Source organism: Curtobacterium sp. PhB170, assembly GCF_003752345.1.
GTDB lineage: Bacteria > Actinomycetota > Actinomycetes > Actinomycetales > Microbacteriaceae > Curtobacterium.
Genome location: NZ_RJUM01000011.1, coordinates 288,358 through 403,700, shown reverse-complemented (window position 1 = coordinate 403,700; position 115,343 = coordinate 288,358). Strand labels below are relative to the sequence as shown.

The 115,343-nt window shown below is 71.4% G+C and carries 100 protein-coding genes and 1 tRNA gene (2 of these 101 only partly in view); 73 read left to right on the top strand and 28 right to left on the bottom strand.

Annotation, left to right across the window (positions count from 1 at the left end):
* Both EDF40_RS12665 and EDF40_RS12660 read left to right on the top strand, forming a co-directional pair.
* Positions 1–519, top strand: partial view of a 3-hydroxyacyl-CoA dehydrogenase family protein gene (locus EDF40_RS12665; protein WP_123339781.1) — the 3' portion only. It extends 348 nt beyond the left edge of the window; the window shows 519 of its 867 coding nt (coding positions 349–867); its start codon lies beyond the left edge, outside the window; its stop codon occupies positions 517–519.
* A 55-nt stretch (positions 520–574) separates the two neighbouring features.
* The gene (locus EDF40_RS12660) at positions 575–2,020 is read left to right on the top strand and encodes an amidase (RefSeq protein ID WP_123339780.1); all 1,446 of its coding nucleotides are present in this window, start codon (positions 575–577) and stop codon (positions 2,018–2,020) included.
* 92 nt (positions 2,021–2,112) lie between these two features.
* On the opposite strand, the gene EDF40_RS19245 is transcribed toward EDF40_RS12660, so the two are convergent.
* Genes EDF40_RS19245 through EDF40_RS12645 form a run of 3 tightly spaced genes read right to left on the bottom strand, consistent with a single transcriptional unit; the run spans position 2,113 to position 5,689 of the window.
* Positions 2,113–3,768 carry an extracellular solute-binding protein gene (locus tag EDF40_RS19245; protein WP_185003025.1) on the bottom strand — a complete coding sequence of 552 codons (1,656 nt, stop codon included), beginning with the start codon at positions 3,766–3,768 and terminating at the stop codon, positions 2,113–2,115.
* Between the two features lie 47 nt (positions 3,769–3,815).
* A complete protein-coding gene (locus tag EDF40_RS12650; protein WP_123339779.1) occupies positions 3,816–4,709 on the bottom strand; it encodes a carbohydrate ABC transporter permease in 894 nt (297 codons plus the stop codon).
* A complete protein-coding gene (locus EDF40_RS12645; protein WP_123294248.1) occupies positions 4,706–5,689 on the bottom strand; it encodes a sugar ABC transporter permease in 984 nt (327 codons plus the stop codon). Before EDF40_RS12645 ends, EDF40_RS12650 begins: the two co-directional genes overlap by 4 nt.
* Positions 5,690–5,798: 109 nt before the next feature.
* Here EDF40_RS12645 and EDF40_RS12640 point away from each other — a divergent pair, with 109 nt between their 5' ends.
* The 4 genes from EDF40_RS12640 (at position 5,799) to EDF40_RS12625 (ending at position 10,739) form a co-directional block, all read left to right on the top strand.
* Complete coding sequence (locus EDF40_RS12640; RefSeq protein ID WP_123339778.1) at positions 5,799–6,902, top strand: substrate-binding domain-containing protein; 1,104 nt, start codon at positions 5,799–5,801, stop codon at positions 6,900–6,902.
* A gap of 129 nt (positions 6,903–7,031) precedes the next feature.
* Positions 7,032–8,099 carry a hydroxyacid dehydrogenase gene (locus EDF40_RS12635; RefSeq protein ID WP_148053830.1) on the top strand — a complete coding sequence of 356 codons (1,068 nt, stop codon included), beginning with the start codon at positions 7,032–7,034 and terminating at the stop codon, positions 8,097–8,099.
* 85 nt (positions 8,100–8,184) lie between these two features.
* A complete protein-coding gene (locus EDF40_RS12630) occupies positions 8,185–10,083 on the top strand; it encodes a heparinase II/III family protein (protein WP_123339776.1) in 1,899 nt (632 codons plus the stop codon).
* Positions 10,080–10,739, top strand: coding sequence for a ThuA domain-containing protein (locus EDF40_RS12625; protein ID WP_185003022.1), 660 nt, complete (start codon positions 10,080–10,082; stop codon positions 10,737–10,739). Before EDF40_RS12630 ends, EDF40_RS12625 begins: the two co-directional genes overlap by 4 nt.
* Before the next feature lie 96 nt (positions 10,740–10,835).
* Here the strand turns inward: EDF40_RS12625 and EDF40_RS12620 are convergent, their stop codons facing one another.
* The 7 genes from EDF40_RS12620 to EDF40_RS12590 form a co-directional block, all read right to left on the bottom strand.
* Entirely contained in the window at positions 10,836–12,434 is a 1,599-nt protein-coding gene (locus EDF40_RS12620; RefSeq protein ID WP_123339774.1) for a DUF4832 domain-containing protein, read from the bottom strand.
* A gap of 263 nt (positions 12,435–12,697) precedes the next feature.
* Positions 12,698–13,480: an ABC transporter ATP-binding protein gene (locus EDF40_RS12615; RefSeq protein ID WP_123339773.1), complete on the bottom strand. Its 783-nt coding sequence runs from the start codon at positions 13,478–13,480 to the stop codon at positions 12,698–12,700.
* Positions 13,477–14,301, bottom strand: coding sequence for an ABC transporter ATP-binding protein (locus EDF40_RS12610; RefSeq protein WP_123339772.1), 825 nt, complete (start codon positions 14,299–14,301; stop codon positions 13,477–13,479). The genes EDF40_RS12615 and EDF40_RS12610 overlap by 4 nt, the downstream gene beginning before the upstream one ends.
* Complete coding sequence (locus EDF40_RS12605; protein ID WP_123294256.1) at positions 14,298–15,185, bottom strand: ABC transporter permease; 888 nt, start codon at positions 15,183–15,185, stop codon at positions 14,298–14,300. Before EDF40_RS12605 ends, EDF40_RS12610 begins: the two co-directional genes overlap by 4 nt.
* Complete coding sequence (locus tag EDF40_RS12600) at positions 15,182–16,135, bottom strand: ABC transporter permease (RefSeq protein WP_123339771.1); 954 nt, start codon at positions 16,133–16,135, stop codon at positions 15,182–15,184. The genes EDF40_RS12605 and EDF40_RS12600 overlap by 4 nt, the downstream gene beginning before the upstream one ends.
* 28 nt (positions 16,136–16,163) lie before the next feature.
* Positions 16,164–17,717, bottom strand: a complete 1,554-nt coding sequence (locus EDF40_RS12595; protein WP_123339770.1) for an ABC transporter substrate-binding protein — start codon at positions 17,715–17,717, stop codon at positions 16,164–16,166.
* 58 nt (positions 17,718–17,775) lie between these two features.
* The gene (locus tag EDF40_RS12590; RefSeq protein ID WP_185003019.1) at positions 17,776–18,717 is read right to left on the bottom strand and encodes an alpha/beta fold hydrolase; all 942 of its coding nucleotides are present in this window, start codon (positions 18,715–18,717) and stop codon (positions 17,776–17,778) included.
* 65 nt (positions 18,718–18,782) lie between these two features.
* Here EDF40_RS12590 and EDF40_RS12585 point away from each other — a divergent pair, with 65 nt between their 5' ends.
* Positions 18,783–19,718: a siderophore-interacting protein gene (locus EDF40_RS12585; protein ID WP_260212819.1), complete on the top strand. Its 936-nt coding sequence runs from the start codon at positions 18,783–18,785 to the stop codon at positions 19,716–19,718.
* Positions 19,719–19,744: 26 nt separating this feature from the next.
* On the top strand, positions 19,745–20,542 hold the full coding sequence (locus EDF40_RS12580) for an ABC transporter ATP-binding protein (protein ID WP_243650039.1): 798 nt from the start codon (positions 19,745–19,747) through the stop codon (positions 20,540–20,542).
* 177 nt (positions 20,543–20,719) lie between these two features.
* Here EDF40_RS12580 and EDF40_RS12575 read toward each other — a convergent pair whose 3' ends face one another.
* From EDF40_RS12575 to EDF40_RS19620, 5 genes are all read right to left on the bottom strand, one after another.
* Positions 20,720–21,088, bottom strand: a complete 369-nt coding sequence (locus EDF40_RS12575; RefSeq protein ID WP_123339767.1) for a Fe-S oxidoreductase — start codon at positions 21,086–21,088, stop codon at positions 20,720–20,722.
* A 2-nt stretch (positions 21,089–21,090) separates the two neighbouring features.
* Entirely contained in the window at positions 21,091–22,494 is a 1,404-nt protein-coding gene (locus EDF40_RS12570) for an NAD(P)/FAD-dependent oxidoreductase (RefSeq protein ID WP_123339766.1), read from the bottom strand.
* Positions 22,495–22,549: 55 nt separating this feature from the next.
* Positions 22,550–23,371, bottom strand: coding sequence for an arginase family protein (locus tag EDF40_RS12565; protein ID WP_123339765.1), 822 nt, complete (start codon positions 23,369–23,371; stop codon positions 22,550–22,552).
* A gap of 42 nt (positions 23,372–23,413) precedes the next feature.
* Entirely contained in the window at positions 23,414–24,139 is a 726-nt protein-coding gene (locus EDF40_RS12560) for a PspA/IM30 family protein (protein ID WP_123339764.1), read from the bottom strand.
* Positions 24,140–24,234: 95 nt separating this feature from the next.
* Complete coding sequence (locus EDF40_RS19620) at positions 24,235–26,136, bottom strand: YgcG family protein (RefSeq protein WP_311316760.1); 1,902 nt, start codon at positions 26,134–26,136, stop codon at positions 24,235–24,237.
* A 302-nt stretch (positions 26,137–26,438) separates the two neighbouring features.
* Here EDF40_RS19620 and EDF40_RS12550 point away from each other — a divergent pair, with 302 nt between their 5' ends.
* Both EDF40_RS12550 and EDF40_RS12545 read left to right on the top strand, forming a co-directional pair.
* Positions 26,439–26,642, top strand: coding sequence for a hypothetical protein (locus tag EDF40_RS12550; protein WP_071255966.1), 204 nt, complete (start codon positions 26,439–26,441; stop codon positions 26,640–26,642).
* Positions 26,643–26,688: 46 nt separating this feature from the next.
* Complete coding sequence (locus tag EDF40_RS12545) at positions 26,689–27,273, top strand: 4'-phosphopantetheinyl transferase superfamily protein (RefSeq protein ID WP_123339761.1); 585 nt, start codon at positions 26,689–26,691, stop codon at positions 27,271–27,273.
* On the opposite strand, the gene map is transcribed toward EDF40_RS12545, so the two are convergent.
* Positions 27,257–28,024 (bottom strand): type I methionyl aminopeptidase, encoded by a 768-nt coding sequence (gene map / locus EDF40_RS12540; protein ID WP_123339909.1) that lies wholly within the window; start codon positions 28,022–28,024, stop codon positions 27,257–27,259. The two genes, EDF40_RS12545 and map, sit on opposite strands and share 17 nt — an antisense overlap.
* Positions 28,025–28,056: 32 nt before the next feature.
* Here map and EDF40_RS12535 point away from each other — a divergent pair, with 32 nt between their 5' ends.
* A complete protein-coding gene (locus EDF40_RS12535; RefSeq protein WP_123339760.1) occupies positions 28,057–28,326 on the top strand; it encodes a helix-turn-helix domain-containing protein in 270 nt (89 codons plus the stop codon).
* Here the strand turns inward: EDF40_RS12535 and EDF40_RS12530 are convergent.
* The 4 genes from EDF40_RS12530 to EDF40_RS12515 form a co-directional block, all read right to left on the bottom strand.
* On the bottom strand, positions 28,323–29,651 hold the full coding sequence (locus EDF40_RS12530) for a M1 family metallopeptidase (protein ID WP_260212815.1): 1,329 nt from the start codon (positions 29,649–29,651) through the stop codon (positions 28,323–28,325). The two genes, EDF40_RS12535 and EDF40_RS12530, sit on opposite strands and share 4 nt — an antisense overlap.
* Positions 29,652–29,677: 26 nt before the next feature.
* The gene (locus tag EDF40_RS12525) at positions 29,678–33,562 is read right to left on the bottom strand and encodes a Pls/PosA family non-ribosomal peptide synthetase (RefSeq protein WP_123339759.1); all 3,885 of its coding nucleotides are present in this window, start codon (positions 33,560–33,562) and stop codon (positions 29,678–29,680) included.
* 307 nt (positions 33,563–33,869) lie between these two features.
* Positions 33,870–33,941 (bottom strand) — tRNA-Arg (locus EDF40_RS12520).
* 423 nt (positions 33,942–34,364) lie between these two features.
* Positions 34,365–34,934: a hypothetical protein gene (locus EDF40_RS12515; protein ID WP_123339758.1), complete on the bottom strand. Its 570-nt coding sequence runs from the start codon at positions 34,932–34,934 to the stop codon at positions 34,365–34,367.
* Between the two features lie 59 nt (positions 34,935–34,993).
* On the opposite strand from EDF40_RS12515, the gene argS reads away from it, so the two are divergent.
* From argS to prmC, 9 genes are all read left to right on the top strand, one after another.
* On the top strand, positions 34,994–36,664 hold the full coding sequence (gene argS, locus EDF40_RS12510; RefSeq protein ID WP_123339757.1) for an arginine--tRNA ligase: 1,671 nt from the start codon (positions 34,994–34,996) through the stop codon (positions 36,662–36,664).
* Positions 36,665–36,847: 183 nt separating this feature from the next.
* Positions 36,848–37,603, top strand: coding sequence for a DUF2993 domain-containing protein (locus tag EDF40_RS12505; protein WP_123671681.1), 756 nt, complete (start codon positions 36,848–36,850; stop codon positions 37,601–37,603).
* Between the two features lie 58 nt (positions 37,604–37,661).
* The gene (gene lysA, locus EDF40_RS12500; protein WP_123339755.1) at positions 37,662–39,089 is read left to right on the top strand and encodes a diaminopimelate decarboxylase; all 1,428 of its coding nucleotides are present in this window, start codon (positions 37,662–37,664) and stop codon (positions 39,087–39,089) included.
* Positions 39,090–39,114: 25 nt separating this feature from the next.
* Complete coding sequence (locus EDF40_RS12495) at positions 39,115–40,422, top strand: homoserine dehydrogenase (RefSeq protein WP_123339754.1); 1,308 nt, start codon at positions 39,115–39,117, stop codon at positions 40,420–40,422.
* A gap of 70 nt (positions 40,423–40,492) precedes the next feature.
* Positions 40,493–41,572, top strand: coding sequence for a threonine synthase (gene thrC, locus EDF40_RS12490; RefSeq protein ID WP_111083860.1), 1,080 nt, complete (start codon positions 40,493–40,495; stop codon positions 41,570–41,572).
* A gap of 77 nt (positions 41,573–41,649) precedes the next feature.
* Positions 41,650–42,588, top strand: coding sequence for a homoserine kinase (thrB, locus tag EDF40_RS12485; RefSeq protein WP_123339753.1), 939 nt, complete (start codon positions 41,650–41,652; stop codon positions 42,586–42,588).
* Between the two features lie 182 nt (positions 42,589–42,770).
* A complete protein-coding gene (gene rho / locus EDF40_RS12480; protein WP_123339752.1) occupies positions 42,771–45,056 on the top strand; it encodes a transcription termination factor Rho in 2,286 nt (761 codons plus the stop codon).
* Between the two features lie 3 nt (positions 45,057–45,059).
* Entirely contained in the window at positions 45,060–46,142 is a 1,083-nt protein-coding gene (prfA, locus tag EDF40_RS12475; RefSeq protein ID WP_123339751.1) for a peptide chain release factor 1, read from the top strand.
* A gap of 14 nt (positions 46,143–46,156) precedes the next feature.
* Complete coding sequence (gene prmC, locus EDF40_RS12470) at positions 46,157–47,032, top strand: peptide chain release factor N(5)-glutamine methyltransferase (protein WP_123339750.1); 876 nt, start codon at positions 46,157–46,159, stop codon at positions 47,030–47,032.
* Between the two features lie 325 nt (positions 47,033–47,357).
* On the opposite strand, the gene EDF40_RS12465 is transcribed toward prmC, so the two are convergent.
* Positions 47,358–48,008, bottom strand: coding sequence for an HAD family phosphatase (locus EDF40_RS12465; RefSeq protein WP_148053829.1), 651 nt, complete (start codon positions 48,006–48,008; stop codon positions 47,358–47,360).
* Between the two features lie 37 nt (positions 48,009–48,045).
* Between EDF40_RS12465 and EDF40_RS12460 the strand changes: the two genes are divergently transcribed.
* From EDF40_RS12460 to EDF40_RS12360, 22 genes are all read left to right on the top strand, one after another.
* The gene (locus tag EDF40_RS12460; protein ID WP_123294277.1) at positions 48,046–48,720 is read left to right on the top strand and encodes an L-threonylcarbamoyladenylate synthase; all 675 of its coding nucleotides are present in this window, start codon (positions 48,046–48,048) and stop codon (positions 48,718–48,720) included.
* On the top strand, positions 48,717–49,943 hold the full coding sequence (locus tag EDF40_RS12455; RefSeq protein ID WP_123339748.1) for an MraY family glycosyltransferase: 1,227 nt from the start codon (positions 48,717–48,719) through the stop codon (positions 49,941–49,943). Before EDF40_RS12460 ends, EDF40_RS12455 begins: the two co-directional genes overlap by 4 nt.
* Positions 49,940–50,431 (top strand): hypothetical protein, encoded by a 492-nt coding sequence (locus tag EDF40_RS12450; RefSeq protein WP_123294279.1) that lies wholly within the window; start codon positions 49,940–49,942, stop codon positions 50,429–50,431. Before EDF40_RS12455 ends, EDF40_RS12450 begins: the two co-directional genes overlap by 4 nt.
* A 107-nt stretch (positions 50,432–50,538) precedes the next feature.
* Positions 50,539–51,399 (top strand): F0F1 ATP synthase subunit A, encoded by an 861-nt coding sequence (gene atpB / locus EDF40_RS12445; RefSeq protein ID WP_333925860.1) that lies wholly within the window; start codon positions 50,539–50,541, stop codon positions 51,397–51,399.
* Between the two features lie 61 nt (positions 51,400–51,460).
* Positions 51,461–51,697: an ATP synthase F0 subunit C gene (gene atpE, locus EDF40_RS12440; protein ID WP_027465781.1), complete on the top strand. Its 237-nt coding sequence runs from the start codon at positions 51,461–51,463 to the stop codon at positions 51,695–51,697.
* A 9-nt stretch (positions 51,698–51,706) separates the two neighbouring features.
* A complete protein-coding gene (locus EDF40_RS12435; protein WP_123339747.1) occupies positions 51,707–52,261 on the top strand; it encodes a F0F1 ATP synthase subunit B in 555 nt (184 codons plus the stop codon).
* 2 nt (positions 52,262–52,263) lie between these two features.
* Positions 52,264–53,058: a F0F1 ATP synthase subunit delta gene (locus EDF40_RS12430; RefSeq protein WP_123339746.1), complete on the top strand. Its 795-nt coding sequence runs from the start codon at positions 52,264–52,266 to the stop codon at positions 53,056–53,058.
* Positions 53,059–53,165: 107 nt separating this feature from the next.
* Positions 53,166–54,794, top strand: coding sequence for a F0F1 ATP synthase subunit alpha (gene atpA, locus EDF40_RS12425; protein ID WP_123339745.1), 1,629 nt, complete (start codon positions 53,166–53,168; stop codon positions 54,792–54,794).
* On the top strand, positions 54,795–55,697 hold the full coding sequence (locus tag EDF40_RS12420) for a F0F1 ATP synthase subunit gamma (protein ID WP_123339744.1): 903 nt from the start codon (positions 54,795–54,797) through the stop codon (positions 55,695–55,697).
* A 47-nt stretch (positions 55,698–55,744) separates the two neighbouring features.
* Positions 55,745–57,199 carry a F0F1 ATP synthase subunit beta gene (atpD, locus tag EDF40_RS12415; RefSeq protein ID WP_065959250.1) on the top strand — a complete coding sequence of 485 codons (1,455 nt, stop codon included), beginning with the start codon at positions 55,745–55,747 and terminating at the stop codon, positions 57,197–57,199.
* A 1-nt stretch (position 57,200) separates the two neighbouring features.
* The gene (locus EDF40_RS12410; RefSeq protein WP_017885743.1) at positions 57,201–57,464 is read left to right on the top strand and encodes a F0F1 ATP synthase subunit epsilon; all 264 of its coding nucleotides are present in this window, start codon (positions 57,201–57,203) and stop codon (positions 57,462–57,464) included.
* Positions 57,461–58,231, top strand: coding sequence for a peroxide stress protein YaaA (locus EDF40_RS12405; RefSeq protein ID WP_311316759.1), 771 nt, complete (start codon positions 57,461–57,463; stop codon positions 58,229–58,231). Before EDF40_RS12410 ends, EDF40_RS12405 begins: the two co-directional genes overlap by 4 nt.
* A gap of 104 nt (positions 58,232–58,335) precedes the next feature.
* Positions 58,336–58,914 (top strand): hypothetical protein, encoded by a 579-nt coding sequence (locus tag EDF40_RS19520; protein ID WP_260212790.1) that lies wholly within the window; start codon positions 58,336–58,338, stop codon positions 58,912–58,914.
* Between the two features lie 52 nt (positions 58,915–58,966).
* Positions 58,967–59,704 carry an FHA domain-containing protein gene (locus EDF40_RS19515; protein ID WP_260212781.1) on the top strand — a complete coding sequence of 246 codons (738 nt, stop codon included), beginning with the start codon at positions 58,967–58,969 and terminating at the stop codon, positions 59,702–59,704.
* Between the two features lie 3 nt (positions 59,705–59,707).
* The gene (locus EDF40_RS12395; protein ID WP_123339741.1) at positions 59,708–60,529 is read left to right on the top strand and encodes a PP2C family serine/threonine-protein phosphatase; all 822 of its coding nucleotides are present in this window, start codon (positions 59,708–59,710) and stop codon (positions 60,527–60,529) included.
* Between the two features lie 140 nt (positions 60,530–60,669).
* Positions 60,670–62,082: a serine/threonine-protein kinase gene (locus EDF40_RS12390; protein ID WP_123339907.1), complete on the top strand. Its 1,413-nt coding sequence runs from the start codon at positions 60,670–60,672 to the stop codon at positions 62,080–62,082.
* Positions 62,079–67,940 carry an Ig-like domain-containing protein gene (locus EDF40_RS12385; protein WP_148053828.1) on the top strand — a complete coding sequence of 1,954 codons (5,862 nt, stop codon included), beginning with the start codon at positions 62,079–62,081 and terminating at the stop codon, positions 67,938–67,940. Before EDF40_RS12390 ends, EDF40_RS12385 begins: the two co-directional genes overlap by 4 nt.
* A gap of 70 nt (positions 67,941–68,010) precedes the next feature.
* The gene (locus tag EDF40_RS12380) at positions 68,011–68,982 is read left to right on the top strand and encodes a MoxR family ATPase (RefSeq protein ID WP_123294288.1); all 972 of its coding nucleotides are present in this window, start codon (positions 68,011–68,013) and stop codon (positions 68,980–68,982) included.
* Entirely contained in the window at positions 68,979–70,391 is a 1,413-nt protein-coding gene (locus tag EDF40_RS12375; RefSeq protein WP_123339739.1) for a DUF58 domain-containing protein, read from the top strand. Before EDF40_RS12380 ends, EDF40_RS12375 begins: the two co-directional genes overlap by 4 nt.
* Positions 70,392–70,480: 89 nt before the next feature.
* Positions 70,481–72,847 carry a DUF3488 domain-containing protein gene (locus EDF40_RS12370; protein ID WP_148061624.1) on the top strand — a complete coding sequence of 789 codons (2,367 nt, stop codon included), beginning with the start codon at positions 70,481–70,483 and terminating at the stop codon, positions 72,845–72,847.
* 188 nt (positions 72,848–73,035) lie between these two features.
* Positions 73,036–74,745, top strand: coding sequence for an FHA domain-containing protein (locus tag EDF40_RS12365; protein ID WP_185003013.1), 1,710 nt, complete (start codon positions 73,036–73,038; stop codon positions 74,743–74,745).
* Between the two features lie 70 nt (positions 74,746–74,815).
* Entirely contained in the window at positions 74,816–75,520 is a 705-nt protein-coding gene (locus EDF40_RS12360) for a hypothetical protein (RefSeq protein ID WP_123339736.1), read from the top strand.
* Between the two features lie 5 nt (positions 75,521–75,525).
* Here EDF40_RS12360 and EDF40_RS12355 read toward each other — a convergent pair whose 3' ends face one another.
* Positions 75,526–76,518: an asparaginase gene (locus EDF40_RS12355; protein ID WP_123339735.1), complete on the bottom strand. Its 993-nt coding sequence runs from the start codon at positions 76,516–76,518 to the stop codon at positions 75,526–75,528.
* Between the two features lie 58 nt (positions 76,519–76,576).
* Between EDF40_RS12355 and EDF40_RS12350 the strand changes: the two genes are divergently transcribed.
* Positions 76,577–77,086 (top strand): OsmC family protein, encoded by a 510-nt coding sequence (locus tag EDF40_RS12350; RefSeq protein WP_123339734.1) that lies wholly within the window; start codon positions 76,577–76,579, stop codon positions 77,084–77,086.
* 6 nt (positions 77,087–77,092) lie between these two features.
* Positions 77,093–78,064, top strand: a complete 972-nt coding sequence (locus EDF40_RS12345) for an FKBP-type peptidyl-prolyl cis-trans isomerase (RefSeq protein WP_123339733.1) — start codon at positions 77,093–77,095, stop codon at positions 78,062–78,064.
* 75 nt (positions 78,065–78,139) lie between these two features.
* On the opposite strand, the gene EDF40_RS18900 is transcribed toward EDF40_RS12345, so the two are convergent.
* On the bottom strand, positions 78,140–78,619 hold the full coding sequence (locus tag EDF40_RS18900; protein ID WP_148053826.1) for a hypothetical protein: 480 nt from the start codon (positions 78,617–78,619) through the stop codon (positions 78,140–78,142).
* 98 nt (positions 78,620–78,717) lie between these two features.
* Here EDF40_RS18900 and dxr point away from each other — a divergent pair, with 98 nt between their 5' ends.
* The 10 genes from dxr to rbfA all read left to right on the top strand — a co-directional run bounded on the left by dxr (position 78,718) and on the right by rbfA (position 91,990).
* Positions 78,718–79,809 carry a 1-deoxy-D-xylulose-5-phosphate reductoisomerase gene (gene dxr / locus EDF40_RS12340; protein ID WP_123339732.1) on the top strand — a complete coding sequence of 364 codons (1,092 nt, stop codon included), beginning with the start codon at positions 78,718–78,720 and terminating at the stop codon, positions 79,807–79,809.
* Positions 79,810–79,983: 174 nt separating this feature from the next.
* A complete protein-coding gene (locus EDF40_RS12335; RefSeq protein ID WP_185003011.1) occupies positions 79,984–81,318 on the top strand; it encodes an RIP metalloprotease in 1,335 nt (444 codons plus the stop codon).
* 24 nt (positions 81,319–81,342) lie between these two features.
* On the top strand, positions 81,343–82,815 hold the full coding sequence (locus EDF40_RS12330; RefSeq protein ID WP_123339730.1) for a cytosine permease: 1,473 nt from the start codon (positions 81,343–81,345) through the stop codon (positions 82,813–82,815).
* A complete protein-coding gene (locus EDF40_RS12325) occupies positions 82,812–83,372 on the top strand; it encodes a cysteine hydrolase family protein (RefSeq protein WP_123339729.1) in 561 nt (186 codons plus the stop codon). The genes EDF40_RS12330 and EDF40_RS12325 overlap by 4 nt, the downstream gene beginning before the upstream one ends.
* Before the next feature lie 74 nt (positions 83,373–83,446).
* Complete coding sequence (gene ispG / locus EDF40_RS12320; RefSeq protein ID WP_111083888.1) at positions 83,447–84,580, top strand: flavodoxin-dependent (E)-4-hydroxy-3-methylbut-2-enyl-diphosphate synthase; 1,134 nt, start codon at positions 83,447–83,449, stop codon at positions 84,578–84,580.
* Positions 84,581–85,064: 484 nt separating this feature from the next.
* On the top strand, positions 85,065–86,816 hold the full coding sequence (locus EDF40_RS12315; protein WP_123339728.1) for a proline--tRNA ligase: 1,752 nt from the start codon (positions 85,065–85,067) through the stop codon (positions 86,814–86,816).
* A 298-nt stretch (positions 86,817–87,114) separates the two neighbouring features.
* The gene (nusA, locus tag EDF40_RS12310) at positions 87,115–88,110 is read left to right on the top strand and encodes a transcription termination factor NusA (protein WP_111083890.1); all 996 of its coding nucleotides are present in this window, start codon (positions 87,115–87,117) and stop codon (positions 88,108–88,110) included.
* A 66-nt stretch (positions 88,111–88,176) separates the two neighbouring features.
* Positions 88,177–88,488 (top strand): YlxR family protein, encoded by a 312-nt coding sequence (locus tag EDF40_RS12305; RefSeq protein ID WP_111083891.1) that lies wholly within the window; start codon positions 88,177–88,179, stop codon positions 88,486–88,488.
* A gap of 73 nt (positions 88,489–88,561) precedes the next feature.
* Complete coding sequence (gene infB, locus EDF40_RS12300) at positions 88,562–91,414, top strand: translation initiation factor IF-2 (protein ID WP_123339727.1); 2,853 nt, start codon at positions 88,562–88,564, stop codon at positions 91,412–91,414.
* Positions 91,415–91,525: 111 nt separating this feature from the next.
* Positions 91,526–91,990 carry a 30S ribosome-binding factor RbfA gene (gene rbfA / locus EDF40_RS12295; protein ID WP_123294301.1) on the top strand — a complete coding sequence of 155 codons (465 nt, stop codon included), beginning with the start codon at positions 91,526–91,528 and terminating at the stop codon, positions 91,988–91,990.
* A 61-nt stretch (positions 91,991–92,051) separates the two neighbouring features.
* Here rbfA and EDF40_RS12290 read toward each other — a convergent pair whose 3' ends face one another.
* A complete protein-coding gene (locus EDF40_RS12290; protein WP_395862255.1) occupies positions 92,052–92,972 on the bottom strand; it encodes an A/G-specific adenine glycosylase in 921 nt (306 codons plus the stop codon).
* A gap of 22 nt (positions 92,973–92,994) precedes the next feature.
* Here EDF40_RS12290 and EDF40_RS12285 point away from each other — a divergent pair, with 22 nt between their 5' ends.
* The 5 genes from EDF40_RS12285 to EDF40_RS12265 are packed head-to-tail and all read left to right on the top strand — an operon-like array spanning position 92,995 to position 96,248.
* Entirely contained in the window at positions 92,995–93,441 is a 447-nt protein-coding gene (locus EDF40_RS12285) for a hypothetical protein (protein WP_123674726.1), read from the top strand.
* A gap of 22 nt (positions 93,442–93,463) precedes the next feature.
* Positions 93,464–94,423, top strand: coding sequence for a tRNA pseudouridine(55) synthase TruB (gene truB / locus EDF40_RS12280; RefSeq protein ID WP_123339725.1), 960 nt, complete (start codon positions 93,464–93,466; stop codon positions 94,421–94,423).
* The gene (locus tag EDF40_RS12275; RefSeq protein WP_111083896.1) at positions 94,420–94,785 is read left to right on the top strand and encodes a hypothetical protein; all 366 of its coding nucleotides are present in this window, start codon (positions 94,420–94,422) and stop codon (positions 94,783–94,785) included. Before truB ends, EDF40_RS12275 begins: the two co-directional genes overlap by 4 nt.
* A gap of 45 nt (positions 94,786–94,830) precedes the next feature.
* Positions 94,831–95,277: a hypothetical protein gene (locus EDF40_RS12270; protein WP_123339724.1), complete on the top strand. Its 447-nt coding sequence runs from the start codon at positions 94,831–94,833 to the stop codon at positions 95,275–95,277.
* Positions 95,278–95,285: 8 nt separating this feature from the next.
* On the top strand, positions 95,286–96,248 hold the full coding sequence (locus tag EDF40_RS12265; protein WP_123339723.1) for a bifunctional riboflavin kinase/FAD synthetase: 963 nt from the start codon (positions 95,286–95,288) through the stop codon (positions 96,246–96,248).
* A 101-nt stretch (positions 96,249–96,349) separates the two neighbouring features.
* Here the strand turns inward: EDF40_RS12265 and EDF40_RS12260 are convergent, their stop codons facing one another.
* Both EDF40_RS12260 and EDF40_RS12255 read right to left on the bottom strand, forming a co-directional pair.
* Complete coding sequence (locus EDF40_RS12260) at positions 96,350–97,582, bottom strand: DUF349 domain-containing protein (RefSeq protein WP_185003009.1); 1,233 nt, start codon at positions 97,580–97,582, stop codon at positions 96,350–96,352.
* 113 nt (positions 97,583–97,695) lie between these two features.
* The gene (locus EDF40_RS12255; RefSeq protein ID WP_123339722.1) at positions 97,696–98,508 is read right to left on the bottom strand and encodes a peptidylprolyl isomerase; all 813 of its coding nucleotides are present in this window, start codon (positions 98,506–98,508) and stop codon (positions 97,696–97,698) included.
* A 108-nt stretch (positions 98,509–98,616) separates the two neighbouring features.
* On the opposite strand from EDF40_RS12255, the gene EDF40_RS12250 reads away from it, so the two are divergent.
* The 9 genes from EDF40_RS12250 to aroB all read left to right on the top strand — a co-directional run bounded on the left by EDF40_RS12250 (position 98,617) and on the right by aroB (position 109,299).
* A complete protein-coding gene (locus EDF40_RS12250; protein WP_395862251.1) occupies positions 98,617–99,993 on the top strand; it encodes a replication-associated recombination protein A in 1,377 nt (458 codons plus the stop codon).
* A gap of 223 nt (positions 99,994–100,216) precedes the next feature.
* A complete protein-coding gene (gene rpsD / locus EDF40_RS12245; RefSeq protein WP_111083900.1) occupies positions 100,217–100,846 on the top strand; it encodes a 30S ribosomal protein S4 in 630 nt (209 codons plus the stop codon).
* Positions 100,847–101,254: 408 nt separating this feature from the next.
* Positions 101,255–101,437 carry a hypothetical protein gene (locus tag EDF40_RS12240; protein ID WP_111083901.1) on the top strand — a complete coding sequence of 61 codons (183 nt, stop codon included), beginning with the start codon at positions 101,255–101,257 and terminating at the stop codon, positions 101,435–101,437.
* An 80-nt stretch (positions 101,438–101,517) separates the two neighbouring features.
* A complete protein-coding gene (gene alaS, locus EDF40_RS12235) occupies positions 101,518–104,175 on the top strand; it encodes an alanine--tRNA ligase (protein WP_123339721.1) in 2,658 nt (885 codons plus the stop codon).
* Between the two features lie 8 nt (positions 104,176–104,183).
* Positions 104,184–104,627, top strand: a complete 444-nt coding sequence (gene ruvX, locus EDF40_RS12230) for a Holliday junction resolvase RuvX (protein ID WP_173168791.1) — start codon at positions 104,184–104,186, stop codon at positions 104,625–104,627.
* An 89-nt stretch (positions 104,628–104,716) separates the two neighbouring features.
* The gene (mltG, locus tag EDF40_RS12225; RefSeq protein ID WP_260212750.1) at positions 104,717–106,288 is read left to right on the top strand and encodes an endolytic transglycosylase MltG; all 1,572 of its coding nucleotides are present in this window, start codon (positions 104,717–104,719) and stop codon (positions 106,286–106,288) included.
* A gap of 43 nt (positions 106,289–106,331) precedes the next feature.
* Positions 106,332–107,552, top strand: coding sequence for a chorismate synthase (gene aroC / locus EDF40_RS12220; protein WP_123294309.1), 1,221 nt, complete (start codon positions 106,332–106,334; stop codon positions 107,550–107,552).
* Positions 107,549–108,205 carry a shikimate kinase gene (locus tag EDF40_RS12215; protein ID WP_260212743.1) on the top strand — a complete coding sequence of 219 codons (657 nt, stop codon included), beginning with the start codon at positions 107,549–107,551 and terminating at the stop codon, positions 108,203–108,205. Before aroC ends, EDF40_RS12215 begins: the two co-directional genes overlap by 4 nt.
* On the top strand, positions 108,202–109,299 hold the full coding sequence (gene aroB, locus EDF40_RS12210) for a 3-dehydroquinate synthase (protein WP_173168631.1): 1,098 nt from the start codon (positions 108,202–108,204) through the stop codon (positions 109,297–109,299). The genes EDF40_RS12215 and aroB overlap by 4 nt, the downstream gene beginning before the upstream one ends.
* Here aroB and EDF40_RS12205 read toward each other — a convergent pair.
* A complete protein-coding gene (locus EDF40_RS12205; protein WP_123339719.1) occupies positions 109,296–110,609 on the bottom strand; it encodes an LLM class flavin-dependent oxidoreductase in 1,314 nt (437 codons plus the stop codon). The two genes, aroB and EDF40_RS12205, sit on opposite strands and share 4 nt — an antisense overlap.
* 398 nt (positions 110,610–111,007) lie before the next feature.
* Between EDF40_RS12205 and EDF40_RS12200 the strand changes: the two genes are divergently transcribed.
* Positions 111,008–111,622, top strand: coding sequence for a nucleoside deaminase (locus EDF40_RS12200; protein WP_123339718.1), 615 nt, complete (start codon positions 111,008–111,010; stop codon positions 111,620–111,622).
* 4 nt (positions 111,623–111,626) lie between these two features.
* On the opposite strand, the gene EDF40_RS18895 is transcribed toward EDF40_RS12200, so the two are convergent.
* Positions 111,627–111,806 (bottom strand): hypothetical protein, encoded by a 180-nt coding sequence (locus EDF40_RS18895; RefSeq protein ID WP_123671703.1) that lies wholly within the window; start codon positions 111,804–111,806, stop codon positions 111,627–111,629.
* A gap of 437 nt (positions 111,807–112,243) precedes the next feature.
* Here EDF40_RS18895 and EDF40_RS12195 point away from each other — a divergent pair, with 437 nt between their 5' ends.
* From EDF40_RS12195 to pyrR, 4 genes are all read left to right on the top strand, one after another.
* The gene (locus EDF40_RS12195; RefSeq protein ID WP_123339717.1) at positions 112,244–113,935 is read left to right on the top strand and encodes an AarF/ABC1/UbiB kinase family protein; all 1,692 of its coding nucleotides are present in this window, start codon (positions 112,244–112,246) and stop codon (positions 113,933–113,935) included.
* 91 nt (positions 113,936–114,026) lie between these two features.
* Entirely contained in the window at positions 114,027–114,590 is a 564-nt protein-coding gene (gene efp / locus EDF40_RS12190) for an elongation factor P (RefSeq protein ID WP_123339716.1), read from the top strand.
* Between the two features lie 10 nt (positions 114,591–114,600).
* The gene (nusB, locus tag EDF40_RS12185; RefSeq protein ID WP_123339715.1) at positions 114,601–115,053 is read left to right on the top strand and encodes a transcription antitermination factor NusB; all 453 of its coding nucleotides are present in this window, start codon (positions 114,601–114,603) and stop codon (positions 115,051–115,053) included.
* 24 nt (positions 115,054–115,077) lie between these two features.
* A protein-coding gene (gene pyrR / locus EDF40_RS12180; RefSeq protein ID WP_111083911.1) for a bifunctional pyr operon transcriptional regulator/uracil phosphoribosyltransferase PyrR crosses the window boundary here: on the top strand, positions 115,078–115,343 show its 5' portion. 334 nt of this gene lie beyond the right edge of the window; 266 of the gene's 600 nt are visible here — the first part of the coding sequence; it begins with the start codon at positions 115,078–115,080; its stop codon lies off the right edge, out of view.

Genomic DNA, 115,343 nt, shown 5'->3' with positions numbered 1-115,343 from the left:
CTGGCGAGCAACTCGTCGTCGTACGCGAGCCGACTCGTGATCGACGAGGTCGAGCACCCCGAGCGCGTGCTGAACATGCACTTCTACATGCCGCCGGCGCAGAACGCCGTCGACCTGATGAGCGACGGGGAGACCGACCCCGCGGTCATCGACCTGCTGCTCGAGGTCCTGCCGACCTACGGCGTCCGGCCGTTCGTCGCCCGCAAGGAGTCGACCGGGTTCATCTTCAACCGCATCTGGGCGGCCATCAAGCGCGAGTCCCTGGCCGTCGTCGCCGACGGGGTCTCCACGCCGGAGGACGTCGACGCCATGTTCGCGGTGAACACCGGTTCGCCCGCGGGGCCGTTCCGGATGATGGACCAGGTGGGGCTCGACGTCGTCCTGGACATCGAGGAGCACTACGCGGCGGAGGACCCGCACCTTCCCGAGGGTCCGCGGCAGCTGCTCCGGCAGTACGTCGACGCGGGGCACCTGGGCGTGAAGACCGGCCGCGGCTTCTACGCGTACGACCAGCACTGAAGGACGACCGGCACCGTCGGACGACCAGCACCGTCGCCGCCTAGGCTCGGGAACCGTGTTCGAACTCCACCACCTCGCCGCGCAGGAACTCTGGGACTGGATCCGCCGGGGGGAGGCGACCGCGCTCGAGGTGACGGAGCACTACCTCGCCCGCATCGAGCGCCTCGACCCGGCCCTCGGCGCGTTCGTGACGGTCACGGCGGACGCCGCGCGCTCGAGAGCCGACCGTCTCGGGGACCTGGTGCCGACGTCCAGACCGTTGTGGGGCCTCCCGTCCGCCGACAAGGACCTGTACGACCGCGCCGGGGTCCCCACGCGCTCCGGCACCGCGAGCCTGCCGGAGCGCCCTGCCGGGGCCGACCACCCGCTCGTCGCGGCGCTCGACGCCGCCGGCACGGTGAGCCTCGGCAAGACGGCGTCACCGGAGTTCGGGATGTCCTCGTCGTCGGAGACCCGGTTCGGCGTGACGCGGAACCCGTACGACACGACCCGCGCGCCCGGGGGATCGTCGAGCGGGGCGGCGGTCGCCGTGGCGGCCGGGCTGCTGCCCGTGGCCGTCGGGTCCGACGGCGGGGGATCGGTCCGGATCCCGGCCGCAGCGACCGGACTCGTCGGTCTGAAGCCGAGCCGCGGGCGGGTGCCGTCGATGCCCGGCCGCTCCGGTGTCGGCGGGCTCTCCGTCGCCGGCCCGCTGACCCGGTCCGTCGCGGACGCAGGGATGCTGCTCGACGCCCTCGTCGCGCCGACCGGCCTGCCGGGACCGTCGCCGTACGCCCTGGTCACGCCGTCCCGCGGTGACGGCCCGTTCACAGCGGCGGCCGTCCGCGGTGAGGGCCGCTTCGTCGTCGGGCTGCTCGACGGTTCACCGTGGGACGACACCGTCGACGTCGTGGTCGACCCCGCGGCGCGCGTTGCCGTCGAGGCCGCGGTGCGGGTGCTCGGCGAACTGGGGCACGGCGTCGAGGACGTCCGGATGCCGCGGGCGCCGTACGCCGACGCGTTCCGGGTGGCGTGGGAGAGCTCCGCGGCGCGGCTGCCGATGGTCCCCGGCATCGACCTGGCGGCGCTCACGCCGCTGGTGACGTGGCTCGTGGAGCGGGGACGGCGGCTCACCGGCACGCAGGTGCTCGACGCGATGACGGCGCTCGACACGTTCTCGGCGACGCTGATCGGTGCGTTCGACCGGTTCGACGCCGTCCTGTCACCGACCCTCGCACTGACCCCGCGGCCGCTCGGCTGGTACGGCGACGACCCGGACGAGGACTTCCGCCGCCAGTGCGCGTACTCGCCGTGGACCTCGATGGCGAACGTGGCCGGGCTCCCCGCGATCACCCTGCCGGTCGGGGTCACCGCCGACGACCACCCGGACGGCGGTGGCCTGCCGATGGGCGTCCAGTTGATCGGGCGTCCAGGGGGCGAGCGGGTGCTGCTCGCGATCGGGGCCCAGCTCGAGCGGCGGCTGCGCTGGCAGCGGCGGCACCCGGCTGCCTGGACCGCCTGACCGCCTGGGGAGATCGATGCGGAACGACATCATCGTCGTCGTACGACGTCGATGATGTCGATCCGAGTCGGCCAGACCCGCCGCCGCCCGGGCTAGCTCTGCTTCTCGATCGCCTCGGAGTACTCGCGGCGCATCTTGTCCCCGGCGGCCGACACCCACGTCGCCCGTGCGGCCTTCACCTTCGCCAGGTTCGTCCGCCCGAGCACGTAGTCGTTGCACACGCTGTTGAACGCGGTGCTCGCCGACGCCGTCGCCGCGGCCGAGGGGGAGTAGAAGCCGTCCACCGGGTTCTTCACGAGCATGTCCTGGGTCTTGGTCTGGTACTGGTGCGACTGCCGCAGCTGCTCGTCGATGCGGACCGCGGTGTTCAGCACCTGCGGGCCGGCGCCGAGTCGGTACAGCGCGCTGGCGTTGATGGTCTGCTCGCCGGCCTTCGTCAGCGTCGCGTCCGGGCCGCTGCCGGTGTGGTGGACGCCCTTCTCGCCGTGGGTCAGCGTGAACGCCTCCTTCGACCCGAACGGTGCGGAGAGGTAGTCGATGAGCCGGAGCTGGGCCTTGATGCGTTCGGGTGTCGTCTTCTTCAGGGCGGCGAACGAGAAGCTCGACGTGCCCTGGTAGTTCGCACCGGGGCCGCCCGTCGCACCGAAGGGCACGATGCCGCCCGTGACGATCCCCTTCGGCATCGACACGTCGAGCAGGGCGGAGATGCCGTCGAGGTGCATGAGCACGGTGCCGTTGTTGATGTACGTCTTCGCCTTCGCGCTCTCGAGGCTGGGGGTGTCCGGGTGGAAGACGCCGAGGTTCCAGAGCTTCTTGACGTAGCTGAGGGTCTCGAGCCACGCGTCGGTCTCGTTCTTGTGGGTGAGTTCGCCGCCCTTCGACATCGCCCACTGGTTCGGCACGCCGAAGGTGGCGCCGATGAAGTCGTACGCCCAGTCGACACCGCTCGCCCCGCCCTGGCCGGCGATCGCGTACCGGCCGGCCTTGGCGTCGGTGACGGCCGTGCACAGCTCGGTGAACTCGTCCTTGTCCTTCGGGGCCGGTGCTGCGCCCGTCAGCTGCTCGATGAGGTCGGGGCGGCAGATCATCACCGACCCGAACGGCGGCCGGTGTTCGGGGACGCCGTAGATCTTCCCGTTGATGCGGGCGCTCCGCCACGACGCGGTGGGGATGTTCGCCAGGTTCGGGTAGTCCTTGACGGCGTCGCCGGAGAGGTGCTCCGACAGGTCCGCGAACTTCGCGTCGAGCAGCTGCGGGAACCGTGGTGGCATCGCGAACGTCAGGAACTCGACGATGCCCGGGATGTCGTTGCCGGCGGTCATCGTCGCGAACTTCGCGGCGAACGAGTCGCCGGGCACGAACGTCAGGTCGTACTCGGTGTCCGTCAGGCCGCCGATGTAGTCGAGGAACGAGTTCTGCGCCGGCGGCGGCGCCGCGTAGGTCACGACGAACCCGGTGGTCTTCTCGCCGTCGCCGACCTTGCCGGTGACCGAGGTGAAGAGCTCGCTGTCCTTCGGGTACGAGTAGTACACGGGCTGGACGACGCCGTTGCCGGGCAGGTCGGGCTTCGGCCCCTTGGTGATGGGGACGTAGGTCGGCAGCGCGGCCACCTTGTCCGAGATGGTCGCGGCGTTCCCGCCGGTGGAGCACCCGGTCAGGCTGCCGGCGGCGCCGAGGGCGACGAGGCCGAAGGCGGCGCCGGAGATGAGGGTCCGGCGGCTGAGGCCGCCGGTGGTGGTGTCGGTCATGGTTTCTCCCGTGAAGCGTCGGGTGGCAGTGGGGTGGTGGGGCCGTGTCAGCCCTTGACGGCGCCCGTCAGGACGCCCTTGGTGAGGTGGCGCTGCACCAGGGGGTAGGCGGCGAGGATGGGGATGATCGCGATCATCACGACGGCCATCTGGATCGACTCCGCCGGCGGCTGCATCGAGGCGTCGGACCCGGCGCCGGACACCAGGCTGGAGCCCTGCAGGACGTAGGTGCGCAGTACCAGCTGCAGCGTCCACTTCGTCGAGTCCGACAGGTAGAGCAGCGCGTTGAAGAACGCGTTCCAGTAGCCGACGGCGTAGAACAGGCCGACGACGGCGATGACCGCGCGGGACAGCGGCAGGACGAGCTGCCACAGGATGCGGAACTCGCCGGCGCCGTCGATCTTCGCGCTGTCGATGAGCTCCTGCGGGATGCTCATCATGAAGCCGCGGACGACCACCATGTTGAACACGCTGAACGCGCTCGGCAGGATCAGCGCCCAGTAGTTGTCGAGGAGTCCGAGCTGCTTCACCATCAGGTACAGCGGGATCATCCCCGGCGCGAACAGGAACGTGACGAGCACGAAGGTCAGCAGCGGCCGTTGGAACAGCGATCCCTGTCGGCTGAGCGCCCACGCGGCGAGCACCGTCGACGCCAGACTGATGACGGTCCCGACGACCGTGACGAGCAACGTGACCACCACGGCGCGGGTGACGACCCCGCCGGACAGGATCTGCACGTACGCGGACAGGTCGAGCGACCGCGGCCACACGACGTAGCCGCCGGCTGCGGTGACGTCCGCCTGGCTCGACACGCTCGTCGAGAAGACGATGAGGAACGGGAACAGCACGACGGCGAGGATCAGGACGATCGCGACGGCCTTGAGTGCGAGGACGACGGGTGTGGGTTTTCCGGCCCAGACCGGACGGGCGATGGTGCTCATGACCGTGAATACACTCCCTGCTCACCGAGCATGTGGGCGGCCTTGTTCGCCGCCATGATGAGGACGAACCCGACCAGGCCCTTGACCAGACCGACCGCGATGCCCGTGGACCAGTTCCCGTCGACGACGCCGTGGTAGTAGACGTAGGTGTCGAGGACCTCGGCGGCATCGGCTCCCACGGCGTTCCGTTGCAGGATGATCTGTTCGAACCCGACGGACAGGGCCTCGCCGAGCCGCAGGATCAGCAGGAGCACGATGATGGGCCGGATGCCCGGCAGCGTGACGTGCCAGAACCGGCTCCACGCTCCCGACCCGTCGATCGCGGCCGCCTCGTACAGGTTGTCGTCGATCGCCGCGAGCGCCGCCAGGAAGATGATCGTGCCCCAACCGGCGTCCTTCCAGATCACCTGGGACGTCAGCAGCAGCTTGAACGTCTCCGGGTCGCTCATGATCCCGATGGTCCCCATGTCGAGCTGGCGCAGCGTGTGGTTGACCACACCGCCGGACCCGAGCGACTGCTGGAAGAAGCCCACGACGATCACCCACGACAGGAAGTGCGGCAGGTAGAGCACCGACTGCACGGTCGCCCGGAGCCACGGCCACACCAGCGAGTGGATGAGGATGGCCAACGCGATCGGCACCGGGAAGAACAGGATGAGCTGCAGGAACGTGATCTCCAGCGTGTTCACCGTCGCCCGCCAGAACTCCGGGTCGGCGAACATCAGCTGGAAGTTCGTGAACCCGACCCACGGGCTCTGGGCGATCGGGATGTACGGCTGGTAGTCCATGAACGCGATGACGTTGCCGATCATCGGCACGTACACGAACAGCAGCAGCAGGACCACCGCCGGCGCCACCATGAGCAGCAGCGGGTAGTCGCGTCGCAGCCGAGCGAGGAACGGGACCTTCCGCGGGGCCGGGGCACCACCGGACCGGGTGGTCCGGGGCTCGGTGGTCGGATCGACCAGCGTCGCGCTCATGTGGCTCCTTTGCTCACGTGGCTGGGGGTTTCGTCATCCTGTGGCGTCCGTATGATGACGGTCAAGCCGCGGTATTCACCCGCACACGAATCGAACACTGGGAGCGACGATGCACCCGACCAGACGCCACGAACGGATCCTCGCCGAGCTCCGCGTGCACGGGACCCTGTCCGCCTCGGACTTCGCCGAGCGCGAGGGGATCTCGGCCATGACGGTCCGCCGCGACCTGTCCGAACTCGCCGACCGCGGCGTGCTCCGGCGCGTGCACGGCGGCGCCGTCTCCGTCGAGACCCTGCCCACCGCCGGCGCACCGCACCGACCCGCACCCCGCCCCGACCGGGACACCGCCGACGGCAGCGGCGCGCTCTTCACCCTCGGGCTCGTCGTCCCCGACCCCGGCTACTACTTCCCGAAGATCGTCGCCGGCGTCGCCGAACGCACCGAGGCCCTGGGCGGCCGCGTCGTGCTCGGCGTCTCCCGCTACGAACCCGCCCGCGAACGCCAGCAGGTCGAACGCCTCATCGCCGCCGGCGTCGACGGGCTGCTCGTCACCACCACCGTCGCCGACGCCTTCACGACCCTCGAACTCCTCGACCACGCACCGATGCCCGTCGTCGTGGTCGAACGCTCCGTGGTCGAGGCCCCCGTCGGCTCCGCGCTCGAGTCCGTCCGCAGCGACCACGAGTCCGGCGCCGGCATCGCCGTCCGCCACCTCGCCGAACTCGGGCACCGCCGCATCGGCATGGCCGTCTTCGACACCCCGACCACCCCGCAGCTCCGCACCGGCTACGACCGCGCCGTCCGGCAACTCGGCCTCGACCCCGACGCCCCGGTCCAGGTCATCCCGGACGACCAGGGCGTGGGTGCATCGACCAGGGCCTTCATCGAACGCTGCCTCGCCACCGGCACCACCGCCGTCTTCGTGCACTCCGACCAGTACGCCGTCGAGTTCGTCGAGACCGTCACCGAGATGGGCCTGTCGATCCCGGACGACCTGTCCGTGGTCGCCTACGACGACGAGGTCGCGGCGCTCGCCGGCGTGCCGCTCACCGCGGTCGCGCCACCGAAGAACGACGTCGGCCGGTTCGCGGCGACGATGTGCTTCGAGCGCATCTCGGCGACGGCGCAGGTCGGTTTCGCCCGTCGGCACATGACCCTGGCGCCGACGCTGAGCGTGCGGGCGTCGACCGCGGCGGTCGTCTTCGGTCCGTGAGCGGATGGCGCGCGATCCGTGCGCCGGTCGTGTTCGCTTCGTGAGCGTTTGCGCCCCGCGGCTTGACTCCGCACACCGCCGAACGCTGGCATGGGGACGCCGTACCCCCCGGAGAGGAACCGTCCGACGATGACGTCACGCCCCGTCACGCCCCCCGTGGTGCCCGCCCGACGCGACCACGCGCACCGCTCGCCCGTCCCCGTCGCCTTCGTGATGCCCGAGGCGACCTTCACCCGGGTGTTCGACCCCGGCGACCTCGCCGCCCTGCACGCCTCTGAGGCCGTCCGGCTGGTCGCCGACCGTCCGCTCGACCCGGACGACCCGCGCGATCTCCCGCTGCTCGCCGACGCCGAGCTGCTCGTCACCGGGTGGGGCAGCCCCGTGCTGTCCGCGGACCGTCTGGACCGGATGCCGCGGCTCCGCGCCGTCGTGCACTCCGCCGGGTCGGTCAAGCCCGTCGTCGACACCGACGTGTGGGAGCGACGGATCGCCGTGGCGTCGAGCGCCGCCGCGAACGCCGTCCCGGTCGCCGAGTTCACGGTCGCGGTGATCGTGCTCGCCGCCAAGCGGGCCTTCGCCAGCGCCGCCGCGCTGCGTTCGGACGAGACCCCGGTCGACGTCGAGGGCTCGTGGCCGGTCGTCGGCATGCACGGCGTGACCGTCGGTGTCGTCGGCGCCTCGCGCGTCGGGCGGGCCGTCATCGAACGGCTCCGTGACTACGACGTCCGCGTGCTCGTGAGCGACCCGTACCTGGACGACGACGAGGCTGCGCTGCTCGGCGTCACCGCCGTCGACCTCGGCACCCTCGCCGCCTCGAGCGACGTCGTCACCCTGCACGCGCCGCTGCTGCCGTCGACGCGGGGGCTCGTCGACCGTGCCGTGATCGGGCGGATGCGGCCGGGCACCACGCTCGTGAACACCGCGCGCGGGGCGATCGTCGACCAGGACGCCCTCGCCGACCGCCTGGACCGCGGCGACCTGGCCGCCGTCCTCGACGTCACCGAGCCGGAACGCCTGCCACCGGACGCCCGACTGCGGTCGACGCCGAACACCTTCATCACGCCGCACATCGCCGGGTCCCTTGGCAACGAGCTGCGTCGGCTCGCCGACAACGCGGTGCGCGAGACCATCGCGTTCGCGGCCACCGGCGCGTTCACCGACCCCATCGTCCCCGACGGCTTCGCCGTCCAGGCCTGAGGCCCGCCACCAGCCGCCGCCACCAGCCGCCACCCACCAGCCGCCACCACCCGTCCACCACCGTCACCACCCGGAGACCCACCCCATGACCGTCACCGTCGACGCCCCGTCCTTCACCGACCGGTTCACCCCGGCAGCGCGCGCGGCGCTCCGTCCGCGCACGTGGCGACCCGCGCCTCCCGTCAGCGACCGCCCGGCGTGGGCGCACGTCGCGGAAGCCGACCGGGAGGCCCTGCTCGCGGTCGCGCACGACCGTCGCGCCGCCGCGGCGGTCACCTTCCCGACCCTCGCCCTGTGGGCGACGTACAGTCGCGACGGGAACCGCCAGCCGTACGAGCGGGCCCAGCGGAACCTGCTCGAGTCCGCCGCGACCGCGGCCCTGGCGCTCGGCGTGACGGGCGACGCCGAGTGGGCGGACGTGCTCGGGGACCAGGTCTGGCGGATCCTGGAGCTGCGCGCCTGGTGCCTGCCGTCGCACTACGCGCTGCCCGAGGACGGCAGCCGGCCGTTCCTGCCCGTGCCCGGTCGGGACGTGCTCGACCTGTCCGACGCCTACGTCGGCGGCATGCTCGCGGCGATCGACGCGATCGCGGGGGAGCGCCTCGAGCAGGACCGCCCCGGCATCCGCGCGCACGTCCACCACGAGATCCGCCGCCGCGTGCTCGACCCGTGGGAGCAGGAGGTGTACTCCTGGCACGGGGTCGACGGGCCGCCGAACAACTGGGCGCCGTGGATCGTGTCGAACGTGCTCGTGTGCGCCGCCGTGGTCGAGCCCGACCGCGATCGCCTCGCCGCGACGATCGACCGTGCGCTCGTGATCCTCGACCGGTTCCGCGCCGGCTACGACGCCGACGGCAGCTGCGACGAGGGTGCCACGTACTGGTGGTGGGCCGGCGCGACCCTGTTCGAGGCCCTGGACCTGGTCGAGGAGCTCACCGGCGGCGCGTTCGACGGCTTCTCGGTCGAGCCGGTCGCCGCGATGGCCCGGTTCCCGATGGGCATGCAGATCGGTGCCGCGACGCAGGTCAACCACTCCGACGGCTCCCCGGCGCTGGCCGAGAACGCGAACTGGAACCTGCTCGCCCGCTTCGGGGAGCGCGTCGACGACGACCGGGTCGTGCGGCACGCCCGGTGGATGGGCCGGCAGCACGCCCTGCGGTTCGACGGACAGCTCGCCGCACTGTTCCGTCGGACGCTCGCCGAACTGCGGGACCCCTCGTGGACCGACGGCCCGGCCGAGCCCGGGATGCCCGCGTCGCTGTGGCTGCCCGGCACCGAGGTCGCCGTCGCCCGTGCCCACGACGGCGCGACCGACGGGTTCGTCCTCGCGGTGAAGGGCGGGCACAACGACGTCAGCCACAACCACAACGATGCTGGCGGGGTGATCGTCTCGCTCGACGGCGAACCGGTGCTCATCGACGTCGGGGTGGGCGTGTACCGCCGCGAGACGTTCATGCCGGAGCACCGCTACGGCATCTGGACGATGCGGAGTGCCTGGCACACCGTCCCGCTGCCGAACGGCGTCGAACAACACGAGGGTGCCGCGTTCCGCGCGACCGGCACCGTGTTCGAGGACGACGGCGACGTCGCGTCGTGGTCCGCCGACCTGACCGCCGCGTACCCGGCGACCGGCGGACTGCGATCGCTCCACCGCACCGCGACGCTCGACCGGGCGGTGCCCCGTGACCGCGCCACCGAACGCGTGGTCGTCCGCGACACCTGGACGTTCGCGGAGCCCGGCACGATGACCCTGGTGCTCATGACCCGCGACGAACCCGTGCCCGTCGACGGTGGGCTGCGCGTCGGCCCCGCCCACCTGTCCGTCGACACCGAGCGGTTCGCGGTGCACGTCGAGCGGCGGGACGTCGACGACGCGAAGCTCGAGCGGGTCTGGGGCCCGGCGGTGCACCGTGTGCGGCTCGTCGCGCGGCAGGCGTCCACCGACGGCGAGCACGCGCTCACCGTGACCCGGGCGACGCCGTGAGCGCGGTCCTGCTCGGCGGCTCCGGACGCTGGACCGACCCGTGGCACCCCTTCGCCGAGACGAACGCCGCGGTCACGGCGCTCGCTGCGTCGGCCGGCGTCGTCCTCGAGCAACCGGAGGACGTCGACACCGCCCTGGCCGCCTTCGCGACCGGACCCCTGCCGTCGCTCGTCGTCGTCGACGTCGGGCTGCCCCGCGACGAGCGCCCCGTCCCGCTCGCCGATGCCCGGGCCGGCTTCCACCACCTGCTCGCGAGCGACGTGCCGCTGCTCGTGCTGCACGTCGCCGCGACGTCGTTCGCCGACGACCCGCACTGGGAACGTGCCCTCGGCGGGGCGTGGGAGCGCGGCACGACGATGCACCCGCCGTTCGGGCCAGCGGCCGTCCGCGTGGTCGACGACGTGCACCCGATCACCGCCGGCCTGCCGGACTTCACCCTGGAGGACGAGCGCTACACGCACCTGCGGGTCTCGCCTTCGGTGCGGGTCCTGCTCGACCACGAGCACGAGGGGGAGCGGCACCCGCTCGCCTGGGTGCACGAACGACCCGGCGGCGGCACCACCGTCTACGACGCGCTCGGCCACTCCGCCGTGTCGTTCGCGTCGCCGGAGCACCGCGCGTTCCTGACGCGCGCCGTGACGTTCCTCGCGCGCTGACGTTCCTCTTGCGCTGACGGGACGGGGTGGGGGTGACCGCCTGGAGGCCCGGCACCGGTCTCGTGGACCGGCACCGGGCCTCCAGGCAGTCGCGTCTCAGGCGATGGTGACGTCGCCGACGACCAGCCAGCCCGCCTGCTGCGCGCCCTGCGCACCGAGCTCGATGCCGGGGGCGTTGCCCGCGGTGGTGTCGACGATCGCGATGCCCCATCGGTACGCCCCCGCCGCGACGCCGGCCAGCGACGGACGGAACGCGTACGACGTCGGTGACCCCTTCAACCACGTCGACGGGTCGGACGCGGTGTCCACGAACGTCCCCGCCACGCTGCCGTCCGCACGGAGCAACGCGACCGCCGCCTTGTACTTGCCGTTCCACACCGGCAGGTTGTCGGGCAGGTACCCCCAACCGGTGTTCGTCCACTCGTGCGTGACGTCCACCGTCGCGCCGGCGGACGCCGAACCGGGCACGACCACGCGCGACGGGTGCAGGCGGTAGCCGCCCTCGGCGTCGAACCGCTGCGTCAACGGGAAGGTCTGCGCCGCGAACCACGACAGGGCCTCGCCGTTCCGCAGGTCCATCATGTTCACGTGCGCCTCGACCGAGTCGTCGAACTCGCCCTGACGGACGTCGGCGGTCGTCACGTACCCGCGCGGGTCCTGCGTGACGTCGTGCTGGGCGGTGACCCACCCGCCCTCCATGATGATCGGCCGCCTGTACCGCCACTTCGCGGCCATCGACTTCTCCCAGTCCGCGTAGTACGTGGTCATGCCGAAGGCGTCGTGGCGCAGGACGTAGCCCTTCTCGTACGCACCGTCGAGCATCCGCTCGCTCTCGGGGTCCGGGGTGCCCCAGTCCTTCGGGCCCCCGATCATCCGGTGGTAGTTCAACGCCAGCGGCACCCGGGTGAAGTGCTCCTGGTACAGGTCGATGATCCAGTCGAACACCGGCTCGCGGTTCGCCGCGTCCTGGTACAGCATCGAGTGGCCCTCACCCCACTTGCCGAGCCCGTACCCGTCGATGAAGTCCGTCGTGGCCGGGTCGTCGTACTGCTTGCCGAAGGCCGCGACGAACGCGGCGTACTTCGCCTGGAACACCGGGTCGTCCGGGTACGGACTCCACACGGTCTTGCTGCCGGTCTGCGTCTCGTACCCGGCGGCCCCGGCGGCACGCACCCACGCGGGCGTGAAGTCCGACGACTTGTCGCGACTGTCCACCACGACGCGGAAGGCCAGCCGCAGCCCACGGCGACGGGCCTCGGCGAGGATGCCCGCGAACGCCGCGTTCGTGTCCCAGCCGTACACGCCCTCGGACGGCTCGAGGATCGTCCACGAGACCCGCATGTACATGACCGAGGCGTGGTCGGACACCGTGACCGTGCTGCCGTCGGGCAGCGGGACGTCGTCGTACTGCGTCCAGTAGTTCGCGGGCGGTGCCGACGAGCCGTACAGCGCCCAGCCGTTGAGCGGGTTCCGCAGGACCGTGGTGGTGTCGGCGGCGAACTCCCGCTCGACCGCGGCGGCGAGGTGCGGGCGTCCGGGGTGGCCGGGGCCGGCGGAGCCGGGGCCCGCGCCGGGGTGGGCGCGGCCGTGGGCGCTCGCCGGTGTGCTGCCGAGCACCCCGCTCGCTGCCGATGCGGTGGCGACGATGCCGAGTCCGAGTGCCGTGCGCCTGGTGATGTCGTGCGACTTGCTCATGCGTTCTCCCCTTCGAGAAGCGATCGGTGCAGGTCGATCGTCTCGGCGTCCCGCTCAGTGGGCAAGGAGTCCCGCCCAGTCGAACAGGAGTCGCACACCCCTGGCGACGCGGAACGACACTCCCGCTGTCGTACGACGTCGATGTCGTCGTCGTCGCGCGCGCACAACTGTTGCGGGCGACCTGGAACGACACACTCGATGTCGTACGACGTCGATGTTGTCGTTCCGAGTCAGAGGCCGCCCGCCCCGCCGCCGCGGCGCCCCTACGGCAGCGTCGGCGCAGCCTCCACCAGCGCCCGCGTCACCGGGTGCACCGGCGCATCGAGCAACGACACCGGCCCGTGCTCCACGATGCGCCCCGCCGACATCACCGCGACGGTGTCGCACAGCCGCTGGACCACACCGATGTCGTGCGACACCAGCACCAGGGTCAGCCCGAGGTCGTCGGCGAGCGAGCGGAAGAGCTCGATGACCCGTGCCCGCACCACCACGTCGAGGGCGCTCATCGGCTCGTCGCCGAACAGGATCCGCGGCCCGTGCACCACGGCCCGGGCGATCGCGATGCGCTGCCGCTGCCCACCGGAGAACTCGTGCGGGTACCGGTCGACCACGTCTGCCGGCAGGTCGACCCGCTCCAGCACGTCGCGCACCAGCGCCCGGTGGTCCCCGTCGATCCGCAGTGCCCGCAGCGGTTCGCCGACGATCGCGCCGACGCGCATCCGCGGGTCGAGGGACGCGTACGGGTCCTGGAACACCACCCCGGACTCGCGACGGAACCAGCGCATCGCGGCCGCGGACCCGGACGCCACCACCGGACGACCGGAGGCGGTCACGGAACCCGCGGAAGGAGCCTCCAGGCCGGCGAGCAGCCGGACCAGGGTGGACTTGCCGGACCCCGATTCGCCGACGATCCCGAGCCGCTGGCCGGGGGTGACCGTCAGGTCGACGCCGTCGACGGCGGTGCGGACGGGGCCCGGTTCGAAGGGCCCGCGGCGGGGGAGCCGGTAGGTGCGGTGCAGCCCGACCCCCTCGAGGATGGCGGTCATGCGGAGCCTCCGGACGGACGGGCACGACGGGCGGTGGCGCGCGCGGCATCGACGAGCGCGACGGTCGCGGGGTGCTGCGGCGCGGCGAGCAGGGACGCGACCGAGCCCTGCTCGACGACCCGTCCGCCGTCGAGCACGACGGCGGTGTCGGCGATCCGCGCGAGCACGGCGAGGTCGTGCGTGACGAAGACCATGCCGGCCGGCAGCCCTTCGAAGAGGTCGAGGATCCGCGCCTCGGTCGTGACGTCGAGCGCCGTGGTCGGCTCGTCGGCCACGAGGTACGCGGGCTGCCCGGCCATCGCCATCGCGATGCAGATCCGCTGACGCTGCCCGCCGGACAGCTGGTGCGGGTACTGCCGCAGCAGCGACTCCGGGTCCGGCAGTCCGACGTCCGCCGCCAGGGTGGTCGCCGCGGCGCGTGCCGCCCGCCGGTCGAGTCCGCGGTGCAGGCGCAGCGGCTCCGCGATCTGCGCGCCGACGCGGCGCAGAGGGTCGAGGGCGGTGCCGGGCTCCTGGAAGACCATGCCGATGCCGGAGCCGCGGTGCTTCGCCCGCTCCCGGTCGGGCAGGCCGACGAGTTCGGTGCCGTCCAGGCGGATGCTGCCGGTGACGGTCGCGCCGGCAGGCTCCAGGCCCATCAGGGCGAGCGAGGTCATGGACTTGCCGGATCCGGATGCGCCGATCACGCCCACGCGTTCGCCGGGAGGCACGGTGAACGTCACGTCGTCCAGGATCGTCCGCCCCGCGATGCGGACGGAGAGCCCCACCACCGCGAGCCCGCCGGCTGCGGTGTCGCTGCGGCCGTGGCTGCGGTCGGTCATGCGGTCACCCCCGGGGTGGTCGTGGCCGGGTCGGTGCGGCGGTCGCCGCCCGCTGCGCGGTCGTTCGTCGTCAGCCGTGGGTCGGTCGCGTCGCGGATCGCGTCACCGAGCAGGGAGAGCGCGGCGACGACCAGCGCGATCGCGGCCCCCGGCCAGGTGGCGCTCCACGGGTGCACGCCGATGTAGGTCTGCAGGTCGGAGAGCAGGTTGCCCCACGACGCCGTGTCCGACCCGGCGCCGTAGCCCAGGTACGACAGACCGGCCTCGGCGAGGACCGCGGTGGCCATCGCGAGCGAGAGCTGCACGGTGAACAGCGGCGCGGCGTTCGGCACCAGGTGGCGGAACAGCACCCCGACACCACCGACACCCGAGGCCCGGGCGGCGGTGACGTAGTCGCTGCGGGCGATGCGCCGGATCTCGCCGCGGGCGACCCGGGCGATCGTGACGCCGAAGGACAGGCCGACGCTCACGATGACGACCCCGAGCGACCCGCCGAACACCGCGGTCAGCAGCATCGCGGTCAGCAGGGTCGGGAACGCCACCAGGATGTCGAGCAGGACGGCCGTGCCCTCGCGCACCCAGCGTGCGGTGAGCGACCCGATCGCGGTCAGGACGATGCCGACGACGCTCGCGATCACCCCGGCCCCGACGGCGACGAGCACGGTGGTGCGGGTGCCGGCGAGCAGGTAGCTCGCGATGTCGCGGCCGGCGGCGTCGGTGCCGAACCAGTGCGCGGCGCTCGGGCCCTCCCACTGGTGGAACGGATCGGCGCGGAACGGGTCCTGCGGCGTCCACACGAGCGACACCGCGGCGAGCACCACGAGCAGGCCGAGCACGACGACGGCGAAGACCCCGGTGGGGCGGGAGAGCAGGCGGCGGATCATCCGGACACCTCGCGTTGGCGTGGGTCGAGGGCGCGGTGCACGACGTCGACGGCGAAGCCGACCAGCAGCACGAGCCCGGTGAGCACGAGCAGCTCGGACTGCACCTTGGTGACGTCGCGGCGCCCGACGTCGGTCACGAGCATGCGCCCGACCCCGGGCAGCGAGAACAGCTGCTCGACGACGACGGCCCCGACCAGCAGCCCGGCGATCTGCACCCCGAGCACGGCGAGCACGGTGAGCGCGACCGAGGGCAGTCCGTGCCGGAGCAACGCCTGCGTGCGCGTCAGCCCGATCGCGGCCGCGGTGCGGACGTGGTCGGCGTCGAGCACCGACAGCGTCGCGGACCGGGTGAAGCGCAGGATGACGGCACCCTCGACCGCGCCGATGGTCAGGGCGGGCAGCACGAGCGACGCGAACGCACGCCCCGGCTCGGACCAGCCGTCGAGCGGGAAGCCCTGCGTCGGCAGCCAGTGCAGCGTGACGGCGAACAGCGCGACGAGCAGCATGCCGGCCCAGACGACCGGGATCGCGGCGACGGCCTGCGCCACGAACCCGATGACGGCGCCGCCCGGTCGACGGCGGAGCACCGCGGCGACGACCCCGAGGGGGACGCCGATCACGAGCGCGGTGACGAGTGACATGCCCGCGAGCGGCAGCGTGATCGCCAGCTTCTGCGCGATCTCCGGCGCGACCTGCCCGTTGGTCACCAGGGACCGGCCGAGGTCGCCGCGGAACACGCCGCCGATCCAGTCGAGGTACTGCACCACGACGGGCCGGTCGAGGCCGAGCTGCTGTCGGAGCTGCTCGACCTGCGCCGGGGTCGACTGGGTGCCGGCGACGACCTGTGCGACGTCGCCGGGGAGCACCCGCAGGGTCGCGAAGATGATGACGCTCGCGACGAGCAGCCCGACGACGAACAGCAGCAGCCTGCCGACCAGGAACCGGGTCACGTGCTCGGAGCTCCGGGCGCGGGTCGTCTCACTTGACAGCGAGCTTCGACAGGTCGAGTCGCGAGTTGCCGCCGTCGACCGGGAAGCCCGTCACGCCGGAGCGCACGGCGGTGATCTCGGTGGCCGTGTAGAGCCACTCGCCGGCGGCGTCCTCGCTCACGATCTTCGCTGCCTTCCGCAGGGCGTCGACCTTGGCGTCCTCGTCGGTGGCCGCGATCGACTGGGCGTACAGCGACTGCACCTCGGCGTTGTCGTAGCCGAAGTAGTAGCCGGGGTTCGCCCAGTTGCCGAAGTCGCGGGCCTCGACGTGGTCCACCATCGACAGGTCGAAGTCGCGCTCACCCGACTTCGGCGCCTGGAACACGGTCGACAGCCAGGTCGCGAAGTCGACGCGCTTGACGGTCAGGGTGATCCCGACGTCGGCGAGCTGCGACTTGAGCACGTCGCCGATGGTCGCCGGGTAGATGTTCGCGTACGTCAGTGTGAGCTTCAGGTTCTCCTGATCAGCGGCGGCGAGGAGCTGCTTCGCGTTGTCGGGGTCGTACGCGTCGATGTCGGTCAGGTCCTCGTACCCGGGGTCGAGCTCCGGGATCGGGCCGCCCTGCTCGACGCCCGTGCCGCCGATGGCCTTGATGAGGGCCTTCGGGTCGATCGCCTGCCGGATCGCCTGGCGCACCTTCTTGTCGGTGAACGGCGCCTTCTGGTCGTTGAACGCGAGCGTGTACTTGTCGGTCGTCTTGCCGGAGTGCAGCGCGATGTCCGAGTTGCCGTCGAGCTGGCTCTTGAGTGTTCCGTCGACCGGGTTGAGGACGTCGAGGTCGCCGTTCGCCATGGCGTTGACGGCCGTCGACGGGTCGGTGATGTACCGGAAGACGATCTTCGCGACCTTCGCCTTCGTGCCCCAGTAGTCGTCGTTGCGGTCGAAGGTGAGCGAGTCGCCCTGCTTCCAGCTCGCGACCTCGTACGGGCCGGTGCCGTTCGCGGTGTCCGACAGGTCGTTCGTCGCGGCCTTCTCGAGCACCAGGCCGGAGCGGCCGGTCAGGTTCCAGAGCAGGTCCGAGTCGGGCTTCGCCAGCTTGAGCTCGACCACACCGGTCGACGGGGACGTGATCGAGGTGACGCCGGCGAGCTTGGCGGAGTCGACGTAGGTCTCGTTCGACTTGACCTGCTCGAGCGACCAGACGACGTCGGCCGCGGTGACGTCCTTGCCGTCCTGGAACGTGATGCCGTCGCGCAACGTGAACGTGTAGGTCAGGCCGTCGTCGGAGACCTCGTGCTCGGAGGCCAGCACGTCGCGGATGTCGCCGTCGGCGGTCCGGCCGACGAGCCCCTGGTACACGTTGTCGATGAGCACCTGGTCGAGCGCTGCACCGGACTGCGTGCGGATGTCGAGGCTGGTCGGTTCGAGCACCAGGCCGACGCGGACGGTGGCGTCGGCGCCGCCGTCCTCGTTCGACGAGCCGGAGCAGCCGGTCAGCGCGAGGGCGGAGACGACGGCGACCGCTGTGGCGGCGAGGGCAGCACGTCCGAGGCGCGTGGTGCGCGCAGCCCGGGCGGTACGGCGGGACAGGAGCGGACTCATGGGGTGTGGGTTCCTTCCGGACGCGAGGGCGATGGTCACAGCTCGCGCTCGCACGAGGTTACCGGGGGCCGGTCCGGTCCCGCGACGGTTCATCGATCCGGTGCAACAATCCGTGACGTGCGGCCCATGCCCGGATCGCCGAAGCCAGTTCGAGGGGCGCTTGGTTCTGCACCGCGTGCCGTGCGGTGACCGTCACGATCTCGGCCTCCGGCAGCCGCTCGGCGAACGCGGCGTGCAGCTTCGGCGAGACGTACCCGCGGTCGCCGCGGACGAGGAGGATCGGTACGCGCAGGGCCTCGAGGTCGGGCCAGGCGTCGGCGAAGCGCCCCACCGACGACGTGCGGCCGGCGGGCAGGTGCGGGAAGTGGTGGCGCCGCACGATCGCTCCGTCGTCACCGAGCCGCGTGGTGTGGCGCGCCTCGCGCAGCAGCACGTGCCGGTCGTCGCCGACGCGTGCCTCGATCGCCCGGTCGACGACCTGGTCCAGGGTGGCGAACGGCTCCTCGGCCTCGAGCGCGCGGGCGATCCGGTCGACCGCCCGCTGCGCGAAGTCCGGCGACATGTCGACGAGGACGAGCCCGGTCACCCGCTCCGGTGCCGTGGCCGCGAGTCGTGCCGACAGGATCGCGCCGAGGGAGTGCCCGACGACGATCCCCGGCGGCACCTCGAGCGCGTCGAGCGCCGCGAGCACGGTCGGCGCCGTCACGGACGCACCGTAGTCCGCGTCGTCCCGCCACGACGACCGGCCGTGGCCGGGCAGGTCGAGGGCGACCGCCGGCTCGCCGACGGCGAGCGCGGTCTGGTCGAAGCTGTGGGCGTCGATGCCGAGCCCGTGCAGGTAGGTGATCCGGGCCTCCCGGTCGCCCCACCGGATGGCGGACGTCTCCTGCCCGTCATCGGTGCGGACCACCTGCCTGGAGGCGCGGAGCGGCTCCGTCACGCCGCTCGCGCGGGCGAGGGCGGCCAGGTCTGCGAATTCGTCGTCGAGGGCATCGGACACGAAGCGATCTTCGCACCGTCTGCGGGGTCTGGAGACCTTAGGTAAGGCATGCCATACTCGGATCCGTGGCAACCCGGTACCGCGTCTTCTCCGTCCGTGTGGCGGCGGTCTCGTCGCTCACCCCGCACTTCGTCCGGGTGACGTTGACGGGCGATGCGCTGGCGGACTTCTCCTCGGTCGGGCTCGACCAACGGATCAAGGTCGTGCTCCCGCTCGACGGCGTGGGCTTCTCCGAACTGCCCGAGGACGAGGACTGGTACGCCGCCTGGCGTGCGCTGCCGGACGCGGAACGCAACCCGCTGCGCACCTACACGGTCCGCTCGTTCCGGCCAGACGCCCGTGAACTCGACATCGACTTCGTCGCACACGGCGACGCCGGACCCGCATCACGCTGGGTGTCGTCCTGCCGGGTCGGCGACGAACTCCGGATCGTCGGACCCCGCGTGCCGGAGTCGCCCGAGGACCTGCCGACCGGTGCCGCTGAGTTCGCACCCGGGCACGCGAGCCGCATCCTGCTCGCCGGGGACGAGACCGCCGCCCCGGCCATCTGCGCCATCCTCGAGGCGCTCGACGTCTCGACCGTCGGCCACGTCTTCATCGAGGTGCCGACCGACGCGGACCGGCTGCCCGTGTCCGCGCCCGCCGGGGTCGAGGTCCGCTGGATCGCCCGGAACGGTGCGACCCACGGCGTGCGCATGACCGACCAGGTGCACGCGTGGGCGTCGACGGTCGTCGCCGGGGCTGCGTCCGTCGCCGGTTCTCCGTCGGTCGCCGCGGGTCCCGCCTGTGGTGACGGCGTCGAGCTGGCGGACGTCGACGTCGACGAGCAGGTCCTGTGGGACGTGCCGGCCACCGAGGAGTCGCGCCCCGTCTACGCCTGGATCGCGGGCGAGGCCGGCTGCGTCAAGGAGCTGCGACGGCACCTGGTGCGTGGGGTCGGCATCGACCGCAAGCAGGTCGCGTTCATGGGGTACTGGCGGCACGGCAAGGCCGAGAACTGAGCGCCGCAGCCGGACTGCCGACCAGCGTGGTCGGGGTCCCGACGACCGCGCTCGGCGTGCGTGGGCTGACGCTCGCGTACGACGACCGCATCGTGGTGGACGGGCTCGACGTGGACGTCCCCGACGGTGAACTGACCGTCATCGTCGGTCCGAACGCGTGCGGCAAGTCGACGCTGCTGAAGTCGTTCGCGCGCACCCTCAAGCCCCGAGCCGGCACGGTGTACCTCGACGGGGCGCCGATCGACTCCTACCGCCCGAAGGCCGTGGCCCGGCGGGTCGGCATGCTGCCCCAGACGCCGATCGCACCGGACGGCATCACCGTGCGCGACCTGGTGTCCCGCGGGCGGTTCCCGCACCAGGACCTGCTGCACCCGTCGTCCGGGTCCGACCGGCGTGCCGTGCAGGCCGCCCTGGAGCAGACGTCGACGGTGGAGCTGGCGGACCGGAGCGTCGACGAGCTCTCCGGCGGGCAGCGGCAGCGGGTGTGGATCGCGATGGTCCTGGCGCAGGAGACCGACATCGTGCTGCTCGACGAGCCGACGACGTTCCTCGACATCGCGCACCAGTACGACGTGCTCGAGCTGGCCTCCGCCCTGCACGCCGCGGGTCGGACGGTCGTCGCGGTGCTGCACGACCTGAACCAGGCGGCGCGGTACGCCACCCACGTCATCGCGATGCGCCAGGGGTCGATCGTCGCTGCCGGACCCCCGGCCGCGGTGCTGACGGCCGACCTCGTCGAGGACGTCTTCGGCCTGCCGTGCGTGGTCGTCCCCGACCCCGAGACCGGCACGCCCCTCATCGTCCCCCGTCGTCCCGCCGCCTGACCCGCCCGCCCGCCCGCGCCCGCCCGCCCCCGCCCCGAGGTTCCGAAATCTCGGCATCTCACCGCGCATCCGGGCCACCCGTGGAACCTCGGCGCAACGCACGCGGCATGTCGTGGAACCTCGGCGCAAGGGCGACAGGGGCATCGCAGAAGGGGGAGCGCCGCGCACGGGCACCCGTCAGCGGTAGCCGCCGTCCTCCAGCCCCGCCTCGACCTCGAAGCGGTTGCGGAGCGGGTCTCGGCCGGCGAGGGCGTACAGCACGGGCATGAGCATGCCGTACCGCCGCCACTGCTCGACGTGCACCCGCTCGTGCCGCAGCACCCGGGAACCGTCGTTGTCGCGGGTCAGGTACACCGAACCGACGCAGGTGCCACCACGACGGAACACCCACCGCGGCAGCCCCGAGCAGACGACGAGCCCGTCGACCACGCGGACGCGGCCGGTCGACAGCGGCACGCCGATCGCCAGGCCCACCGCCGTGGCGAACAGCCACCCCACCCGCGACACGGGGGAGTCGAGCAGCGCCCGGCGTGCCAGTCTGCGCATGCTCAGGCCGGGCGACCGTAGGTCTCGAGCAGTCGGAGCCAGATCTCGTTCATCGTCGGGTAGGCCGGCACCGCGTGCCAGAGGCGGTCGACGGGTACCTCGCCGACGATGGCGATCGTCGCCGCGTGCAGCATCTCGGCGACGTCCTGGCCGACGAAGGTGACGCCCACGACGACCCCGCGGTCCTCGTCGACGACCATCTTGGCGCGGCCGGTGTAGCCGTCGGCCTGCAGCGCGGAACCCGCGACGCCGCCGAGGTCGTACTCCACGGCACGGACGTTCAGCCCCTGCTCGCGCGCGGCCTTCTCGGTCAGGCCGACGCTCGCGACCTCGGGGTCGGTGAACGTGACCTGGGGGACCGCGGCGTGGTCGGCGGTCGCGACGTGTGCGCCCCACGGTTCGGTGTGCAGCGGCGTGCCCTGGTGCCGGGCGGCGATCGCCTCGCCGGCCGCGCGGGCCTGGTACTTGCCCTGGTGGGTGAGGAGGGCGCGGTGGTTGGCGTCGCCGACGGCGTACAGCCAGTCGGTGCTGTGCACGAGCATCGTGTCGTCGACCTCGAGCCAGTCGCCGGCGGTGAGCCCGACGGACTCGAGCCCGAGGTCGGCGGTGTGCGGGGTGCGGCCGGTGGCGGCCAGCACCTCGCTCGTGATGACGGTGGTGTCGTCGTCGAGCGTGGTGGTGACGAGCCCGTGCTCGTCGCGGTCGACCCGCACGGGGCTCACACCGGTGCGGACGTCGACGCCGAGCTCGCGGAGGGCATCGGTGACGAGTTCGCCGGCGAACGGTTCCATGCCGCCGAGCAGTCCGTGCCGGGCGACGAGGGTGACCTTCGCGCCGAGCGATGCCCAGGCGGTGGCGAGCTCGGAGCCGGCGACACCGCCGCCGATCACGAGCAGGCTCTCCGGCACCTGCTGGGCGCTGGTGCCCTCGCGGGTGCCCCACGGCTTCGCCTCGGCGAGTCCCGGCACGTCGGGCAGCGCGTGCAGCGACCCGGTCACGACGGCGACGGCGGCACGGGCGGTGTGCGTCTCGCCGCCGACCTCGATGGTCTTCTCGCCGGTGATGCGGGCGTGGCCGCGGATCAGGGCGATGTCGGCGGACTCGAGCCAGGACACCTGACCGTCGTCCTTCCAGTCCGAGGTGAACGAGTTGCGGCGCGCGAGCACGTGGGCGGCGTCGAGTTCGCCGGTGACGGCCTGCTTCGCGCCGTCGAGCCGCTTCGCCGCTGCCAGGGCGTGGCCGCTGCGCAGCAGTGCCTTCGACGGCATGCACGCCCAGTAGGAGCACTCGCCGCCGACCAGTTCGGACTCCACGATCGCGACCGCCAGGCCGCGCTTGTGGGCGTAGTCCGCCACGTTCTCGCCGACTGCGCCGGCGCCGATCACGATGAGGTCGTAGTCCGTCATGAGGCCGAGCGTACGCGGACCGGCATGGGGTGCGCCCGGCGCGCCGGGTCGGTTCTCAGGCCACCCGGGAGGCGCTGGTCAACGCTCCGACGACGCGCAGGATCACGCCGAGGTCGTCCACTGCCCGCTCCGGGTCCACGGGAGCGAATCCGGTGAGCGCGGCGCCGGCCAGGCGGCGGCCGCGGGTCGCGGCCTGGATCCGCTCGACCAGTCCCGCGCCGTCGAGTCCGAACGGCACCGGCTCGAGCAGGCCGTCGACCTCGGACGGGTCGAGGACGTCGAGGTCGACGTGCACGAACACCGAGGTCGCTCCGGTGGCGTCGACGGCGGCGGCGAGGGCGTCCGGGGTCGCGGCGTCGACGTCCAGGCGGGTGATCCCGGCACGGTCGAGGGCTGCGTCCTCGGCGTCGTCGAGCCCGCGGACGCCCGCGACCACGACCGACGAGGCGGGGAGCACCGGCAGCGCGGGGAACAGCTCGTCGGCGCGGTCGACCAGGATCCGGAGGGCTGCGGTCTCAGCGGCGACGGGCTGGGCGCGGTTGAGTGCGCGGTACCCGCTGGACCCGGCGATGCGGACGAACGCGGTGTCCGGTCCGAGGCCGACGGTCGCGCCGAGGACGCTCGCACCGTCCCCGCCGACGACGAGGACGGGTTCGCTCGCGACGCCGGTCTCCTCGGCCACGCGGTCGGCGACGGCGAGCACGGAGGTGTAGCGGGCGACGGCCGTCTCGAGCCGGTCGCCCGCGCCAGCGGGGACGTCGACCACGGTGGTGGACGCACGGGGGAGGTCGGCCGCGATCGCGGTCGCTCCGTCCCCGAGGCGCATCGCGCGCGACGACGCCGAACCCTGCCACTGACCGACCACGAGGAACTGCATCGTCTCAGTCTGTCAGCTGGGGTCCGGCGTCGTCCGGGAAGGTCAGAGGCTCGACGAGCCGCCGGACTTCAGTGCGGCGAGTCGTGCCTCGACCTCGGCGTCCTTGCCGACGTCCTCGAGGCTCTCGAACTGGGCGTCGAGGCTCGACGACTGCAGCTCCTGCTGCCCGAGGACCTTGGCCTCTTCACGACGGACCTTCTCCTCGAAGCGACCGAGGTCGCTCGTCGGGTCGAGCACGTCGATGTTGCCGAGGGCGTCGTTGACCTTGGACTGCGCCTCGGCCGTCTTCGAGCGGGCGACGAGGTTGTCGCGCTTCGCACGGAGCTCCTCGAGCTTCTGCTCCATGCCGGCGAGCCCGGTCTTGAGCTTCTCGACCGCTTCGTTCTGCGAGGCGAGGCTCGGCTCGGCGTCCTTGACCTCCTGCTCGGCCGCGATCTGCTTGCCGATCGCGATCTTGGCGAGGTTGTCGAACTTGTCCGCCTCGGCCGTCTTGCCCTCGGCGCGGTACTTGTCCGCGGCGGTGGAGGCGTTGGCGGCCTTCTGGCCCCACTCGGACGAGGCGCGCTTGTCCTCTTCGTGGTCCTGCTCGAGCAGCCGCACGTTGCCGATCGTCTGCGCGATCGCCGTCTTCGCGTCGGCGATGTTGTTCGTGTAGTCACGCACGAGCTGGTCCAGCATCTTCTGCGGGTCCTCGGCGTTGTCGATGAGCTGGTTGATGTTCGCCCGCACGAGGGTGGAGATGCGGCCGAAGATCGTCTGCTTTGCCATTGCTGTTCCCTTTCCTGGAAGGTCTGACATGGTGTGTCTGGTCTGTCGGGTTCTGGGCTGTCGGGTGTGTGGTCTGGTCGTCGGGTGGGTCGGGGTCAGAAGCGGCCGCCGCCAGAGAATCCGCCGCCGCCGCCTCCTCCGCCACCACCGAAACCGCCCCCGCCGCCGAAGCCGCCTCCGCTACCCCCGAAGGAGCCGCCGCCGAAGCTGCCGCCGCGACCGCCGAGCAGGCCGCCGAGCACGATGCCGGTGACGAGGCCGCCGAGCTGGGCGCCGTTGCCGCCGCCACCGCCGAAGCCGCCGCCGCCGCCCCAGCCGCCCATGTCGTCGTTCGCCGAGTCCATCGCCGCGGCGGCGTACTGCTCGGCCGCCCGTGCAGCCTGCAGTGCCTGTCCGGGGTCGGTGGTGGCGAGCTGCACGGCATCGTCGAGGGCGCGTTCGGCCTCGGACAGGCGGGTGCGGGCGGTCGGTCCGATGCCGCCACGGTGCAGCGAGATGTACTCGCGCGCCTGGCTGATCCGGTTCCGGGCGTCGCGCAGGGCGTCGTCGAGGGCGCGGGACGCCCGGCGCTGCTGCTCTTCGGCACCCCGGGCGGCCGCGATGGCCTGGTCGATCTCGGTGTTCGCCTTCGTGAGGGCGTCGACCGCGGTGATCGGGTCCTTCGGGTCGAACCCCTGCCGCAGCACGGTCTGCGCCCGGGTCACGGCCGCGGCGAGGTCGGGCCCGCCCACGGTGAGGGTCCGGGCCGCGGCGACGTCGCCCTCGATGTCGATGCGCATCGCCTCGGCGCGTGCGGTGGCCTCGGTGAAGGTGCCCTCGGCCGCGACCGCGCTGTTCGTGAGTTGCTGCACCTGGGCCAGGGCGTGCTGGGCGTCGCGCACGGCGACCACCGCTTCACCCTTGTCGCCGGCCGCGATCGCCGCGGTGGCCGCGTTCGAGCGCTCGGTGGCGTAGGCGAGCACCTGGTGTGCCTGGTCGACGTTGTCGGCGACGGTCGCGAGGGTGCGGCCGGTGTAGTCCGCTCGGACGCGGTCGAGCGCGGCTGCCGCTGCGCCGACCGACGCCGGTGCTTCCGCGACCGCCTGGGCCAGTGTGGCGGCTGCTTCGTCGACGCCGTCCTCGAGCGACCGGAGCTTGTCGAACGACTCGGTCTGTTCCTCGATCGAGGCGTGCGCCTGCTGGCAGATCGCGATGATCTGGTTCGCCCAGTCGGCACGCTGCTGGGGGGAGTCCGGGATCTCGTCGTCGAGCTGCTGCCGGAACGTGAAGGCCTTGCGCACGGCCTGTTGCGCAGCGGCGACGGCGTCGGCGAAGGGCTTCGCGGCGTCGGGACCGAACTGGGCAGTGGCGAACCCGACCTCTTGCTCGGCGGTGCGGAGCTCGTCGTCGATCGTCACGAGCGCGCCGCCGGCGGTGCGTTCGAGGTCGGCGAGGGACTCCTGCTGCGCCTGGGTGGCCGCGGCGGTCTTCCGCTTGTTGCGGGTGCGGATGACGAGCACGACGACGATCAAGGCGACGACGATGACGAGCAACAGGATCCAGAGCCAGGTCAGGTTCGGCGGCGCCTGGGTGTCCGTCAGCCCGTTCGCGAACGCGACGGCCGCGCCGGACCAGTCGCCCTGCTTCAGCGCGGGGAGCAACGAGTCGTTCACGGCGCTCTGCACGTCGGACTCGGAGATGGCGGTCTCGTTCGTCTGCTGCACGTCGTAGTTGCGGTCGTCGACCGCGACCGACAGCAGGATGCCGTCGGTGTCGATCTGGTTCTGCTCCATGACCGCAGAGCCCCACTCGGTGTGGTCCGTCGGATCGGTGAACGTCGGCACGAACACGACGTACAGCTGCGTCTGGGTCTCGGCGTACAGATCCTGCACCGCCTGTTCGACCTGCGCCTGCTGTGAGGAGCTGAGGGCGTCGGCTTCGTCGAGGACGTACGCCCCGCCCAGGTCGACCGGTGCCGTGGCCTGCGCGGTCGCCGCCGGAGCCAGGACGATCAGCATCGCCACGACTGCTGTCGTGACACGACCCCAGAGCCGCGCTGTCCCCCGTTCCGTCCTCGACCCGCCTGTGCCCGATCCGCGCTGGACCGTTCGCATCCGTCCTCCGTCCGTCACCGGTCGGCGCCGTCGACGCCGTCCCGAACGGCGCCCTGAGAGCGCCGTCGCCCGGAGTCTATCCACGGCGCGCAAGCGACGGACAGACTCCCGGTGAACCCTGTGGACAAGCCGATCCATGGGTGTCTTGTCCCCCGGATCGGGGTATGCTGACGCCACTGTTCGACGACGAACGGAAGGGAACAGCAATGGAGCGAACCACGAGTACCGAGGTCGTCCCGCTCGAGGACGGCTACCACCGCGTCTCGACGCCGGCGACCGGCGTGATCGGCTTCGTGCGCGAGCACGACGGCCGCTACGAAGTGCTGCGCGGACGCGTCCGCCAGGCGACCCGATCCGAGGGTCTCTACAGCACGATGAACGTCGCACTGATCGCACTCACGCACGCGTAGCGACCACGGCCCTGGGCCGGCCATCCGCGCACCGTAGGCTGCGTGCGTGGGTGAGTCGGGCCTCCAGGCCGTCGTGGTGACGCTGTGCGCGCCGGGTCCGGACCGCGCGGCCGACCGGGAGGCCCTGGTCGCCGCCGTCGCGGCGGCTGCGGCAGTCGAGACGGCCGCCGTGCGCGCGGGGCGCGTCTGCCCACACTGTGCCGGGACCGACCACGGTCGTCCCTGGGCCACGGTGAACGGCACCGCGTTCGGGGTCAGTCTGTCGCGCACGTCCGGCGTGGTCGCGCTCGCGGTCGCGCCGGGCCCGGTCGGCGTCGACCTCGAGCGGGTGTCCCGCGTCGGCGCAGCGCCCCTCGACGTCTTCACGCCCGGCGAACGCGAGCGCTCGGCCGGTGATGCCGGCTTGCTCGCCGCCTGCTGGGCGGCGAAGGAGGCCGTACTGAAGCGCGACGGTCGGGGGTTGCGCGTCGATCCGCTGTCGGTCGACGTGGACGTCGCTGCCGGCACCGCGCGGTTCGAGGGGCGAGACCACCCGGTGTCGGTCCACCGTCCGGCACCCGATCTGCTGCTCGTCGTCGCGGCCGGCGGGCTGCCCGTCGTGGTCGAGGGGTCGGTCAGCGGGGGAGTGTGAGCACCTCGGCGCCGTCCTCGGTGATCGCGATGGTGTGCTCGGTGTGGGCCGTCCGGGCTCCCGTGGCACTGCGGAGCGTCCAGCCGTCGGCATCGGTGACGAGCACGTCGGTGTCCGCCATCACCCACGGCTCGAGCGCGAGCAGGAGGCCGGGCCGGAGCGTGTACCCGCGGCCCGCGCGGCCCGTGTTCGACACGTGCGGGTCCTGGTGCATGGTCGAGCCGATGCCGTGGCCGCCGAACTCGACGTTGACCGGGTAGCCCGCGCTCTCGAGCACGGTCCCGATGGCGTGCGAGAGGTCCCCGATGCGCGCACCTGGTCCGGCGGCGGCGATCCCGGCGGCCAGGGCGCGCTCGGTCGCGTCGATGAGGGCGAGGTCCTCGGCGCGGGGGGTGCCGACGACGAAGCTCACGGCGGCGTCGGCGGCGATGCCGTCCAGCGACACCGCGAGGTCGAGGGTGAGCAGGTCGCCGTCGGCCAGCGCCCGGTCGTGCGGCAGCCCGTGCAGCACGGCGTCGTTCACGGCGGTGCAGATGTGGTGGCCGAACGGACCGCGGCCGAACGACGGTGCGTAGTCGACGTAGCAGGAGTCCGCGCCGGCGGCCTCGATCATCTGCTTCGCCCACCGGTCGATCTCGAGCAGGTTGGTGCCCACGCGGGTCCGTTCGCGCAGGGTCTGCAGGATGGTGCCGACGAGGGCTCCGGTGGCACGGGCCTTCTCGACCTCGGCGGGCGTCAGGATCTCGATCACGCGGATGATCATACCGGTATTACTATGTGGGGATGGTCCGTCTCCCGCTCCGCCCCGACGAGGTCGCGCGCGGTCGCCGTCTCGGCGCCCTGCTCCGCCGCGCACGTGGCCCACGGTCGATCGTCGACACCGCCCTCGCCGCCGGGATCTCGCCCGAGACCCTCCGCAAGATCGAGACCGGGCGGATCGCGACCCCGGCGTTCTCGACCATCGCGGCCGTCGCCGGCGTGGTCGGGCTGTCGCTCGACGCGGTCTGGTCCGAGGCCAGCTGCGACCCGGCCGACGGCGAGCTGGCTGGCTAGTCGACGCGCGGCGCGGGCAGCGCCGGTACCGACGCCTCGTCGATCCAGGGCCCGGTCACCGCTCGGACGTCCGCGACGGAACGGCCGGCGGCGTCCGCGAACGCACTGAGCACGTCGGGCACCGTCACCGAACCGTGCCGGTGCCGTTCGGTGATGCTGCGCAGCCCGGCGGTGAACGCGTCGTCGCCGAACGTGCGGCGGACGGCGTGCAGGGCGAGGGCCCCGCGCTTGTAGACCCGGTCGTCGAACATGTCCTTCGCGCCGGGGTCGCCGACGACGAGGTCCTCAGGCTGGTCGAGGAGCCCCTGCCGGTACTGCGCCGCGAGCACGTCGGCGGTGTCGCCGCCGTGGTGCTCGGACCACAACCACTCGGCGTAGCAGGCGAACCCCTCGTGCAGCCAGATGTCCTGCCAGCGGGTGACCGTCACCGAGTTGCCGAACCACTGGTGCGCGAGCTCGTGCGCGATGAGCCGGTCGGTGCCGTGCTCGCCGTCGACGTGGTTCCGGCCGAACACCGCGAGCCCGTGGGCCTCGAGGGGGATCTCGAGCTCGTCGTCGGTGACCACGACGCCGTACGCCGCGAACGGGTACGGGCCGAAGCGGTCCGAGAACAGCGCGAGCATCTCCGGCACCTGCCCGAAGTCGGTCTTCGCGGCGGCCGCCAGGTCGGCGGGGTGGTGCAGGGTCACGGGGACGACGGCGCCGCGGAGCCTCGTCGTGCGGTACCGCCCGATCTGCACCGTCGCCAGGTACGTCGCCATCGGCTCGGTGGTGGCGTACGTCCACCTGGTGCCGATGCGGTCGCGTTCCTTGCCGAGCAGTTCACCGTTCGCCAGGACGTCGTACGCGGCCTCGGCGGCGATCTCGAACCGGTAGGTCGCCTTGTCGTCCGGTCGGTCGTTGCACGGGAACCACGAGGGTGCCCCCGTCGGCTGGGCCGCGACGATGACGCCGTCGGTGAGTTCCTCCCACCCGACCTGGCCCCAGGCGCTGCGCACGGGGCGCGGGTTGCCGCGGTACCGCAGGTGCACGGTGAACGTGGTGTCGGCCGCGATCGGCGACGCCGGGGTCACGGTGACCTTGTGCACGGCCTTCGACACCTTCTTCGCGCGGGTGCCGTCGACGTCGGCACGCTCGACGCTCAGGCCGTGCAGGTCGATGACGATCCGGTCGAGCGGTTCGTGGGCACGGGCGGTGATCGTCGCCGTGCCGTCGAGGCGGTTCGTGGCGACGCGGTAGTCGAGGCGGAGGTCGTAGTGCTCGGCGCTCCAGCGTCGGTCGCCGCTGTGCGGGGTGTACGGGTCGGCAGCGGGGGTGTTCGGCACGGTCCCAGTCAACCCCATGGCGCCGGTCAGTCCGCCACGGTGGCCGGTTCGGCTGTCCACGGAGCGATGGGGTTGCCGGACCAGCGGGACCCGGTGGGCACCTGCTCACCGCGCATCACGAGCGAGGCCGGGCCGACGGTCGCCCCGGTGCCGATGCCCGCCGCGGGCAGGACGACGCTGTGCGGGCCGAGGGTGGCACCCGCGGCGAGCGTCACCGTGTCCAGCTGCATGACCCGGTCGTGGAACAGGTGGGTCTGCACGACGGTCCCACGCGCCACCGAGGCGCCGGCCCCGATCGTGACGAGGTCGGCCTCGGGCAGCCAGTAGGTCTCGAGCCAGGTACCGCGGCCGATCGTCGCGCCGAGGCTCCGCAGCCACGCCGCCAGGGCCGGGGTGCCGGTGGCCTGCTCCGCGAACCAGGGCCGGGCGACCGTCTCGACGAAGGTGTCCTGCACCTCGTTGCGCCACACGAACGACGACCACAGCGGGTGCTCCCGGGCGGTGATCCGGCCGACGAACGCCCACTTCGCGATCGTCGACACCACGGCGGCGACGGCCCCGGCGACGATGAGCACCGGCCCGGCCAGCAGTACCGTCCACCCGACGCCGACCGCCGACCACAGGGCGAGCAGGGTGCCCGCCACCCCGAGGGCGATCGCCGCGGACACCATCGGGGCGACCAGCCGCAGCAGCTCCCAGCAACCGCGGGCGACCTTGAGCCGGGTGGGCGGACGGAAGGTGCGCTCCTCGTCGAACTGCGTCGCCGCACGGCGCAGCCGCACCGGGGGCGAGCCGAGCCACGACGACCCGCGCTTGGCCTTCTTCGGCACGGCGGACAGCACCGCCACCAGTGCCTCGCGCGGGACGGAGCGTCCGGCGCCCGTCATCCCGCTGTTGCCGAGGAACGCCCGCCGCCCGACCTTCGACCGGCCGATCCGCACCCGGCCACCACCGAGCTCGTACGTCGCGACCATGGTGTCGTCGGCCAGGAAGGCACCGGACGCGATCTGCGTCAGCGCAGGGATGAGCAGGACCGTGGAGATCTCCGTGTTCCGGCCGACCTTCGCCCCGAGCAGCCGCAGCCACACGGGCGTCACGAGCGAGGCGTACAGCGGGAACAGCAGCGTCCGCGCCGCGTCCAGCACCCGCTCCGTCGACCACGCCTGCCACCCGATCCGCGAACGCACGGGGTGCCGGCCCTCGTGCAGCCCGATGCCGAGCAACCGCACCGACCCGACCACGAGCAGGGCGTACACGGCCCCGGCGACGACGGTGGCGAGCGGCACCGTGGCGAGGGCGCGCAGCAGCGCGTCGCCGAGCGACGACGCGCGCCCGACCAGGGCGACCGCGACCAGCAGCCCGACCGCGACACCGATCACCGGCAACCCGGCCACGGCCACGGAGCCGGCCCCGTACGCCAGCAGCCAGCGTCGGCGTGACGGGGGACGGGCCTCCCGGCCGTGCCTGGCCGACCCGACGCGTTCGGCGGGCGAACCCGCCCAGCGCTGACCGCCGGGCACCCGGCCGGCGACGGCCGAGCCGGCCTCGACCTCGGCACCCGCGCCCACGTGCGCACCGGGCAGCAGCGTGGTGCGACTGTGCACGACGGCGTCCTCGTCCACACGGACCCGGCCGAGCCGGAACACGTCACCGTCCACCCAGTGCCCCGCGAGGTCCACCTCGGGCTCGATCGACGCACGCTTGCCGATCGTGAGCATCCCGGTCACCGGCGGGAGCGTGTGCAGGTCGACGTCCGTGCCGATCCGCGCCCCGAGCGCCCGGGCGTAGTAGCTGATCCACGGGGCCCCGGCGGTCGAGGGACCGTCGACCGCCTCGGCGATCCGCTCCGCCAGCCAGACCCGCAGGTGCACCGAGCCACCCCGGGGGTGGTCGCCCGGACGGACCCCGATGAGCAGCAGCCGGGCCAGCACGACCGTGAGCGCCATCTTGCCGATCGGTGTCACGAACACCAGCAGCGCGACGACGAGCGCCGGCCAGGGGAGCACCGGCAGGAACGGCAGCGTCGTCGCGTGCAGCACCGCGGCGACCAGCGCCGTCCACGTCAGGACCCGCAACCCGCGCAGCACCTGCACCGGCAGGCCCAGCAGTGTCATCGCGAGCCCCGTCGTCGGCGGGACCGGCGTCACGTCGCGCGATGCGGCCGCCACCGGACCGGACTCGTCCAACGCGGCAGCCAGCGCGCCGATGCGCGGGTGGTCGTAGACGTCGGCGACGGTCGTCGTCGGGAACCGCTCCCGGATCGCGGACACCAGCTGCGCCGCCGTCAGCGACCCGCCACCGTGCGCGAAGAAGTCGTCGTCGACGCTCGACACCGGCACCCCGAGGATCGCCGCCCAGCGCTCCGCGATCCACGCCACCGTGTCCGGCAGCATCGCGGCGTCGGTCGCCCCGGGCAACGGCCACGGCAGCGCGGCACGGTCGACCTTGCCCGACGTCCGCGTCGGCAACGAGTCCACCACAGCGACGAGCGGGACGAGCGCAGCGGGCAGCTCCTGCCGCAACCGGGCGTTCGCAGCCGCGACGTCCACCGTGGCACCCGCCACCGGCGCCACGTACCCCACCAGCACCTGGTTGCCCGCCGGGGTCCGCTGCACCACGGCCGCACCACCGGCCACGTCGTCGAGCGCCTGCAGGGCCGCGTCGATCTCCCCGAGCTCGATGCGCCGGCCACCGAGCTTCACCTGGTCGTCCGCACGCCCCTGGAACACGAGCCCCTCAGGGTCGTACCGCACCAGGTCACCACTCCGGTACGCCCGCTCCCACCCGAGCTCCGGGAACGGGGCGTACTTCTCCGCGTCCTTCGCCGGGTCCAGGTACCGCCCCAACCCGACACCACCGATCACGAGCTCACCGACCCCGCCCGGCTCCACCCGCTGCCCGGCACCGTCCACGACCGCCAGGTCCCACCCGTCCAGCGGCAGCCCGATCCGGATCGGCTGCCCGCCGTCGAGCAGCGACCCGCACGCCACCACCGTCGCCTCCGTCGGACCGTACGTGTTCCACACCTCACGATCGCGACTCGCGATCCGCGCCGCCAGCTCCGGCGGGCAGGCCTCACCACCGAAGATGACCAGCCGCACCTGCTCCAACGCATCGTCCGGCCACAGCGCCGCGAGCGTCGGCACCGTCGACACCACCGTGATCGTGTGCGCGATCAGCCACGGCCCGAGGTCCACCCCCGTCCGCACCAACGACCGCGGCGCCGGCACCAACGCGGCACCGTGCCCCCACGCCAGCCACATCTCCTCGCACGACGCATCGAACGCCACACTCAGCCCCGCCAGCACCCGGTCACCGGGACCGATCGGCGCCGCCTGCAGGAACATCCGCGCCTCGGCGTCCACGAACGCCGCAGCACTGCGGTGCGTCACGGCCACGCCCTTCGGCACGCCGGTCGACCCCGAGGTGAAGATGATCCACGCGTCGTCGTCCAGGTGGGGGAGTGCGGCGCTCGCCGTGGGGTCCGTCACGGGCAGCTCGCCGCCGTCGTGGTCGCGCAGGACGCCGCCGGCCCCGATGACGCCGACGACGCCGGCCTCGCCGAACACGAGGGTCGCGCGTTCCTCGGGGTCGTCGGCGTCGACGGGCACGTAGGCGGCTCCGGCGGCGAGGACCGCGAGGATCGACAGGTACAGGTCACGCCCGCCGGAGGGGATCCGCACCCCGACCCGGTCGCCCCGGCGGACGCCGCGACGGGCGAGGTCGTCGGCCTGCGCGCGCACCAGGTCGAGCAGGGCGGCGTAGTCGACGGTGCCCGCGGGGTCCTCGAGCGCGGTGGCGGTCGGGTGGGTGGCTGCCGTCGCCGCGAGGACGTCGAACAGGGTCCGTGGTGCGGGGGCGTGCCCGCCCCGTGCGAGTTCGAGCTGCGCGTTCCCGGTGCCGGTGGTCATCGGTTCCCTCTTCCCGGTCGCGTGCAGGACGACCGGCCCGTGATCCTAGGGGGTGCGCGTGACGCGCGGGGAAACACGGGGGAGTGCGGTGCGCGCGGGCTCTTCGTGAGCAGAAACTGTCGAGTCGCTTCCCCCGAGCCGACCATTCCTGCTCAGCATCCGCCTCAACATCTGCGCGAACGCCGACATGCGCCACGAGACTGGCGACGGACCCGGAGGAGTCTCAACGGGGGAAGGTCGCCGCAGGCGACGTCGCGCGCAGCTGGCTGAGCGCAGCGAAGACGACTGCTTGCGCGGGTATGTCCAGTGCCCCCAGGAGGATTCGAACCTCCGCCCCTGCCTCCGGAGGGCAGTGCTCTATCCCCTGAGCTATGGGGGCCAAGGGGTGGAACAACCGTAGCAGGTCCGGCGCGCGCTCCCGGACAGCGCGTGTCGTGCACGAGACGCGGCTGCAGGGCGGACGGGAGGCGCGGTGCGGACCCGCCACGGGCCTCCCGTCGGCACCGTGCGCGCGTCTCGGCACCGTGCGCGCGTCTCGGGCCCGTGCAGCGTTGCGCGCTCCGTGCGGCGCTGCAGGCGCGCACCAGCCGTGCAACCTCGCACCGGGCGGCGGACCCGGCACTGTGCGTGGTCGCCGTCGGACGGGAGGCGCGGTGCGGGCCCGCCACGGGCCTCCCGTCGGCACCGTGCGGACTTCGCGGGCCCGTGCGGGGTTGCGCGCTCCGTGCGGCACTGCAAGCGCGCACCAGGCGTGCAACCTCGCACCGGGCGGCGGACCCCGCACCGTGCCGGCGCGGTCGCGTCAGCCCGCGGGCGTCGCCGACGCCGATGGCTGCAGCGCTGCGCGCACCGCGTCGACGACGGGCTGTGCGCCGCCGGGCTCCGTGAACAGCGTCGACTGCGTGGTGATCCAGTACGGGTCGGCGAAGGCGTCCGCGCGGCCGATGCCGTCGTTCAGCGCGAAGTAGCCCTCGACGCGGTAGGTGGGGACCGATCCGCCCCGGTCGTACAGGGCGTCCTTCAGGTTCGTGAGCGACTTCTCAGGCAGGTCGGCGACGGCCAGGGTGATCGTCTCGGTGTCGTCGTCGGTGGCGACGAACTGGCAGACGCGGCCCCGCTGCTTCGCGATCGTCGCGGCGGGCGAGCCCTTCGCCGGCGTGAAGGAGCCGTCGAGCGCGAAGGTCGTCCCGTAGACGGACAGGGCCGCGGTCGGCAGGAGCTCGGCGCAGCTCTGCGACACCGTCTTGCCGACCGGGGTCGCACTGGGCGTCGGATCGCTGTCCCCGCCGCCCGAGCAGGCCGACAACGCGAGTGCTGCTGCGGCGGTGACGACGGCGACGGAGCACGCCCGGGCACGGCTTCGGGTGGTCATCCCGACATGATGGCCCATCGTCCGGCGTGCACCTGGGTGTCCCGGTAGACTCGTCCGCCGTGACTCCTGCCGAACTCTCCGCCGCGTACCTGTCGATCCTGACCGGGATCGTCGAGCGACGAGGCGCGTCCGAGACCGTGACGATCGGGGACTCCCACGTGGTGCTCGAGCGTCCGAAGAACCGTGCGCACGGCGACTGGGCCTCGAACGCCGCGATGCAGCTCGCGAAGCGCATCGGCACGAACCCGCGCGAGCTCGCGACGGAGATCGCCGGCGAGCTGACCGAGCTCGACGGCGTGGCCTCGGTCGACGTCGCCGGCCCGGGGTTCATCAACATCACGCTCGAGGCCGCTGCAGCCGGTGAGATCGCCCGCACGATCGTCGAGGGCGGCGACGCCTTCGGGCACGGCGACCTGTACGACGGCGTCCGGATCAACCTGGAGTTCGTGTCGGCGAACCCGACCGGCCCGATCCACATGGGTGGCGTGCGCTGGGCGGCGGTCGGCGACAGCCTGGCCCGCGTGTTCCAGGCGCAGGGCGGCCTCGTCACCCGCGAGTACTACTTCAACGACCACGGCGCGCAGATCGACCGCTTCGCCCGCTCGCTCGTCGCGTCGGCGCTCGGTGAGCCCACGCCGGAGGACGGCTACGGCGGTGCGTACATCGCCGAGATCGCGGCCCGTGTCATCGCGACGCTCGACCCCTCGGTCGACGTGAAGGACCTGCCGTGCGACGAGGCGCAGGAACTCTTCCGGCGCGAGGGCGTCGACTTCATGTTCGCGGACATCAAGTCGTCCCTGCACGACTTCGGTGTGGACTTCGACGTCTACTTCCACGAGAACGCCTTGCACGAGTCGAAGGCCGTCGAGCGCGCCATCGCCCGGCTGCGCTCGGCGGGCGTGATGTACGAGGCCGAGGGTGCCGAGTGGCTCCGCACGACCGACTTCGGCGACGACCGCGACCGCGTGGTCATCAAGTCCGACGGCGAGCCCGCGTACATCGCGGGCGACCTGGCGTACTACCTCGACAAGCGCGAGCGCGGCTTCGAGCGCAACCTCATCATGCTCGGTGCGGACCACCACGGCTACGTCGGCCGGATGATGGCGATGTGCGCCGCGTTCGGCGACGAGCCGGGCACGAACCTCGAGATCCTGATCGGGCAGATGGTCAACCTGCTCAAGGACGGCGAGCCGATGCGGATGTCCAAGCGCAACGGCACCATCGTGACGATGGAGGACCTCGTCGACGCCGTGGGGGTCGACGCCGGCCGGTACTCGCTCGTCCGGTTCGCCAGCGACACCGCGATCGACATCGACCTCGACCTGCTCGTCAAGCGCACCAACGACAACCCGGTGTTCTACGTGCAGTACGCCCACGCACGCACCCAGTCCGTGGCCCGCAACGCCGAGGCCGCCGGGGTCGACCGGTCCGTGTTCGACGCCTCGCTGTTGACGCACGACTCCGAGGGTGCGCTGCTCGGCGCCCTCGCCGAGTACCCGCGCGTCGTGCGCCACGCCGCGGAGCTCCGCGAGCCGCACCGCATCGCTCGGTACATCGAGCAGCTCGCCGGCCTGTACCACCGCTGGTACGACGCCTGCCGCGTGACCCCGCTCGGCGACGAGCCGGTCACCGACCTGCACCGCACGCGCCTGTGGCTGAACGACGCCACCGGCCAGGTCGTCCGCAACGGCCTCGGCCTGCTCGGTGTGAGCGCTCCGTCCCGCATGTAGCGGAGCGGCGGCGCGAGCAGACGGCTGAGCCGTTGTCGAGACGCGCCCCCTGACGGTCATCGCGCCCCGGTGTGCGCGGGCGCGATGACCCTGGCGGGGCGCGATCGAGTGCGGCCCGCGCCCCGCGCCCCGCACCCCGCGCCTCCAGGCAGGCTGACGGGACCACCTGGCAGGGTGGGACGCATGTCCGCCGCCACCGAACGCCCCCGCAAGCGCCGCCGCTGGCCCGTCGTCCTGCTCGTGGTCGTCGTCCTGCTCGCCGCCCTCGTCGTGATCGCCGAGTTCGTGCTCCGCGGGGTCGTCGACCGCATCATCGCCCAGCAGGTCGAGCAGTCGCTGCCCGACGGCACCACGGGCCAGGTCGAGGCGCACGCCGACGGCATCGTCATCCCGCAGCTGATCAGCGGCACCCTCGACCAGGTCGAGATCACGTCCGAGAAGCTCACCGTCGACGGCATCCCACTCGCCGCCGACGTCACCGCGAAGGACGTCCCCGTGGACGGCAAGGGCGACGTGCACGACGTCGACGGCACGGTCACGCTGGCGTCGACGAGCGTGAAGGACCTGTCGAAGTACAGCCCGCTGTTCGACCGGTTGTCCCTGGTGGACGGCGGCGTCGAGCTGTCCGGTTCCACGGCGGTGCTCGGCTACGACATCACCTACGCGGCGAAGGGCGACGTGGTCGCGCAGGACGACGGCCGCGGCATCACGATCACCCCGAAGAGCGTGCGGATCACGAACTCCGACCTCGGCCTCAAGGTGGACTCGATCCCCGGCGTGACGAACGTGCCGGTGCAGGTCTGCACGGCGCAGTTCTTGCCCGAGGCGCTCCGCGTGCGCTCGCTCGACGTCTCGAAGGCCGACGCGACGGTCCGCGTCACCGCGGACGCGCTGCCGCTCAACGAGCAGGGCCTGCAGACGGTCGGCAGCTGCGGCTGACCCCGTGGCTGCGTCACACGGACGGGAGGCCCGCCCCGCGTCGGTAGGATCGGGTCCCGTGAGCGAGAACCCCCTTGCACCGCCGCGACTGCGGTTCCCGACGGACGCCTCCGAGCTGGTGGACCGGATCTGGCCCGCGTCCGCGACGCGGACCGACGACGGCGACCTGGCGGTCGGCGGTGTCACCGCGACGGACCTCGTCCGGCAGTACGGCACCCCGCTGTACGTCGTCGACGAGCGTGACGTGCAGTCCCGTGCGGTCCGGGTGCGGAACGCGTTCACCGAGGCGTTCGAGGGCATCGGCACCCGGGCGCACGTCTACTACGCCGGCAAGGCGTTCCTGACGACGCAGGTCGTGGCGTGGATGGCCGAGGCCGACCTGCGCGTGGACGTCTGCACCGGCGGGGAGCTCGCGGTCGCCCTGGCCGCGGGCATCGACCCGGCGATGCTCGGCTTCCACGGCAACGACAAGTCCGACGCCGAGATCGCCCGCGCGGTCGAGGTCGGCGTGGGCACGATCGTGCTCGACAGCCACGAGGAGGTCCAGCGCGTCGCCCGTGCCGCTGCCCACGCCGGGGTCGTGCAGCGCGTCCGCATCCGCATCAACAGCGGTGTGCACGCATCGACCCACGAGTACCTCGCCACCGCGCGCGAGGACCAGAAGTTCGGCATCCCGCTCACCGAGGCCGTCGCTGCGGCCGAGGCGGTGCGCGCCGAGTCGTCGCTCGTGTTCGTCGGGCTGCACTCGCACATCGGTTCGCAGATCTTCGACGAATCCGGGTTCCGCGAAGCCGCCCGACGCCTGATGGACGTGCACGCCACCCTCGTCGAGACCGGTCCGGTGCCCGAGCTGAACCTCGGCGGCGGCTGGGGCATCGACTACACCGAGGCCGACTCCGCCTTCGCGCCCGAGGACGTCGCCGACGCCCTCGCCGCGATCATCGCCGACGCCTGTGCCGAGCGGGACATCCCGGTGCCCGAGGTCGCCGTCGAGCCCGGTCGCTACATCGTCGGGCCGGCGGGCATCACGCTCTACCGCGTCGGCACGATCAAGCCCGTCACCCTCGAGACCGGCGACGCGGACACCGGCCACGCCACCCGCACCTACGTCTCCGTCGACGGCGGGATGAGCGACAACGCCCGTCCTGCCCTGTACGGCGCCGACTACACCGCTCGCCTCGCCCGGACGTCCGAGGCACCCGCCGTGCTCACCCGCGTCGTCGGGAAGCACTGCGAGAGCGGGGACATCGTCGTCAACGACGAGTACCTGCCGGGTGACGTCCAGCGGGGGGACCTGCTCGCCGTCGCAGCCACCGGGGCGTACTGCTGGGCGCTGTCGAGCAACTACAACCACGTGGGGCGCCCGCCGGTCGTCGCCGTGGCAGACGGCACAACCCGTATCCTCGTGCGGGGCGAGTCGATCGACGACCTCCTCGCCCGCGACACCGGGGTCCGCCCCGTGCCCCACGCCGGCACCGGTCGCTGACCCGACGAACAGGAACCAACTCCAGATGATCGAATACCGCAACGTCCGCGTCGCGCTGCTCGGGGCCGGCTCGGTCGGGTCCCAGGTCGCGCGGCTCCTGCTCGAGCACGCCGACGAACTCGCCTCGCGCGCCGGTGCCGGCCTCGAACTCGTCGGGATCGCCGTGCGCGACGTCGATGCCGCGCGTGACGTCGACCTGCCGAAGGACCTCTACACGACCGACGCAGAGTCGCTCATCCTCGGTGCCGACATCGTCGTCGAGCTGATCGGCGGCATCGAGCCCGCGCGCACGCTCGTGCTGCAGGCGCTGCAGTCCGGCGCGGACGTCGTGACGGGCAACAAGGCGCTCCTCGCGACCCACGGTCCGGAGCTCTTCGCGGTGGCCGAGCAGGTCGGCGCGCAGCTGTACTACGAGGCCGCCGTCGCCGGTGCGATCCCGATCATCCGACCGCTGCACGACTCGCTCGCGGGTGACCGCATCGAGCGGATCATGGGCATCGTCAACGGCACCACGAACTTCATCCTCGACCTGATGGACCGCGAGGGCGCCACGTTCGAGGACGCCCTGGCCACCGCGACCGAGCTCGGGTACGCCGAGGCCGACCCGACCGCCGACATCGAGGGCTACGACGCCGCGCAGAAGGCCGCGATCCTGGCCTCGCTGGCGTTCCACACCTCGGTGCCGCTCGCCGCCGTGCACCGCGAGGGCATCACCTCGGTCACCATCGAGCAGGTTCGCGCCGCGCGCAAGGCCGGCTACGTCGTGAAGATCCTGGCGACCGCCGAGCGACTGACCGACGAGGACGGCCGCGAGGGCGTCAGCGCCCGCGTGTACCCGGCCCTCGTGCCGGAGTCGCACCCCCTGGCGAGCGTGCACGGCGCGAAGAACGCCGTGTTCGTCGAGGCCGAGGCCGCCGGCGACCTCATGTTCTACGGCGCCGGTGCCGGTGGCGTCGAGACCGCGTCTGCCGTCCTCGGCGACCTGGTGTCCGCCGCACGTCGGCATGTCATCGGCGGCCCGGGCGTCGCGGAGTCGACCCAGTCGGACCTGCCCGTCTTCCCGATCGGCACCGTCCGCACGCGCTACCAGATCACCCTGCACGTCACGGACGCCCCCGGCGTGCTGTCGACGGTCGCCGGCGTGCTCGCGAAGCACGGCGTGAGCGTCGAGACCGTCGAGCAGACCACCACGGGTGCCTCCGAGGGGACGGCAGCGCTCGTCATCGGCACGCACCTGGCGCGCGAAGCCGACCTGGCGGACACCGTCCGCACGCTCCGCGGCGAAGACGTGGTCCTGGACGTGACCAGCGTCCTGCGCTTCGTCGGCGCCTGACGCACCACGGGCCTCCAGGCCGACCGCGAACCACCACCAGACCGACCCACCGGACAGAGAGAGAAGCCTGATGGCCCACCAGTGGCAGGGAGTCCTGCGCGAGTACGCCGACCGACTCGACGTGACCGAGGCGACGCCGATCGTCACGCTCGGCGAGGGCGGCACGCCCCTCATCCCGGCTCGTCGGCTCTCCGAGCGCACCGGCGCCGAGGTCTACGTCAAGTTCGAGGGCATGAACCCGACCGGGTCCTTCAAGGACCGCGGCATGACGATGGCGATCTCGAAGGCCGTCGAGCACGGCGCGAAGGCCGTCATCTGCGCCTCGACCGGCAACACCAGCGCCTCGGCCGCCGCGTACGCCACGCACGCCGGCATCACCGCCGCGGTGCTCGTGCCCGAGGGCAAGATCGCCATGGGCAAGCTCAGCCAGGCCGTCGCCCACGACGCCCAGCTGCTGCAGGTCCAGGGCAACTTCGACGACTGCCTCGACATCGCCCGCGACCTGGCGGCGAACTACCCGGTGCACCTCGTCAACTCGGTCAACAACGACCGCATCGAGGGCCAGAAGACCGCCGCGTTCGAGGTCGTGGACGTCCTCGGTGACGCCCCGGACTTCCACTTCCTGCCGGTCGGCAACGCGGGCAACTACACCGCGTACTCCCGCGGCTACCGCGAGGACGTCGCCGCCGGTCGCACGACGAAGCTCCCGCGCATGTTCGGGTTCCAGGCCGCCGGTTCCGCACCGATCGTGCGCGGCGAGGTCGTCAAGAACCCCGACACCATCGCCTCCGCGATCCGCATCGGCAACCCGGCCTCGTGGCAGTTCGCCCTCGAGGCCCGCGACGAGACCGACGGCTACTTCGGCGCCATCTCGGACGAGGCCATCCTCGCCGCGCACCACATCCTGTCGGCCGAGGTCGGCGTCTTCGTCGAGCCCGCGTCGGCCATCGGTGTCGCCGGGCTGCTCGAGCGTGCCGACGCCGGCATCGTGCCGAAGGGCGCGAAGGTCGTCATCACCGTCACCGGCCACGGCCTGAAGGACCCGCAGTGGGCCCTGCGCACCGAGGACGGCAGCGAGGTCACCCCGACGAGCGTGCCGGTCGACACCAAGTCGATCGCGGACGTGCTCGGACTGGTCGCGGCGCAGTGAGCCCCGACCGCTCGTCCGGACCGGGGGAGGGCGTCACCGCCCACAGTGCTGTACCGGCCGGACGGGCGGTCCACGCTGTGCCCGCCGGACGGGTCGTGCGCGTCCGCGTGCCGGCGACGTCCGCCAACCTCGGGCCGGGGTTCGACTCGCTCGGTCTCGCGCTCTCGCTGTACGACGAGGTCGTCGTCCGGGTCCGCCCGGAAGCCGGCGCCACCGTCACGGTGCAGGGCGTCGGTGCCGGCGAGGTCGCCACCGACGACACGAACCTGGTCGTGCGTGCCGTCCGCCGCGGCCTCGAGCACGCCGGCGTCGACCAGCCCGGCCTCGAGCTGCACGCCACGAACGCGATCCCGCACGGCCGCGGGCTCGGTTCCTCGGCGGCCGCGATCGTCGCCGGCCTGATGGCGGCCCGCGGGCTGCTCGAGGGCATCGTCGACCTGGACGCCTCGACCCTGCTCAGCCTGGCCACCGAGATGGAGGGGCACCCGGACAACGTCGCCCCCGCACTCTTCGGTGGGCTCACCATCGCGTGGATGACGGCCGAGGGACCCGCGTACAAGCGCCTCCTGGTGCACCGCGGCGTCGCGCCGGTCGTGTTCGTGCCGACGTCCACGCTGTCGACGAAGCTCGCCCGTTCCCTGCAGCCCGAGAACGTCCCGCACGCCGACGCCGCGTTCAACGTCTCCCGCTCCGCGCTCCTCGTCGCCGCGCTCATCCAGAGCCCCGAGCTCCTGCTCGCCGCGACCGAGGACCGCCTGCACCAGGCGTACCGGGCCAGCGCGATGCCGGAGACCGACGCACTGATCGGCCTGCTCCGGCAGCACGGCCTCGCGGCCGTCGTGTCGGGGGCGGGACCGAGCCTGCTCGTGCTCGGCAGCGACCCGGCACAACGGCTCACGGCCGCGGATCTCGTCGCCCGACACGGGGAATCCGACTGGCGCGCGCTCATGCTGGCCGTCGATCTCGGTGGTGCTACAGTGGTGGCGCACTCGGCGCTCGAAGCCGAACCCGCGTAACCGCACGGTATGCCCGTCCCCAAGGACAGCGCCTGCGACGTCGCAGGGTCCGGCGCGCGGGTGTGCATCTCTTTCTGATCACCGAATCCCGGTCCGTCGTCTGAACGGCGGTCGATGCATACCCGTGCATCCGGGACGGTGGAAACTCTCCGCGTTCTGCGGTTCGAAAGGAAACACCGACCTTGACCGACAACAACTCCACCCCGGTGGAGATCCCCAGCGACCTGCGCGCCCTCCGCCTGCCGGAACTCCAGCGCATCGCCTCCTCGCTCGGCATCACCGGGCTCTCGAAGCTCCGCAAGGGCGACCTCATCGCCTCCATCGAGGACAAGCGCCCCGTCACGGACGACGTCCCGGCCGCGACAGCGCCCGCCACGACCCCCGCCGCGGCCCCGGTGACCGAGCAGCCCACGCTGCCGGAGCCCGCAGCCGAGGCACCGACCGCTCCGGTCGCCGACCCCGAGGCACCCGCCGTCGAGTCCGAGCCGGCCGCGCCGTCGCGTGTCCGCCGTTCGCGCCGCGCGTCGTCCGGTGGCACCGTGAACGCCGGCCCGACCTCGGCTGCCGAGCACACGAACGCCGGGCACACCGGTACCGAGGACCTGCTCGCGGGCCTCGACCAGGTGCGTGCCGAGAAGGACGCCCAGGAAGCCGCCCAGACGCAGACCGGTGGGCAGCGTCGCGGCCGCGTCCAGCGCGGCGCCGACCAGCAGGCCCAGCAGCCGAACGAGCCGGCCGAGCAGCAGACGCCGACCTCGGCACCTGCCCGGACCGAGCAGCCGGCCCGCACCGAGCAGCCGGCGCGCACCGAGCAGCAGAGCACCGAACAGCAGAGCACCGAGGGCGAGTCGCAGGACCAGTCCGGTGCCGCCGACTCCGGCGACCAGAACGACCAGAACGGTGAGGGCGGTTCGCGTCGCGGCCGTCGCAGCCGTGGTCGTGGTCGTGGCCGTGGGCAGAACGCCGAGAACGGCGAGCAGAACGGCGAGCAGCAGGACGGCCAGCAGCACCAGCAGGGCGGCCAGCAGAAGCAGAACGGTGGCGACCAGCAGAAGCAGGCCGACGCCAAGCAGGGCGACCCGAAGCAGGGCGACGCCAAGCAGCGCGACGCGAAGCAGGACGACCGCGCCGAGCAGAAGCAGCAGGCGGCGAACCAGCAGAAGCAGAACGGTCAGCAGAAGCAGGGCCAGCAGGCCCAGCAGAACGCCGACGACACCGAGGGCGGCCGCAGCCGTCGCCAGCGTGACCGCAAGCGCGGCCGTGGCGGCCAGAACGACGACTTCGAGCCCGAGGTCACCGAGGACGACGTCCTGATCCCGATCGCGGGCATCCTCGACGTCCTCGACAACTACGCGTTCGTCCGCACCACCGGCTACCTGCCCGGACCGAACGACGTCTACGTCTCCCTCGGCCAGGTGAAGAAGTACCACCTGCGCAAGGGCGACGCCGTCGTCGGTTCGATCAAGCAGCCCCGTGACAACGAGCAGCAGAGCCGTCAGAAGTACAACGCGCTCGTGACCGTCGACTCGGTCAACGGCCAGACCGCCGAAGAAGCAGCGGCCCGTGTCGAGTTCTCGGACCTCACCCCGCTGTACCCGAACGAGCGCCTGCGCCTCGAGACGGAGCCGGGCAAGCTGAGCACCCGCATCATCGACCTCGTGTCGCCGATCGGCAAGGGCCAGCGCGGCCTCATCGTCTCGCCGCCCAAGGCCGGCAAGACCGTCGTGCTGCAGGCCATCGCCAACGCCGTCGCGAAGAACAACCCCGAGGCGCACCTCATGGTCGTCCTCGTCGACGAGCGGCCCGAAGAGGTCACCGACATGCAGCGCACGGTGAAGGGCGAGGTCATCGCCTCGACCTTCGACCGTCCGGCCGAGGACCACACCACGGTCGCCGAGCTCGCCATCGAGCGTGCGAAGCGCCTGGTGGAACTGGGCCACGACGTCGTGCTCCTGCTCGACTCGATCACCCGTCTGGGCCGTGCCTACAACCTGTCGACCCCGGCGTCGGGCCGCGTGCTCTCCGGTGGCGTCGACTCGGCGGCGCTCTACCCGCCGAAGCGCTTCTTCGGTGCGGCGCGCAACATCGAGGACGGCGGCTCGCTGACCATCCTCGCCACCGCGCTCGTCGAGACCGGTTCCAAGATGGACGAGGTCATCTTCGAGGAGTTCAAGGGCACCGGCAACATGGAGCTCCGCCTGAACCGTCACCTGGCGGACAAGCGGATCTTCCCGGCCGTCGACGTCAACGCCTCCGGTACCCGTCGCGAGGAGCAGCTGCTCTCCGCCGACGAGGTCAAGATCACCTGGCGTCTGCGCCGAGCCCTCGCCGGGCTCGACCCGCAGCAGGCCCTCGAGATCGTGCTGCGGAACCTCAAGGAGACGCAGTCGAACGTCGAGTTCCTGGTGCAGGTGCAGAAGTCGGTCCCGACGACCGGCGGCGCTCACCACAACGGTCACCAGGAGTAACGCGTGTTCGAGTCGGTGGCAGGGCTGCTGGCGGAACACGAGGACCTGACGCAGCAGCTGTCGGACCCCGCGCTCCACGCCGATGCGGCCCGGGCGAAGAAGGTGAACCGGCGGTACGCCGAGCTCAACCAGATCAAGTCCGCGTACGAGGCCTGGAAGGCGGCTGGGGACGACCTCGCCGCCGCCCAGGAGCTCGCGCGCGAGGACGAGGCGTTCGCGGACGAGGTCCCGACGCTCGAGGAGCAGCTGTCGGAGCGCCAGGAGCGTCTCCGGCGGCTGCTCATCCCGCGCGACCCCGACGACGGGCGCGACGTGATCATGGAGATCAAGGGCGGCGAGGGCGGCGAGGAATCGGCGCTGTTCGCGGCCGACCTCCTGCGCATGTACTCGCACTACGCCGAGACCAAGGGCTGGAAGGTCGAGCTCCTCGAGCGCACCGAGTCCGACCTGGGTGGCTACAAGGACGTCCAGGTCGCGATCAAGTCGAACACGACCGACCCGTCGCAGGGCGTCTGGGCGCACCTGAAGTACGAGGGCGGCGTGCACCGTGTGCAGCGCGTGCCGCAGACCGAGTCGCAGGGGCGCATCCACACCTCGACGACCGGCGTGCTGGTGTTCCCCGAGGTCGACGAGCCCGAAGAGGTCGCGATCAACCAGAACGACCTGAAGATCGACGTGTACCGGTCGTCCGGCCCCGGCGGGCAGTCCGTCAACACGACGGACTCCGCGGTCCGCATCACCCACCTGCCCACGGGCATCACGGTGGCGATGCAGAACGAGAAGTCGCAGCTGCAGAACCGTGAGGCCGGCATGCGCGTGCTCCGCGCACGCATCCTCGCGCGGCAGCAGGAGGAGCTCGACGCGATCGCCTCGGATGCGCGCAAGTCGCAGATCCGCGGGATGGACCGCTCGGAGCGCATCCGGACGTACAACTTCCCGGAGAACCGGATCGCGGACCACCGCACCGGCTACAAGGCGTACGACTTGGACCGCGTCATGAACGGTGCACTCGAGCCCGTCGTCCAGTCCGCCATCCAGGCGGACGAAGAGGCACGTCTGGCCGCCATCGGCGACCAGGACGCGTAGCCCTGGAGGCACGGATCACCTCCGACACGCCCCGCACGTTCGCCGCGGATCGCCTGCTCGAGCAGGCGGCCGCGGCGCTCGTCGCATCCGGCGTCCCGACACCCCAGGTCGACGCCGAGCTGCTGCTCGCGTGGGCGACCGACACCTCGCGCGGTGCCGTGCAGGCCCGCGCGATGACCGGCGGCGCGATCGCTCCGGAGCACGTCGAGCGCTTCCGGCACGCGATCGCGCGGCGGAGCACCCGCGAGCCGCTGCAGCACATCACCGGGCAGGCGTACTTCCGTGCACTGACCCTGGCGGTCGGACCCGGCGTGTTCGTGCCCCGTCCCGAGACCGAGGGCGTCGTGCAGTTCGGCATCGACGCGCTGCGGGCCGTGGCCGTCCCGGAGCCGATCGCCGTCGACCTCGGCTCCGGGAGCGGTGCGATCGCCATCGCGATGGACACCGAGGTGCCGAACGCCGTCGTGTACGCCGTCGAACGATCGCCGGAGGCCCTGCCCTGGACCCGCCGGAACACCGACGCCCACGGCGGCACGGTGCGACTCGTCGAGGGCGACCTCGCCGACGCGCTGCCCGAACTCGACGGCAGGGTGTCCGTCGTGGTGTCGAACCCGCCGTACGTGCCGGACGACGCGATCCCGATCGACCCCGAGGTCCGTGACCACGACCCCGCGATGGCGCTGTACGGCGGACCGGACGGCCTCGACGCCGTGCGCGCCCTGGCCGAGACCGCGTGGCGCCTGCTCGTGCCCGGCGGGGTGCTCGTCATCGAGCACGCCGAGCCGCAGGGCGCCGGCGTGCGCGAGGTCCTTGCGCGCCGGGGGTTCCGGACCCCGGAGACGCACGTCGACCTGACGGGTCGCGACCGCACGACCACCGCGACCCGGTAGTCGGAGCCGAGCCGCGCCTCCCGTCGCTCGGCCGTGCGTGCGTGTGCCGAGCGCATCCGGGCGTACCGGGTGGGATCGGGCATACCGGGTCGTTCGGAATGACCAGGTATGCCCGTTCCTGCTTTCCAGCGCGACCGTGATGGGAAGGAACGGGCGTGGCGGGCGCGGGGCGGGCCTCCCGTCCCTCACTCGTGCGTGCGTGCGTGTGCCGAGCGGATCCGGGCGTACCGGGTGGGATCGGGCGTACCGGGTCGTTCGGGATGACCAGGTATGCCCGTTCCTGCTTTCCAGCGCGACCGTGATGGGATGGAACGGGCGTGGCGGGCTACGCGACGGGGGAGGCCTCGCGCTGCTGCGCGACGAAGGCGCGGACGTGCTCGCGCAGGTCGGTTTCGCGCTCGACCAGGACCGCGTGGATGCCGACGCTCCGGGCACCCGCGATGTTCTCCGGCATGTCGTCGGCGAAGAACGTGCGCTCGGCGGGCACGCCGTGGTGCTCCATCGCGCGGAGGAAGACCTCGGGCTCGGGCTTGCGGGCGCCGAAGTTGCTCGACGTGTCCAGGTGTTCGCCGAACAGCCCCGGCAGTGACGGTGCCCACTGGTGGATCCACCGACCCGCGAGCGGCCCGTTGTTGGTGAGCAGGCCGACACGCCCGTGCTCGCTCGCGATCCGGACGGCCTCGATGCGCTCCGGCAGCTCGGTCATCGCGGACCCGCGGATGCGCGCCCACTCGGCCTCGGGGACGTCGCACTCCATGGCCCGCTCGAACGCGGCGAGGTACTCGTCGCCGTCGGCGAAGTCGCCGGCCTCGGCACGCATCTCGTGGCCGCAGTCCCACCAGCGGCGACGGAGCTCCTCGAACTCGTGTCCGGTGAACTCGGAGAGTGCGGCCATCCGCACCTGCCAGTCGTACCGGACCAGGACGTCGTCCATGTCGAAGAGGAACAGGAGGTGGGGCGCAGGGGTCTCGTTCACGATGTCCTCCATTGTGTCGCACTATCATCGTCGAGTCATGGCATCCCGATACGACTGCACCGACTCCGACGGGCTCCTGACCGGGATGCGGCTCGCACGTGCCGCCCTCGGGCGCGGAGACCTCGTCGTCGTCCCCACCGACACCGTCTACGGCCTCGCCGCGGACGCCTTCAACGCGGCCGCCGTCCAGCGGCTGCTCGACGCGAAGGGCCGGACGCGGCAGTCGCCGCCGCCGGTGTTGATCCCCGGCCCGCCGACGCTCGACGCGCTCGCGAGCGACGTGCCGCAGCAGGTGCGCGACCTCGTCGCCGAGTTCTGGCCCGGCGGCCTCACTGTGATCCTGCGTGCGCAGCCGTCGCTCGACTGGGACCTCGGCGAGACGCGGGGCACGGTCGCCCTGCGGATGCCGGACTCGCGGATCGCGCTCGAGCTCCTGCAAGAGGTCGGTCCGCTCGCGGTCTCGTCCGCGAACTCGACCGGCGACCCGGCCGCGATGGACGTCGACGCCGCTGAGCGGATGCTCGGCGACAGCGTCGCCGTGTACCTGGACGGCGGCGCGATCGGGGAGCACGAGGGCTTCGAGGCCTCCACCGGGTCGACGATCGTCGACGCGACGGGGCTGTCGGACGGCGGGAAGCTCCGCATCGTCCGGCACGGGGTGATCTCCGACGACGAGATCATCCGGGTCGTCGGAGCCGACCTCGTCGGATGAAGTACTACCTGCTGGCGGGGGCGATCGCCGCGGTCGTGAGCTTCCTGGTCAGCGTGCTGGTGTGGAAGCTCGGGCTCAAGTACAAGTGGTACCCCCAGGTCCGCGAGCGTGACGTGCACCGCACGCCCACGCCGCGCCTCGGCGGGATCGCGATGTACATCGGCGTCATCGTGTCGCTGTTGGCGGCGTGGTTCCTGTTCCCGTCGATCGCGGGGACCGACTACTTCCGGCTCGTGTTCTCCGAACCCGGCCGCGTGCTGGCGGTGCTCGGGGGAGCGACGATCATCGTGGTCCTGGGCGTCGCGGACGACATCTGGGACCTCGACTGGATGACGAAGCTCGCGGGGCAGATCATCGCCGCGGGCATCCTCGCCTGGCAGGGCGTCGCGATCGTGTCGCTGCCGATCGGCAACACGCTGGGGGTCGGCTCGTCCTACATGAGCCTGATCTTCACGGTGCTGGCGGTGGTGCTCGTGATGAACGCGGTGAACTTCATCGACGGACTCGACGGCCTGGTCGCCGGGGTCGCGATAATCGCCGGCGGGGTGTTCTTCCTCTACACGTTCTTCATCAACCGCGTGGTCGTGCAGACCGAGTTCTTCTTCAACCTGCCGTCACTGCTGACCGCGGTGCTCGTCGGCTCCTGCTTCGGGTTCCTCATCCTGAACTGGCACCCCGCGAAGCTCTTCATGGGCGACGCCGGAGCGCTCCTCGTCGGCTTCCTGATGGCCACCAGCGCCGTGTCGGTCACGGGCAACATCGATCCCGCAGCGGTGCAGACACGCCAGGCGCTGCTGCCGGCGTTCATCCCGATCCTGCTGCCCTTCGCGATCCTGATCGTCCCGATCCTGGACTTCGGCCTGGCGGTCACCCGGCGGCTCAGCGCCGGCAAGTCACCGTTCTCGGCCGACCGCAAGCACCTGCACCACCGCCTGCTCGACATGGGGCACTCGCACTTCCACGCCGTGCTGATCTTCTACGCGTGGACCGCCACCGTCGCGGTCGGGTGCCTGCTGTTCCTGTTCGTGGACTGGTACTGGGTGGTCGGCTTCGTCGCGGTCGGCTTCACCGTGTGCGCCGTCGCCACGTTCGCGCCGCTCGGCCGGAAGCGCACCGAGATCGCCGCCCAGACCGCCAACCGCTCCGCCGCCGTGGTGGACGCCAGCCTCGACCCGCTCGACCGGGCCGCCAACGACCGCACGATCCCAGGAGACATCACGTGACCGCACCGAACGCGCTCGACCACGTCCGGCCGGTGTTCCGCCGCATCATCACGTGGGGCGCCGTGCTCGCGGTCGCCCTGGCGATCGTCGGGGGAGTCGTGGGGCTGCTCGTCGCCGACACTCCCGGGCTCGTCGGGGGCCTGCTCGGAGCCGTGCTCAGCGTGGTGTTCCTCGGCCTCACCGCGGTCAGTGTCCTCGTCGCGCTGCGCGTGTCCAAGGGGCAGATGATCTCCGGGGCCTTCTTCGGCATCGTGATGGGCACCTGGCTGCTCAAGTTCATCGTGTTCATCGTGCTGCTCGTGGCACTGAAGGACCGTACCTGGGTGGACTTCCCGGTGCTCGCGATCGTGATCATCGCGGGGGTCGTCGGGTCCCTGGTCATCGACGTCGTCGCGGTGGCGAAGGCCCGCATCCCGATCGGCGTGCAGCTGCCCGGCGACGGGTCCGGTGGCTCCGCGGACGCTGAGAACCCGACCCCCCGCAACTGAGAAGCCGGGAAGCCTCTCGCACCTGATAGGCTTCTCGGAGTCCGCCACCGGAGCCTTTCGCTCGGAGCGGGCAAGCCTCCACAACGTCCACCATCGCGTGCCATGATGTGCGCGCGCCGACACAGGAGACAGCGCTGCTATCCCACGCTCTTCCCCTGTCCCTCTCTGCTGCGGTTGACACCGTTGCGGCGGGGAGCAGCAAGGCCGCCGAGTTCCATGGTCCGTCGATCAACGAGTTCTTCCCGGATGCGATCTTCTTCGCAGGGACGCCGTTCGAGATCGATCGGGTCGTCCTCATCCGCTTCTTCGCCGTCGCCGTGCTCCTGGTGTTCGCCTTCGTGGGAACCCGCGCGCTGAAGCTCGTCCCGAACCGCGGTCAGGCGTTCATCGAGTACGCGTTCGACGTCGTTCGTCGCAACACCTTCGACAACCTCGGAGAGAAGGACGGCAAGCGATTCCTGCCGCTCCTGGCGACGATCTTCTTCGGCGTGCTGTTCATGAACCTGACCGGTCTGATCCCGGGCATGAACCTCGCCGGCACCAGTCGCATCGCGATGCCGATGATCCTCGCGATCGTCGCCTACGTCGCGTTCATCTACGCCGGCCTCCGCAAGCACCCGGGCACGTTCCTCCGGAACTCGCTCTTCCCGCCCGGGGTGCCGTGGTTCCTCTACATCATCGTGACGCCGATCGAGCTCGTCTCGACCTTCGTGCTCCGTCCGGTGACGCTCACCCTGCGACTCCTGATGAACATGGTCGTCGGGCACCTGCTGCTCGTCCTGTTCTTCTCGGCCACGCAGTTCTTCTTCTTCGACGCTTCGCTCGGCTTCAAGGCCTTCGGCGTCGGGACCCTCGCGTTCGGCATCGCGTTCAGCTTCTTCGAGATCCTCGTCGCGCTGCTGCAGGCCTACGTCTTCATGCTCCTCACCGCCGTCTACATCCAGCTGGCGCTGGCTGACGAGCACTGATTCCTCACTGACCCCCTACGGGACCGGCAACCGTCGGACCCGCACCTCGAAAGGAAAACACGTGGACGCAACGACCGTTCTCGCGGAGATCAACGGCAACATCGCGACGGTTGGCTACGGCCTCGCTGCGATCGGCCCGGCCATCGGTGTCGGCATCGTCGTCGGCAAGACGATCGAGTCCGTCGCCCGCCAGCCCGAGCTCCAGGGCCGCCTGACGACCCTCATGTACATCGGTATCGCCTTCACCGAGGCCCTGGCCTTCATCGGCATCGCCACGTACTTCATCTTCACGAACTAAGGTTCCTCGATGCACAACGCACTCATCATCGCGGCGGAGGAGACGCACAACCCCCTCGTTCCGCCGCTGTACGACATCGTGTGGTCCGCGGTGGCCTTCGTCATCATCTTCCTGGTGATGTGGCGTGTCGTCACGCCGCGCATCACGAAGATGCTCGATGAGCGCACTGAGGCCATCGAGGGTGGCATCAAGAAGGCAGAGGCTGCTCAGGAGCAGGCCGCTGCTGCGCTCGACGAGTACAACAAGCAGCTCGCCGACGCCCGCTCCGAGGCGTCCCGCATCCGTGAGCAGGCCCGCGCCGACGCCACGGCGATCGGCAATGAGGTCCGCGAGCAGGCAGCGGCCGATGCAGCACGCATCACGGCCAACGCCCAGGCGCAGATCGAAGCCGAGCGTCAGAGCGCCGTCCAGTCCCTCCGGTCCGAGGTGGGCACCCTTGCCCTCGACCTCGCGTCCGGTGTGATCGGCGAATCGCTCAAGGACGACGCCAAGTCGTCGGCAGTCGTCGACCGCTTCCTCGCCGATCTCGAGGCCTCGCAGGCCACGAAGACGGGGGAGCACTGAGCATGCGCAGCGCTACCAGAGAAGCACTCGCGTCCACCAGGGCGGTGCTCTCGGACCTCGGTTCGAGCGCCGACCTGGCCGTGGGTGCTGAGATCCTCGCCTCCGGGCGTGCGATCGCCGGTGCGCCGCAGCTGCTCGGGCTGCTGTCCGACCCGACGGCCGACCCGGCCGGCAAGAAGGTCCTCATCGACCGCGTCTTCGCCGGTCAGTCGCACGCGACTCGTGCGGTCCTGACCGCGGTGGCCGGCTCGCGCTGGTCCTCGCACCAGGACCTGCTCGCCGGCATCGAGGACGCGGGCATCCGCGCCGTCGCTGCCACCGCGGGTTCCGACTCGCCGATCGAGTCCGAGCTGTTCGCCTTCGAGACCGCCGTCCGTTCGGACGCCGGCCTCGAGCTGGCACTCGGCACGAAGCTCGGCAGCCCGGCGCAGAAGGGCGCGCTCGTCGAGCGGCTCCTCGGCCCCAAGGCGTCGCAGCAGACCGTGACGATCGTCTCCGCGCTCGTGCAGCAGCCTCGCGGCCGCCGCATCGGTGAACTCGTCCGCGATGCCTCGCGCATCGTGGCCGAGCAGGACGGCAAGCTCGTCGCGACCGTGGTCACCGCCACGGCACTCACGACCGCCCAGTCGGCACGCGTTGCACGCGGGCTGGCCGAGCGCTACGGCAAGGACATCAGCATCAACCAGGTCGTCGACCCCACGGTCGTCGGCGGGGTCCGGGTGCAGATCGGCGGCGACGTCATCGACGGCACCGTGTCCACGCGGCTCTCGGAGCTCCGGCTCCAGCTCGCCGGCTAGGCGTACGGTCGAAGCCGCTCCTCCCAAGTCCACAACGGGAACTGCCGAGTCCGGCAGCGTCACCCTCTCGGAGCCGAAGGGCCCCGGAAAACCACAAGGAAAATCCCATGGCAGACATCACCATCAGCCCCGATGAGATCCGTGATGCCCTGAAGGACTTCGTCTCGAACTACGAGCCGACGAAGGCCTCCACGGCCGAGGTCGGGCACGTCACCGACGCCGGCGACGGCATCGCGCACGTCGAGGGCCTCCCCGGCGTCATGGCCAACGAGCTCATCCGCTTCGCGGACGGCACGCTCGGCCTCGCGCAGAACCTCGATGAAGACTCGATCGGCGCCATCGTGCTCGGCGAGTTCGCCGGCATCGAAGAGGGCATGGAGGTCACCCGCACGGGTGAGGTCCTCTCCGCCCCCGTCGGCGACGCCTTCCTCGGTCGCGTCGTCGACCCGCTCGGCGCCCCGATCGACGGTCTCGGCGAGATCGCTGCCGAGGGCCGTCGCGCCCTCGAGCTGCAGGCTCCCGGCGTCATGGCCCGCAAGTCGGTCCACCAGCCGCTGCAGACCGGCATCAAGGCCATCGACGCGATGATCCCCGTCGGCCGTGGTCAGCGACAGCTGATCATCGGCGACCGCCAGACCGGCAAGACGGCCATCGCGATCGACACGATCATCAACCAGAAGGCCAACTGGGAGTCCGGCGACGAGGACAAGCAGGTCCGCTGCATCTACGTCGCCATCGGTCAGAAGGGTTCCACGATCGCCTCCGTCAAGGGTGCGCTCGAGGACGCCGGCGCGATGGAGTACACCACCATCGTCGCCGCCCCCGCGTCCGACCCGGCCGGCTTCAAGTACCTCGCCCCGTACACCGGCTCGGCCATCGGCCAGCACTGGATGTACTCCGGCAAGCACGTCCTGATCATCTTCGACGACCTGTCGAAGCAGGCCGAGGCCTACCGCGCCGTGTCGCTCCTCCTGCGTCGTCCGCCGGGGCGCGAGGCGTACCCGGGTGACGTCTTCTACCTGCACTCCCGTCTGCTGGAGCGTTGCGCGAAGCTGTCCGACGAGCTCGGCGCCGGATCGATGACGGGTCTCCCGATCATCGAGACCAAGGCGAACGACGTCTCGGCGTACATCCCGACCAACGTCATCTCCATCACCGACGGCCAGATCTTCCTGCAGTCGGACCTCTTCAACGCGAACCAGCGTCCGGCCGTCGACGTGGGCATCTCGGTGTCCCGCGTCGGTGGTGACGCCCAGGTGAAGTCGATCAAGAAGGTCTCCGGCACGCTGAAGCTCGAGCTGGCGCAGTACCGCTCCCTCGAGGCGTTCGCGATGTTCGCGTCCGACCTCGACCAGGCGTCGCGTCGTCAGCTGGACCGCGGTGCCCGCCTGACCGAGCTCCTCAAGCAGCCGCAGTACTCGCCGTACCCGGTCGAGGAGCAGGTCGTCTCGATCTGGGCCGGCACCAACGGCAAGCTCGACACCGTCCCGGTGCCGGACGTGCTGCGCTTCGAGTCCGAACTGCTCGACCACCTGCGTCGCAACTCCGAGGTCCTCACGACCCTGCGCGAGACGAACCAGCTCAGCGACGAGACCGTCGCCGAGATGTCGAAGCAGATCGACGAGTTCACGAAGAGCTTCCAGACGAGCGACGGCAAGACCCTCGGCTCCGAGCAGTTCGACGCGGCAGACTCCGAGGACGTCGACCAGGAGCAGATCGTCAAGGGTCGTCGCTAGATGGCAGCGCAGGTCCGGGTCTACCGACAGCGAATCAAGTCCGCGAAGACCACGAAGAAGGTCACTCGCGCGATGGAACTGATCTCGGCGTCGCGGATCCAGAAGGCGCAGGCCCGCATGGCTGCGTCCGGCCCGTACTCGCGAGCCGTGACGCGTGCGGTGTCGGCCGTGGCGACGTTCTCGAACGTCGACCACGTGCTGACCACCGAGCCGGAGTCCTCGACCCGTGCGGCCGTGGTGCTCTTCACCTCGGACCGCGGCCTGAACGGCGCGTTCAGCACGAACGTCCTCAAGCAGGGCGAGGAGCTCGCCTCCCTGCTCCGCAGCGAGGGCAAGGACGTCGTCTACTACCTGGTCGGCCGCAAGTCCGTCGGGTACTTCGCGTTCCGTGAGCGCGCGTCGGAGCAGCAGTGGGTCGGGAACACCGACCAGCCCGAGTTCTCGACGGCCAAGGAGATCGGCGACGCCGTCGTGGCGAAGTTCCTCCAGGACACCGCAGAGGGCGGCGTGGACGAGATCCACATCGTGTTCAACCGGTTCCTCAGCATGGCGACGCAGGAGCCGCAGGTCGTTCGCCTGCTGCCCCTCGAGGTCGTCGAAGGGGTCGAGGAGCCCGAGGGCAACGAGCCCCTGCCGCTCTACGAGTTCGAGCCGGACGCCGATGCGGTGCTCGACTCGCTGCTCCCGGTCTACATCGAGAGCCGCATCTTCAACGCCATGCTGCAGTCGGCTGCTTCCGAGCACGCCGCCCGTCAGAAGGCGATGAAGGCGGCCAGCGACAACGCGGACTCGCTGATCCGTGACTTCACCCGACTCGCGAACAACGCGCGTCAGGCGGAGATCACGCAGCAGATCTCCGAGATCGTCGGCGGCGCCGACGCCCTCTCGTCGAAGAAGAAGTAGTCCGCGTCGTTCGCGGACAGATACCCACCCTCAGGAAGGCACCAGCCATGACCGACACCGCAACCACCGCGGTCGAGACGTCGTCGGCGCCCGGTGTCGGCCGGATCGCCCGTGTCACGGGTCCCGTCGTCGACATCGAGTTCCCCCACGACGCAATCCCGGAGATGTACAACCTCCTGTTCACGACCATCACCATCGGTGACTCGTCGCAGGAGATCGGCCTCGAGGTCGCCCAGCACCTGGGCGACGACCTGGTCCGTGCCATCTCCCTGAAGCCGACCGACGGCCTGGTCCGTGGCCAGGAGGTCCGTGACTCGGGCGCTCCGATCTCGGTCCCCGTCGGCGACGTCACCAAGGGCAAGGTCTTCGATGTCCTCGGGAACGTGCTCAACACGGACGAGAAGCTCGAGATCACCGAGCGCTGGCCGATCCACCGCAAGGCCCCGGCCTTCGACCAGCTCGAGTCGAAGACCTCGATGTTCGAGACCGGCATCAAGTCCATCGACCTCCTCACCCCGTACGTGCAGGGTGGCAAGATCGGCCTCTTCGGTGGTGCGGGCGTCGGCAAGACGGTCCTCATCCAGGAGATGATCCAGCGCGTCGCGCAGGACCACGGCGGTGTGTCGGTGTTCGCCGGAGTCGGTGAGCGCACCCGTGAGGGCAACGACCTCATCGGTGAGATGGAAGAGGCGGGGGTCTTCGACAAGACGGCCCTCGTGTTCGGCCAGATGGACGAGCCGCCGGGAACGCGTCTCCGCGTGGCCCTGTCGGCGCTGACGATGGCGGAGTACTTCCGCGATGTCCAGAAGCAGGACGTGCTCCTCTTCATCGACAACATCTTCCGCTTCACGCAGGCCGGATCCGAGGTCTCGACGCTGCTCGGTCGCATGCCGTCCGCCGTGGGCTACCAGCCCAACCTCGCCGACGAGATGGGTGTGCTGCAGGAGCGCATCACCTCGACGCGTGGTCACTCGATCACCTCGCTGCAGGCGATCTACGTGCCGGCTGACGACTACACCGACCCGGCTCCGGCCACCACGTTCGCGCACCTCGACGCGACCACCGAGCTCTCGCGTGAGATCGCGTCGCAGGGTCTGTACCCCGCGATCGACCCGCTGACCTCGACGTCGCGGATCATGGACCCGCGGTACCTGGGCGCCGACCACTACGAGACGGCCACGCGCGTCAAGCAGATCCTCCAGAAGAACAAGGAACTGCAGGAGATCATCGCCATCCTCGGTGTCGACGAGCTCTCCGAAGAGGACAAGATCACGGTCGAGCGCGCTCGTCGTATCCAGCAGTTCCTCTCGCAGAACACGTACATGGCGAAGAAGTTCACGGGCGTCGAGGGCTCCACGGTGCCGCTCAAGGACACCATCGAGTCCTTCCGCGCCATCGCCGACGGCGAGTTCGACCACGTTGCGACGCAGGCGTTCTTCAACGTCGGTGGCATCAACGACGTGGAAGAGAAGTGGGCACAGATCCAGAAGGAGAACCGCTGACATGGCGGGTCTCAACGTGAGCGTTGTCTCGGCCGACCGTGAGGTCTGGTCGGGCGACACCACCATGGTCGTGGCACGCACGACAGAGGGCCAGATCGGCATCCTCGCGGGGCACGAGCCGATGCTCGCGATCCTTGCGCAGGGTCAGGTCCGCATCACGCGGGCCGATGGGTCGACCGTCGCGGTCGACGCCGAAGACGGCTTCCTGTCGGTGGAGCACGACACGGTGACGATCGTCGCGCGGCAGGCCGCGCTGGCGTCCTGACCGGACTGACCGTCCTCCTCCCGCCTTCGGAGACGAAGCGAGAGGGCGGGGACACGAGCCGCACGCTCGATCTGCGTGCACTCTCGTTCCCGGAACTGGCCGAAGAGCGGGCCGCGGTGATCACCGCGGCCCGCTCTGTCAGTTCCGAGGAGTCCTCGGCCAGGACGGCTCTGAAGCTCGGCCCGAAGTCGATCGCCGAACGATTCCGCAACCTCGAGCTCGACACGTCGGGCACGATGCCAGCGATCGAGCGCTACACGGGGGTGCTCTACGACCCCCTGGGCGCGCAGACCGCCGACGCGTCGACGCGGCTGTGGTGGCACGACCACGTGGTCGTGCAGTCGGCCATGTTCGGACCGATCGGTGCTGGCGACCCGATCCCGGCGTACCGTCTGTCGCACGACTCCCGGCTCGGGTCGCTCCGGCTGGCGTCGCACTGGCCCGCGGCCTCGTCCCGGGTCTTGGCCGATCGGGCAGACGGCCTGGTCCTCGACCTCCGGTCCGAGGGCTACCGGCAGCTCGGTCCCGTCCTGGACGCGGTCGCCCCGCGCGTCGTGAGCATCGACGGTTCCGGTCGCCGGCGGGCGTTGAACCACTGGAACAAGACGGCGAAGGGCCGACTCGTCGCGCTGCTCGCGCGCACCGGAGCGGTCGTCGCGTCCATGGACGACCTGGTCGACTGGGCCGCCGCGAACGGCGTCGTGGTCGAACGGAGCGACTCCGGCTGGGACCTGGTCGCCGAGAGCCTGGAACCCGTCACCGTCTGATCATCGCCCCGGTCCGTCCTCCACAGGTCGGGCCGGGGCGCTGCTGTCCACAGGTGGTCGGTTCGTGCCTCACTGGAGGCCCGGATCACGCTTCGATGGCGTGCATGATCCCCTTGACGGCACACACCCCCGACCACACCGCAGTCCGGTTCCCTCGCGAGATCGCGGCGGCGGTCACCCTCCCGGCAGCGGCCGCAGCGCTGGTCACGTCCGGCGTCGGCGCTGGCTCCCGCGTCGGCGCGATCGCGATCGTCACCGCCTGCGGTGCGTTGTCGACCCGCATGGCGCTCATCCCGTTCCTCGCCGCCCGAGACCAGCCGGACCCGCGGGCCATCCGGGGGTTCGACCCGTTCGACGATCCGACGCCGCCGGCGTTGCACGGCCTCGGACCGGAACCGGACCGTGCTCGGCTGCGCACGGCCGGCGACCGGTGTGCCGAGGGCTGGCGGGTCTGGCGCGCCGAGGGTGGTCAGGTGGACAGTACGGCCGGAGCCGCCGGTGCGCTCGCACTCGGGGCCTGGTGTGCGTGGGCGCTCGGGTCGTCGGCCCGCGCCGAGACACGGGCGCGCTACGCCCTCGAAACCCGTGCCGACGACCCGCTCGCCGGGCTGGTCCTGCGGTCGGTCCTGGCCGGCAGTGCGCCGATGTGGGCCGGGCCCCGTCGAGACCGGCACCGATCGTGACCGGTGCGGACGTCCGTCGGTGCGGTGTGACGGGTCGACCGGATCGTCTACGGTGGAGGACACCACATCCGAAGGGCTCCGGTTGCGCGACGACGACATCGAGGACACCGTCATCCGGCGACCCCGCGGTGCGGGTGACGGCGATCGCTTCGACGACGTGCTCGGTGACACCGTCATCCGGCCGCGCACGGAGCCGTCCGAACCGGTCGGTGACCGTGCCGACGACCCTGCCGACGACGGAGCCGACCCGGAGGACACGGTCGTCCGCGCCCGTGTCCGGAGCGCCGCCGGACCGAGCGTGCCCGCCGGAGCCGCCACGGGCCTCCCGTCCGTCCCTGCCGCGCCCGCGGCGCGTGTGCCGTCGATCCGCATCGGTGACCGCACCTTCCGCCTGGACCACCCGGTCGTCATCGGGCGGCGTCCGTCGCTGCCGCGGATCACCAGCGGCCCCGAACCGGAACTCGTGACGGTGCGCTCCGCCAACGGGCAGGTGTCGTCCTCGCACGTCCGCATCCACGCCGAGGGCGAAGCCGTGGTGGTGCAGGACCTGCGGTCCACGAACGGCACCGTCATCCGACCGGCCGGCGCGCCGGTGTACCGCATGGCATCGGGTGCGTCGATCGTCGCGCTGACGGGTACGGTAGTCGAGGTCGGTGACGGCAACGCCATCGAGGTCCTCTCGCCGTACCTCCGGGTCGCACCGACGGCGGACGGGTTCCCACCGGTTCCCCCGTGGCCCACCGACCAGACAGCACACGGCACGCCCCGAACCCCCAGAGAGCGATCCTGAAACGTGACCGAACTCGGCCGAGCAGCGACTGCGCACGCCATCGACGTCCCCGGTGCCGACGGCGCCACCCTGACGCTCTCGTGGGGAGCCGCGACCGACGTCGGTCGTCGCCGTGACCACAACGAGGACAGCTACATCGTCGGGGCGCCGTTCTTCGTCGTCGCCGACGGCATGGGCGGACACCTCGCCGGCGACCGCGCGAGCGACGCCGTCGTGCGTCGACTCGGGCAGGTGACGCAGGAGCCCTTCACGACCCGGCAGGGCATCCAGCGGGCGCTGCTGCTCGCCACGGCCGACATCGAGCGCGCAGCCGGCGGCAACGCGATCGGAGCGGGCACGACGGTCACCGGCATCGCCCTGGTCGCGTCACTCGGCCAGCCGGCGGCCCTCGTCTTCAACGTCGGCGACTCCCGGACCTACCGGATCGAGGACGGCGTGCTGCGCCGCGTCACCGTGGACCACTCCGTGGTGCAGGAGATGGTCGACGCCGGGTTGCTGCGGGCCGAGGACGCCGAACAGCACCCGGACAGCAACGTCATCACCCGCGCGGTCGGGTTCGGCGAACCGCCGGCGCCCGACTGGTGGACCCTGCCGCTCCGCGCGGGCGACCGGTACATCGTCTGCTCCGACGGCCTGACGAAGGAGCTCGGCGACGCCGGCATCGCGCGCATCGCGGCACGGGAAGCCGGTGCGCAGGGACTCGCCGAACGACTCGTCGGCGACGCGGTCGTCGCCGGGGGCCGCGACAACGTCACCGTCGTGGTGCTCCAGGTCGACGCCGCCCCGGACGACGGCGACCTCGAGGACACCCTGCCGCGGCACTGACCGCCGGCACGGGACCCCCCGAACTGGGGGAGTGCGCCCGTCCACAGGTGGTCGGTGTGCGGATCGACGGTCACCGGCGCTTCGTACAATGACTGTGCCACGACGAGAGAGTTGGCCGCTCGGCCGGGGAGGAGATGTCGATGGCGCGTCGCCTGCCGTCCAACCCGCCCGTGCTCGGCGGCTTCAGCCCCGTGCACGTCCTCGGTTCCGGTGGCTTCGCCGACGTCTTCCTGTACGAACAGGACATGCCGCGTCGTCAGGTCGCGGTGAAGGTGCTGCTCGACGAGGTCGTCGACGACCGCGTCCGGCAGATGTTCCAGGCCGAGGCCAACCTGATGGCGCGGCTCAGCACCCACCCGTCGATCCTGACGGTGTTCCAGGCGAGTGTCGCGGCCGACGGACGTCCGTACCTGGTGATGGAGCTGTGCTCCTCATCGCTCAGCGAGCGGTACCGGCGGGAGCCGATCCCGGTGTCGGAGGTGCTCTCGATCGGTGTCCGGATCGGGTCCGCCCTCGAGACCGCGCACCGCGAAGGCGTGCTCCACCGTGACATCAAGCCGTCGAACATCCTGCTCACGGCGTACGGCAACCCCGTGTTGTCCGACTTCGGCATCGCGGCCACCATCGGCGGGACCGACCCGGACGAGCCCATCGGCATGTCGATCCCGTGGTCGGCGCCCGAGGTCCTGATCGACGAGTCCCGGGGCACGATCCAGTCCGAGGTGTACTCGCTCGCCGCCACCGTGTACTCCCTGCTCGCCGGCCGCAGCCCGTTCGAGGTCCGGGGCGGCAAGAACGGTGCGAGCGACCTGATGAGCCGGATCGACAAGGGCGGCGTCAAGCCCACCGGTCGGACCGACGTCCCACCGTCGCTCGAGCGCCTGCTCGCCACCGCGCTGTCCCGCAAGGTGTCGTCGCGCCCGACGACCGTGCTCGAACTCGTGCGCGGTTTCCAGCAGGTCGAGGCCGAGCTCGGGATCCCGCAGACCGCGGCCGACGTCGCGGTCGAGGCATGGGCCATCGCGACCCCGACCCCGGAGGGCGACCGGACCATGATCCGCGAGCTCCAGCCGCCGTCGCGGGTCGGCGCCCGGCGCCGCACCCGTCGCGCGGTCCAGGGCGGCGTCGTCGCCGGCGGTTCGCAGAGCGTCGGCACCGTGCACCGCACCGGATCGGTCACACGTGCGCGTCGACGCACCCGGTCGACGCTCGTCTGGGCGACGTCCCTCGCCGTCGTCGTGGTCGCTGCCCTCGCCATCGCGACCGTGGTCGTCGTCGGGCGGCTCGGCGCCGGGGCGATCCCCGTGGTGGCGGACGTCCGCGCACAGCCTTCGGCGCAGTCGGTGTCGTTCTCGTGGGCGGACCCGGGCCTGAAGAGCGGCGACACCTACGTCATCTCGTCGAACGGCGCGTCCAGCCAGCAGACCGGCACCACGTTCGTCGTCTCCGGGCAGCGCGGTGACGAGGAGTGCATCGCGGTCGCCGTCAACCGCGACGGCAAGACCGGTGCAGCGAGCGCGCAGAAGTGCGCGACCGTCGGGAGCACCGGGTGATCCGCGCGCTCCTCGCGAAGCACCGATCCGCCGCCGTCACCACCGGGGTCTCCGTCCTGGTCGCCGCGGTCGTCGCGACGACCGCGATCGTCTCGACCGGGTACCACACGCAACGAGTCGACCTCGGGGACGGCACCGTCTGGGTGCCCTCCGCCGAGTACGGAGCGGTCGGCCGGGCCAACACCGGGGTCCTCCAGCTGAACACCGCCGTCGAGACCGCGAGCGACGACCTGGCCGTGCTGCAGCGCGGGTCCATGGTCTACAGCATCGACCAGACCAAGGGGACCGTGGCCAAGGTCGACGTCGCCGACGCCACCGTCGGCGACGCCGTGACCCTGCCCGCGGGGACACCCCAGGTCTTCTTCGCGGGGGACACCGCGGTGATCGGCAACCAGGACACCGGCGAGCTGTGGGCGACGCCCGCGGCCGACCTCGCCGAGTTCGATGCCTCGACCAAGGCCGACCTGACGCTCGGGGCGGACACCGTCTTCGACGCCTCGGACGGACACGTCGCGGTGTACTCGGCGAAGACCGGCACGGCATCGCTCGTCGACGTCGGGTCGACGTTGTCCGTCGACCAACGGTGGAAGGTCGACATGGACCGCACCGACGACTTCCAGGTCGCGACCTTCGACGGCCACCTGGCCGTGCTCGACCGCACCAGCGGCGCACTGTCGATCGACGGCCGCACCGTGGAGCTCGGCGATCGGGTCGGCGCGTCACCCGCGCTCCAGCGATCGTCGGACACCTCCTCCGACGTCACCGTCGCGGGCACCGCCGGACTCGTCCGGGTCAGCGCCTCGGGGTCCGTCGACGCCACCGCGCTCCAGGTGTCCGGGCGCGCGGCGCGCCCCTACGTCGACGGGTCCTGCACCTACGCGGCGTGGGCCGGTGGCCAGGCGATGGACACCTGCGACGGCAACGCCCTCCAGCGGCTCGCGAGCACCGGCGGGACCAGCACGATGCAGATCCTGCACAACGGGCAGACCGTCGTCGCCAACGACCCGTCGAGCGGTCGTTCCTGGGCGATCGACCGCAGCGGCCAGCTCATCGACAACTGGGCCGACCTCATCAAGCAGGACGACGAGCAGCAGCAGGAGCAGGTCTCCGACGACGACCCCGAGGTCGACAAGGACCAGAAGCCGCCGGTGGCGGTGGACGACGACCTGGGCGCTCGTCCGGGACGCACCACGAGCCTCCCGGTCCTGCTCAACGACTACGACCCGAACGGTGACCCGATCATCGTGAGCGAGGTCGGGTCCATCTCGGAGTCCGCCGGCCGCGTCGCCATCGTCGCCGACGGCCAACGGCTGCAGGTCACGCTGTCGTCGCGCGCGACCGGCACCGTGACCTTCCCGTACACGATCACCGACGGCAACGGGGGGTCGGACACGGCGACCGTCCGCGTCACGGTGCGGCCGGAGTCGCAGAACGAGGCCCCGCGGCAGGTGCGCGACACCTCGGCGGACGTGGTGCAGAACGGACACGTCGTCAGCAGCGTGCTCGGCGACTGGGTCGACCCCGACGGCGACCCGGTGTACCTGAAGTCCGCGACCGCCTCGGACGGCGACCGGGTGTCGACCACCCCGGACGGGCTGCTCGACTTCCGTGCGGACAGCGGCCGGACGGGTGACCGTGCCGTGCAGCTCGTCGTGAGCGACGGACGCGCCGACGGCCGTGGCTCGGTGACCGAGCGCGTGGCGAAGCAGGGGAGTGTGCCGCTGCGTGCCGACCCGTTCCCGGTGCAGGGCTACGCCGGCAAGGCCTTCACGGTGGAGCCGCTCGACCACGTCCGCGGCGGCAACGGCACCGTGACCCTCACGAGTGTGTCGTCGTCGGCGGGGCTGACGGTCACCCCGAGCTACGACGCGGGCACGTTCCGGGTGCAGGGGGCGAGTGCCGGCGACCACCAGCTCGAGTACACCGTGACCGACGGTGTGAAGACGTCGAGCGGCATCGTCCGGGTCACGATCCTCGCGCCGCCGGACGCCTCGACCGCGCCCATCACGACCCCGAAGACGGTCTTCGTCAACACGCTGTCGAGCAAGGACACCGACGTCACCGCGACCGACATCGACCCGGCGGGCGGGGTGCTGCTCGTCACCGCCCTCGACGGACCGGTGCGGGGCAGCGGGGTCCAGGCGAGCATCCTCGACCAGCACACCGTGCGCGTCACGCTGACCGCACCGCTCGACGGGCCGGTGTCGTTCGGCTACACCGAGACGAACGGCCTGGCGTCGTCCACCGGCACGATCACCGTCGTCGAGATCCCCAAGCCCGACCGGATCCAGCCGCCCGTCGCCCAGCCCGACAGCGCGACCGTCCGGGTCGGCGACGTCGCGAACATCGACGTGCTCGACAACGACACCCAGCCCGAGGGCGAGCCCCTGACCCTCGAGCCCGAGCTCGTGCAGAACGTGCCCGGCGACGGCGGTCTGCTGTTCGCCTCGGGCGACCACCTGCGCTACCTCGCGCCGAAGACCCCCGGCAACTACACCGCCGTCTACCGGGTCGCCGGTCCGGACGGCCAGTACGCCGACGCCGCCGTCTCGATCTCGGTGCGCGAACGGGACGCCGCGACGAACAACCCGCCGGTCCCGCAGACCGTGACCGCCCGGGTCGTGGCCGGTTCGTCGGTGCGGATCTCGGTGCCGCTGAACGGGATCGACCCGGACGGCGACTCGGTGCAGCTCGTCGGCGTCGGGTCGAACCCGGACAAGGGATCCGTCACCGACGTCGCGTCCGACGCGCTGACCTACGAGGCGGGGGACTACTCGGCCGGCACCGACGAGTTCACCTACACGGTGGTCGACGCCCTGGGCGCACGTGCCACCGGTACCGTCCGCGTGGGCATCGCCCCCCGGGCCGAACAGGCGTCGAACCCCGTCGCCGAGGCCGACCACGTGACCATCCGCCCCGGCGGTTCGGTGACCGTGCGGGTGCTGCAGAACGACTCCGACCCCGAGGGCGGCCAGCTCACCGTGTCGGCGGCCGAGCCCACCGCCGACGACGTGTCGGCGAAGATCCTGCGGAAGCAGCAGATCCGGGTCACACCCCCGAAGACCGCGAAGTCGGGCGACTACGCCGTGCTCTACACGGTGGCGAACGCCAGCGGGGGATCGAGCACCGCGTTCCTCACCGTCACGGTCGACCCGGACGCGCAACCCCTCCGCCCCGAGGTCGACGACACGACCCTCGACCTGCAGGACATCCTGCGGCGCGAGAGCGTGACCGTCGACGTGCTCGAGAACGTCTTCTTCGCCGAGGGCACCGCTGCCGACCTGCAGGTCGGGATCGTCGACGGCTACGGCGACACCGCACGGCTCACCGACGACGGACGGATCACGGTCCGGCTCACCGACGAGTCCCAGGTCATCCCGTTCTCGGTCGCACGGGTCGACCACCCCGACATCGTGTCCTACGGCTTCATCAACGTCCCCGGGTTCGACGACGCCCTGCCGCAGATCAACCGCTCGGCCGGTGCCGTCACCGTGAAGAGCGAGGCCACGGTCCGCATCCCGCTCGAGGACTACGTCGTGACCGCGAACGGTCAGACGGCGAAGATCACGGACCGCGGGACGGTGAAGGCGACGCACGCGAACGGCCAGAGCCTGGTCGTGGACTCGTCGACGCTGCAGTTCACCTCGTCGAAGCTGTACTACGGCAACGCGTCCATCTCGTTCGAGGTCACCGACGGTTCCGCGGCCAACGGCGGGAAGGGCCGGGTCGCGACCCTCGTGCTCCCGGTCACCGTGACGCCGCGGTCGAACCAGCCGCCGGCGTTCACCGGATCGGCCGTCGAGATGCAGCCGGGCGAGACCCGCACCGTCGACCTGACGAAGCTCACCGACTACCCGTACCCGAAGGACCTGCCGGAGTTGCGGTACTCCGTGGTGAGCAAGCCGACCAGCGGTGCCACCGCGACGATCTCGGGACAGCAGCTGACCATCGCCGTGCCGGACACCGCGAAGAAGAACACGACGGCGTCGATCGGCATCGGCGTGCAGGACGACGCCAACGCCGGACGTGCCGGCACCGTGACCGTCGGCGTGGTGGCGTCCACCCGCCCGCTCGTGCAACCCGGCGCCGACAGGTCGATCACCAAGCGTGGTGCGACCACGACCATCGACGTGCTGACGAACGACCAGCCGACCAATCCGTTCCCCGGTGAGCGGCTGCGCGTCGTGAACATCCGCGGGCTCTCCGGCGGCCTGCCGAGCGGTGTCTCAGTGACGCCGAGCGCCGATCGCTCCCGCCTGCAGGTCCGGGTCTCCGACACCGCGAAGCCCGTCGACGCCCACCTGCAGTACCAGGTCGCGGACGCCACGAACGACCCGGACCGGTACGTGTGGGGCGACGTGACCGTCTCCGTGCAGGACGTCCCCGACGCCCCGGGCACACCGACCCGCACCGGCTCGTACGACGGCGGTCAGGCCACGCTGACCTGGTCGACGCCGCAGGGGAACAACTCGCCGATCACCGGGTACCGCGTGACGGGCACGAACGGCGTCTCGAAGAACTGCGGCACCGCGACCGTCTGCACGCTGACCGGGCTCGACCCGAAGGCGTCCTACCGGTTCCAGGTCATCGCCACCAACGCGATCGGCGACTCGAAGCCGTCGGGCAGCTCCGCTCCGATCAGTGCGGACTTCGTGCCGGCGCCGCCGAAGGGCATCACCGTCACGCCGAACGGGTCGACGCCGAACCAGCTCGACGTCAAGTGGAGCGCCGTCGCCACCCCGAACCGGGGCAGTTCGGTCGACAACTACGTCGTGACGATCGAGGGTCCGGGCCTGTCCGACACCCGCAACACCGGCACTGCGACGAACACCTCGTTCGCCGGTGCCCAGAGCGCGGCGCAGTACACGGTGACCGTGTCGGCGCGGAACAGCGCTGATCGCAACGGCACGGTGGTGCAGTGGAACTCGGCGTCGGCGAGCGGCACCGCGGTCGGACGCCCGAGTGCGCCGTCGAACCTGAGCGCAACCGGGCAGCAGAGCGGCAACTCCACATCGGTGTCGATCAACTTCGCCCCCTCGAACGGCGGCGGGAGCGACATCAAGGCGTACTGGCTGTTCCGGCTCTCGTCGCCATCACTCGACTGCACGGCAGTCCGGGAGCAAGACGCGACGAAGACTGGGAGCGGCACGTCGTTCACCGATCAGCCTCGTGGCGAGGGCGATCTCTACTACGCCGTCGTCGCGGTGAACGGTCTCGGATTCTGCTCGTCGAGCACCACCGGCCCGGTCAAGTCCTACGAGTCGCCGAACGGAGCCTCGGCGCGGGTGTCGCTCGCGTCGAGGTCTGACGCAGACGGCAACTTCCCGGTCGTGGTTTCGGGGCTCTCGGCGGGAGGTCGCGCGACGTACTACCGCGTCAGCCTGCAGAACGGGTCGAGCACCACGTCAGACGGGAGCGACGTCACGCTCTACCCGAGTGCTGGTACCTACGGGACGAGCCTTGCAGTCACCGTGACCGCGTGCAGGCTGTCGTCGAACGGTGGGCAGTACTGCTCCGATCAGACACAGGTCGGATCCGTGGTCCCGATCTCTACCAGAGCATCCGCGCAGGCGCCGAAAGCCGGCACGGTGCTGAGCATCAACGCTCCCGTGAACACCGGGACGCACAGCGTGGACTACCGGGTCTACATCTGCACGGACTCAGCCCTGGAGGTCCTCGGATGCCCGACGGGTGACCTGAACGGCCCGTACGGAGCAGGTTCGACGATCCCCAGGGACGCGAAGACGATCACGGTGGTCGCCACCGTGGACGGTTCGTACACGGATGCGAACCCCGTCGAGCAGGACGTCGCCGCACCGGACCCGGCCCCCGAGACGTCGACCGCGCCGACCGGCTGACCCCGCCCAGCCGCCCTTCCGCCGTACGCTGCACCCACCGCCATCCCCGAGACGACGAGGACCACCCCGCATGAGCATGACCCCGGAGCAGGCCACCTGGTTCGCCGACGTCGCAGGCCGCATCGTGACCAACGTCGAGCAGGTGCTCCTCGGGAAGACGTTCGTGATCCGCCTCGCGGTGACGGCGATGCTCAGCGAGGGCCACCTGCTCCTCGAGGACGTCCCCGGCACGGGCAAGACGAGCCTGGCGCGGGCGATGGCGCAGAGCGTGCAGGGGACGACGAACCGCATCCAGTTCACCCCCGACCTGCTGCCTGGCGACATCACCGGCATCAGCGTCTACGATCAGCGCACGCAGGAGTTCGACTTCCACCGTGGCCCGGTCTTCGCGAACATCGTCCTCGCGGACGAGATCAACCGTGCGAGCCCGAAGACGCAGTCTGCCCTGCTCGAAGCGATGGAGGAGTCGGCGATCACGGTCGACGGCGTGAACCACCGCCTGGCGGCCCCCTTCATGGTCATCGCGACGCAGAACCCCATCGAGCAGGCCGGCACGTACCGTCTGCCCGAGGCGCAGCTCGACCGGTTCCTCATGAAGACCTCGATCGGCTACCCCGACCACGCCGCCACCGTGAAGATCCTCGAGACCTCGTCGGCTCCGTCGGCATCGGTTCCGCTCGCGAGCGTCGTGCCCGCGGCGACGATCACCGAGATGGCCGCGCTGGCCCGCACGGTGCACGTCGACGCCGTCATCGCCGACTACGTCGCACGGTTGGTCGACGCGACGCGTTCGGCCAGTGAGGTCCGCCTGGGCGTCAGTGTCCGCGGCGCGATGGGCCTCATCCGTTCGGCACGCGTGCTCGCGGCGCTGAGCGGCCGCCACTACGTCACGCCGGACGACGTCAAGGCCCTCGCCGTCCCGGTGCTCGCGCACCGCCTGGTGCTCGACGCCGAGGCGGAGTTCGACGGTGTCAGCGCGCCGAGCGTCATCGCACAGCTGCTGGTGGAGACGCCGCCGCCGGCCGACCGAGTCACGACGTGACGGACCGCCGGCCCGTCTCCACGCGCTCACGCCGTCCGTCCTCGACGCGGTCGCGTCGCGGGTCGACGGCGTACGAGCGCACGGGGACGGTCGCCGGCCTGACCAACGTCCGCTCACGGATCGTCGGTGACCGCGAAGGCGTCGCCGCGGATGCGGTCGTCGGGATCGTCCGGGTCTGGGCAACGGCCTGGAGGCTCGTCAAGCGTTCCTGGGGCGAGGTCTCGTCCGTCGTCACCGGGCTCGGGTGGACGGTCGCGGCCCTCACGCTCGTCGCGTTCGTGGCCGGCTACCGGTTCGGCCTGCGCGAGATCGTCGTCGTCGGGTTCGCGGGAGCGGTACTCGTCGTCGTCGCCGCGATCGCGCTCATCGGTCGCACGCGGCTGGTGATCCGGATGCGCCTGCCGCAGCACCGCGTGGCGGTCGGCGACGAGGCCGGCGTGGTGGTCACGGCGGAGAACCCGACGCGTCTGCCCTCGGTGCCGACGACGGTCGAGGTGCCGGTCGGCCCGGGGCTCGTCGACGTCGCGATCCCGGCGATCGGCGCGCACGGCACGTTCGAGCAGCTGGTGCCCGTACCGACCGTGCGCCGGGGCGTCCTCGACGTGGGGCCGGTCACCGGTGTCCGCGCCGACCCTGTCGGTCTCGTCCGCCGCGAGGTCGTCTGGACCGCACGCGAACAGGTCATCGTGCACCCGCGCACGATCGCGATCCCGTCGACGAGCACCGGGCTGGTGCGCGACCTCGAGGGGCAGGCGACCACCGACCTGTCGCCGGCCGACATCGCGTTCCACGCCATCCGCGAGTACATGCCGGGTGACGACCCCCGCACCATCCACTGGAAGTCGACGGCGAAGTCGGGCGCGCTGATGGTGCGCCAGTTCGAGGACACGCGCCGCTCGCACCTGGTCGTGGCGCTCGGCATCGCCCGGTCGGAGTTCGGGGACGACGAGGAGTTCGAGCTCGCGGTGAGCGCTGCGGCCTCGCTCGGTGCCCGTGCGATCCGCGACGGCCGAGAGGTCTCGGTCGTGGTGTCGGAACGCACCCCGGAGTTCGCGAAGCGTGCCGTCTACGCGGTGCGGACCCTGCCGACGGTCACCCCGACGCGACTGCTCGACGACTTCGCCTCGGTCGGACTCGCCGATGCCTGCCTGCCCATCGCCGAGGTCTCCCGGATCGTCGGCAGTGACACCGAGGGCATCTCGGTGGCGTTCCTGGTCGTCGGTTCGACGATCGGACTGCCGGCGCTCCGGCTCGCGGCGACGCGCTTCCCCGTGGGGGTCGAGGTCGTCGCGGTGATCTGCGAGCCCGAAGCACAGCCACGGTTCCTGCGGGTCGCGGGCCTGACCGTGATGACCATCGGCTACCTGGACGACCTCCGGCACGCCCTGCACCGATCGGCCGCCGCGTGAGCGCCCCTCCGGTGGCCACCCCGACGCCGCCCGCGGAGCGTGCACGTCGGTCGACCCGGCGTTCCGATCGCCGCGATGCCCGGCGGCTCGTGCCGTTCCGTCTGGCCGGCGGGACCCTCGTCGTGTGGCTCCTGCTCGCGGTGGCGAGTGTGTCGTGGTGGCCGGTCTACCGCGACGACTCGATGATCGTCGCGGCGGTGACCGCGATCGTGTTCGGCACCCTCGTCGCCCTCGTCGGTGCGGTCCTGCGGCTGCCGCTGGTCGTGGTGGCGATCGCGACGGTGGCGGCGTTCACGCTCGCCGGTGTGCCCGCCGCCGTGCCCGGTCAGGCCAACGGGATCCTGCCGACGGGCCCGGGCCTGCTCGCGCTGTTCGCCGGCGTCGCGCTGGGGTGGAAGCAGCTGGTGACCATCAGCCTGCCGGTCGGCTCGTACGAGGCGCTCCTCGTGCCGTACTTCGTGACGCTCCTCGTCGCCACGGTGACGGCCGTGAGCGTGGCGACCCGGGCCTCCAGGCAGGAACTCGCGAGCATCCCGGCACTGGTGCTGTTCGCGATCGGGGTGGTCGTCGGGCCGAGTCGGCTGGACACGTCGATCGTGACGGCCGTCGTGCTCGTCGCCGTCGCGCTCGTGTGGGCGCTGACGGTGCGGCACGCCCGTCGCGCGGTCGCCGTGGCGACCACGATCGGGTCGTCGGTACCGATCGCCCGGTCGGTCGTCCGCCCGGCGCTCGTCGGCACGGGGACGATCGTGGCGGCGGCCGTCGTCGCGACGGGGCTCGGGCTGGTCGCACCGCCGGCGAACGAGCGCACCGTGGCCCGGACGGACGTCGTGAAGCCGTTCGACCCCCGCGACTACGTCAGCCCGCTGAGCGGCTTCCGGGCGTACGAAGAGCAGAGCGCGGCGGACACCGCACAGCTCCGGGTCACCGGACTGCCGGAGAACGGGTTCGTGCGCATCGCGACGCTCGACACCTACGACGGCGTGGTCTACCGCGTCGGCGGGTCGGACGGCTCCTCGTCGTCGGGGACGTTCGAGCGGGTGCCGACGTCGGTCGACGTCCGTGGCGTGGACGGCACTTCGGTGCGCGTCGGGGTGACCGTCGACGGCTACAGCGGCGTCTGGCTGCCGACGGTGGGGGACCTGGAGCGCGTCGACTTCACCGGGACCGACGCCGACGACGAGCGCGGGTCCTTCTTCTACAACGGCTCGACGCAGACGGGTGCCGTGGTCGGCGGTGTCCGTGAGGGCACCTCGTACGACCTGACCGCCGTGGTCCCCGACCAGCCGACGGACGAGCAGCTCGCAGCCGCGCGTCCGGGCAGCGCCGCGGTCCCGACGGCACGCGAGGTGCCGGACGCCGTCCGCGAGACGGTCGAGGCGACGACCGACGCCGATGCGGCGTCGGGTGCGAAGCTCGTCGCGGTGATCCAGGCGCTCAAGCGCAACGGGTACGTCAGCCACGGCGTCGGTGACGACCGGATGAGCCGTTCGGGGCACGGCGCCGACCGCATCCAGGAGCTCCTGACGTCGCCGCTGATGATCGGCGACCAGGAGCAGTACGCCGCCGCCGCAGCGCTGATGGCCGACGAGCTCGGGTTCCCGGCACGGGTGGTCATGGGCTTCACTGCGGGCGGCGACTCGGGGTCCGGCGGGGCGTCGGTGAGCGGCGGCACCACGACGTTCCGCGGCTCGGACGTCACCGCGCGCATCGAGGTCGACACCGCGCAGTGGGGGTGGGTGATGCTCAACCCCAACCCGAGTGTCCGCGAGATCCCGAACGAGCAGCAGCAGACGCCGCAGCCGGTGACCCGTCCCGAGACCGTCGTGCCGCCGCCTCCCGTCGACCAGCAGGACCAGGACCAGCAGGCGCCGCCGCAGAGCGATCGGAACACGCCGCCCGTGCAGCCGCTGTGGTTGCAGATCCTGCTGGCAGCGCTGCCGTGGGTGCTCGGTGCACTGGGGCTGATCGCCCTCGTGCTCCTGCCGTTCGGGGTGATCGTCCTGCTGAAGCGGGTCCGCCGCCGTCGGCGGCGTCGTGCTCCGACGCCGCGCGGTCGCATCGTCGGGGCCTGGGACGAGTACCGCGATGCGCTCCTCGACCGTGGACACGACGTGGCCGGATCGGCCACGCGACGCGAGACCGTGGCCGGTGCTCCGGGTGAGGGCGGGACCGGACTGGCCGCCCTCGCCGACCGGGCGGTGTTCGGACCGAGCGACGTCGACCAGGCTGCTGCCGACCGGATGTGGTCGGCGACGGACGACGCGGTGGGGACCCTGCGCGCCGGTCGGACGCGCCGTGAGCGGTTCCGCACCGCTGTGTCGCTCCGGTCCCTGCGCGGACCCGAACGACCGCGCGCGACCACCGGTCAGGGCTCGGCGAGACGCGGTGACTACGATGGCCGGAGGCCTGACGAGCGTCGTGGACGGCCGAGTGAGGACAGAGGCAGACCGTGATCAGATGCGAACACTGTGGATCGATGCTCCCGGAGGGGGCGATCTTCTGCGGTGAGTGCGGACGCGCGGTGACCGCCGGAGCGAGCCGCCGGCCGGTCGCTCCGACCCCCGTCGAGCAGGCGCCGCCACCGCCCCTGCAGCAGCCCGACTCCCACGGACGTCGCTCCGACCCTGCGGCTGACGCATGGTTGCCCGAGTCGACCCTCGACCCAGCCACCCGCGCCTGGCTGACCGGTGCCGACCGCCGCAGCACCGAACCGCCGCCCGCGGTGCCGGTCCAACGCCCCGACGACCTCGCCCCGCGCGAGGCGCCGTCGCACGTGCACGGTGCGGGCTCCGGCCTCGGCGACTGGTCGAACGCGGCCGCGCAGCCCGACGCCGTCCCTGCCCCGGACGAACCGCCACTGGACCCGGACGCCTACCGCTCCGAGCCCGCAGACGCCCTCGCCGACGACCCCGAGCGGACCCGGCTGGCTCCTGTCGAGGACCGTCCCGCGACCCCGCCTGGTGCTGACGAGGCGCCGGCACCCGTATGGGCGCCGCCGGTCGCTCCGGCCCCGACCGCGGCGCCGGCCGGACCGTCCTGGTGGGTCGGCCGCGGTGCCACCACCGAGGCCGCGCAGCTCGCGTCCGGAGCCGAGTCCGCTCCTGTCGTCCCGCCGGTCCCGAGTGCACCGGCCGCCGCTGACGACACGTCCCACGACACGCCCGACGACACCGCGGCGTCCCCGCACGCGACGGTCGACGCGCCCGTGCACGTCGAGTCCGACGACGCCGACGACACGTCGTCCACCCGCTCCGGCGAGCCCGTACAGGACGGTGTACTCGACGAACCGACCGCCGCCGCGCCCGTCGTGTCGCCGCCGCAGCCGGGGGACACCGCCGTCGTCGAGCCCCTGATCGACCGCCGACCGCCTCGGCCCGCGCCGCTCGTCACGCCGGGCATGCACGCCACGACCATCTGCCACGTCTGCGGCAACCGCCTCGAGCCCGACGACATCTTCTGCGGCGAGTGCGGAGCAGTCCGCCCCGCCGTGACCGCCGCGTTCACCGGACCGGTCGTGCCGCTGCCGATGGCGCGTCCGGACTGGGCGACCGAGCACTCCGGTGTGGAGTCGGCCGGCGCCGGCGGGTCGTCGTCGACCGACGTGCCGGACGACGAGATCCCGGTCGATGCGCCCGCGGACGACCAGATCACGAGCGACGAGACCGGGTCCGACGAGACCGGGTCCGACGAGACTGGGTCCGACGAGACCGTCGCCGATGACGAGTCGGCCCTGCCGGACAGCGAGGCCTCGCGCCCGGGTGGCCGTCCCCGCGGCGCACACGCGGCGCCGGTGGCCGAGCCGACCGAGCCCGGGGACGCGGCACCGCACGGAGAACCGCAGGACCCCGAACGGTCCTCGGCCCCGCCGGCGCAGGCCCCGCTCGCCGCGCCGCTGCCTCCGGTCCCCGGGGCGACGGCACCCGAGCTCCCGCTCCCGCCGTCGGACCGTCCCGAGGCCAGTGCGGACGCCGACGAGCTCGACGAGGACGTCGACGAGACCCGCATCGTCTCGAAGACCCCGACGCGCGCGCCGTTCCTGCTGCACTTCAGCACGGGCGAGCGGTTCGGGGTGCACGGCACCGGCCTGCTCGGTCGTCTGCCCCGTCCGAAGCCGGGGGAGCGCTACGACGACCTGCTGACCGTCCACGACCCGGGCAAGTCGGTGTCGAAGACCCACCTCGAGCTCGGCCGCGACGGTGACGACCTGTGGGTGTCCGACCGGTTCTCCGGCAACGGCACCGTCGTCCGCCACATCGACGGTTCGATCCGTCGCTGCGAGCCCGGTCGTCGGTACCGCGTGGAGCGCGGGGCTCGGGTGGACATCGGCGAGCAGTTCTTCCTCGTGCAGTAGCGCTGCCGGACTTCTCCACAGATCGGTCGTCGTCGCCCCGGAGACGCCGCCGTCCTGCTGCAATGGAGGCATGACCCCGTTCGCTGCTCGGTGCGTCCTGGTCGGGACCGCCGTCATGCTCGTCCTCGCCGGGGTGTTCGCGCCCCTCGAAGGTGCTTCGCGTGCGGTGGTGTTCGCAGCCGCCGGGTGCTGCGCGGTGCTCGACGTCCTGCTGCACCGGTCCGGCGCAGGCGGGCCCCGCGAACCGGAGTCGCTGGCCGGCGACTACTCCGCCGCGGCGGTCGAGCCCCGCTGTCCGAGCGGACCCGGACGGCTCCTGCTCGGCCACGGCGCGGACGGTGTCCCGTGGGAGACCGACGCAGCCGGTCACGTCGTGGTCGTCGGCACCGGGGCACTCGCCGCCGCGGTGTTCCAGGCGATCGCCGAACAGCTCCGCGCCACCGCCGATCCGTGGGACGACCTCCGCGCAGCCGGCAGACTCGGAACTGTCGCTGGGGACGCCGCGGCGCTGCCCACCGGCGCGGCCCTACCCGACGGTACGGCCCTACCCGACGGCACAGCGGTGCTCGCTCGCCTCGACCGCTCCGGACGTCCGAGCGGCACGGTCGTGCTCGTCCCGGGTCTCGGCACGATGCCGCGGTCGTGGGACACAGCGGTCGAGGTCACCCGCTACGGCTGCACCGTGCGTCGCCCACCCGACCGGCGCGGTGTCACGCTCACACCGGTGCTCCCGGTGCTCCCGGTGCTCCCGGAGCTCCAGGAGCTCGTCGGGTGACGGCCTCAGCGCAAGCCGGAGCCGACCCGGACCGCGCCGACCGGCACGCCACCGCCGAGAACCTGCTCACCCGTCGCGGCCAGGACGTCGGCCACGCCGTCGGCACCCACCAGCCCGTTCCGCTGCAGCAGGGTCAGCGCTGCGAGCGTGCCTGCACGCTGCGACCCGTCCAGCACCTTCACCGCGACCGCGGCCCCACCGGGCAGCCCCATCACCATGACGCCCTCGGCACCGAGCTTCGCCAGGACCTGCAGCCGCTCGATCGTGACGGTGTTGGCCCGCCCGACCCCGTCGATCGCCCACGGGTGCGCCAGCACGGCGTCGGTCAGCGCCGCGGAGTCGTCGTCGGCCCGAGCGACGACGCCGGCGAAGCCGCGTGCCAGTGCGGTCAGCGTGAGCGGGAACACGGGAGCCCCGCAGCCGTCGGTGCCGACCAGGTCGACCGTCTCGTGCGTGTACTCCTCGACGACCGAGCGGACGCGCTGCTGCATCGGGTGCTCGATGTCCAGGTACGTCGCCTCGTCCCACCCGTTGACGCGGCAGGCGGCGAGCATGCCGGCGTGCTTGCCCGAGCAGTTCATCGCCAGGCGCCGGGGGCCGTCCATCGTCCGTCCGGTGGCTCGGTCGAAGGGCATGTCCGGCGGGCATCCGAGGTCGGCTTCGACGTGGTCGAACGACTCGAGCATGTGCAGCGCGAGGGCCTGGTGCGCGGGGGTTCCGGCGTGGCTCGCGGTGGTCAGGACGAGTTCCTCGTCGGAGAACCGGGCACCGGCGCGGCGGACGGCCAGGGCCTGGAACGGCTTCATCGTCGAGCGCGGGTAGATGCTGGCGGCGACGTCGCCGACCGAGTCGACCACGGCACCTGCGGAGTCGACCACGACCCCGGCGCCGATGTGCCGGCTCTCGTCGAACCCCGACCGGTCGAGGACCGCGAGTTCGACCGACCCGTCGGCGGTGAGAGGATGGCGATCAGTGCGGACTTCGTGGCTCACCGTCATGCCGCCATGCTAGCCAGGGCGGACGACCGCCAGTGACGCCGACGAAGGGGCAGCACCCGTGCAGGACCACACCTACGAGGTCTCCGTCAGCTGGACGGGAGACCGCGGCACCGGTACCTCCGGCTACCGCGACTACGGGCGCGACCACGTCGTCTCGGCGGTCGGCAAGCCCGACGTGGCCGGCTCGGCCGACCCAACGTTCCGCGGTGACCGCGACCGCTGGAACCCGGAGGAACTCGTCGTCGCCGCGTTGGCCCAGTGCCACATGCTCAGCTACCTGCACGTCGCGGTGACCCAGGGCTTCACCGTCGTCGACTACCGCGACACGGCCACGGCATCGCTGAACCTGAACCGCGACGGCTCGGGCGAGCTCACCGGGTCGACGCTGCACCCGGTCGTGACGATCCTCGAGGCGGACCGGGTCGCCGACGCCGAAGCCGCCCACGCCACGGCCAACCAGCTGTGCTTCATCGCCCGGTCGGTGTCGTTCCCGGTGCACCACGAGGCCGAGACCGTCGTCCGTGCTGCGACATTGGCAGGGGACTCTTCAACGGGTGGGGCAGACTAGGTTCCCGTGAAGCGTCTGCGCCTGCTCCCGATCGCCCTCGTCCCCGCCGTCGTGCTGGGACTCGCCGCCTGCTCCGGCTCCGGCTCGGACGGGGCCACGGCCTCGCCGACCCCGACCGCCAGCGCGACCGCCTCGGCGATCACGTCCTGCCCGGACCCCGGCAAGTCCTCCGACGCGATCCGCGCGACCGGCTCGTTCGGCGGCACGAAGGCCCCGACGGTGAAGTTCACGGCCGGCCTCTCGGCGAAGAAGCCGCAGGCCACGAAGCTCGTGTCCGGCAAGGGCGCGTCGCTCGACGAGGGCGACTACGCCCAGGTGTCCTACACGGTCTACGAGGCCAAGGACGCCAAGAAGCTCGGCACCGTCGGCTTCGACGAGGGCAACCCGCAGGTCCTGTCCGTCGGCGGCTCGGGCTTCGGAGCCCTGCTCGCCTGCTCGAAGGTCGGCGACCGTGTGGCCGCCGTGGGCCAGTCGTCGGCACTCGGCTTCAACACCGGTGGCGAGATCGTGGTCGTCGCCGACGTCGTCGCGCAGACCCCCACCAAGGCGAACGGCACCCCGAAGGACCAGGACCCGGCACTGCCGACGGTCACGGACAAGTCGAGCGGCGAGCCGGAGATCACGATCCCCGACGGCGTGAAGGCCCCGACGAAGACGACGGTCGAGGTCCTCAAGCAGGGCAACGGCGCCGCGATTGCCGACGGCGACACCGCCCTCGTGCAGTACAAGGGCGTCGTCTACGACACCGGCAAGGAGTTCGACTCCTCGTGGTCGAAGGGCGCCCCGACGACCTTCACGGTCTCCGAGAGCGCACTCATCAAGGGCTTCGTCACGGGCCTCGTCGGCCAGAAGGTCGGCTCCCAGGTGCTGATCGTCGCCACGCCGGAGGACGCCTACGGCGCGACTCCTCGAGAAGGTTCAGGCATCCCGAAGAACGCCACCCTCGTCTTCGTGGTCGACATCCTCGCCAAGGGCTGAGCGCCGAAGTCGACACGACGTGAAGAGGCCGACCACTGACAACAGTGGTCGGCCTCTTCCGTCCTACGACAGCAGTCAGCGGCTCACCTTGGTGACCGTGACAGCTTTCGTCCACGTCACCGAGGCACCTGCTCGATACTCGTAGGCCATCCCGTTCGATGCCCAGAAACTCGTCCGTCGATCTCCGGACTTCACGCCGGTGACCCCCCTCCATGTGCCGGTCTTCGTTCCGGTACCGGTCAAGCCGTACGGCCCGCCCGACGAACGCAGCATGCATGCGCTGGTGGCGGAGCATCCGGGTCCCACCGGTGTGAGCGCACGCGATCGAACGCTCATCGCCGCGAGGATGTCTCCGGTGTCTGGATCGGCCAGGGCCTCGACTGGAGCTGCGCCCTGCATCACGGCATCGATCTCCGCGTGTGACTGGGTCCCCCGCAGATCGGTCAGTACCGCGAGTGTGGTCGGCGCGGGAGTCGTTGCGTTCGCTGCCGTCGGCAGCGCTCCGATCCCCAACACCACGATCACGGCAGCGGCAACTGTGTTCTTCATCGACATCATTCATCCCCTCCTGAGGTTGCGTCGTCACCATAGCGACAGTGAAGTGCGGTGTGCAACATACTGCGCGCCTCGAGTGCGCAGATAGGCTGTGTGCCGTGGACACCCTTGAGAAACGCCGCATCGTCGTCCTCGGCAGCACCGGCTCGATCGGCACGCAGGCGCTCGACGTCGTCGCCCGCAACCCGGACCGGTTCGAGGTCGTCGGTCTGACCGCCGGCAGCAACCGTGACCTCGTCGTCGAACAGGCCGCGCGGTTCGGCGTCCGCGACACGGCGTTCGGGGCGCAGGACTCCGAGCGGCTCGTCCGCAGCGTCGAGGCCGACGTCGTCCTCAACGGCATCACGGGGTCGGTCGGCCTCGGGCCGACGCTCGCGGTGCTCGAGACCGGTGCCACCCTGGCGCTGGCCAACAAGGAGAGCCTCATCGTGGGCGGTTCCCTGGTGCAGCAGGCCGCAGCGCCGGGCCAGATCGTCCCGGTGGACAGTGAGCACTCGGCGATCGCGCAGGCGCTCCGCTCCGGTGCCGACACCGAGGTGCAGCGGCTCGTCCTGACGGCGAGCGGCGGTCCGTTCCGCGGCCGCACCCGCGAGCAGCTCCGCGACGTCACCCCGGCGCAGGCGCTGGCGCACCCCACGTGGGACATGGGCCTCGTCGTCACGACGAACTCCGCCACGCTCGTCAACAAGGGACTCGAGGTCATCGAGGCGCACCTGCTCTTCGGCGTGCCGTACGACCGCATCGAGGTCACGGTGCACGCGCAGTCGATCGTGCACTCGATGGTCGAGTTCGTCGACGGCTCCACCATCGCGCAGGCCTCGCCGCCGGACATGCGTCTGCCGATCGCGCTCGGCCTGGCGTGGCCGGACCGCGTGCCCGGGGTCGGTGTGCCGCTCGACTGGACCACGGCGAGCACCTGGACCTTCGAGCCGCTCGACGCCGACGCGTTCGGCGCCGTCGCCCTCGCGAAGCGTGTCGGTGAGCTCGGCGGGACCTTCCCGGCCGTCTTCAACGCGGCGAACGAGCAGGCCGTGGCCGCGTTCCACGCGGGTGCCATCGGCTTCCTCGACATCGTCGACACGGTCGAGCGCGTCGTCGAGGAGCACACCGCGGGGGAGCCGTCACTCGACGGCGTGCTCGCTGCGGAGCACTGGGCCCGCGCCGCGGCGGACCGCGCGCTGACCCGCTGACGCGATCCGCGCCTCCCGTCGGTCGCATGGTCACCACGTGACGGACTGGGCCCACACCGCCGGTTCCGGCGCGACGCGCCAGCGGCGGGACGGCCGTGCCGGTGGGGAGAGGCCCGTCCCACCTCTCAGACGGCGCTCGGCTCCGTCATGGCAAGCGTCCCGTACCCTTTCCCGGTGACCGTCGAATCCGTCCTGCTCTTCGTCCTCGGCGTGGTCGTCTTCATCGTCGGCCTGCTGGTCTCGATCGGACTCCACGAGCTGGGGCACCTGTCCTTCGCGAAGCTGTTCAACGTCAAGGTGACGCAGTACTCGCTGGGGTTCGGCAAGGCCATGTGGTCGTTCAAGCGGGGTGAGACCGAGTACGGCATCCGCCCGATCCTGCTCGGCGGCTACATCTCGATGGTCGGCATGCTCAAGCCGCGCGCCTCCGGCCGCCCGAGTGCGATCACGAACACCGGCATGTACGGCGCGTTCGTGCAGGACGCCCGTCAGGCCAGCGCGGAGCAGATCGCGGACTCCGGCGGCGACGACTCCCGCGCCTTCTACCGGCTGACCCCGTGGAAGCGCATCATCGTGATGGTCGCTGGCCCCGCGATGAACCTGGTGATCGGGATCGTCCTGTTCGGCGTGCTGTTGTGTGGTTTCGGGTCGCCGACCACGACGTTCACGTCGAGCGTCGACTGCGTTTTGCCGACCAGCCAGACGACCGAGTGCACCTCGGGCGATGCGGAGTCGCCGGCGAAGCAGGCCGGCATCGCGTCGGGCGACGTCGTGCTCTCGGTGAACGGTGAGCAGGACCCGACCATCGCGCGCGTCTCCGAGGTCTTCCAGAAGTCGGCCGGCGAGCAGGTGACGGTCGTCGTCGAGCGTGACGGTGCCCGGAAGACGCTCGAGATCACCCCGACGACCGCCACCCGCGACGTCTACGACGCCGAGGGCAAGGTCGTCACGAACGACGACGGCACGACGAAGACCCAGCGGGTCGGTGTGGTGGGCGTCAGCATCGGGCAGTCGCTCGTGCGGCAGTCGCCGGCCGAGGTGCTGCCCGCGACGGGTGCGCAGATCTCCGCGTCGGCGCACCTGATCATCGATCTGCCGCAGCGGCTGGTCGCCGTCTGGAACGCGGCGTTCGGCGCGCAGGAGCGGTCGCAGGACAGCCCCGTGTCGGTCGTCGGTGTCGGCCGAGCGATCGGCGAGGTCTCGTCGATGAGCGGCGTGCCGGTGGTCGACAAGGCGTACACGATCCTGGGGCTGCTGGCCTCGCTGAACATCGGCCTGTTCGTGCTGAACATGGTGCCGCTGCTGCCGCTCGACGGCGGGCACATCGCCGGCGCCCTGTGGGAGGCGATCAAGCGACGGGCCTTCAAGCTCGTCGGCAAGGCGGACCCGGGCCCCATCGACCTGGCGAAGACGATGCCGCTCACGATGGTCGTCGTGGTGCTGTTGGCGGGGATGAGCGCGCTGCTGATCTACGCCGACATCGTGCGGCCCGTGAACCTGTTCGGGTAGTCGCTGCGGCGCTACGCTCAGCGGATGAGCACAGCGCCCACGAACTCCGGGCCCACCACCGCCGCGCCCGAGGTCCGCACCGTCGAGCGGCAGGGTCTCGACGTCATTGCCGAGTCCGACCGCAAGGGCACCCCGCGGGGACTGTTCTGGCCGTGGTTCGCGGCGAACATCTCCGTCCTCGGCATCGCCTACGGATCGTTCGTCGTCGGGTTCGGGATCTCCTTCTGGCAGGCCACCATCGTCTCGGTCGTCGGGGTGGTGTTCTCGTTCCTGCTGTGCGGCGTCGTCGCGATCGCCGGCAAACGCGGGTCGGCGCCGACGATGGTGCTGAGCCGTGCGGCCTTCGGGGTCCGCGGCAACCGGGTGCCCTCGTTCCTCAGCTGGATCCTCACCGTCGGGTGGGAGACCGCCCTCGCCGCGCTGGCGGTCCTCGCGACCTCGACGGTCTTCACCGAGCTCGGCTGGGATGGCGGGGTGCTGACGAAGGTCGTCGCCCTCGTCGTGGTCGCCGCGCTCGTGGTCGGGGCCGGCGTCGCGGGCTTCGACGTCATCATGCGCCTGCAGACCTGGATCACGGTGATCACCGCTGTGCTGACGGTCGTCTACGTGGTGCTCGCGGTGCCGTCCATCGACTTCGGCGCGATCGCCGCGCTGCCGACGGGCAGCAGCCAGCAGTTCATCGGAGCACTCGTCCTGGTGATGACCGGGTTCGGCCTCGGCTGGGTGAACGCCGCTGCCGACTACTCGCGGTACCTGCCGCGGTCGTCGTCCACCGGGGGAGTCGTCGGGTGGACGACCTTCGGCGGGGCGCTCGCACCGGCCGTCCTCGTGGTCTTCGGTGTCCTGCTCGCCGGTTCGTCGCCGGACCTGAACGCCGCGATCGGTGCCGACCCGATCGGTGCCCTCACGTCGATCCTGCCGGTGTGGTTCCTCATCCCGTTCGCCCTCGTCGCGATCCTCGGGCTCGTCGGCGGCGCGGTGCTCGACATCTACTCGTCGGGCCTCGCGCTGCTGAGCGTCGGCGTGAAGATCCCACGGCCGGTCGCCGCCGGAGTGGACGGCGTGTTCATGGTGGCGGGTGCGATCTACATCGCCTTCTTCGCGACGGACTTCGTCGGCCCGTTCCAGGCGTTCCTCATCACCCTCGGCGTCCCGATCGCCGCCTGGGCCGGCATCTTCGTCGCCGACGTCCTGCTGCGGCGCACGGCCTACGCGGAATCCGAACTCGACGACCGTCGCGGCCGCTACGGCGACGTCCGGTGGGGCGCGATCGCCCTGGTCGCGGTCGGCACGGCGCTCGGGTGGGGCCTCGTCACGCTGGCGTCACCGGCGTGGCTGTCGTGGCAGGGCTACCTGCTCGGACCGTTCGGCCTCGGCGGACGCGACGGCGCCTGGGCCTACGCGAACCTCGGCGTGCTGGTCGCGCTCGTCGTCGGGTTCCTCGGCACCCTGCTGTTCGCCCGGGGCTCCGTGCGACGACAGGAAGCACAGCGGTGAGCACGACCGTCCCCGACGACGCCTGGCTCGTCGTCATCGACATGCAGCAGGTCTTCACGGGGGAGTCCCCGTGGGCCGCGCCGCGGTACGACCACGCCGGAGTCGGCATCGAGCGCCTGCTGCCCCGCTTCACCGGACGCACGGTGTTCACCCGGTTCGTCGCACCCCAGCGCCCGCAGGGCGCCTGGGTGCCGTACTACCGCGAGTGGCCCTTCGCCCTCGTGCCGGACGCCGACCCGCTGTACGTGCTGACCGAGCCCTTCGCGAGTGCGGCAGGGGACCGGAACGACCCCGTCGTGACCGAGCCGACGTTCGGCAAGTGGGGGACGGGCCTCCAGGCAGTCGTCGGTGACCACCCGCACCTGGTGCTCACGGGGGTGTCGACCGACTGCTGCGTGCTGTCGACCGCCCTGGCGGCGGCGGACGCCGGAGCGACCGTGACGGTCGTCGCGGACGCGTGCGCCGGGGCGAGCGACGCGGACCACGAGCGGGCGCTCGACGCGATGCGGCTGTACGCGCCGCTCATCACCGTGGTGGACAGCGCCGCTCGGCTCTGAGCGTCCGGTGTGACCGGGCCGGGACGGTCGGAGCGAGCGCGTAGAGTGCTCACGTGCCCGCTGTGAACCTCGGTATGCCCAAGTCGCCCGAAACCCTCGCCCCCCGACGCAAGTCGCGCCAGATCCGGGTCGGCAAGGTGCTCGTGGGCGGCGATGCTCCGGTGTCCGTCCAGTCGATGACCACCACACCGACGACGAACATCAACGCGACGCTGCAGCAGATCGCCGAGCTCACGGCCTCGGGCTGCGACATCGTCCGGGTCGCCGTGCCGACGCAGGAAGACGCCGACGCGCTGCCGATCATCGCGAAGAAGTCGCAGATCCCGGTCATCGCCGACATCCACTTCCAGCCGAAGTACGTGTTCCAGGCGATCGACGCCGGCTGCGCCGCGGTCCGCGTGAACCCGGGCAACATCCGCAAGTTCGACGACCAGGTCGGTGCCATCGCCGCCGCGGCGAAGGCCGCAGGCGTGTCGCTCCGCATCGGCGTCAACGCCGGGTCGCTCGAGCCGAGCCTGCTGCAGAAGTACGGCAAGGCCACACCCGAGGCGCTCGTCGAGTCCGCCGTGTGGGAAGCCAGCCTGTTCGAGGAGCACGACTTCCACGACTTCAAGATCTCGGTCAAGCACAACGACCCGATCGTCATGGTCAAGGCCTACCGCCAGCTCGCCGCCGCCGGTGACTGGCCGTTGCACCTCGGTGTGACCGAGGCAGGCCCCGAGTTCCAGGGCACCATCAAGAGCGCCACCGCGTTCGGCATCCTGCTGGCCGAGGGCATCGGCGACACCATCCGCGTGTCCCTGTCCGCGCCGCCCGCGCAAGAGGTGAAGGTCGGCCTGCAGATCCTGCAGTCGCTCAACCTGCGCGAGCGCAAGCTCGAGATCGTCTCGTGCCCGAGCTGCGGCCGGGCCCAGGTCGACGTCTACCAGCTGGCGAACGACGTCACGAAGGGGCTCGAGGGCATGTCCGTCCCCCTGCGCGTCGCCGTCATGGGCTGCGTCGTGAACGGCCCGGGCGAGGCGCGCGAGGCCGACCTCGGCGTGGCGTCGGGCAACGGCAAGGGCCAGATCTTCGTCAAGGGCAAGGTCGTCAAGACGGTGCCGGAGCACGAGATCGTGCAGACCCTCATCGCCGAGGCGAACCGCATCGCCGACGAGATGGGCCCGGAGGCCGCGCTCGGCAGCCCCGAGGTCATCACCACCCCGTAGGTCGCGCTCCGGCACGGTGCGGATTCCGCCACCGTGTGCCGGGTTGACGGCTCGGTGCGGGGTCAGCGGGCGGCACGGTGCGGCTGAGGCCGCACCGGTCGGCGAACCTCGCACGGTGCGCGTCCGCGCTCGACGAGCGTCGCGGGCGTCCCGTCCGGGAGGCCCGTGGCGGCCTTGCACCGGGCGTCCCGTCCGCACCGTGCGGACTTCGCGAACCCGTGACGGGTCAGCAGTCCGGTGCGCGCTTGTGACACCGCACGATGCGGCTTGCGCCGCACCGTGCGGCGAACCTCGCACGGTGCGCGCCCGCCCGGACCTCGCACTGTGCGGCGAACCTCGCACGGTGCGCGCCCGCCCGGACCTCGCACCGTGCGGCGAACCTCGCACGGTGCCCGCCCGCCCGGACCTTGCACCGTGCGGCGAACCTCGCACGGTGCGCCCCCTCCCGTGCCGCGCCGTCGGCGCACGCCGCTAGGCTGGCCCCGTGGTCACACGGCTTTCGCATCTGTTCCTCCGTACGCTCCGCGACGACCCCTCCGACGCCGAGGTGACGAGCCACAAGCTGCTCGTCCGCGCCGGGTACGTCCGTCGCCAGTCCCCGGGGATCTTCGCCTGGCTGCCGCTCGGTCTCCGGGTGCGCGCCAAGATCGAGGGGATCATCCGCGACGAGATGGTCGCCGCGGGTGCGCAGGAAGTGCTCCTGCCGGCGCTGCTGCCGCGCGAGCCGTACGAGGCGACGAACCGCTGGACCGAGTACGGCGACGGCATGTTCCGCCTGCAGGACCGCAAGGGTTCCGACTACCTGCTCGCCCCCACGCACGAAGAGATGTTCGCGCTCCTGGTGAAGGACCTGTACTCGTCGTACAAGGACCTCCCCGTCACGCTGTTCCAGATCCAGGACAAGTACCGCGACGAGGCGCGCCCGCGCGCGGGGCTGCTGCGCGGTCGCGAGTTCACCATGAAGGACGCGTACTCGTTCGACCTCACCGACGAGGGCCTCGAGCGCAGCTACCAGGTCATGCGCGACGCGTACGAGAAGATCTTCGCCCGCCTCGGCCTCGAGTACGTCATCGTCAAGGCGGACGCCGGCGCGATGGGCGGCTCCAAGTCGGAGGAGTTCCTGCACCCGATCGCCGTGGGCGAGGACACCTTCGTCCGCAGCGCCAACGGCTACGCGGCGAACGTCGAGGCCTACGTCACGCCGGTGCCCGCGTCCCTGCCGATCGAGGGCCAGCCGGGCGCGGTGCTCCTGCCGTCGTCGGACACCCCGACGATCGACACGCTCGTCGCCCACGCGAACGAGGTCGCCCCGCGCGACGGCGCGCCGTGGACCGCCGCGGACACGCTGAAGAACGTCGTCCTCGCCCTCACCCACCTGGACGGCACGCGCGAGGTCGTGGTCGTCGGGCTCCCCGGTGACCGCGACGTCGACCTGAAGCGCGCCGAGGTGGCGTTCGCCCCGGCCGAGGTCGAAGCCGCAGGCGACGACGACTTCAAGAAGCACAAGGGCCTGGTCAAGGGCTACATCGGCCCGCAGGTCCTCGGCGCCGACAGTGCCACGGGCATCCGGTACTTCGTCGATCCGCGCGTGGTCGACGGCACGGCCTGGGTCACCGGCGCCAACGAGCGCGGCGTGCACGTCTCGGGCCTGGTCGCCGGCCGTGACTTCGTGGCCGACGGTGTCGCCGAGGTCTCCGACGTCCGCGCGGGGGACCCGTCGCCCGACGGCTCGGGTCCGCTCGAGACCGCCCGCGGCATGGAGATCGGGCACGTCTTCCAGCTCGGCCGCAAGTACGCCGAGGCCCTTGGGCTCAAGGTGCAGGACGAGAACGGCAAGCTCGCGACCGTCACGATGGGCTCGTACGGCATCGGCGTGACGCGCATCCTGGCGATCCTGGCCGAGGCGCACAACGACGACAAGGGCCTGGCCTGGCCGAAGAACGTCGCACCGTTCGACGTGCACATCGTCGCCACCGGCCGTGACCAGGTCGCCTACGAGCTGGCGACGTCGATCGTCGCCGAGCTCGAGGGCGAGCGGTTCGACGTGCTCTACGACGACCGTCCGAAGGTGTCGCCCGGCGTCAAGCTCCGCGACGCCGAGCTGCTCGGCATGCCGATCGTGGTGGTCGCCGGCCGCGGCGCCGCCGACGGCGTCGTCGAGTTGTGGAACCGGGCCAGCGGCGAACGCCGCGACGTGCCGGTCGCCGAGTTGCTCGACGCGGTCCGCGCGATCTAGTCGGTCGCGTCCTGGACGCGACCGACACGACGCCGTCGTGTCCGCCGGACACCGCCAACGCGACGAGACGCCGCCGAATCCGGCGGCGTCTCGCGCACCTCGCGGCGTCTCGACGACACGGCGGCTCCTGCGCCTCTGGACGTGACCACCTGACGGACGGGAGGCCCGTGGCGACGCCGCCACGGGCCTCCCGTCCGTCTCGGCTCGGGTCCGCGAGCCGCAGTGCGGTACGCTTGTGGCCGACTTCTGCGACGGTTCCATCCGCAGGAGCGACTCATCTGAATACGGAGGCACCTCGGTGAAGATCGATCTCGCAGTCCTGCGACTCATGGAGCGCGAGCGGGAGATCCCGTTCGACGAACTGGTCCAGATCATCGAATCTGCCATCCTGACCGCCTACCAGAAGCACGCCGAAGAGAACGGCGAGCCGGCCCACGCGCAGTCGCGTGTCGAGCTCGACCGCAAGTCCGGCGAGGTCAGTGTCTACGTCCCCGAGCTCGACGACGAGGGCACCGTCATCGGTGAAGCCGTCGACCAGCCGAGCGACTTCGGTCGCATCGCGGCCTTCGCGGCGAAGCAGGTCATCAACCAGCGACTGCGCGACATCGGTGACGACAAGATCCTCGGCGAGTTCCGTGGCAAGGAAGGCGACATCGTCGCCGGTGTGGTCCAGCAGGGCCCGAACCCGCGCATGGTGATGGTCGACCTCGGCACGGTCGAGGCGATCCTGCCGCCCGAAGAGCAGGTGCCGGGCGAGTCCTACGCGCACGGGTCGCGCATCCGCGTGTACGTGACGAGCGTCGCCCGCGGCAACAAGGGTCCGCAGATCACGGTGTCGCGCACCCACCCGGGCCTGGTCCGGAAGCTCTTCGCCCTCGAGGTGCCGGAGATCGCCTCGGGCGTCGTGGAGATCACGTCGCTCGCGCGCGAAGCCGGTCACCGCACGAAGATCGCGGTCAAGGCGAACGAGCCCGGCGTCAACGCGAAGGGTGCCTGCATCGGCGAGCTGGGCGCGCGCGTGCGTGCCGTCACCAACGAGCTCGGTGCCGAGAAGGTCGACATCGTGGACTGGTCCCCGGACCTGTCGGCGTTCGTCGCGAGCGCCCTGTCGCCGGCCAAGGTGACCAGCGCCTTCGTGCTCGACGCGTCGACCAAGGCCGTCCGCGCACTCGTGCCGGACTACCAGCTGTCGCTCGCGATCGGCAAGGAAGGGCAGAACGCCCGCCTGGCCGCCAAGCTCACCGGGGCCCGGATCGACATCCAGCCGGACTCCATCCTGGACGGCGACGACTAGGCGATTTCGCCGCCGGCGTGCCCAGAAGGGCGCGCCGGATCGCGGACGTCCGAGGCAAGGAGTAGAGTGGTTCCCGTCAGAACGTGCATCGGCAGTCGTCGTCGCGCTTCCCGATCCTCACTTCTCCGAGTCGTCGCCCTGAGCGACGGCCGCGTCGTGGCGGATCCGAAGGCAGTCATGCCGGGCCGGGGAGCATGGCTCACACCGACCGTTGATGCCTACGATCTGGCCGTCAAGCGCAGGGCTTTCCGCCGTGCGCTCCGGTTGGATCGCGATCCCGACACGTCCGCGGTGCTCGACCACATCGTCGGCCTCTCACGAGCGTCGACCGAGCGCCCGGACATGACAGAACAGGCTGAACGGCTTATGGACAACTGATGAGCGGCTCGAAATGAGACCCGTCATCCATTGAGTCCTGCCCTTTACGGGGTGGGACCCGTGAAGGAGAACAGTGGCTAAACCACGCGTACACGAGATCGCAAGCGAACTCGGCGTCGACAGCAAGACCGCACTCGAGAAGCTCAAGGAGCTCGGCGAGTTCGTCCGGGGTGCCAGCTCGAGCATCGAGCCCCCCGTTGCCCGGAAGCTCCGTGCCGCCCTGCAGGCGGACGGTGTCCCGGCATCCAAGCCCGCAGCCTCGGCCCCGGCGCCGAGCACGCCGGCCAAGAGCAGCACGCCCGCGTCCGGCGCGCCGAAGCCCGGTGGCCCGCGCCCCGGCCCGGTCCGTCCGGCACCCGCACCGGAACCCGAGGTCCAGGCAGCACCTGCTGCCGAGGACGTCCCGGCCCCGGCCGCACCGAAGTCCGTCGCCCAGCGACAGGCCGAGGCCGAGGCCGCGCAGAAGGCCCGTGCCGAGAAGGCCGCCGCCGAGCAGCAGGCTGCCACGCAGCCGGCCGACTCGACCGGTGACGAGCCGAAGACCGACGCGGTGAAGCCCGGCTCCAGTGCCAAGCCCGCCGCTGCCGGTCCGAAGCCCGGTGGCCCGAAGCCCGGCGCACGTCCGGGCAACAACCCCTACGCGTCGAACCAGGGCATGGGCTCGCGCCCGCCGCGCCCCGGCAACAACCCCTTCGCCTCGAACCAGGGCATGGGCCAGCGCCCCGCCGCTGGTGCCGGTGGAGCGGGCATCCCGCGTCCGCAGCCCCCGCGTCCCGGCGTCCCGCGTCCGGGTGCACCGCGTCCGGGTGGACCCGGTCAGGCGAACCGTCCCAACGGCTTCGGGCAGCGCCCGGGCCAGGGTGGCGGTCGTGGCGGCCCCGGTGGCGCCCGTCCGGGTGCCGGCGGCGGTGCCGGTGGCGGCTTCCCGCGTCCGGCCTTCAGCGGCCCGCGTCCCGCCGGTGGCGGTGGCCGTGGTCGTGGCCCCGGTGGTGGTACCGCCGGTGCGTTCGGTCGCGGTGGCGGCAAGAGCCGTGCCCGGAAGTCGAAGCGGACGAAGCGCGCCGAGTACGAGATGCGTCAGGCCCCGTCGCTCGGCGGTGTGCAGGTCCCTCGTGGCGACGGCAACACGGTCGTCCGGCTCCGTCGCGGTGCGAGCATCTCGGACTTCGCGGACAAGATCGACGCCATGCCCGGCAACCTGGTCACGGTGCTGTTCCACCTCGGTGAGATGGCGACCGCGACCGAGTCGCTGGACGAAGCGACGTTCGAGGTCCTCGGTGACGAGCTGGGCTACAAGATCCAGATCGTCTCGCCCGAGGACGAGGACAAGGAGCTCCTCGAGGGCTTCGACATCGACATTGATGCCGAGTACGCCGACGAGGACGACTCCGTCCTGCAGGTCCGTCCCCCCGTCGTGACCGTCATGGGTCACGTCGACCACGGTAAGACGCGACTGCTCGACGCGATCCGGAACTCCAAGGTCGTCGAGGGTGAAGCGGGTGGCATCACCCAGCACATCGGTGCGTACCAGATCGTCACCGAGCACGAGGGCATCGAGCGTCCGATCACGTTCATCGACACCCCGGGTCACGAGGCCTTCACGGCCATGCGTGCTCGTGGTGCGCAGGTCACCGACATCGCGATCCTCGTGGTCGCGGCGGACGACGGCATCATGCCCCAGACGATCGAGGCGCTGAACCACGCGCAGTCGGCCAACGTGCCGATCGTGGTCGCGGTGAACAAGATCGACAAGGAAGGCGCGAACCCGGCCAAGGTCCGCCAGCAGCTCACCGAGTACAACCTGGTGGCGGAGGAGTACGGCGGAGACGTCATGTTCGTCGACGTCTCGGCTCGGCAGAACATCGGCATCCAGGACCTCCTGGACGCCGTGCTGCTCACCGCTGACGCCGGGCTCGACCTGCGTGCGAACCCCGACAAGGACGCCCGCGGCGTCGCGATCGAAGCACGGCTCGACAAGGGCCGTGGTGCGGTGGCTACCGTCCTCATCCAGTCCGGAACGCTGCACGTCGGCGACGCCATCGTGGCGGGCACGGCCTACGGCCGCGTCCGTGCGATGACCGACGAGAACGGTGTCGCGGTCAAGGCCGCCACGCCGAGCCGCCCGGTCCAGGTGCAGGGTCTGTCCTCCGTGCCCCGCGCCGGTGACACGTTCCTCGTCACCGAAGAGGACCGCACGGCACGTCAGATCGCCGAGAAGCGTGAAGCCGCCGAGCGCAACGCCCAGCTGGCCAAGGCCCGCAAGCGCATCTCGCTCGAGGACTTCACCCGTGCACTCGAAGAGGGCAAGGTCGACTCGCTCAACCTCATCATCAAGGGTGACGTCTCCGGTGCCGTCGAGGCACTCGAGCAGTCGCTCCTGGACATCGAGGTCGACGACAGCGTCCAGCTCCGCATCCTCCACCGCGGTGTCGGTGCGATCACGGAGTCGGACATCGACCTCGCCACGATCGACAACGCCATCGTGGTCGGCTTCAACGTCCGTCCGGACGTCAAGGCCCGCGAGCGTGCGGCACGCGAAGGCATCGACGTGCGCTTCTACTCGGTCATCTACAACGCACTCGACGACATCGAGCAGTCCCTCAAGGGCATGCTCAAGCCCGAGTACGAAGAGGTCCAGTCCGGTGTCGCCGAGATCCGCGAGGTCTTCAGCTCCTCGAAGTTCGGCAACATCGCGGGTGTCATCGTCCGCTCCGGCACGATCACGCGCAACGCCAAGGCGCGCGTCATCCGTGACGGTGTGGTGCTGGCCGACGGACTGGCGATCGAGTCGCTCCGTCGCTTCAAGGACGACGTCACCGAGGTCCGTACGGACTTCGAGGCCGGTATCGGTCTCGGCAAGTTCAACGATCTCCAGATCGGTGACGAGATCGAGACCACCGAGCTCGTCGAGAAGCCGCGCGACTGATCGTGTGACTACCCTGGGCCCCGGCCTCCCTTCGCGGGAGGTCGGGGCCCGACCCCTTTCCACGCAGAACCACCGGCGGGAAACGTCCCGCCACTGCCTCAGGAGGCACCCATGGCCGATCCGCAGCGCGCACGCAAGATGGCGGACCGCATCAAGGAAGTCGTCGCACGCCGTCTGGACAAGGGTCTGCGCGACCCGCGTCTCGGGTTCGTGACGATCACCGACGTCCGCGTGACCGGAGACCTGCAGCACGCATCGGTCTTCTACACCGTGTACGGCACCGACGAGGAGCGCGCCGACTCCGCCGCGGCACTCAAGGCCGCGACCGGCATGCTCCGCTCCGAGGTCGGCAAGAACATCACGGCGCGGCTCACCCCGTCGCTCGAGTTCATCGCCGACGCACTGCCGGAGACCTCGGCGCACATGGAGGACCTGCTCGTGCAGGCCCAGGTGCGTGACGAGCAGGTGCGAGCCGCGTCGGTCGGTGCGACGTTCGCCGGCGACGCCGACCCGTACAAGCACGACGAGGACGAGGACGACGAGTCCGACGACGAGCAGGACGTGGCGCGGGCGTAGTCACCGCCTGTCCGAACGCCCCGCTGCGCACCTGTGCAGCGGGGCGTTCGCACGTCAGGCGTCAGGCGTCCGGCAGCCGGTACCCGGTGGTGTCGTCGCCGACCGCCAGTCCGTCGTGCAGCAACGACGCGAGCGCTCGGTCCCGCTGCTCGGCGTCCGGCCAGACCGGTTCGATCTCCGACCGGGCGACCGGCACGTCGCTCGCACGCAACTCGGCCATGATCAGCCCGCGCACCTGCCGGTCGCTGCCGGCGAACTTCGCCTGCTTCGGTGCACGCGGCCCGTCGTGTTCGGGGTACCCGGCCGCACGCCAGGCGCAGCGGTCCGCGATCGGGCACGCGTCGCACGCGGGGGAGCGGGCGACGCACACGAGCGCTCCGAGTTCCATCACCGCCGCGTTCGTCGCAGCGGCGTCGTCGCGGTCGGCCGGCAGCACGGACTCCATCAGGGGCAGGTCGTCCTTGGCCTTCGCCGGCCCGGGCTCGCCCTGGCCGAGGAGCGCGCGCTTCAGGACCCGCCGCACGTTGACGTCGACGACCGGGTGCCGGTCGCCGTACGCGAACACGGCGACGGCCCGTGCCGTGTAGTCGCCGATCCCCGGCAGCGCGAGCAGCGCCTCGACGTCCCGTGGGACGACGTTGCCGTGCTCGGTGGCGATCACCGTGGCCGCCGCGTGCAGCGCGAGCGCGCGTCTCGGGTAGCCGAGCCGGTCCCAGGCACGCACCGCGTCCGCCGGGGGCGACGCCGCGAGGTCCGCAGGCGTCGGCCACCGGGTGAGCCACGCCTCCAGTCGGGGGATCACGCGCGCGACCTGCGTCTGCTGCAGCATGATCTCGCTGACCAGGGTGCCCCACGCGGGGAAGCCGGGGCGACGCCACGGCAGGTCGCGGGCCTCCTGTCGGAACCAGGTGGTCAACGGGGTCGCGATGTCGGGGACGCTCGCGTTCTCCACATCCGGCTGGGAGGCCCTGCTCGCGTTCACCACGACAGCCTACGGTGGACGCATGGCACGCTGGGCACCCGAAGAGACCGACACGATGGCCGCGATCGCTGCTGAGGTGATCGCGCAGGTCGGCACGAACCGAACCGTGATCGGCATCGACGGGCAGGACGGCACCGATCTCGAACACGTCGCCGCCACGCTGGTGGCCGGCTTCGAGCAGCACGGGGTGTCCGCGATGGCCGCGACGGCGCCGTCCGCCGATCCCGACACGCTGCGCGACGAGGTGGTCGCCCCGTTCCGCACCACCGGCGCCGGTGACGGCGTGCTGGTCGTGCACGGGCACGGGCTGCTGGCCCCGGGGGTCCGCGGGCTCTGGCGCTGGTCGCTGTGGGTCGAGCAGGAAGCCGGCCGGCTCGAACGTCGGGCGGACGTCAAGATCGCCGCCTCCGCCGTCCTCGACGTCACCGATCCCGAGCACCCTCGTCGCGAGTGGAACGACGCCTGCTGACCGGCGCTGGTAATCTCCTCTGGTGCTCGAAACCGTGCCGGACGGCATCCTCCTCGTCGACAAACCGCAGGGGATCTCCAGCCACCGCGTCGTGTCGATCGCCCGCCGCCGCCTCGGTCTGAAGAAGGTCGGCCACGCGGGGACCCTCGACCCGATGGCGACCGGGCTGCTGCTCCTGGGGATCGGGCACTCCACCCGGTTGCTCACCCACCTGGTGGGCCTCGGCAAGACCTACACCGCCACCATCCGGCTCGGGGTGTCCACGGACTCCGACGACGCCGACGGCACCCCGACCGCCGCGACCGGCGTCGCCGCAGCGGACGTCTCGGACGAGTCCGTCGAACGCGCTGTCGCCCTGCAGCGCGGCCGGATCGACCAGGTCCCGTCCACCGTCAGCGCGATCAAGGTCGACGGGCGCCGCGCGTACGACCTGGCGCGCAAGGGCGAGACCGTCGAGCTGAAGTCCCGCACGGTCACCGTCTCGCGGTTCGACGTCACCGGGCGGAACGACCGCACCGTCACGGTCGACGGTGCCGAGGTGGCGGTCGTCGACCTCGACGTCGTCGTGACCTGCTCGTCCGGCACGTACGTCCGCGCCCTCGCACGCGACGTCGGCGCCACCCTCGGCACCGGCGCGCACCTCACTGCGCTCCGCCGCACCCAGGTCGGTCCGTTCGACGTGGCCGACGCGATCGACCTCGAGGACGACGCCGTCGACGTCCGCGCGGCGCTCGCTCGTCCGGCCGACGTGGCACGCCGGTTGTTCTCGTCGGTGTCGCTCGACGCGTCCGCGGCGAAGGACCTGACCGACGGCAAGCGCGTCGCAGCCGACCACCCTGACTCGGACGAGCCGGTGGCTGCGGTGGCCGTCGACGACGACCGCCTCGTCGGACTGGTCTCGGTCCGGCGCGGACTGCTCCGGGTCATCACGAACTTCCCGGCGCCGGCTGCTCCGGCGTCGCAGAACGGAGCGCACCCGTGATCGAGTGGTTCATGTGGGTCCAGCTCGTCGTCGCGGTCCTGGCCGGGCTGTTCGCCGTCGTGGTCGGCTTCATCGGCTGGAAGCCGAACGACTACACCGTGGGGTCCCTCGCGCTCATCGAGGTCCTGCTCCTGGTGCAGGGCGTCATCTCGATCGTGCTGCCCGCGACGGGCAGCCCGCCGGACGGCAACGCCCTCGAGTTCGGGGTCTACGCCGTGTCGGTGCTCCTGGTGCCGCCGGCGGCCATCGTCTGGGCGCTCGTGGACCGCACGAAGTGGAGCACCGTCGTCCTCGGTGCCGGCGCGTTCACCGTCGCGGTCATGATCTACCGGATGTACCAGATCTGGTTCGCCCTGAACTGACGCCGAGCGTCATGGTGGTCCGCGCACGTCGGTAGAATCGGTGCAATGGCGACCAGATCCTCACTCGCGACCGGCATCGGCCGCGTCCTCATCGCCGTGTACGGCATCCTCGCCCTGGCGGCGACGGGCCGGAGCGTCGTCCAGATCATCGAGAAGTTCTCGTTCGCGCCGTTCGCGTACACGGTGAGCGCCATCGCCGCCGTCGTGTACATCGTGGCGATGATCGCCCTGATCGTGCCCGGACGCTTCTGGTACCGCGTCGCGTGCGTCACGATCGTGTTCGAGATGACCGGCGTCCTCGTCATCGGCACGCTCTCGCTGTTCGACCGGCAGCTCTTCCCCGACGACACGATCTGGTCGTACTACGGCATGGGCTACGCCTTCGCGCCGCTGGTGCTGCCGATCGCCGGACTCTGGTGGCTCCGCAAGCACCACCGCACCGCGACGGTCGAACCGGTGCCCGCATCGACCACCGCCCCCGTGGGCGAGTAGGAGCAGCCGTGCAGTTCTACGACGACACCGCCGACGTGGCCGAGGGCTTCGGTCCGAGCGCCGTCACGATCGGCAAGTTCGACGGCGTGCACGTCGGACACCGCGCGGTGATCGCGCACCTGGAGCGCGCCGCCCACGAACAGGGCCTGGTCGCCACCGTGGTGACGTTCGACCGGCACCCCCTCAACGTCATCGACCCGCAGCACGTCCCGCCGGCCCTCACGAGCACGGCGCAGCGGCGCGAGCTCCTCGACGACGCCGGGGTCGACGCCACCCTGCTGCTCCGCTTCGACGAGGAACTGCAGTCGAAGTCGCCCGAGGCGTTCGTGTCCGAGATCCTCGTCGACACCCTGAACGCCCGGCTCGTCTTCGTCGGCAGCGACTTCCGCTTCGGGGCGAAGGGTGCCGGCGACGTCGGCCTGCTCCGCACCCTGGGGGAGCAGCACGGCTTCACGGTCGAGCTCATCGACGACGTCGACCTGGTGGACGACGTCCGCCCCGACGGCGAGCGACGCGTCTCGTCGACCTGGATCCGTGAACTCCTCGGCGACGGGCGGGTGGCCGAGGCCGCTCGGTTGCTCGGGCGTGAGCACGCGGTCCGCAGCACGGTCGTGCACGGCAACCAGCGCGGGCGCGCCATGGGGTACCCGACGGCGAACCTCGACCCGGCGTTCGAGGGGTTCGCACCGGCCGACGGCGTCTACGCCGCGCGGGTGCTGCACGACGGCACGGTGTACCCGGCGGCCGTCTCGGTCGGCAACAACCCGACGTTCGAGGGCGTGCCCGCCAAGCAGATCGAGGCGCACCTGCTCGACGTCGACCTCGACCTGTACGGCGATCGCATCTCGGTGCTGTTCGTGTCCTACGTCCGCGGCATGGTGAAGTTCGACTCGATGGACGAGCTCGCCACGCAGATGCGGCAGGACGACCTCGACATCCGGTTGCTGCTGGGCCTGCCCACGCCGGTCTGAACGGCGGCGCCACACGGGACACCAGGCGCCGGCGCCACACGATGCCACACGACGACGCCCCCGTGACCGATCGGTCACGGGGGCGTCGTCGTGTGCGGTGACTAGCTGCCGAGCGCGTCGAGCCAGATCTTGCGGGCGTCGAGCGCTTCCTGGGCGTCCTTGATCTTGCGGGCGTCGCCGGAGGCCTGCGCGTCGGCGAGCTCGGACTCGAGCTTGCCGATGGCGTCCTCGAGCTGGCTCGCGAGTCCGGTCTGCCGGGCCTTGCGCTCCGGGTTGGACTCCTTCCAGTGCGCGTCCTCGAGGCCACGCACGTGGTCCTCGATCGCGCGCAGGCGGTCCTCGATGCGACGGACGTCCGCGCGGGGGACCTTGCCGACCTCGTCCCAGCGGCGCTGGATGCCGGTCAGGGTCTTGCGCGCAGCCGCCCGATCGGTCGCCTTGAGGAGCGGCTCGGCCTCGGTCAGGAGCGCCTGCTTGGCCTCGAGATTGCCCGAGAACTCTTCGTCCTCGGCTGCGCTCTCGGCGTGGCGCTGCTCGAACAGCACGTCACCGGCGGCCTTGAACCGTGCCCAGAGGGCATCGTCGTGGCGCTTGCCGGCACGTCCGGCGTTCTTCCAGTCGTCGAGCAGCTGGCGGTAGTCCGGGATCGCGTCGGACCCGCGCGAGGCGAGTGCCTCGGCCTGGGTCACGAGTTCCTGCTTGCGGGTGCGGGCGTCGCGGTGCTGCGCGTCGAGCTCGGAGTAGAACGCGCGACGGTGCTGGTCGACGGTGGACCGCGCTGCGCGGAACCGCTTCCAGAGCTCGTTGGCCTCGTTCTTGGGGATGCGCGGGCCGTCGTGCTGGTGCTGCTGCCAGCGGGCGAACACGTCGTCGAGCTGCGCCGTGATCTGCTTCCACTGCGCGCGTGCCGGGTCGACCGCCGCGAGTGCCTCGGCCTCTTCGACCAGGGCCGCACGGTGCGCCAGGGCGTCGTTCAGGGCCTGCTGCGCCTGCTCGGCCTGCTCCTTGGTGAGCGAGCCGAGCTGCTCGGTGAGCGCGCCCACTCGGGTCTCGAGCGACTTGATGTCACCGACCACGCGGGCTTCGGCCACCAGGGTCGTCAGGTGCTCGACCGTCCGGGCGACGTCGTTCGCCGACGCACCACGCTGGACGCGCTGCTCGGCGATCTTCACCTGCCCCTCGAGGTCGGCGTACTTCCGCGCGAAGTAGGCGAGGGCTTCTTCGGGGGTGGCGTCCGGGTACTCACCGACAGCACGTTCGGTCTCTTCGTACCGGACGTACACGGTCCCGTTCTCGTCGACCCGCCCCCAGGTCGTTGCTTCGTCAGATCCCACAGGTCTCGCCTCGATCGTGGTCGTGCATCGCCGACGTCACCGTCGGCACGGTCAGGTCGTCAGCCTATTGCACGGACGGGCTCCGCGGCCCGCCGGACGCAACGGCTTGTGGACTACTTCTCCTGGGCGATGGTCGCGGCGGTGATCGTCGTCGCCACCTTCGGCTCACCGGTGCCGTCCTGGCCGGGCGACGAGATGCCCTTCGCGGCGATCTTCGATTCGAGTTCGGACAGGCCGCTCGTGACCTTCCCGACGACCGTGTAGCCGCCCGTGGAGCCGTCGAGCGTGGTGTCGCCGTAGACGATGAAGAACTGGGTCGACTGCGAGTACGGCGACGTCGATCGCGCGATCGCGATGGTGCCCTCGTCGTAGACCCCGTCGCTCGGGACGTTCTCGAGCGGGCCGTACTCGAACCCGGCGTCGCCCGTGCCGTCGCCGTTCGCCGAACCGCACTGCAGGAACTTCAGCCCGTCGCTGTCGGCCAGCCGGTGGCAGGTGGTGCCGTTGTAGAACTGCTCCTTGATCAACGAGATCTCGACGCTCGCGGCCTGCGGGGCCTTCGCGCCGTCCAGTTCGATGCCGAGGTCGATCGACTTGTTGAGCGTCAGCGAGCCCGTCCAGGTCGCGCCCTTGGCGATCTCCTTGCTCGGCACGTCGCCCGTGTTCGCCGCCGTGGCGCTGGCCGAGGGCGTCGGTGTGGCGGTGGCGCTCGCGCTGGCGTCCGCCGACCCGTTCCCCTGCGAGCCCGCGAAGGCGAGCTGTGACCCGGTGGCCAGGGCGGCGACCAGCACGAGGACACCGGCGCCGACCAGGTTGTCGCGCACCCGCCGACGGCGCTGCCGGTCGTGGAGTCCCTGGCGGGCCTGGTAGAGACGGAGGCGCTCGCGCGCCTCGCGGTTGTCGCGCGCTGGGTTCTTCGGTGCCACGGTGCTGTTCTGCCCTCTCGTCGCAGTGTGGAACGAGCGTATCCGAGTCGTCACCATCAACGGCCTGGGAGGCGCGGGGCTGTCAGTGGGTCGGCCTACGATTGGTGCATGGCAGCGGACCGTTCGAGCATGCGCGCGCCCACGACGGGCGGTCGCGCCGGTCTCGCGCAGGGCTCCGTCCCACTCGCGGTACGGATGCGCCCGACCAGCCTCGACGAGGTCGCCGGGCAGCAGCACCTGCTCGGCCGCGGGTCGCCGCTCGTGCAGCTCGCCACCGGTACCCGCGACAACCCGGGCGGTGTGTCGGTCATCCTCTGGGGCCCTCCCGGCACCGGCAAGACCACGTTGGCGCAGGCCATCGCGCGGCAGTCCGGGCGCGAGTTCGTCGAGCTCTCCGCGGTCACCGCCGGCGTCAAGGACGTGCGCGAGGTCATGGAGAAGGCCCTCACCCACCGCGACCTGTACGGGTCCACGACGGTGCTGTTCCTCGACGAGATCCACCGGTTCAGCAAGGCCCAGCAGGACGCCCTGCTGCCCGGTGTCGAGAACGGGTGGGTGATCCTCATCGCGGCCACCACCGAGAACCCGTCGTTCTCGGTCATCTCCCCGCTGCTGTCCCGGTCCCTGCTCCTGACGCTCAAGCCGCTCACCGACGCCGACCTCGGCATGCTCGTCGACCGTGCGGTGGAGGACCCCCGCGGCCTCGGTGGCGCGGTCGTCCTCGGTGACGAGGCACGTGGGGCCATCGTCCGGCTGGCCTCGGGTGACGCCCGACGCGCCCTCACGGCGCTCGAAGCCGCAGCGGCCTCGGCCACCGCGGCCCAGGACGACGACGACGACGACACCGTGCCGGTGGTCGACGCGGACACCGTCGCCGCGGCCGTCGACCGTGCACTCCTGCGGTACGACCGGCAGGGCGACGAGCACTACGACGTCATCAGCGCCTTCATCAAGTCGGTGCGGGGGAGCGACGTCGACGCCGCGCTGCACTACCTCGCGAGGATGATCGAGGCGGGCGAGGACTCCCGGTTCATCGCGCGCCGGATCATCATCTCGGCGTCCGAGGACATCGGTATGGCGGACCCGCAGGCGCTGCCCATCGCCGTCGCGGCGGCTCAGGCCGTGCAGCTCATCGGCATGCCCGAGGGCCGCATCCCCCTGGCCGAAGCCGTCGTGTACCTGGCGACCGCGCCGAAGTCGAACGCCGCCTACAACGGTGTGAACGCGGCGATGGCGGACGTCAAGGCCGGCCGGATGGGCACCGTGCCGATGCACCTGCGCGACGCGCACTACGCCGGGGCGAAGCGACTCGGCCACGGCAAGGGCTACGTCTACTCGCACGACGCCGAGCACGGGGTCGCCGAGCAGCAGTACCTGCCCGATGCGCTCGAGGGCACCGAGTACTACACCCCGACGGCGAACGGCTACGAGCGCGAGGTCGGTCCGCGGCTCGAACGACTCCGGAAGATCACCCGCGGGCAGTAGGACGGCACGTCGACTTCCTGCTAGCATTGCCGGGCCTACGTCCTGGTCCTCGAGCACGGCTGCGTTGAGGACAGAGTGCCACTCCGGTGGTACGGGGGCAGAGGTTCGGACTGTAGCCGTCCGATCCCACAGGCTCATCCCTCTGGATCCCGTCGTCGGGGCCGCGGGCACTCGCGTGCCCGGCCTCCGGTGAGTATTCAGTTCGAACAGAGAAAAGGACCCTGTGTCTACCAAGTCACGTACCCGCAGCAAGACCCGCCTGTCGCGCGCACTCGGCATCCCGCTGACGCCGAAGGCGGCCCGTTACCTCGAGAAGCGCCCCTACGGCCCCGGTGAGCACGGCCGTACGCGCCGTCGTGCGGACAGCGACTACGCCGTCCGCCTCCGTGAGAAGCAGCGTCTGCGCGCCCAGTACGGCATCCGCGAGAAGCAGCTCCGCATCGTCTTCGAAGAGGCCCGCAAGACGAAGGGCCTGACCGGTGAGAACCTGGTCGAGCTCCTCGAGCAGCGCCTCGACGCCCTCGTGGTCCGTGCCGGCTTCGCCCGCACCACCGCGCAGGCCCGTCAGCTGATCGTGCACCGTCACCTGCTGGTCGACGGCAAGCTCGTGGACCGCCCCTCCTTCCGCGTCAAGGAGGGCCAGCTGATCCACGTCAAGCCGAAGTCCGAGTCGATGGAGCCCTTCCAGGTCGCCGCTGCCGGTGGCCACCAGGAAGTCCTGCCGAAGGTGCCGGGTTACCTCGAGGTCGAGATCGACAAGCTCCAGGCCCGCCTCGTGCGTCGCCCGAAGCGCGCCGAGGTCCCCGTGACCTGTGAAGTGCAGCTCGTCGTCGAGTACTACGCAGCTCGCTGATCCACTGATCACACCCGAACGGCGGGTCGTCCTCTCGAGGACGGCCCGCCGTTCGGCGTTCCGGCCCGCAACACGACGTCGTCTCGGCGATACGCCTCCGGGTGCGCGAGACGCAGCCGGTGTCGGCGGCGTCGTGCGGACACGACGGCGTCTTGCTCGGGGCAGTGGGCGCGGTCACGGGCGGACGGGAGGCTCGGGCCGCGACGTGCGCACCGCCTCCCGTCCGGTCCGTGGTCGGCCGCAACACGCCGGCGTCTCGGCGATACGCCTCCAGCTACGTGAGACGCCGCCGGTTTCGGCGGCGTTGTGCCGACACGACGGCGTCTTGCGGACGGGGACGCGTCGAAGTGCCCGGCGGCTAAGCTTGTCCGGGCATGCACCGCCAGGGTGCACAGAGGGAGAGGCACCGTGAAGCAGCTGTTCTTCGTCGCGGTCGGCGTCGTCATCGGGTTCGCCGTGGCGCACCAGGTCGCCAGGACCCCCGGAGGCGCACGGCTCTTCGCCGTCGTCGACGCGAGCACGAAGGCCTTCACGGGCGCGGTCGCCGACGGGTACCGGTCCCGCGGGGCCGAGCTCCGCACCGACGTCTGAGTCGTCGAGCTCCACCGCGGTCCGGCCGCACCGTCGACCCGCCTCCACCTCCCACCCCCGACCTGAACGCAGGAAGCACCATGCAGACCGCAGAGATCCGCCGCCGTTGGCTCCAGTACTTCGGTGACCGCGGCCACACCGTCGTCCCGTCCGCGTCCCTCGTCTCCGACGACCCGTCGCTCCTCTTCACGGTCGCCGGCATGGTGCCGTTCATCCCGTACCTGACCGGGCTCGTCCCCGCGCCGTACCCCCGTGCCACGAGCGTGCAGAAGTGCATCCGCACGAACGACATCGAAGAGGTCGGCAAGACCCCTCGCCACGGCACGTTCTTCCAGATGAACGGCAACTTCTCGTTCGGCGACTACTTCAAGGAGCAGGCGATCCAGTTCGCCTGGGAGTTCCTGACCAACCCGGAGTCCGACGGCGGACTCGGCTTCTCGCCCGACGACCTGTGGGTGACGGTCTACGAGGACGACGACGAGGCGATCGCGTTCTGGAAGCAGCACTCCTCCCTGCCCGAGGAACGCATCCAGCGCCTCGGCAAGGACACGAACTACTGGTCCACCGGCCAGCCCGGACCCGCAGGCCCCTGCTCCGAGATCTTCTTCGACCGCGGGCCCGAGTACGGCATCGACGGCGGCCCGGCCACCGACGACGACCGGTACGTCGAGATCTGGAACCTCGTGTTCATGCAGTACCAGATCGCGGACGTCCGCTCGAAGTACGACTTCGAGATCACCGGCGAGCTGCCGAACAAGAACATCGACACCGGCATGGGGCTCGAGCGCGTCGCCTTCATCAAGCAGGGCGTCGACAACATGTACGAGATCGACCAGGTCCGCCCCGTCCTCGACCGCGCGTCCGAGATCTCCGGCCGCCGCTACGGCGCCGTGCACGAGGACGACGTCCGCATGCGCGTCATCGCGGACCACGTGCGCTCCGCGCTCATGCTCATCGCCGACGGTGTGAGCCCGTCGAACGAAGGCCGCGGGTACATCCTGCGTCGGCTGCTGCGTCGCACGGTCCGTGCGATGCGCCTGCTCGGGGTCGAGACCGCGACGTTCCCGGAGCTGTTCCCGGCGTCCCGCGACGCGATGCGCGACGCCTACCCCGAGGTCGCCTCCGACTACGACCGCATCGCGCGGATCGCCTACGCGGAAGAGGAGACGTTCCTCCGCACGCTCGCGCAGGGCACGACGATCCTCGACGTCGCCGTCGAGCGCGCGAAGCAGGACGGTGCGCCGTCCATCGGCGGGGACACCGCGTTCCTGCTGCACGACACCTTCGGGTTCCCGATCGACCTGACGATGGAGATGGCCGAAGAGGCCGGGGTCCACGTCGACCGGACCGCGTTCGAGACCCTGATGTCCGAGCAGCGTGCCCGGGCGAAGGCCGACGCGAAGAGCAAGAAGACCGCGATCGCCGACCTGAGCGTGTACAGCGCGTTCCGGGCGAAGGGCGAGACGGTCTTCCTCGGCTACGACGCGCTCGAGGCCGAGACGAACGTGCTCGGCATCATCGTCGGCGGCGTCAGCGTCGACCGGGCCGTGGCGGGCGACATCGCCGAGGTCGTCCTCGGCGAGACGTCGCTGTACGCCGAGTCGGGTGGTCAGGACGCCGACCAGGGATCGATCGTCGGCAACGGCTTCGACCTCGAGGTCCTCGACGTCCAGCGTCCCGTCGCCGGCCTCTGGAGCCACACCGTCCAGGTCCGCTCCGGCGAGGTCGGCGTGGGCGACGCGGCGAGCACCGTGGTCGACGCCGAGTACCGCCGCGGCGCCACGCAGGCGCACTCCGCGACGCACCTGGTGAACGCCGCGCTCCGCGACATCCTCGGCCCCGAGGCGCTGCAGGCGGGTTCGTACAACAAGTCCGGCTACATGCGCCTCGACTTCTCGTGGTCGCAGCCGATCTCGCTCGCGACCCGCTCCGAGATCGAGGAGGTCGTCAACACCGCGATCCGCACCGACCTCGAGGTCTCCACGCGCATCATGCCGATCGACGAGGCCAAGGCGCTCGGTGCGCAGGCGCTCTTCGGTGAGAAGTACGGCGCCGAGGTCCGCATGGTCGACATCGGCGGTCCGTGGTCGCGCGAGCTCTGCGGTGGGACGCACGTCGCGTCGAGCGCCCAGATCGGACTCGTCAACCTGGTGGGGGAGTCGAGCGTCGGGTCGACCAACCGCCGCGTCGAGGCGCTCGTCGGGCTCGAGGGCTTCCGTGACCTGGCGGTCGAGCGGACCATCGTCTCGCAGCTCTCCAGCGCGCTGAAGGCGCCCCGTGCCGACCTGCCCACGCGCGTGCAGTCGCTCATGGAGGATCTCCGCATCGCGCAGAAGCGGATCGCCGAGTACGAGTCGGCGAACCTGCAGCAGCGGGTCCCGTCGATCGCCCGGACCGCGACGACCGTCGGCACGACCACCGTCGTGGCCGAGACCGTCGACGGCCTGCAGTCCGGCGACGACCTGCGCTCGCTGGCGACCGGGGTCCGCGCACAGCTCGGTGACGGCGCTGCCGTCGTCGTGCTCGGTGCCGTGGTGAGCGGGAAGCCGATCGTGATCGTCGCGACCAACGACGCGGCGCGCTCCGCGGGCGTCCAGGCGGGTCCGCTCGCCAAGGAGGCCGCCGGTGTGCTCGGTGGTGGCGGCGGCGGCAAGCCGGACCTGGCCCAGGGCGGCGGCACCGACCCGGCGGCGCTCCCGGCTGCGCTCCGCGCCGTGACCGCTCGGATCGCGGGCTGATCGTGGCGATCCGGTCCGGGCGTCGGCTCGGCGTGGACGTCGGCCGTGCCCGGATCGGGATCGCCGTGTGCGACCGCGACGGGTTGCTCGCGACGCCGGTCGAGACCGTGCGCCGCGACGACTCGACCGACCTGCGTCGGATCCTCGAGATCGCGGACGAGTACGACGTGCTCGAGCTCGTCGTCGGACTGCCCCTGTCGATGTCCGGCGGCGACACCCCGTCGACGGACGACGCGCGGGCGTTCGCGGCCCGGATCGCCGAGCGCCGCCCGGTCCGGCTGGTCGACGAACGATTGTCCACGGTGACCGCCCAACGCGGACTGCACCAGGCCGGCAAGAACACGAAGAAGTCGCGGTCCGTGATCGACCAAGCGGCCGCTGTTATCATTCTGCAACACGCGCTCGACCACGAGCGCAGTGCCGGTGCCCCTCCGGGCACCACGCTTCCCTGACAGGGCGACCCACCGCGATCCGGCCGCCCTTCCGTCACCCGAGGACGACGGTGCCCAGGCGGAGTTCCCGACCGAGAGACCGAGAACCGTTGGCAGACGATCTGGACTGGAACGCGATCATCGCGCCCGGCAACGAAGCCGAGCGGCGGAAGACCACTTCCGACCGCGCAGCAGGTACCGATGACCGTGACGACTCCGCGCGGGTGACCTCGCAGCCGGACCGTCCGATGTCCCGTCGCGAGGCTCGGGCGCTCGAAGCGGAACGCGCTCGTCGCGACGCCGTTCCCGGGCCCGACTCCGAGCCGGCACCCGAGGAGCCCGCCGCCGCCGACCGCGTGGACCCCGATTCGACCGCGCCGCGTGAGCAGCCGGTACCGGAGCCCGCGCAGCCGCAGCAGGTGGCGCCGGACCTCCATCCCGAGGTCGCCGCGCTGCTGACCGGCGAGGTGCCCTCGGCGCCCGCCGCCGGCGGAGCCGGATCCGACGGTACCGACGACGCCGGGCGCACCGGCGGCGGTGGAGCCGCGGGAGGCGGCGGTCGTGGTGGCCGTGGCGGACGCGGGGGAGCCTCCAGGCCGCCGCGCGAACCGCGACCGAAGCGCCGTCGCGGCCCGCTCATCGCCGGCATCGTCATCGTCGCCGTGGTCCTCGCTGTCGGTGTGAGCGCGTACGCGTTCGCCGCCCCGAAGATCCAGCAGATCGTCGCCGCGGTCAGCGGCGCGCAGGAGCCGGATGACTACACGGGCACCGGCAAGGCCAAGGTGACCATCACGATCAAGCAGGGCGACATCGGCGAGAACGTCGCCGCGACGTTGCAGCGCAGCGGGGTCGTGAAGGACTCGAAGGTCTTCTACAAGCTGCTGCTGGCGTCACCCGACGTGCAGTTCCAGCCGGGTTCGTACTCGCTGAAGAAGCAGATGAGCTCGAAGTCGGCGCTGGCCGCGCTGCAGGACGAGAAGAACCGCGTGCAGGCCTCGATCGTGATCCCCGAGGGCACCGCGCTGGCCGACATCGAAGCCGGCATGGTCTCCAAGGCCGGACTGACCAAGGCCGAGGTCGACGCGGCAGCGAAGGACCTGTCCGCCTACGGGCTGCCGTCCGGCGTCACCACGCTCGAGGGCTGGCTGTTCCCCGCGACGTACCCGATCAACCCGGGGTGGACGGCGGAGCAGTACTTCAAGTCGATGGTCGACACGATGAAGGAGCGCCTGTCCGAAGCGGGCGTCGCCGAGGCCGACCAGGAGCACGTGATCGTGTTCGCATCGCTCGTGCAGAAGGAAGCCGGACTCGCGGCCGATTACCCGAAGGTCGCACGGGTGTTCCAGAACCGCCTCGACAAGGGCATGAAGCTGCAGTCCGACGCCACGGTCGCCTACGGCACGGGCAACACGCACACCGTCACGACGACCGACGCGGAGCGCGCCGACGCGTCCAACGAGTACAACACCTACGTGCACGACGGACTGCCGCCGGCACCGATCTCGAACCCGGGCGACGTCGCGATCACCGCGGTGACGAAGATGGCGACGGGGAACTGGGAGTACTTCGTGACGGTGAACCTCGAGACGGGCGAGACGGTGTTCTCGGACACGTACGCCCAGCACCTCGTCGCCGTGAAGCAGTTCCAGGCCTGGCTCCGCGCGCACCCCGATTACCAGTAGGACGGCGACGTCGCACGCCGGTGCGCTGTGGGAGGATTGCTCCATGCTTCGTTGGTTGACTGCTGGTGAGTCCCACGGACCCGAACTGATCGCGATGCTCGAGGGCCTGCCCGCGGGTGTCCCGGTGTCGTTCGAGTCCATCCGTACCGATCTCGCGCGCCGCAAGCTCGGCTACGGCCGTGGCTCGCGCATGAAGTTCGAACAGGACGAGCTGCACGTGTCCGGCGGTGTCCGGCACGGGTTCTCGCTCGGCAGCCCGATCGCGATCCGGATCGGCAACACCGAGTGGCCGAAGTGGGTCGAGGTCATGAACCCCGAGCCGGTCGAGTCCACCGAGATGTCGCGTGGCCGCAGCGCTCCGCTGACCCGCCCGCGCCCGGGCCACGCCGACCTGGTCGGCATGCAGAAGTACGGCTTCGACGAGGCCCGCCCGATCCTCGAGCGTGCGAGCGCCCGTGAGACCGCGGCCCGCGTCGCGCTCGGCGCCGTCGCGAAGTCCTTCCTCGCCGAACTCGGCATGCGGTCGGTCGCGCACACCCTGCAGGTCGGCACGGTCCGCGTGCCGGACGGCACCGACCTGCCGCTGCCCGACGACGTCGACCGTCTCGACGACGACCAGCTGCGCTGCTTCGACGCCGACACCTCGGCGCGCATGGTGACCGAGGTCGAGGCCGCGAAGAAGGACGGCGACACCCTGGGCGGCGTCGTCGAGGTGCTGTTCTACGGCGTCCCGCCGGGGCTCGGTTCGCACGTGCAGTGGGACCGTCGGCTCGACGCCCGTCTGGCCGCGGCGATCATGGGCATCCAGGCGATCAAGGGCGTCGAGGTCGGCGACGGCTTCGCGACCGCTGGTCGTCGCGGCTCCGCGGCCCACGACGAGCTCTACCGCGAGGACGGCGAGATCTACCGGACGAGCGACCGCGCCGGCGGCACCGAGGGCGGCATGTCCACGGGCACCGTCCTGCGCGTCCGTGCCGGCATGAAGCCGATCGCGACCGTGCCGCACGCGCTGCACACCGTCGACGTCGTCTCGGGCGAGGACGCCTCGGCGCACCACCAGCGGTCCGACGTCTGCGCGGTCCCGGCCGCCGGGGTCGTGGCCGAGGCGATGGTGGCGCTCGTGCTCGCCGACGCCGTGCTCGAGAAGTTCGGCGGCGACAACGTCGTCGAGACCAAGCGCAACCTCGACGCCTACCTCGCGTCGATCCCGGAGACGCTCCGCACCCGTCGGACGGAGCCGGCGGCACCGGCCGACGCGTCGTGAGCAGGAACGGCGGCGGCGCCGCGCCCGGGGGTGCCCCGTCCGGCGGCGCCGCACGAGGTCCGGCTGCGCCCGTCGTCGTGATCGGCCCGATGGGCGCCGGCAAGTCCAGCGTCGGCAAGCGCGTCGCGAAGGCGCTGGGCGTGCCGTTCACCGACACCGACCGGGTCATCGTCCGCGAGCACGGCCCGATCCCCGGCATCTTCTCCGACCGCGGTGAGCCGGCCTTCCGTGCACTCGAGGCCGACGCCGTCCGGACCGCCCTCGGCACCGGGGGCGTCATCGCCGTCGGCGGCGGAGCAGTGACGCACGCCGCCACCCGCGAGGCACTGTCCGGCGCCCGCATCGTCCTGCTCACCGTCTCGCCCGAGGCCGTCGCCGAGCGGATCGCCGGCTCGGACCGGCCCCTGCTCGCGAACGGCGGCATCGACGCCTGGCAGACGATCATGGACGAGCGCGCGGCGACCTACGCCGAGCTCGCGCACGTCGTCGTCGACACGTCGCGCCGTCCGATGTCCCGGGTGGTCGACGAGGTCGTCACCTGGCTGCGGAGCGACAGCAGCGCCAGCGGCGACAGCAGCGCCAGCAGCGCCAGCGGCGACAGCGGCGCCAGCCGACGCGACGACACCAGCACCACCACCGAAGGAGCACCGTGACCGACCCGATCCTGCCCGCAGGCACCACCGAGATCCGCGTCGGCGGTGACGACGGCTACGTGGTGGCGGTCGGCTCGGGCCTGCTCGGCTCGCTGCCCGCGATCCTCGGCCCTCGCGTCGCCAAGGTCCTCATCGTGCACGCCCCGACCCTCGGTGCGCGGGCGAACGACCTGCGCGACCTGCTCGTCGACGCCGGCCTCGAAGCCCTCATCGCCGAGGTGCCCGACGCCGAGGCCGCCAAGCGCATCGAGGTCGCGTCGTTCTGCTGGCAGATCATGGGCCAGTCCGACTTCACCCGCACCGACGCCGTCATCGGCCTCGGCGGCGGTGCCGTCACCGACCTGGCGGGCTTCGTCGCGGCGACGTGGCTGCGCGGGGTGCCGTACGTGTCGGTGCCGACGAGCGTGCTCGGCATGGTGGACGCCAGCGTGGGTGGGAAGACCGGCATCAACACGAACGAGGGCAAGAACCTCGTCGGTTCCTTCTCCGCCCCGCGCGCGGTGGTCGCCGACCTCGACCTCGTCCGCACCCTGCCGCGCAACGAGATCCTCACCGGCTTCGCCGAGATCGTGAAGGCCGGGTTCATCGCCGTGCCGGAGATCCTGGACATCATCGAGGCCGACGTCGCCCGCGTCACCGACCCGACGTCGCCGGAGTTCCGCCGCGTGGTCGAACTCGCCATCGCCCTGAAGGCCGAGGTCGTGTCCGACGACTTCACCGAGCAGGGACGACGCGAGATCCTGAACTACGGTCACACGCTCGGGCACGCCATCGAGCACGCGGAGCGGTACCAGTGGCGGCACGGTGCTGCGGTGTCGGTCGGCATGGTGTTCGCCGCCGAGCTCGCACGCCTGACGGGCCACCTCGACGACGCGACCGTGGACCGGCACCGGGCGATCCTGGACTCCCTGGACCTGCCGACGTCGTACGGTCTCGGCCGGTGGCAGGGCCTCCTCGCCGCGATGCGTCGCGACAAGAAGGCCCGTGCCGGCATGCTCCGGTTCATCATCCTCGACGGTGTCGGCAAGCCGGTGATCCTCGAGGGCCCCGAGGACCACCTGCTGTTCACCGCCTACCAAGAGGTCGGCGTCTAGTACTTCTGCACGCCCAGGTGGTCGCGCAGGTGCGGTCCGGTGTACTCGGTGCGGTGCAGTCCGCGGCGCTGCAGCTCCGGCACGACCTTCTGGGTGAAGTCCTCGACCCCGGCCGGGAAGTGCGTCGGCACCGCCAGGAACCCGTCGCACGCCCCGGCCTCCGACCACGCCTGCATGGTGTCGGCGATCGTTGACGGTGACCCGATCATCTTCCGGTAACTGCCCTCGGCGAAGTACCGGGCGGTCTCGATGACCGACAGTCCCTGTTGCCGCGACACCGCCATGATCGCTGCACGGTGTGACTTGCCGGCGTTCGACTCGGGCAGCTCCGGCACGGGCGCGTCGAGGTCGAACTGCCGGAAGTCGACGCCACCGGCGAGGGGCTTCAGGTTGCTCAGTGCCAGGTCGTCGGGGATCAACGCCATCATCCGGTCGGCGAGGTCGCGTGCGTCCTGGTCGGTGTCGCCGACGATCGGGGTCATCCCGACGAGCACCTTGACGTGATCGGGGTCGCGGCCGAACCGTTCGGCGCGCGCCCGGATGTCGTCGCGGAACGCACGGCTCTCGTCCGGGTCGGACTGCAGGGTGAACACGACGTCGGCGGTGCGCGCCGCGAGTGCGCGGCCCGGCTCCGACGCACCCGCCTGGAACACGACAGGCCGTCCCTGCGGACTCCGACCCGTCGTCAGCGGTCCTCGCACGCGGAAGTGCTCGCCGTCGTGCTGCAGGAACCGCATCTTCTCGATGTCGAAGTAGGTGCCGGACTCCTTGTCGCGCACGATCGCGTCCGGGTCCCACGAGTCCCAGAGCCCGGTGACGACGTCGACGAACTCGCTCGCCCGCTCGTACCGGGCGGCGTGCTGCACGTGGGCGTCGAGTCCGAAGTTCTGGGCTTCGTCCTCGTTGAAGGACGTCACGAGGTTCCACCCCGCGCGGCCCTTGCTGATGTGGTCGAGGGTCGAGAACCGCCGCGCGAGGTTGTAGGGGTCGTTGAAGGTCGTGGTCGACGTCGCCGCGAGACCCAGGTGTGTGGTCCGCATCGCCAGGGCGGGCAGGAGCATCGTCGGGTCGAAGTGGATCGAGCGGGGGTTCGCGGCACCGTAGGTGTCGCCGGCCAGGATGTCGTTGCTGCGTCGGACTGCGGCCTGGTCCTCGAAGAACAGGGCGTCGAGCTTCGCCGCCTCGGCGAGTTCGGCGGCGCGGACGTAGTGGTCGATGCCGAGGTCGAGCTCGGGGACGGCGTCCGGCAGGCGCCAGGCGCCGAGGTGGTATCCGGGGAACAGGAACACTGCGAGGTGGATCGTGGTCACGGGGGTCCAATCGGAGGGGACGGCGGAGCAGGTGGGTGGGTGCGTCCGGCGGACGGCCGGGAGGCACGGAGCAGGGTGCGCGGATCGGCGCGGCTCGGCGAGACAGCGCGCTCCAGAGCACGTGGACCGCCCGGCGGATCGGCGCGCGGCGGTCAGACGGACGAACGGTCGGTCGGTCGGACGGACGTCAGTGTCCGTGCGCGATGGCGCCCCGGGGCCAGCAGCGGGACGCGGCGGTCGCGTGGTGTGCCGTCATCGTCGCCCCCCCCTGTCTCCCGTGCTCGTGTCGCGTTCTCTCACCGGCTCGAGCCGGTGGTGGACGACGCTACGGGCGCGGTGTTTCGGCATCGTTTCGATCGGGAAACACCGTCGAAACGATGCGCCGTTAGCGTCGCCGCATGTCTGCAGCAGCCCTCGCCCCGTTCCCGACCGAGCTCCGTGTCGGCGTCCCCGACTGGCTCCGCGACGCGCAGGCCGCTGCTCCGGAACACCTCGGCACCCGTGCGGAGCGGTTCGCGCTCGTGAACGCCCTCGCCGAACGGAACGTCGAGGAGGGCACCGGCGGTCCGTTCGCGGCGGCCGTCGTCGACGAGGACACCGGCGCGGTCGTCGCCCTCGGGGTGAACCTGGTGCTGCACACCAACCTGTCGTCGATGCACGCCGAGGTCGTCACCCTCGGACTCGCACAGGCTCGGACGGGGGTCTGGAACCTCGGCCGCGACGTCGGCCACCGGCGCGTGCTCGTCGTGAACGCCCAACCGTGCGTGATGTGCTTCGGTGCCCTGCTGTGGTCGGGGGTCTCCGCGCTGGAGTTCGCCGCCGACGGCGCCACGGTCGAGCGGATCACGGGCTTCGACGAGGGACCGGTGCCGGGGGACTGGCGCGAGCAGCTCGTTGCTCGGGGGATCGACGTGCACCAGGAGCACGGCACCGGTGCCGAGGCGGCGCTCGAGCGCTACCGCGACCTGGTCGAGTCGGGCGCCACCGCGCGCTACAACGGCAGCGGTGCCTGACCCGTCAGCGCAACACCCGCCGCGTCCGTCGCCACCACCACTTGACGTGCATCGACACGGTGAGGACGCCGGTCCGCTGCCATTCCCGGAACTCCGCGACGGTGGCTCCGTTGTCCCACGCGAAGAGCACGTCGTCGTCCGCGTCCACGTCGGGCGCATCCGGCAAGGGTCGCAAGATCGGCATCAGGTGGACTCCTCTTCCTCAGGGTGGACGTGATCGGCGGCGGTTCGCCTCCGGAGTGCACGAGTGGCGAGCCGTCGGTCCGCCTTCGACCACCACCGTACGGTCTCGAGTTCCCGGAGCACAGTTCTCGAAATGTCGTATGCACGGCCGCCTCGTGGCTTGGCGAGCGACCAGGTGAACCGCTTCCAGGCGTGATCTCGATCGGTCGTCCGCCGGCTCTGGAACGCCCCGAACCAGCTGACGACCGCCGCCACGATCGGCGCGCCGGCGGCGATGCACGCCGCGACCAGTGCTGTCTCCATGGGGCAAGCCTGCGGCAGTGGGCGCGACCCGACGCGACACGCGAGCCGACCTGTGGATGCCGGACCGCGCCTCCCGGCCTGTGCACGACAACGGGCGCACCCGGCGGACCCAGCAGCGGGGAGCAGACTGACGACGTGCCCAACCCACCCCGACTGAGCGACCTGTCCGGCTCGCAGGAGGCCGACACCGGCACCCTCCGGTCCCGCGGCCGCCGGTTCACCGAACTGCTGTCGATCGCGCGACGCCACCGCCTCGTCCCGTTCCGTCGCCTCGACTTCTCGCACGACCCGGCCACCTCCGACCTGCGCCGCAGCCAGGCCGAGCACCTGCGCCGTGCGCTGGAAGAGGCCGGTGGCGGGTTCGTGAAGATGGGCCAGCTGCTCTCCACCCGTGACGACCTGCTGCCGGAGGAGTGGACCGAGGGCCTCGCCCACCTGCAGCGCAACGTCACCGCCGCCCCCGCCGACCAGGTGCTCGCCCTGCTCGAACAGGAACTCGGCGCACCGGTCGACCAGGTGTTCGCGTCCTTCGACCCGGTGCCCGTCGCCGCGGCCTCGATCGCCCAGGTCCACCGCGCCCGCCTGCCCGACGGCACCGCGGTCGCGGTCAAGGTGCAGCGCCCCGGCATCGACGCCGCCGTCCGCCGTGACGTCGACATCGCGCTCCGCGTCGTCCGCTTCATGGCGCGCTGGTCGACCGAGGCCCGGCAGGTCGGCGTGCAGGACGTGGCGGCGCAGTACGCCGACGACCTGGTCCGCCAGGTCGACTTCGTGTCCGAGCTGCGGAACCTCACCGCCCTGCGTGCCGCACAGGCCCGCAGCGCCCGTCCGGACGAGGTCCGGTTCCCGGACCCGTACCCGGACCTGTCCGGGCGCCGCGTGCTCGTGATGGAGTTCCTGGAGGGCGACACGCTCAGCGCGATCCGCGCCGAGCGTGCGGACCGCGACCTCGACGGCCCGATGCGCGCGATCCTGCGCGCGTTCCTGCGCCAGGTCGTCTTCGACGGTCTGTACCACGCCGACCTGCACCCCGGGAACGTCCTGGTGCTGCCCGACGGGCGGCCCGCGTTGATCGACTTCGGATCGGTCGGGAGGCTCGACCCGACCCTCCGGGACACGGTCCAGGACCTGCTGGTCGCCTACCTGCAGGACGACACCTCGCGGATCGCGGATGCGGTCCTGCGGATGGCACCGGTGCGCGACGCGCACGACGAGCCCGACTTCCGTCGGGACATCGCGCGCTTCGTCGCGGACGAGCTCGGACCGGGCGCGCGCATCGGCGTCGAGACGGTCGACGACGCCGTCGAGGTGTTCGGGCGGTACCGGCTCAAGGCGCCGCCGGACTTCGTCGCGGCCGCGCGGGCGCTGGCGATCTTCGAGGGCACCCTCCGCACGCTCGCGCCGTCCTTCGACCTGCTCGAGGAGTCGCGCGGGCTCGCCCGTGAGCAGATCACCGACCAACTTCGCCCCGGCAAGCTGCGCGACCTGGCGGCGAAGGAGCTGATCGGCGTCGTCTCCGCGGCCCGACGGCTGCCGCGCCGGGTCGACCGGATCGGCGAGGCGATCGAGACGGGCAAGTTCACCGTCAACATCCGGCTCTTCGCGGACCGCCGCGACCGCGAGCTCGTGTCCGGCATGATCCGGCGCATCCTGCTCGTGCTGCTCGGCGCCGGTGCCGGCATCCTGGCGATCGTCTACCTGGCGCTGCCCGCCCGACCGGACGCGGCGATCTCGACCGCGGTGGCCGGGTCACTGCTCGGGGGAGCGGCCGTGGTGCTGCTCGGCTGGGCGGCGATCGACTCCTGGCGCGCCCGGCGCCGGCGCTGATGGCGACGAGCGGGCGTCCGCTACACTCATCCGGGGCCCAGCGCGGCCCGAAGACCTTTCACAACACGACCGAACGGGACACCGAAGACTCATGGCCAGTACCACTGACATCAAGAACGGCGCCGTTCTCATCATCGACGGACAGCTGTGGTCGGTCGTGGAGTTCCAGCACGTCAAGCCCGGCAAGGGTGGCGCGTTCGTCCGCACGAAGCTGAAGAACGTCGTCTCCGGCAAGGTCGTCGACCGCACCTTCAACGCCGGTGCGAAGATCGACACCGCCGTGGTCGACCGCCGCGACTACCAGTTCCTCTACGAGGACGGCGACTCGTACGTGTTCATGGACACCGACACCTACGACCAGATCCCGGTCTCGGCGACGGTCGTCGGCGACGCGAAGAACTACCTGCTCGAGTCCGCGATGGTCACCATCGCGATGAACGAGGGCAACCCGCTCTACGTCGAGCTTCCGACGTCGATCGTGACCGAGGTCGAGACCGAGCCGGGTCTGCAGGGCGACCGCTCCTCCGGTGGTACCAAGGACGCGACCATCGTCGCGACCGGCCACCGCATCCAGGTCCCGCTGTACCTCGAGAGCGGCACCACGGTGAAGATCGACACGCGCGACGGCAGCTTCCTCGGCCGCGTCAACTCCTAGGCGACGCTGTATGAGTGCTCGTTCGAAGGCTCGTAAGCGCGCCCTCGACATGCTGTACGTGGCCGAGGTGCGTGAGCTCCCGATCGCGGACGTCCTGGCCACCGAGACCGTCCGTCACCTGGACCAGCCCGAGCGCGCCTCGAGCTGGGACTACGCGCGGCAGATCGTGACGGGCGTCGACGAGGCCCGTCACGAGATCGACTCCGTCATCATCGACCACGCCCAGGGGTGGTCGATCGCCCGGATGCCGGTGCTCGACCGCTGCATCCTGCGGATGGCCGTCTGGGAGCTCCGGTTCAACCCGGAGGTGCCGGACGCCGTCGCGATCGCCGAGGCCGTCGAGCTCGCCCAGTCGCTCTCGACCGAGGACTCCGCGGGCTTCGTGAACGGTGTCCTCGGAGCCGTCGCCGGCGGTCGTGCACCGTCCGGTCGGACGGTCGCAGGGGACCAGGAGTCCCGCTAGGCTTGTGCACGTCAGCATCCTTTAATGCCGTCCAGTGAGGCGGGGAAGGGGGTCGACGTGGGTACCAGAACGGTCCTGCAGCAACCCGACATCACGCGCGCTCTGACGCGCATCGCACACGAGATCCTTGAGGCCAACCACGGCGGCTCGGACCTCGTCCTCCTGGGCATCCCGACCCGGGGCGCCGTGCTCGCCGAACGGCTGGGCCGCGTCCTGGCGGACATCGAGCCCGAGTGGCAGTCCGCGCGGGCGGGCATCGGATCCGAACGGGTCGGCACGCTCGACGTGAC

Coding starts and splice junctions, on each gene's coding strand:
- EDF40_RS19245 (WP_185003025.1), bottom strand. CDS start 3,768: ATGACCGACACCACCACCGGCGGCCTCAGCCGCCGGACCCTCATCTCC.
- EDF40_RS12650 (WP_123339779.1), bottom strand. CDS start 4,709: ATGAGCACCATCGCCCGTCCGGTCTGGGCCGGAAAACCCACACCCGTC.
- EDF40_RS12645 (WP_123294248.1), bottom strand. CDS start 5,689: ATGAGCGCGACGCTGGTCGATCCGACCACCGAGCCCCGGACCACCCGG.
- EDF40_RS12640 (WP_123339778.1), top strand. CDS start 5,799: ATGCACCCGACCAGACGCCACGAACGGATCCTCGCCGAGCTCCGCGTG.
- EDF40_RS12635 (WP_148053830.1), top strand. CDS start 7,032: ATGACGTCACGCCCCGTCACGCCCCCCGTGGTGCCCGCCCGACGCGAC.
- EDF40_RS12630 (WP_123339776.1), top strand. CDS start 8,185: ATGACCGTCACCGTCGACGCCCCGTCCTTCACCGACCGGTTCACCCCG.
- EDF40_RS12620 (WP_123339774.1), bottom strand. CDS start 12,434: ATGAGCAAGTCGCACGACATCACCAGGCGCACGGCACTCGGACTCGGC.
- EDF40_RS12615 (WP_123339773.1), bottom strand. CDS start 13,480: ATGACCGCCATCCTCGAGGGGGTCGGGCTGCACCGCACCTACCGGCTC.
- EDF40_RS12610 (WP_123339772.1), bottom strand. CDS start 14,301: ATGACCGACCGCAGCCACGGCCGCAGCGACACCGCAGCCGGCGGGCTC.
- EDF40_RS12605 (WP_123294256.1), bottom strand. CDS start 15,185: ATGATCCGCCGCCTGCTCTCCCGCCCCACCGGGGTCTTCGCCGTCGTC.
- EDF40_RS12595 (WP_123339770.1), bottom strand. CDS start 17,717: ATGAGTCCGCTCCTGTCCCGCCGTACCGCCCGGGCTGCGCGCACCACG.
- EDF40_RS12575 (WP_123339767.1), bottom strand. CDS start 21,088: ATGCGCAGACTGGCACGCCGGGCGCTGCTCGACTCCCCCGTGTCGCGG.
- EDF40_RS12570 (WP_123339766.1), bottom strand. CDS start 22,494: ATGACGGACTACGACCTCATCGTGATCGGCGCCGGCGCAGTCGGCGAG.
- EDF40_RS12565 (WP_123339765.1), bottom strand. CDS start 23,371: ATGCAGTTCCTCGTGGTCGGTCAGTGGCAGGGTTCGGCGTCGTCGCGC.
- EDF40_RS12560 (WP_123339764.1), bottom strand. CDS start 24,139: ATGGCAAAGCAGACGATCTTCGGCCGCATCTCCACCCTCGTGCGGGCG.
- EDF40_RS19620 (WP_311316760.1), bottom strand. CDS start 26,136: ATGCTGATCGTCCTGGCTCCGGCGGCGACCGCGCAGGCCACGGCACCG.
- EDF40_RS12550 (WP_071255966.1), top strand. CDS start 26,439: ATGGAGCGAACCACGAGTACCGAGGTCGTCCCGCTCGAGGACGGCTAC.
- EDF40_RS12535 (WP_123339760.1), top strand. CDS start 28,057: ATGGTCCGTCTCCCGCTCCGCCCCGACGAGGTCGCGCGCGGTCGCCGT.
- EDF40_RS12525 (WP_123339759.1), bottom strand. CDS start 33,562: ATGACCACCGGCACCGGGAACGCGCAGCTCGAACTCGCACGGGGCGGG.
- EDF40_RS12515 (WP_123339758.1), bottom strand. CDS start 34,934: ATGACCACCCGAAGCCGTGCCCGGGCGTGCTCCGTCGCCGTCGTCACC.
- EDF40_RS12505 (WP_123671681.1), top strand. CDS start 36,848: ATGTCCGCCGCCACCGAACGCCCCCGCAAGCGCCGCCGCTGGCCCGTC.
- EDF40_RS12495 (WP_123339754.1), top strand. CDS start 39,115: ATGATCGAATACCGCAACGTCCGCGTCGCGCTGCTCGGGGCCGGCTCG.
- thrC (WP_111083860.1), top strand. CDS start 40,493: ATGGCCCACCAGTGGCAGGGAGTCCTGCGCGAGTACGCCGACCGACTC.
- EDF40_RS12460 (WP_123294277.1), top strand. CDS start 48,046: ATGGCATCCCGATACGACTGCACCGACTCCGACGGGCTCCTGACCGGG.
- EDF40_RS12455 (WP_123339748.1), top strand. CDS start 48,717: ATGAAGTACTACCTGCTGGCGGGGGCGATCGCCGCGGTCGTGAGCTTC.
- EDF40_RS12435 (WP_123339747.1), top strand. CDS start 51,707: ATGCACAACGCACTCATCATCGCGGCGGAGGAGACGCACAACCCCCTC.
- EDF40_RS12430 (WP_123339746.1), top strand. CDS start 52,264: ATGCGCAGCGCTACCAGAGAAGCACTCGCGTCCACCAGGGCGGTGCTC.
- atpA (WP_123339745.1), top strand. CDS start 53,166: ATGGCAGACATCACCATCAGCCCCGATGAGATCCGTGATGCCCTGAAG.
- EDF40_RS12420 (WP_123339744.1), top strand. CDS start 54,795: ATGGCAGCGCAGGTCCGGGTCTACCGACAGCGAATCAAGTCCGCGAAG.
- atpD (WP_065959250.1), top strand. CDS start 55,745: ATGACCGACACCGCAACCACCGCGGTCGAGACGTCGTCGGCGCCCGGT.
- EDF40_RS12410 (WP_017885743.1), top strand. CDS start 57,201: ATGGCGGGTCTCAACGTGAGCGTTGTCTCGGCCGACCGTGAGGTCTGG.
- EDF40_RS19520 (WP_260212790.1), top strand. CDS start 58,336: ATGATCCCCTTGACGGCACACACCCCCGACCACACCGCAGTCCGGTTC.
- EDF40_RS12390 (WP_123339907.1), top strand. CDS start 60,670: ATGGCGCGTCGCCTGCCGTCCAACCCGCCCGTGCTCGGCGGCTTCAGC.
- EDF40_RS12380 (WP_123294288.1), top strand. CDS start 68,011: ATGAGCATGACCCCGGAGCAGGCCACCTGGTTCGCCGACGTCGCAGGC.
- EDF40_RS12360 (WP_123339736.1), top strand. CDS start 74,816: ATGACCCCGTTCGCTGCTCGGTGCGTCCTGGTCGGGACCGCCGTCATG.
- EDF40_RS12355 (WP_123339735.1), bottom strand. CDS start 76,518: ATGACGGTGAGCCACGAAGTCCGCACTGATCGCCATCCTCTCACCGCC.
- EDF40_RS18900 (WP_148053826.1), bottom strand. CDS start 78,619: ATGTCGATGAAGAACACAGTTGCCGCTGCCGTGATCGTGGTGTTGGGG.
- EDF40_RS12330 (WP_123339730.1), top strand. CDS start 81,343: ATGAGCACAGCGCCCACGAACTCCGGGCCCACCACCGCCGCGCCCGAG.
- ispG (WP_111083888.1), top strand. CDS start 83,447: ATGCCCAAGTCGCCCGAAACCCTCGCCCCCCGACGCAAGTCGCGCCAG.
- rbfA (WP_123294301.1), top strand. CDS start 91,526: ATGGCCGATCCGCAGCGCGCACGCAAGATGGCGGACCGCATCAAGGAA.
- EDF40_RS12285 (WP_123674726.1), top strand. CDS start 92,995: ATGGCACGCTGGGCACCCGAAGAGACCGACACGATGGCCGCGATCGCT.
- EDF40_RS12270 (WP_123339724.1), top strand. CDS start 94,831: ATGGCGACCAGATCCTCACTCGCGACCGGCATCGGCCGCGTCCTCATC.
- EDF40_RS12250 (WP_395862251.1), top strand. CDS start 98,617: ATGGCAGCGGACCGTTCGAGCATGCGCGCGCCCACGACGGGCGGTCGC.
- alaS (WP_123339721.1), top strand. CDS start 101,518: ATGCAGACCGCAGAGATCCGCCGCCGTTGGCTCCAGTACTTCGGTGAC.
- aroC (WP_123294309.1), top strand. CDS start 106,332: ATGCTTCGTTGGTTGACTGCTGGTGAGTCCCACGGACCCGAACTGATC.
- EDF40_RS12200 (WP_123339718.1), top strand. CDS start 111,008: ATGTCTGCAGCAGCCCTCGCCCCGTTCCCGACCGAGCTCCGTGTCGGC.
- EDF40_RS18895 (WP_123671703.1), bottom strand. CDS start 111,806: ATGCCGATCTTGCGACCCTTGCCGGATGCGCCCGACGTGGACGCGGAC.
- efp (WP_123339716.1), top strand. CDS start 114,027: ATGGCCAGTACCACTGACATCAAGAACGGCGCCGTTCTCATCATCGAC.
- nusB (WP_123339715.1), top strand. CDS start 114,601: ATGAGTGCTCGTTCGAAGGCTCGTAAGCGCGCCCTCGACATGCTGTAC.